General features: G+C 66.0%; 72 protein-coding genes, 1 other RNA gene and 1 pseudogene (1 of these 74 cut by a window edge). 43 read left to right on the top strand and 31 right to left on the bottom strand.

Annotation, left to right across the window (positions count from 1 at the left end):
* Together QX010_RS21280 and QX010_RS21285 are read right to left on the bottom strand one after the other, a co-directional pair.
* Nucleotides 1-399: the 5' portion of a class I SAM-dependent methyltransferase gene (locus tag QX010_RS21280; protein WP_316181692.1), read on the bottom strand. 216 nt of this gene lie to the left of the window's left edge; the window shows 399 of its 615 coding nt (coding positions 1-399); the start codon lies at nt 397-399; its stop codon lies beyond the left edge, outside the window.
* A 527-nt stretch (nt 400-926) separates the two neighbouring features.
* Nucleotides 927-3,230, bottom strand: a complete 2,304-nt coding sequence (locus QX010_RS21285; protein ID WP_410051969.1) for a TonB-dependent receptor — start codon at nt 3,228-3,230, stop codon at nt 927-929.
* 231 nt (nt 3,231-3,461) lie between these two features.
* On the opposite strand from QX010_RS21285, the gene nikR reads away from it, so the two are divergent.
* Entirely contained in the window at nt 3,462-3,947 is a 486-nt protein-coding gene (gene nikR / locus QX010_RS21290; protein ID WP_316181695.1) for a nickel-responsive transcriptional regulator NikR, read from the top strand.
* A 192-nt stretch (nt 3,948-4,139) separates the two neighbouring features.
* Here the strand turns inward: nikR and QX010_RS21295 are convergent, their stop codons facing one another.
* A complete protein-coding gene (locus QX010_RS21295) occupies nt 4,140-5,045 on the bottom strand; it encodes a hypothetical protein (protein ID WP_316181696.1) in 906 nt (301 codons plus the stop codon).
* Between the two features lie 438 nt (nt 5,046-5,483).
* Between QX010_RS21295 and QX010_RS21300 the strand changes: the two genes are divergently transcribed.
* Nucleotides 5,484-5,636 (top strand): hypothetical protein, encoded by a 153-nt coding sequence (locus QX010_RS21300; protein ID WP_316181698.1) that lies wholly within the window; start codon nt 5,484-5,486, stop codon nt 5,634-5,636.
* Between the two features lie 432 nt (nt 5,637-6,068).
* Here QX010_RS21300 and QX010_RS21305 read toward each other — a convergent pair whose 3' ends face one another.
* Both QX010_RS21305 and QX010_RS21310 read right to left on the bottom strand, forming a co-directional pair.
* The gene (locus QX010_RS21305) at nt 6,069-7,043 is read right to left on the bottom strand and encodes an IS110 family transposase (protein WP_316179866.1); all 975 of its coding nucleotides are present in this window, start codon (nt 7,041-7,043) and stop codon (nt 6,069-6,071) included.
* A gap of 485 nt (nt 7,044-7,528) precedes the next feature.
* Nucleotides 7,529-8,167, bottom strand: coding sequence for a TetR/AcrR family transcriptional regulator (locus tag QX010_RS21310; RefSeq protein ID WP_316181700.1), 639 nt, complete (start codon nt 8,165-8,167; stop codon nt 7,529-7,531).
* A 187-nt stretch (nt 8,168-8,354) separates the two neighbouring features.
* Between QX010_RS21310 and QX010_RS21315 the strand changes: the two genes are divergently transcribed.
* From QX010_RS21315 to QX010_RS21325, 3 genes are all read left to right on the top strand, one after another.
* Complete coding sequence (locus QX010_RS21315; RefSeq protein ID WP_316181701.1) at nt 8,355-9,683, top strand: HlyD family secretion protein; 1,329 nt, start codon at nt 8,355-8,357, stop codon at nt 9,681-9,683.
* A gap of 214 nt (nt 9,684-9,897) precedes the next feature.
* Nucleotides 9,898-11,487 carry a DHA2 family efflux MFS transporter permease subunit gene (locus QX010_RS21320; RefSeq protein WP_316181703.1) on the top strand — a complete coding sequence of 530 codons (1,590 nt, stop codon included), beginning with the start codon at nt 9,898-9,900 and terminating at the stop codon, nt 11,485-11,487.
* A gap of 272 nt (nt 11,488-11,759) precedes the next feature.
* On the top strand, nt 11,760-13,577 hold the full coding sequence (locus QX010_RS21325; protein WP_316181705.1) for an ABC transporter ATP-binding protein: 1,818 nt from the start codon (nt 11,760-11,762) through the stop codon (nt 13,575-13,577).
* Nucleotides 13,578-13,625: 48 nt separating this feature from the next.
* Here QX010_RS21325 and rnpB read toward each other — a convergent pair.
* Nucleotides 13,626-14,066: RNase P RNA component class A (rnpB, locus tag QX010_RS21330), an RNA gene on the bottom strand.
* Between the two features lie 140 nt (nt 14,067-14,206).
* Here rnpB and QX010_RS21335 point away from each other — a divergent pair.
* Both QX010_RS21335 and QX010_RS21340 read left to right on the top strand, forming a co-directional pair.
* On the top strand, nt 14,207-14,560 hold the full coding sequence (locus QX010_RS21335) for a YciI family protein (RefSeq protein WP_315802106.1): 354 nt from the start codon (nt 14,207-14,209) through the stop codon (nt 14,558-14,560).
* 33 nt (nt 14,561-14,593) lie between these two features.
* On the top strand, nt 14,594-15,838 hold the full coding sequence (locus QX010_RS21340; protein WP_316181707.1) for an RNA polymerase sigma factor: 1,245 nt from the start codon (nt 14,594-14,596) through the stop codon (nt 15,836-15,838).
* A 4-nt stretch (nt 15,839-15,842) separates the two neighbouring features.
* Here QX010_RS21340 and QX010_RS21345 read toward each other — a convergent pair whose 3' ends face one another.
* Nucleotides 15,843-16,694, bottom strand: a complete 852-nt coding sequence (locus QX010_RS21345; protein ID WP_315802108.1) for an N-acetylmuramoyl-L-alanine amidase — start codon at nt 16,692-16,694, stop codon at nt 15,843-15,845.
* A 527-nt stretch (nt 16,695-17,221) separates the two neighbouring features.
* On the opposite strand from QX010_RS21345, the gene rsmH reads away from it, so the two are divergent.
* The 10 genes from rsmH to QX010_RS21395 all read left to right on the top strand — a co-directional run bounded on the left by rsmH (nt 17,222) and on the right by QX010_RS21395 (nt 29,388).
* Nucleotides 17,222-18,217, top strand: coding sequence for a 16S rRNA (cytosine(1402)-N(4))-methyltransferase RsmH (rsmH, locus tag QX010_RS21350; RefSeq protein ID WP_316181708.1), 996 nt, complete (start codon nt 17,222-17,224; stop codon nt 18,215-18,217).
* 3 nt (nt 18,218-18,220) lie between these two features.
* Nucleotides 18,221-18,613, top strand: coding sequence for a hypothetical protein (locus QX010_RS21355; protein WP_315713444.1), 393 nt, complete (start codon nt 18,221-18,223; stop codon nt 18,611-18,613).
* On the top strand, nt 18,610-20,358 hold the full coding sequence (locus tag QX010_RS21360; RefSeq protein ID WP_315802110.1) for a penicillin-binding protein 2: 1,749 nt from the start codon (nt 18,610-18,612) through the stop codon (nt 20,356-20,358). Before QX010_RS21355 ends, QX010_RS21360 begins: the two co-directional genes overlap by 4 nt.
* Before the next feature lie 71 nt (nt 20,359-20,429).
* A complete protein-coding gene (locus tag QX010_RS21365) occupies nt 20,430-21,890 on the top strand; it encodes a UDP-N-acetylmuramoyl-L-alanyl-D-glutamate--2,6-diaminopimelate ligase (RefSeq protein ID WP_316181710.1) in 1,461 nt (486 codons plus the stop codon).
* A complete protein-coding gene (murF, locus tag QX010_RS21370) occupies nt 21,887-23,263 on the top strand; it encodes a UDP-N-acetylmuramoyl-tripeptide--D-alanyl-D-alanine ligase (RefSeq protein WP_316181712.1) in 1,377 nt (458 codons plus the stop codon). Before QX010_RS21365 ends, murF begins: the two co-directional genes overlap by 4 nt.
* Before the next feature lie 186 nt (nt 23,264-23,449).
* A complete protein-coding gene (gene mraY, locus QX010_RS21375) occupies nt 23,450-24,556 on the top strand; it encodes a phospho-N-acetylmuramoyl-pentapeptide-transferase (RefSeq protein ID WP_315802113.1) in 1,107 nt (368 codons plus the stop codon).
* Between the two features lies 1 nt (nt 24,557).
* Nucleotides 24,558-25,958, top strand: a complete 1,401-nt coding sequence (gene murD, locus QX010_RS21380; protein ID WP_316181714.1) for a UDP-N-acetylmuramoyl-L-alanine--D-glutamate ligase — start codon at nt 24,558-24,560, stop codon at nt 25,956-25,958.
* 243 nt (nt 25,959-26,201) lie between these two features.
* Nucleotides 26,202-27,353 carry a putative lipid II flippase FtsW gene (gene ftsW / locus QX010_RS21385; RefSeq protein WP_316181715.1) on the top strand — a complete coding sequence of 384 codons (1,152 nt, stop codon included), beginning with the start codon at nt 26,202-26,204 and terminating at the stop codon, nt 27,351-27,353.
* Nucleotides 27,354-27,400: 47 nt separating this feature from the next.
* On the top strand, nt 27,401-28,504 hold the full coding sequence (gene murG / locus QX010_RS21390; protein WP_316181716.1) for an undecaprenyldiphospho-muramoylpentapeptide beta-N-acetylglucosaminyltransferase: 1,104 nt from the start codon (nt 27,401-27,403) through the stop codon (nt 28,502-28,504).
* Nucleotides 28,505-28,530: 26 nt separating this feature from the next.
* Nucleotides 28,531-29,388 carry a hypothetical protein gene (locus QX010_RS21395; protein WP_316181718.1) on the top strand — a complete coding sequence of 286 codons (858 nt, stop codon included), beginning with the start codon at nt 28,531-28,533 and terminating at the stop codon, nt 29,386-29,388.
* Nucleotides 29,389-29,393: 5 nt separating this feature from the next.
* Here QX010_RS21395 and QX010_RS21400 read toward each other — a convergent pair whose 3' ends face one another.
* A complete protein-coding gene (locus QX010_RS21400; RefSeq protein WP_316181769.1) occupies nt 29,394-30,131 on the bottom strand; it encodes a carbonic anhydrase in 738 nt (245 codons plus the stop codon).
* 360 nt (nt 30,132-30,491) lie between these two features.
* Here QX010_RS21400 and murC point away from each other — a divergent pair, with 360 nt between their 5' ends.
* The 10 genes from murC to ligA all read left to right on the top strand — a co-directional run bounded on the left by murC (nt 30,492) and on the right by ligA (nt 45,332).
* On the top strand, nt 30,492-31,895 hold the full coding sequence (gene murC / locus QX010_RS21405; protein WP_315802118.1) for a UDP-N-acetylmuramate--L-alanine ligase: 1,404 nt from the start codon (nt 30,492-30,494) through the stop codon (nt 31,893-31,895).
* 214 nt (nt 31,896-32,109) lie between these two features.
* Nucleotides 32,110-33,033, top strand: coding sequence for a UDP-N-acetylmuramate dehydrogenase (gene murB, locus QX010_RS21410; RefSeq protein WP_316181719.1), 924 nt, complete (start codon nt 32,110-32,112; stop codon nt 33,031-33,033).
* Nucleotides 33,034-33,103: 70 nt separating this feature from the next.
* Entirely contained in the window at nt 33,104-34,105 is a 1,002-nt protein-coding gene (locus QX010_RS21415; RefSeq protein WP_316181720.1) for a D-alanine--D-alanine ligase, read from the top strand.
* 297 nt (nt 34,106-34,402) lie between these two features.
* Nucleotides 34,403-35,449 (top strand): cell division protein FtsQ/DivIB, encoded by a 1,047-nt coding sequence (locus tag QX010_RS21420; RefSeq protein WP_315802121.1) that lies wholly within the window; start codon nt 34,403-34,405, stop codon nt 35,447-35,449.
* A complete protein-coding gene (ftsA, locus tag QX010_RS21425) occupies nt 35,446-36,765 on the top strand; it encodes a cell division protein FtsA (protein ID WP_008964399.1) in 1,320 nt (439 codons plus the stop codon). Before QX010_RS21420 ends, ftsA begins: the two co-directional genes overlap by 4 nt.
* Nucleotides 36,766-36,855: 90 nt before the next feature.
* Nucleotides 36,856-38,691, top strand: coding sequence for a cell division protein FtsZ (gene ftsZ / locus QX010_RS21430; protein WP_315802122.1), 1,836 nt, complete (start codon nt 36,856-36,858; stop codon nt 38,689-38,691).
* Between the two features lie 345 nt (nt 38,692-39,036).
* Nucleotides 39,037-39,996, top strand: a complete 960-nt coding sequence (gene lpxC / locus QX010_RS21435; RefSeq protein ID WP_315802123.1) for a UDP-3-O-acyl-N-acetylglucosamine deacetylase — start codon at nt 39,037-39,039, stop codon at nt 39,994-39,996.
* Between the two features lie 393 nt (nt 39,997-40,389).
* Nucleotides 40,390-41,280 (top strand): outer membrane protein assembly factor BamD, encoded by an 891-nt coding sequence (locus tag QX010_RS21440; RefSeq protein ID WP_315802124.1) that lies wholly within the window; start codon nt 40,390-40,392, stop codon nt 41,278-41,280.
* A gap of 125 nt (nt 41,281-41,405) precedes the next feature.
* Entirely contained in the window at nt 41,406-43,079 is a 1,674-nt protein-coding gene (gene recN / locus QX010_RS21445; RefSeq protein WP_316181723.1) for a DNA repair protein RecN, read from the top strand.
* A 105-nt stretch (nt 43,080-43,184) separates the two neighbouring features.
* On the top strand, nt 43,185-45,332 hold the full coding sequence (gene ligA / locus QX010_RS21450; RefSeq protein WP_316181725.1) for an NAD-dependent DNA ligase LigA: 2,148 nt from the start codon (nt 43,185-43,187) through the stop codon (nt 45,330-45,332).
* A gap of 232 nt (nt 45,333-45,564) precedes the next feature.
* Here the strand turns inward: ligA and QX010_RS21455 are convergent, their stop codons facing one another.
* Complete coding sequence (locus QX010_RS21455; protein WP_316181726.1) at nt 45,565-46,842, bottom strand: multidrug effflux MFS transporter; 1,278 nt, start codon at nt 46,840-46,842, stop codon at nt 45,565-45,567.
* A gap of 120 nt (nt 46,843-46,962) precedes the next feature.
* Nucleotides 46,963-48,786 (bottom strand): aminopeptidase P family protein, encoded by a 1,824-nt coding sequence (locus QX010_RS21460; protein WP_316181728.1) that lies wholly within the window; start codon nt 48,784-48,786, stop codon nt 46,963-46,965.
* 236 nt (nt 48,787-49,022) lie between these two features.
* On the opposite strand from QX010_RS21460, the gene QX010_RS21465 reads away from it, so the two are divergent.
* Complete coding sequence (locus QX010_RS21465) at nt 49,023-49,205, top strand: hypothetical protein (RefSeq protein ID WP_316181730.1); 183 nt, start codon at nt 49,023-49,025, stop codon at nt 49,203-49,205.
* Nucleotides 49,206-49,262: 57 nt separating this feature from the next.
* Here the strand turns inward: QX010_RS21465 and QX010_RS21470 are convergent, their stop codons facing one another.
* On the bottom strand, nt 49,263-50,159 hold the full coding sequence (locus QX010_RS21470; protein WP_315802176.1) for a 50S ribosomal protein L11 methyltransferase: 897 nt from the start codon (nt 50,157-50,159) through the stop codon (nt 49,263-49,265).
* A 267-nt stretch (nt 50,160-50,426) separates the two neighbouring features.
* On the opposite strand from QX010_RS21470, the gene QX010_RS21475 reads away from it, so the two are divergent.
* Complete coding sequence (locus QX010_RS21475) at nt 50,427-50,591, top strand: Flp family type IVb pilin (protein WP_315802129.1); 165 nt, start codon at nt 50,427-50,429, stop codon at nt 50,589-50,591.
* Nucleotides 50,592-50,772: 181 nt separating this feature from the next.
* On the opposite strand, the gene QX010_RS21480 is transcribed toward QX010_RS21475, so the two are convergent.
* Nucleotides 50,773-52,374, bottom strand: a complete 1,602-nt coding sequence (locus QX010_RS21480; RefSeq protein ID WP_316181732.1) for an NAD(P)/FAD-dependent oxidoreductase — start codon at nt 52,372-52,374, stop codon at nt 50,773-50,775.
* A gap of 200 nt (nt 52,375-52,574) precedes the next feature.
* On the opposite strand from QX010_RS21480, the gene QX010_RS21485 reads away from it, so the two are divergent.
* From QX010_RS21485 to QX010_RS21500, 4 genes are all read left to right on the top strand, one after another.
* Nucleotides 52,575-54,854 carry a fused MFS/spermidine synthase gene (locus QX010_RS21485; RefSeq protein ID WP_316181734.1) on the top strand — a complete coding sequence of 760 codons (2,280 nt, stop codon included), beginning with the start codon at nt 52,575-52,577 and terminating at the stop codon, nt 54,852-54,854.
* Nucleotides 54,855-55,368: 514 nt separating this feature from the next.
* A complete protein-coding gene (locus tag QX010_RS21490; RefSeq protein WP_410051968.1) occupies nt 55,369-56,322 on the top strand; it encodes a sugar-binding protein in 954 nt (317 codons plus the stop codon).
* 13 nt (nt 56,323-56,335) lie between these two features.
* Nucleotides 56,336-57,838 (top strand): sugar ABC transporter ATP-binding protein, encoded by a 1,503-nt coding sequence (locus QX010_RS21495; protein WP_316181736.1) that lies wholly within the window; start codon nt 56,336-56,338, stop codon nt 57,836-57,838.
* A gap of 12 nt (nt 57,839-57,850) precedes the next feature.
* Nucleotides 57,851-58,876 carry an ABC transporter permease gene (locus tag QX010_RS21500; protein ID WP_315802133.1) on the top strand — a complete coding sequence of 342 codons (1,026 nt, stop codon included), beginning with the start codon at nt 57,851-57,853 and terminating at the stop codon, nt 58,874-58,876.
* A gap of 63 nt (nt 58,877-58,939) precedes the next feature.
* Here QX010_RS21500 and QX010_RS21505 read toward each other — a convergent pair whose 3' ends face one another.
* Entirely contained in the window at nt 58,940-59,734 is a 795-nt protein-coding gene (locus QX010_RS21505) for a L,D-transpeptidase (protein WP_316181738.1), read from the bottom strand.
* A 316-nt stretch (nt 59,735-60,050) separates the two neighbouring features.
* Here QX010_RS21505 and QX010_RS21510 point away from each other — a divergent pair, with 316 nt between their 5' ends.
* A complete protein-coding gene (locus tag QX010_RS21510) occupies nt 60,051-60,401 on the top strand; it encodes a hypothetical protein (RefSeq protein WP_316181740.1) in 351 nt (116 codons plus the stop codon).
* A 28-nt stretch (nt 60,402-60,429) separates the two neighbouring features.
* Here the strand turns inward: QX010_RS21510 and QX010_RS21515 are convergent, their stop codons facing one another.
* Nucleotides 60,430-61,191 carry an ABC transporter permease gene (locus QX010_RS21515; RefSeq protein WP_316181742.1) on the bottom strand — a complete coding sequence of 254 codons (762 nt, stop codon included), beginning with the start codon at nt 61,189-61,191 and terminating at the stop codon, nt 60,430-60,432.
* Nucleotides 61,188-62,108 (bottom strand): ABC transporter ATP-binding protein, encoded by a 921-nt coding sequence (locus QX010_RS21520; protein WP_316181743.1) that lies wholly within the window; start codon nt 62,106-62,108, stop codon nt 61,188-61,190. The genes QX010_RS21515 and QX010_RS21520 overlap by 4 nt, the downstream gene beginning before the upstream one ends.
* Before the next feature lie 282 nt (nt 62,109-62,390).
* On the opposite strand from QX010_RS21520, the gene QX010_RS21525 reads away from it, so the two are divergent.
* Both QX010_RS21525 and QX010_RS21530 read left to right on the top strand, forming a co-directional pair.
* Entirely contained in the window at nt 62,391-63,125 is a 735-nt protein-coding gene (locus QX010_RS21525) for a hypothetical protein (RefSeq protein ID WP_316181744.1), read from the top strand.
* Between the two features lie 122 nt (nt 63,126-63,247).
* Nucleotides 63,248-64,294, top strand: a complete 1,047-nt coding sequence (locus QX010_RS21530; RefSeq protein ID WP_316181745.1) for an alpha/beta fold hydrolase — start codon at nt 63,248-63,250, stop codon at nt 64,292-64,294.
* 6 nt (nt 64,295-64,300) lie between these two features.
* Here the strand turns inward: QX010_RS21530 and QX010_RS21535 are convergent, their stop codons facing one another.
* The 8 genes and pseudogenes from QX010_RS21535 to QX010_RS21570 all read right to left on the bottom strand — a co-directional run bounded on the left by QX010_RS21535 (nt 64,301) and on the right by QX010_RS21570 (nt 72,962).
* Entirely contained in the window at nt 64,301-64,924 is a 624-nt protein-coding gene (locus QX010_RS21535; protein WP_315802140.1) for an isoprenylcysteine carboxylmethyltransferase family protein, read from the bottom strand.
* Nucleotides 64,925-64,966: 42 nt separating this feature from the next.
* Entirely contained in the window at nt 64,967-65,992 is a 1,026-nt protein-coding gene (locus tag QX010_RS21540; RefSeq protein ID WP_316181746.1) for an NAD-dependent epimerase/dehydratase family protein, read from the bottom strand.
* Nucleotides 65,992-66,543 (bottom strand): Mpo1-like protein, encoded by a 552-nt coding sequence (locus QX010_RS21545; RefSeq protein ID WP_315802142.1) that lies wholly within the window; start codon nt 66,541-66,543, stop codon nt 65,992-65,994. The genes QX010_RS21540 and QX010_RS21545 overlap by 1 nt, the downstream gene beginning before the upstream one ends.
* Before the next feature lie 242 nt (nt 66,544-66,785).
* On the bottom strand, nt 66,786-67,457 hold the full coding sequence (locus QX010_RS21550) for an OmpA family protein (protein WP_315802143.1): 672 nt from the start codon (nt 67,455-67,457) through the stop codon (nt 66,786-66,788).
* Nucleotides 67,457-67,873 carry a hypothetical protein gene (locus QX010_RS21555; protein ID WP_315802144.1) on the bottom strand — a complete coding sequence of 139 codons (417 nt, stop codon included), beginning with the start codon at nt 67,871-67,873 and terminating at the stop codon, nt 67,457-67,459. Before QX010_RS21555 ends, QX010_RS21550 begins: the two co-directional genes overlap by 1 nt.
* A 101-nt stretch (nt 67,874-67,974) precedes the next feature.
* A pseudogene (locus tag QX010_RS21560) lies at nt 67,975-68,313 on the bottom strand (AAA family ATPase); the annotation flags it as partial.
* A gap of 107 nt (nt 68,314-68,420) precedes the next feature.
* The gene (locus QX010_RS21565; protein WP_316181748.1) at nt 68,421-70,013 is read right to left on the bottom strand and encodes a hypothetical protein; all 1,593 of its coding nucleotides are present in this window, start codon (nt 70,011-70,013) and stop codon (nt 68,421-68,423) included.
* Nucleotides 70,014-70,379: 366 nt separating this feature from the next.
* On the bottom strand, nt 70,380-72,962 hold the full coding sequence (locus tag QX010_RS21570; protein WP_316181750.1) for an ATP-dependent helicase: 2,583 nt from the start codon (nt 72,960-72,962) through the stop codon (nt 70,380-70,382).
* Between the two features lie 291 nt (nt 72,963-73,253).
* Between QX010_RS21570 and QX010_RS21575 the strand changes: the two genes are divergently transcribed.
* Nucleotides 73,254-73,427, top strand: coding sequence for a DUF1328 domain-containing protein (locus tag QX010_RS21575; RefSeq protein ID WP_315802178.1), 174 nt, complete (start codon nt 73,254-73,256; stop codon nt 73,425-73,427).
* An 83-nt stretch (nt 73,428-73,510) separates the two neighbouring features.
* Here QX010_RS21575 and QX010_RS21580 read toward each other — a convergent pair whose 3' ends face one another.
* The 4 genes from QX010_RS21580 to QX010_RS21595 all read right to left on the bottom strand — a co-directional run bounded on the left by QX010_RS21580 (nt 73,511) and on the right by QX010_RS21595 (nt 76,579).
* Nucleotides 73,511-74,155: a hypothetical protein gene (locus tag QX010_RS21580; protein ID WP_315713402.1), complete on the bottom strand. Its 645-nt coding sequence runs from the start codon at nt 74,153-74,155 to the stop codon at nt 73,511-73,513.
* On the bottom strand, nt 74,152-74,853 hold the full coding sequence (locus QX010_RS21585) for an OmpA family protein (RefSeq protein ID WP_316181751.1): 702 nt from the start codon (nt 74,851-74,853) through the stop codon (nt 74,152-74,154). Before QX010_RS21585 ends, QX010_RS21580 begins: the two co-directional genes overlap by 4 nt.
* A 64-nt stretch (nt 74,854-74,917) precedes the next feature.
* Nucleotides 74,918-75,679 carry an MBL fold metallo-hydrolase gene (locus tag QX010_RS21590; RefSeq protein WP_315802147.1) on the bottom strand — a complete coding sequence of 254 codons (762 nt, stop codon included), beginning with the start codon at nt 75,677-75,679 and terminating at the stop codon, nt 74,918-74,920.
* A gap of 60 nt (nt 75,680-75,739) precedes the next feature.
* A complete protein-coding gene (locus QX010_RS21595) occupies nt 75,740-76,579 on the bottom strand; it encodes a roadblock/LC7 domain-containing protein (RefSeq protein WP_316181753.1) in 840 nt (279 codons plus the stop codon).
* A 260-nt stretch (nt 76,580-76,839) separates the two neighbouring features.
* Here QX010_RS21595 and QX010_RS21600 point away from each other — a divergent pair, with 260 nt between their 5' ends.
* Together QX010_RS21600 and QX010_RS21605 are read left to right on the top strand one after the other, a co-directional pair.
* A complete protein-coding gene (locus QX010_RS21600; RefSeq protein WP_315802149.1) occupies nt 76,840-78,339 on the top strand; it encodes an amidase in 1,500 nt (499 codons plus the stop codon).
* A 282-nt stretch (nt 78,340-78,621) separates the two neighbouring features.
* Nucleotides 78,622-79,839, top strand: coding sequence for an alpha/beta hydrolase (locus tag QX010_RS21605; protein ID WP_316181754.1), 1,218 nt, complete (start codon nt 78,622-78,624; stop codon nt 79,837-79,839).
* Nucleotides 79,840-79,876: 37 nt separating this feature from the next.
* On the opposite strand, the gene QX010_RS21610 is transcribed toward QX010_RS21605, so the two are convergent.
* A complete protein-coding gene (locus tag QX010_RS21610) occupies nt 79,877-80,383 on the bottom strand; it encodes a thioesterase family protein (protein WP_316181756.1) in 507 nt (168 codons plus the stop codon).
* Between the two features lie 72 nt (nt 80,384-80,455).
* On the opposite strand from QX010_RS21610, the gene QX010_RS21615 reads away from it, so the two are divergent.
* Nucleotides 80,456-81,877, top strand: a complete 1,422-nt coding sequence (locus QX010_RS21615; protein WP_315802152.1) for an FAD-binding oxidoreductase — start codon at nt 80,456-80,458, stop codon at nt 81,875-81,877.
* Between the two features lie 170 nt (nt 81,878-82,047).
* Here the strand turns inward: QX010_RS21615 and QX010_RS21620 are convergent, their stop codons facing one another.
* The 3 genes from QX010_RS21620 to QX010_RS21630 all read right to left on the bottom strand — a co-directional run bounded on the left by QX010_RS21620 (nt 82,048) and on the right by QX010_RS21630 (nt 84,711).
* Nucleotides 82,048-82,320: a GCG_CRPN prefix-to-repeats domain-containing protein gene (locus QX010_RS21620; protein WP_315802153.1), complete on the bottom strand. Its 273-nt coding sequence runs from the start codon at nt 82,318-82,320 to the stop codon at nt 82,048-82,050.
* A 267-nt stretch (nt 82,321-82,587) separates the two neighbouring features.
* Nucleotides 82,588-82,818 carry a hypothetical protein gene (locus QX010_RS21625; protein ID WP_315802154.1) on the bottom strand — a complete coding sequence of 77 codons (231 nt, stop codon included), beginning with the start codon at nt 82,816-82,818 and terminating at the stop codon, nt 82,588-82,590.
* A 195-nt stretch (nt 82,819-83,013) separates the two neighbouring features.
* Nucleotides 83,014-84,711 carry a SulP family inorganic anion transporter gene (locus QX010_RS21630; protein WP_316181758.1) on the bottom strand — a complete coding sequence of 566 codons (1,698 nt, stop codon included), beginning with the start codon at nt 84,709-84,711 and terminating at the stop codon, nt 83,014-83,016.
* Nucleotides 84,712-84,964: 253 nt separating this feature from the next.
* Here QX010_RS21630 and QX010_RS21635 point away from each other — a divergent pair, with 253 nt between their 5' ends.
* The 3 genes from QX010_RS21635 to QX010_RS21645 form a co-directional block, all read left to right on the top strand.
* Nucleotides 84,965-85,690, top strand: coding sequence for a hypothetical protein (locus tag QX010_RS21635; protein WP_315802156.1), 726 nt, complete (start codon nt 84,965-84,967; stop codon nt 85,688-85,690).
* A gap of 1 nt (nt 85,691) precedes the next feature.
* Nucleotides 85,692-86,228, top strand: a complete 537-nt coding sequence (locus QX010_RS21640) for a hypothetical protein (protein ID WP_315802157.1) — start codon at nt 85,692-85,694, stop codon at nt 86,226-86,228.
* Nucleotides 86,229-86,241: 13 nt separating this feature from the next.
* The coding region (locus QX010_RS21645; RefSeq protein WP_316181760.1) for a TCP-1/cpn60 chaperonin family protein at nt 86,242-86,573 on the top strand (332 nt) is incomplete at its 3' end.

The following is an 86,573-nucleotide window of genomic DNA, read 5'->3' on the forward strand; positions in this document are numbered from 1 at the left end:
GCGCAGGCGATCGACATAGGCGGCGCGGTCTTCAGGTGCGGTGAGAAAATGGAAGGCGGCCCGATCGTGCCAGACGTCGTAGCGCGCGTCCGGCGTCCAGGTGGTGACGTCGGACGCGATCCACGTCACCCCGGCCGCCGCGGCGCCGAGCCGGCCGCGCGCCGTCGCCAGGGCGGCGTCGGAGATGTCGAGCACGCTGAGCGCGCCGTAGCCGGCCGCGAGCAGCGCATCGACCAGCCGCGAGGCGCCGCCGCCGATATCGATGATCCGCGACGCCGCCGTCGCACCGGCCTCGCGGATCATCCGCAGCGACGTCGCCGGATCGTCCTGGTACCAACTCACCTCGGTCTCGGCCTTGGTGGTGTAGACGTTCTGCCAATGGCTGGCGCGGTCGGGCATGGTATGGCCGTTTGGTGCAGAGGAGGCTCATCCTATCATGAGTTCGCAATATCGTCGCAGGCTGCGAATGCTGCACGAAGAAATCCGAGCGGTCTGAGATGTAACGCAGGCTCTTGCGGCGAGGACGGTGGGCTCCCTCTCCCCGTTCTTTACGGGGAGAGGGTTGGGGTGAAGGGCAGACGCACGGGAAGCGCACGTGGATAGACCTGTAGCCCCTCACCCGGATTGCATCTGACGGATGCAATCCGACCTCTCCCCGCTTGCGGCAGGGCGATCGCATATGGTTTTCCCGGGCGGACCTTTCATGGCCTCATGGTTCGAGACGCGTCGCAAGAGCGACGCTCCTCACCATGAGGATCAACAGCTTTGCGGCGGAGAAAGGCCCTCATCCTGAGGAGCCCGCCGAAGGCGGGCGTCTCGAAGGATGGTCGCGGAAAGACTGCGCGCCCGGCCTCTTTCACCATGTGCGATCGCCCTGCCCGCAAGGGGAGGGGAGTCGACCGCTGTTGCGGCGATAGCGGTCGGCCTCAAAACGTCCCCGCCACCGTCACCCGGAACGTCAGCGGCTCGATCGGGTGCAGGACGCGGTCCATGACGCCGGTCTGGCAGACCTGGGCCGGCACCCCTGTCGGCGCGTTGCCGTAGCACGCCTGGTACAGCTGGTCGGTCGGCAGCAGCGAGCCGTAGCCGTAGGAGATCTGGTTGGCCCTGGTGTTGAGCAGGTTCAGCACGTCGAGCTGGATGCGCCAGCCATTGGCGTCGCGGAAGCCGATGCGGCCGTTGAACACGCTGGTCGCGGTCGAGCGGAAATAGTTGTCCTCGGTCAGCGGCGTCGCGCCGAGATAGCGCCAGCGCAAGGACCCGAACCAGCCGGTCTTCTCGCCGAGCGTGATGCCGGCGGAGGCGATCATCGACGGCGCATTGGGGATGTAGTTGCCCGGCGCATTGCCGAGCTGGGCCTGCGGGTAGCCGGCGAGCGAGGCGTAGACCGCCGCCTGGTCGGCATTGTCACCGACGAAGCGGGCGTGGGTCATCGCCAGATCGGCGTCGATGTCGATCCAAGATGCCGGGCGATAGTGGTTGGTGAGCTCGAAGCCGTAGCGCCGGCTCGGCCGGCTCGCCTCGGTGTCGCCGGCGTCGCCGGAGAACAGGATCTCGGAATCCTGGTTGAGCATGAACACGCTCAGCGACGAATCGAGTCCCGGAATGATGCGCGTACGCACGCCGACCTCGGCGCCCTTGGTGCGTACCAGCAGCGGCGAGGAGGCGAGCTTGTTGGTCGGATCGGCGGGATCCTCGGTCGTGGTCGCGCCACGGGCGTCGTTGCTGTGCATGCCGTAGCCGGCGCCAAGGAAGAACTCGGTCTTGTCGAACGGCCCGATCACCATGCGGAACTTCGGGCTGCCGAGGCTGGCTGCGGCATCGCCGGTGTTGTTGCCATTGGTCAGCGAATACACGTGGGTCTGATAATAGTCGCCGCGATAGCCGACCGTGGTGCGCAGCCAGTCGGTCCAGCGCACCGTGTTTTCGACATACAGCCCGACGCTGCCTTCGCCGACCTTGTCGGCGCGAACGACGCCGGTGCTCAAGGGATCGATGTCGGAGAGCAGCACCCGCTGGCGGGTGTTGGTCAACGCCAGCGCGATGTCATCGTAGCGCGTCTGGACGCCGAACGTCGTCTCCATTGGCCGGCCGGCAAAGCTGCCGTTCAAGGTGCGCGATGCGTTGGCGCCGAGCATCAGCCGGTCGTCATGCTGGTGAAACTGGTCGCCGTAGGTCGGGTTGCTGAGCGCGTAGGTGAAGTTGTTGTAGAGATCGAGCTGGCTCTTCACCGCATAGGCGTTGGCCTTCCAGGAGCCGGCCTCGTCGGTGCCGGCGATGCGGCCCGACAGCGCGAAGCGGTTGGTCTTGCCGCCGTCGGTCGGGTCTTCGGAATCGTAGCGCCCGAGTGTTCCCGAGGTGATGGCGCGCTCCGGCACTTGGTCGGTCGAGGTCCAGCGGTTCGCATAGGCCATGCCGGTGATCGAGAAGCCGTCAGTCGCCGTGCCCTGCGAGTAGCGCACCAGGCTGTTCAGCTTCTTGGCGTCGTCGGGCGTGGTCCAGGGACCGTCATAGCGGCCGGCCTCGCCGGCGATCAGCAGATGGCCGTCGCCGACATGCACCGAGTCCATGCCGAAGAAGCGGCGATAGCCGAAGCTGCCGGCCGTCATCTGTGCGATCGCCTTCGGCACGCTGTCCACCAGGCCGATATGGACGCTGCCGACCGAGGCTAAATCGCCTTCGTCGGCGAAGTAGGGGCCCTTTCGGACGTCGACCCGGCCGATCGTCTCGGGCATCAGCCAGTTGAGATCGGCATAGCCCTGGCCATGCGCATGGGTGCGCATGTTCACCGGCACGTCATCGACGAACAACGCGAGATCGGTGCCGTGATCGAGATTATAGCCGCGCAGAAAATACTGGTTGGCTTTGCCTTCGCCGGAGTGCTGCGTGACGATCAGGCCGGGCACGGCTTCGAGCACCTCGCCGGGCCGCGTGGCTGGGCGGGCGTTGATCTCCTCGCCTGATATGACGACCTCGCTCGCCATGCCCTGCGGGTGCGGCGCACCGGAGCCGGCACTGGGCGTGCCGGATGGGGGCGTCGCTGCCGCGGCTGTCGCGGCCGGCGTCGCTCCGATGCGCGGGCGTAGTGCATCCGAAACCGGCCGCTGTGCCGTGCGTCGCGCCTGCGGCTTGGGCTTGGCGGTCCGTTTGGGCGCATCCACATCGACTGTCGGCAGCTCTGCGGGGGGGCGTTCCGGATGTGCCTGTGCCTGATGCGCCAAGGCCGCCATCAGCACGCCAACACTCGCCCCACACCACCGCATCGTCACGCCCCTAGAACTCGCCACAGGGCATGCATCATCAACTGCCGCGCGCCTTCGTTGGCCCGCGACATGCTCGCTTGGATCGCCCCACTGTCGAATGTTAAAGAACGCTAAGGTGACACCGGTATGATGTCAACGTGAATACATCATACTCATGCGGTGGATAGGCGCTTGCCGCGCAGCTCAGGGAGACGGGACATGCAGCGCCTGACGATCACGATCGACGACGACCTGCTCGCCGAGGTCGACGCCTTCATGGCCCGGCGCGGCTACGACAACCGCTCGGAAGCGTTTCGCGATCTGCTGCGCAGCGGCCTCGAAACCGCCGATACCGGCGCCAGTGACGGCCGTTCCTGCATCGCGACCCTCAGCTACGTCTACGACCATGCCGCGCGCGAGCTGCCGAAGCGGCTGACCCAGGAGGCGCATGACCATTCCGGCCTCGCCCAGGCGACCCTGCATGTCCACATCGACCAGGAGAGCTGCCTCGAGGTCACCGTGCTCAAGGGCGAGCGGGCGGAGGTCAAGGCCTTCGCCGACCACGTCATCGCCGAACGCGGCGTCCGCCACGGCCACGTCGCGCTGATGCCGATCGAGGCGGCGGCGGGGCATGGGCACGCGCATAGCCATTCGCACAGTCACAGCCATTCGCATTCCCACACGACGAAGAGCGGCAAGAAGTAGAACCCGCCTGGTGCCACGCACTCCGCCGTCATGCCCGCGCAGGCGGGCATCCAGTACGCCGCGCCCCATCGATGTCATGACCGCCGCCTCGGAGTATCGGATCGCCCGGTCAAGCCGGGCGACGACATTTGACTTTGTCTGAAATGACCTGCCACGTCGCCTCGGCGGTAATCCTAAGCCTGAAGGACGCTATTACGGCTTGCAAGCCAAATCTGTGCTCACAGGAGAGGCTACAATTGGAGGTAGCCCTTTCTTAGTTCGTGCATTGTTAAAAAAGAGATCGCCTGAATTGGGTCCCACATGGATAACGACAGCTGCGGGCGGGGCAGAATCCGGCCAGTCTAAAGCGCTTGAGCCATTCGGATGTTGAATATTCCAGATGTTGTCCGGAGTGGCAAAACGTTCGCGCTGCTTTTCCAGAGTCATCGCTCCCATAACACGTACGCTGGTTATCAATTGCGCGCTAAGTGCGTTACAAATGGCGACTGCCGCTGCTCGTGGTTCAGTAGCAGTTGCGGGGTATAAAAATTTCACCCAAATCCCGGTGATAAAGGAAATTGGCTGGTTCACAATGGTGCGCGGCGGCCAACCTGCCTGCCTAAATGCGGCATCCAGATCTCGTGCAAAATACTGCGAGTTTGGGTCAGGCTCCGCTTCTATCACAACCGATACCGGCGATACGCCTGCGAGGTCGCCCCAAAACTTCATGTATTCCAATTGGGGAGGCGTTATTGAATCCAGGAAATCTGATTGCCGCTTCTCTAGGTTGGTTTCGGCTTCTGCAATCTTCCTTAGGCGCTCCTGCGCGGCTTTGGCCGTCTGGCTTGCCGTCTCGGAGAGTTGTTCGGCGTCGCCTGCCTTCTTGGTGAGAGCCAAGATTTCCGATTTTTGGTCAACTAGGCCGACAGTATCGACAACAAACAGCAGGGCAGCGATCAGCGCTTCGAGCGCAAGACTGCGGATCAGTAGTTTCTTGCCAAATTCAAGGGTGCTTGTGTTCTCTTCGAGAGCAACGCCCCACCAAACGCCGACGTTGCAACCGATCAACAAGACCGCAAGTGCAATTCGTATCCAATCTAAGTTGTCTAGTACCGACATGATCTACATCAGAGTGCTGTGAGTTGTCTTGTCCATTCTGCCTTAATAACTTACGTCTTTTTATTTGGAGGCGTCGACAAGCATTTGGAGAAATTCAAGCGTTAAGGATGGGGGCACGCGTCGCTCGATGGCGGTGCTTTGCCCACCCCTGCCCACAGTCAAGCACTCCTTTGCCATCCCGCGCAGGCGGGCATCCCGTATGCCGCGGCCCATCGATTTCATTACAGACTCCGCGGCGAACTGGATCGACTGGTCAAGCCGGGCGATGACGATTGAGGTTGTGGCGCATACCCTGCCCACTTTCCGTAATTGCGAGGCCCCTTGCGCCGACCTGTCCGCCGAAGCCAATCGGGCGTAGGCGGAAGCAATCGAGAGTCTTGATGCGGCCTTGGATCACTTCGCTGTCGCTCGCGATTGCGACGCTGCCAGGGTGCTCGCATGGACTCCAGCGACAAGCGTGACTCGATTCCCGGATATCGCTGTGCTCGTCCGTACGACGGTCTGTCGCTCGCGATGACGGGCTGCGCCACGCTCGCGCACCACAAAACCATCTGCGCGCAAAAACTGATTTCATCAGTCCGCTCAAGCTGATTTGCCCTGTCCAGTCCCTCGCGCAAAAATTTTTATCTTCCATTTTTCCGAATTCCATGGTTGTCTACTGACCATCCCGCCTCGATCGAAGAGGGACGTTTCGCGGTCGTCACGAGCGTTGGAGGCGGGGAGCGGTGGCCTGTCGGCGCGCAGCGCGCTTTATCGCGAGCGGACGAACGCGACCGGCAGGACGATGAAGTCGTATGGTCCTGGCGCCCCGATGCTGGCGCTAAGTCGTTCGGTGATGAGCCGGACGGCGACGGTGGCTACAAGCCCGGACACCGGGGAGCAACTGTCTTTTTTGTAGACCGGTGATCGGCCGGCCTCAAGGCTGGCGCGAAGGCGCGCCACCGCCTTCGGCGGCTGACGGCCTTGACCCCGTCCGCTCGCCGGTCTGTTGGCTTGGCGTGCGCTCGGGCGGAGCCCGAGCGGCTATGAGGCGCTCGACCCGTTCACAACGTGGAGCGCCGGATTCCACTTTTGGCGGCGTTTGACCATGACGTTGAGAATGCAGATCAGCTTGCGCATGCAGGCGGTCAGCGCGACCTTCTTCAACTTACCTTGGGCGAGCAGGCGCTCGTAGAAGGCCTTCAGGACTGGATTGCACCGCGTCGCGGCGCCCACGCAGGCCATGTAGAATGTGTTGCGAGTTCTGCGGCGTCCGCCCTTGACGTGCCGATCCCCGCGACGCCGGCCACTGTCATCATCGTACGGCGCAACACCCAGCAGCGCCGCGACGGCTTTGTCGCTGGTCTGGCCGAGCTCCGGCATGGTTGCTATCAGCGTAGCACACGTCGTGCGGCCGATGCCCGGAACGCTTTCGATGATCTCGGCGAGCTCCGCAAAATGCGGCGTGCTTTCGATCAGGGCGGAGATCTCTGCCTCGAGCTCGGCCAGCTCGGCGCTGATCGCCTTGACGATGCGCGTATGCAGACGCTGTACTTCTACAGGCAATTTATGCTCGCCCTGGTTCTTCAGTCTGACCAGCATATCTTTCGTCGCTTGGCGCACATTGACCATCTGCTGAAGCTTCTCTCGGGCGGCATCGTAGGCTTGCACCGCAGCTTCGTTGAAGGTCTCGGCGAACCAGGCGATCGTGTCCGCATCGATACTGTCGTTCTTGGCCAGGCGCCCGGCCGATTGAGCGAAGCTCCGCACCCGCTTTGGATCGACGATACGAACGTCGATCTTGGCGGCTCGCACCAGTTTGGCCCACTCCCGCTCGTAGCCGCCGCTGGCCTCCATCACGACCTTGGTGACGCCGTGCCGGCGCAGCCACGCCACGAAGTCGCGCTGGCCTTCCTTCGTCCTTTCAAACATCTGCTTGGACCCGGGCGCTCGGGTACAAGCATCGACCTTATCCTTGGCGACATCGACACCCGCGACAACGAGATCATTCTGTGCCATCATCCAGCTCCCTTCCTTGCAAGGTGCGGGCTCGAAGCCCGTGCAACTGTTCGGGTTGAAGGAAGACACCGGACCTGTCCCACGCTCCCCGACAGGCTCTAGGGCCTTTGAGCACGATCGGGCTCAGATCCAGCGACGGGCGGTTGGTCAGAACCGCCCGTTCGCACATTCTGGCAGGTTTCGAACACACAAGAGTACGTATAAATCGTAAGCCCATCGCGCAGGGAGGGCCGGGTGATCTCGGCTGAACCTGTGGTACCTGCCGCCTGCATTTTTTTCCGCAGGCGGGCCACGGGCGCGGCCGGCGCCCGGCCTTCCCTGCACCCTCCGATCGCTTCGAGGGTGATCCGATTGCAAAGCTCGGGCGTCGCCAGCCGCGAGAAGGAGAGCGCATGTCTCATGCTGACATATCTCGGGCTGACATGTCTGGCGCCGATATCCGTTGTGCCGACATCGGCGCGCGCATCGCGGCGGTCAGCGGCGTCTCAACTCTTGATGCCGTAGGCCGCGAGGAACATGCGGACGGCGCTCGCCACCACCTTGTGCGTCTCGTCGGGCGAGGGGGCGGGGGCTCCCTGGAAGATGAAGGGCAGGAACAGCGTGGCCTGGCACATCAGCTGGAATTGCGATGCGGCGAGGTGGCAATCGTCGATGGCGAGCTCCCCGGCATCGACGCGGGCCTGCAGATAGGCGGCGAGCCGGCCGATCGTGCCCTCGATGACGCAATCATAGTAGCGCCGTCCCACCTCAGGCATGCGTTCGGCGATCGCCATCACGGTGCGGATCGCCGATCCGCCGCCGGGGCGGCAGACGACCGCGATCCAGGCGGTGCCGAACTCGTACAGCACGGTCGCGGCATCGCGGGCGGGATCGAAGCTGAAGTTCGAGGCACCTCGATGCACGCTCTCTTCTTCGACGATCGCCTCGAACAGGCGGAACTTGTCGGCGAAGTAGACGTAGAGGGTGCCTTTGGAGACGCCGGCGACGCGCGCGATCTCGCCCATGCTGGCGCCGTCGAAACCCAGGTCCATGAACACCTTGCGGGCGCCCTGGAGGATCTGCCGGCGCTTCGAGGAATCGTCGTCCGACGTCGCCTGGGTGGTGGTGTGGTCCGGCTCAATCATTGGTTTAGGCTGTTCCCGAAGATTTGGCCGGTGCCAACGTCACAAAAGCATCTGCGCGGATATGTTGCGGTAGCGAAGATATAGATTGACCGAACGGTTCGGTCAATGGTAGATGTGGATTGACCGAACGGTTCGGTCGGAATTTTCGGGGCCTGGGTGGCCCCGCTGTCATGGGTGGGAGTCTCTGATGGCCGCTGCGAGAGACCAGGCTGTACGGGCGCGCCGTCCGGACGCTGATGAAGCGCCGGAACAGACGAGGTCTGAGCCGGTCCGGCCGCAGGCCAGCGACACGGCGCAGCGCAAGCCTGCTGATGCCAAGCCTGCCGACCTGAAGGCCGACGTCAGCACCGAGGCTCCATCCGAACGGCCCGCGCCGGCCGGCGCTCCCGCGGGCGCGAAGCCGCAGGCCGTGGCCGCCGCGGCTCCGAAATCCGGCAAGCGCAAGCGGGTGCTGGCCAGCATCGGCGTGCTGCTCGCGCTCGCCGCCGCCGGCTATGCCACGCACTATTATCTGGTCGGCCGCTTCATGGTCTCGACCGACGATTCCTACGTCCGCGCCAACAACACCATGCTGGGCGCGCGCGTCTCCGGGCACATCCAGGAGATCGTGCCGCGCGACAATTCGGTGGTCCGCAAGGGCGACGTGATCTTCCGCATCGACGACGGCGACTACAAGATCGCGGTCGACGCCGCCCGCAGCAAGATCGCCACGCAGGAGGCGACGATCGCGCGCATCGGCCGCCAGGTCGCCGCGCAGCAGAGCGCCGCCGAGCAGGCGCAGGCCAATCTCACCTCATCCGAAGCCGCGATGAAGCGCGCCGGGCTCGACTATGAGCGCCAGCAGGCGCTGAGCAGCAAGGGCTTTGCCTCGCACGCGACCTTCGAGCAGTCGGAAGCCGCGCGCGACCAGGGCATGGCCGCGGTCCGCGCCGCCCGCGCCGCGTACGACGCCGCGCGCGACAATGTCGAGGTGACGAAGGCGCAGCAGGTCGAGGCCCAGGCGCAGCTCGCCGAGCTCAAGACATCGCTCGCCAAGGCGGAGCGCGATCTCGAATTCGCCACCGTGCGCGCGCCGGTCGACGGCACCTTCTCCAACCGCCTCGTCAACACCGGCGACTTCATCGCGGTCGGCCAGCGGCTCGGCAACGTCGTGCCGCTCGACGAGGTCTTCATCGACGCGAACTTCAAGGAAACCCAGCTCCGGCGCATCCGTCCGGGCCAGCCGGTCACGATCAAGGTCGACGCCTATGGCGCGCGCGGCTTCAAGGGCGTGGTCGACAGCATCTCGCCGGCCTCGGGCTCGGTGTTCACCCTGCTGCCGCCGGATAACGCCACCGGCAACTTCACCAAGATCGTGCAGCGCCTGCCCGTGCGCATCCGCGTGCCGAAGGAGGTGGCGCGGCAGAACCTGCTGCGCGCCGGCATGTCGGTCTACGTCACCGTCGACACCACCGACGCCAAGGATGCCGACACCGACGCCGACCTCGACGCATCGGCGACGGTGCAGGGGAAGTAGTTGGACAGGGAAAGTATTTTGAACTGATGCGAGGGCACGAGCTGCCGCGTCATCGGAAGTCAGCTCCCTCCCTCCTTGTGCGGGAGGGCTGGGGAGGGGGGTACTCCGGGCGAGACCGCCGTTGTGGGCCCCCTCCCCCAGCCCCTCCCCACAAGGGGGAGGGGAGCGCACTGGGAATGCGGCGCGGTCCTCGATCCAAGCGGACTAACTGACCATGGCCACCGCCACCACAGCCAACCCCACCATGAGCGCGCCGGCGGCGCCGTCCGACCGCATCGCGCCGCGGCGTCTGATCGCGTTCCTGATCATGGTGTTCGGCATGTTCATGTCGATCCTGGACATCCAGATCGTGTCGGCGTCGCTGACCGAGATCCAGGCGGGTTTGTCGGCAAGCTCCAGCGAAGTGTCATGGGTGCAGACCGCCTATCTGATCGCCGAGGTGATCGCGATCCCGCTGTCCGGCTTCCTGTCGCGCGCGCTCGGCACGCGGCTGTTGTTCGCGATCTCGGCGGCCGGCTTCACCATCTCCAGCTTCCTGTGCGGCTTCGCCTCCTCGATCGAGCAGATGATCCTGTGGCGCGCTCTGCAGGGCTTCCTCGGCGCCGGCATGATCCCGACCGTGTTCGCCTCGGCCTACACGGTGTTTCCGCGCACCAAATTCCACATCGTCGGGCCGATCATCGGCCTCGTCGCCACGCTGGCGCCGACGGTGGGCCCGACCGTCGGCGGCTACATCACCGATGCGATGTCCTGGCACTGGCTGTTCTTCGTCAACATCCCGCCGGGCATCCTGATCACGATCGGCGTGCTGGCGCTCGTCGATTTCGACGAGCCGCATTTCGAGCTGCTCGATCGCTTCGACTGGTGGGGCCTGTTGTTCATGGCCGGCTTCCTCGGCTCGCTCGAATACGTGCTGGAGGAGGGGCCGCAATATGAATGGCTGCAGGACACCTCGGTCGCGATCTTCGCTGCGGTCTGTGCCGTCTCGGCGGTGTGCTTCTTCTGGCGGGTGCTGACGGCCGACGAGCCGATCGTCGACCTCTTCGCGTTCGGCAACCGCAACTTCGCGGTCGGCTGCCTGCTGCAATTCTGCATCGGCATCGGCCTTTATGGCCTGACCTACATCTATCCGCGCTATCTCGCCGAGGTCCGCGGCTACAGTGCGCTGATGATCGGCGAGACGATGTTCGTCTCCGGCGTCACCATGTTCCTGATGGCGCCGGTGGTCGGTCGGCTGATGCTGAAGGTCGACATGCGCCTGATGATCGCGTTCGGCCTCGTGATCTTCGCGATCGGCTCCTACCAGATGACCGGCATCACCCGCGACTACGATTTCTGGGAGCTGTTCCTGCCGCAGGTTCTGCGCGGCGTCGGCATGATGTTCGCGATGGTGCCGACCAACAACATCGCGCTCGGCACGCTCGCGCCCGACCGGGTCAAGAACGCCTCCGGCCTGTTCAACCTGATGCGCAATCTCGGCGGCGCCGTCGGCCTTGCCGTGATCAACCAGGTGCTGAACGACCGCACCGACCTGCACATCTCCCGCCTGCACGAGCGCGTCAACTGGGGCAACGCCACTGCGGTGGAGACGCTCAACATGCTGCAGCAGAAGCTGCAAGGCATGGGTGACTCGGCGCTGATGGCGATGAAGCAGCTCTCGCAGATCGTGCACCGCCAGGCCGTGGTGATGGGCTATGGCGATGCGTTCTTCATGCTGACCTGCTTCTACATCGCGCTGAGCTTCATGGTGATGCTGCTCAACAAGCCGAGCTCACCGATGGCCGGCGGCGGCGACGCACATTGACGTGAGCGGCCCCGCGCGCGCCGCGGGTTGCCAAATCATACCCTCGATGGTATGGAACAAAAATTGTCGCTCGAACCGGGGAGATTTGCATGACTGAATCGCATCTGCAGATCGCGTGCACCCGCTCGATGCCTGTTCTGGTGTTCGGCCGCTCGCTTTGAGCACCACCGCCTAACTTCCCAACGCCTGATTACTCATCCGCAGACCGCGCGCCGCGTCACGTCTGCATTATTTGGAGCCGGCTGGCGCTGCGCGCGCGGCCGGATGATGCCATGACCGTCGACGTCTCCGGCCTGAAGGCCGACAAGCGTCCCGCCGCCATCCGCGTCGTGATGCCGTTCGTGTTCCGCCACTGGCGGAAGCAGCCGCGCATGACCCTCGGCATTGCATGCGCGCTGCTGGGCGCCACCGCCGCCGACCTGTTCATGCCGGTGTTCTCCGGCAAGCTCGTCGATGCGCTGACGCTCGGCCCGGCAAACGGCGATGCGCGACATGCCGCGCTGGTGGCATTCGCCGGCATCGTCGCGCTGGGCTTCGCCTCGATCGTGCTGCGATTGTCGGGCCTGCAACTGATCGTGCCGTTCACCCTGCGCATCATGTCCGACGTGGCGCGCGACGCCTTCGTGCGCGTGCAGCGGTTCTCGACCGACTGGCACGCCAACAGTTTCGCCGGCTCCACGGTGCGCAAGATCACCCGGGGAATGTGGGCGCTCGACCTCTACAACGACACCATCCTGCTGGCCCTGCTGCCGTCGCTGTCGGTGCTGCTGGGCTCGATGGTGCTGCTCGGCCTGCATTGGGGCGCGCTGGGTGGGGTCATCGCCGTCGGCGCGGTGCTGTACGTCGCGATGACGGTGGCGTTCTCGACCCGGTACATCGCGCCCGCGGCGCGCATCTCCAATGCCTGGGACACCAAGGTCGGCGGCACCCTGGCGGACGCGCTGAGCTGCAATGCGGTGGTGAAGTCGTTCGGCGCCGAGGCGCGCGAGGACTCCAGGCTGATGCGCGTCGTCAGCCGCTGGTCCCGGCGCGTCAACCGCACCTGGCTGCGCTACAACACCACGGCTGCGGTGCAGCTCGGCGTGCTCTTGTGCCTGCGCTCCTCGGTGATCGGCGGCGCCGTCCTGCTGTGGATGGCGGGCAGGGCCTCGCCGGGCGACGTCACCTATGTGCTGACCAGCTACTATGTGATCCATGCCTATCTGCGCGACGTCGGCATGCACATCAACAACTTGCAGCGTGCGGTCAACGACATGGACGAGCTGGTGGCGATCCATGGCGAGCCGATCGGCATCGTCGATGCCGCCGATGCCAAGCCGATCGCCGTGACGGGCGGCCACATCGTGTTCGATGCGGTGACGTTCCATTATGGCGGCCATCGTGCGCCGCTGTACGATCGGCTGTCGGTGGACATCCGGCCGGGCGAACGGATCGGCCTCGTCGGGCGCTCCGGCTCCGGCAAGACGACCTTCGTCAAGCTGGTACAGCGGCTGTACGACGTGAGCGGCGGCCGGATCCTGATCGACGGGCAGGACATCGCCCATGCGAAGCAGGACTCGCTGCGCAGCCAGATCGCGATCGTGCAGCAGGAGCCGATCCTGTTCCACCGCTCGCTGGCCGAGAACATCGCCTATGGCCGGCCGGGCGCCAGCCAGGCGGAGATCGAGCAGGCGGCGCGGCTTGCGAACGCGCATGAGTTCATCACGCGGCTGCCGAAGGGCTACGGTACGCTCGTCGGCGAGCGCGGCGTCAAGCTGTCGGGCGGCGAGCGGCAGCGGGTGGCGCTGGCGCGCGCGTTCCTGGCGGATGCGCGCGTGCTGATCCTGGACGAGGCGACCTCGAGCCTGGATTCGGAATCGGAGGCGCTGATCCAGGAGGCGATGGAGCGGCTGATGAAGGGCAGGACCGCGATCGTGATCGCGCATCGGCTGGCAACCGTGCGCAGCCTCGACCGCATCCTGGTGTTCGATCGTGGCCGCATCGTCGAGCAGGGCAGCCACGCCGCGCTGGTCGGCAAGCCTGGCGGACTCTATCGCAGCCTGTTCGAGCGGCAGGCCATCGAGTTCGGCCAGCTCTCGGCGGCGGGATAACACAAATGGTGAGGGGCCCGGCGCTGTCGGCGCCGAGCCCCTCATGAACATATCAGCCGGCCTGTAAGCCGGGTTCTGTAGGGCACCGCCACACTTGCGCATGACGATACGCGACGGCCATTCCTCTGGGATCGCGCTTGCGCGTGACCTCGGGCAACCTACCCGGACGGCGAGCCTGACATCGCTCCCGCGGACGTCATCGCCTGACACAAAGTGCCTGGGCGATTGTCTCCGCGTGGCCGTCCCTATTCGGTTTTGCTCCCGGTGGGGTTTACCATGCCGGTTCCGTTGCCGGCCCCGCGGTGCGCTCTTACCGCACCTTTTCACCCTTACTTGCCTCCCTCGCGGGAGGAAGCGGTTCGTTCTCTGTGGCACTGTCCCTGGGGTCGCCCCCGCCGGACGTTATCCGGCACCGCATGTCGATGGAGCCCGGACTTTCCTCCCCGGCGGCCTTTCGGCGCTTGCCGGAGCGGCCGTCCGGCCGACTGATGCGGCCTGAATGGGGCTTTCCGAGCAGCACGTCAAGCCATCGCCATGCCGGCGAAAAATATTATCCTTCGCGTGTCGTTCCATGTCGGCGCCGTTCGACTGGATGTCGGCGATCCAGCCGAACATGAGGAGCAAGTCCGATGCAGTATCTGTTGATGATCTATCTGAACGAGGTCGAATACGCGAAGATGGAGAAGGCGGCCGAAGGGAAGATGCTGGCGGAATATCAGGCCTTCACCCAGTCCATCATCTCGAGCGGCAACTACAAGGGCGGCGATCGGCTGCAGCCGACCACGACGTCGACCACCGTGCGGGTGCGGGACGGCAAGATCCTCACCACCGACGGTCCGTTCGCCGAGACCCGCGAGCAGCTCGGCGGCTACTACATGATCGAGGCCAAGAATCTCGACGAGGCGATCGGGATTGCCGCGCGGATTCCCGGCGCCCGGCTCGGCTCGATCGAGGTGCGGCCGGTCTGGCAATACAATCATTGAGACCGGTGCGGCTCGCTGCCGAGAAGGTCACCGATGACGCCCGATGCGATCGACAAGGTGTTCCGCGATGAGGCCGGCCGCGCACTCGCGACCTTGATCCGGCTCGTCGGTGACTTCGATCTGGCCGAGGACGTGCTGCAGGATGCGTTCGCTGCGGCGCTGCTCAAATGGCGGGGGTCCGACGCTCCCGCCAACCCGCGGGCGTGGCTGGTCAATGTCGCCCGCAACAAGGCCATCGATCGCATCCGGCGGCGGAGCAATTTTCGCGACAAGGAGGCGGAGATCGTTCATGCGATCGAGCGTGATGCCGCCAACGACGACGCCGACGCGCCGGCCGATCTCGACGACGACATGCTGCGGCTGATCTTCACCTGCTGCCATCCGTCGTTCGCGCCGGAGGTCCAGGTCGCGTTGACGCTGCGCACGGTCTGCGGCCTCACCACCGCCGAGGTCGCCCGCGCTTTTGTCACCGGCGAGGAGGCGATGGCGCAGCGCCTGGTCCGCGCCAAGCAGAAGATCCGCCTTGCCGGCATTCCCTATGAGGTGCCGGGACGCGACGCGCTCGAGGAGCGGCTGCGCGGCGTCCTGACCGTGATCTATCTGGTGTTCACCGAGGGCTATCTCGCGACCTCGGGCACGGAGCTGATTCGCGAGGATCTCGCGCGCGAGGCGATCCGGCTGGGTCGGCTGCTGCTTGGCTTGATGCCGGAGGCGCGCGACATCAAGGGCCTGCTCGCGTTGATGCTGCTGCACGATGCGCGGCGCGCCGGCCGAACCGATGCGGCGGGCGACATCGTCCTGCTGGAGGAGCAGGACCGCTCGCTGTGGAATCGCGAGCAGATCGCCGAAGGGCTGGGGCTGGTCGAACAGGCGCTGGGCATGAAGGGGCTGCCGCAGTCCTACACGGTCCAGGCGGCGATCGCCGCGCTTCATGCCCAGGCGTCCAGTTACGCTGAAACGGACTGGCGGCAGATCGTCGGCCTCTACGAGGTTCTGCTGCGGATCGCACCATCGCCGGTGATCGAGCTCAATCATGCAGCCGCTGTCTCGATGGTCGACGGCCCGGCGCGGGCGCTGGCGCTGGTCGATGCGCTGGCCGCCCGTGGCGGATTGAAGCAGTACGATCTGCTGCCGGCAGTGCGGGCGGACCTCCTGCGGCGGCTCGGCCGGCGCGACGAGGCAAGCGCGGCCTATCGCGAGGCGAGCGCAGCGACGCAGCTCGCGCCGCTCAGGCGTCTCTATGCACGCCGGCTCGGGGAGCTCGACGCGGAGGCCTGACGCGTCAGGCGCGCGGCGCCTGATCCTCGGCCGGAAGGCTCGTCAGCAGCGCATGCAGCGTCCACAAGGTCGAGCGGTCGGCGATGCCGTCGATCTTTTCGGGGCGGAAGTGTCGCTGGAACGCCGTGACCACATCCATGGTGATGCCGTCGAATTTGCCGGTGATCGGCACGCCATAGCCGTATTTGGCGAGCGCCTTCTGCAGGCCCTTGACGTCGTCGCCGATGCTGCCGAGCTTCAGCGTCTCGCCCTTGGTGATCGCCGCCGGCTGCACCCAATGGCCGACGCCGGAATTCGCCAGCGAATGCCACGGAAATTTCTCGCCCGGATCCTTCTTGCGCGCGGGCGCGACGTCGGAATGCCCGAGCACGCGATGCGCCGGGACGTTGCGGCGGAGCATGATGCCCCGGCACAGCGCGATCACCGCCGCGATCTGCCGCGGTGGGAAATCCGGATAGCCCCAATCGTGGCCGCGATTGACGATCTCGACGCCGATCGAGCACGAATTGATGTCCTCCTCGCCGCCCCATGACGAGAGACCCGCGTGCCATGCGCGCAAGGCCTCCGGCACGCACTGGACGATGCGTCCGTCCTCGAGCACGACGTAATGCGCGGAGACCTCGCTGCCGGCGGTACACAGCTTGGTGATCGCCCCTTCGACATCCGGCATGCCGGTGTAGTGCAGAATGATCATGTCCGGCTGGCGCCCGCCCTTGCGCTCGCCGAAATTGGCCGACGGGATGACGTCGGAGGCGACCGACGAGTCCGGCGTAAAGACCGGCAGGTCGGCAACGCCTTTGGGGATCGGCAGCGCACGGGAACGCTTCGATTCCGGCTTGTCGGAGGGATTGGGCATGAACGACTCGAAGCGGACGGCGGCGGCGATGGCTCAAACCGGATATGGGCAGGCACTACTCTTTTACATGTCCCAGCCGCAATCGAAATCGCATGCGAGCCCTCGATATTGAGCCGACCGTTGTATCGCGACGGCACGTCCGCCGACCGGCGCGCCGGCTCTGCTTCGCACTCCAAGTGCCTAACATCCGCCACAGACCGTCAACGGTTTGTTAACGCTAAACGCCGTTACTGAGTGGTGAAGAGCCAAGCCGGCTTTCGGGACGGCAAGCCGCCACGATGCAAGGTCCTGCACGGCAGATTACGATCGAAACCGGTTCCGGGGCGCTCCGGCGCCGTGCGATCGCTGTCGGATCGAGGGTCTCGACATGGCCGGATCGTGCTGCTGATGTCGTGACGGCTCCACGGATGACGGAGCGTCCCGAGAGATGGCTTGGCGAGTTGACGGGGCGCGAGGATCGAAGGCGCGATGGGCTCGCTGCCGACCAAAATCAGTCTGAAGCAACGGCGCGCTCGCGGAGCGGCCGCGTGAGTACGGCTGACCAGCGACACGTCCCGGTGCTCGGCCCCGAAGCGGTCGAGATGCTGGCGCCGCGCGACGGCGGAACCTACGTCGATGCGACCTTTGGCGCCGGCGGCTATACGCGCCTGATCCTGGCGACGGCGGGAACACGGGTCATAGGGATCGATCGCGACAGCACTGCAATCGCCGGCGGCGCTGGTCTCCTCGCCGAAGCGGGCGATCGCCTGAAACTGGTCGAGAACCGCTTCTCGGCATTGGCCGACATCTGTGCATCGCAAGGCCTCACGCATGTCGACGGCGTCGTGATGGATGTCGGCGTCTCCTCGATGCAGCTCGACTCCGCCGCGCGCGGCTTCTCGTTCAGGTTCGACGGCCCGCTCGACATGCGGATGGGCGGCACGGGACCGACGGCCGCCGATGTCGTCGCCCACGCTGCCGAGCGCGCTCTGGCCGACGTCATCTATATCTTTGGCGAAGAGCGGCACTCGCGCGCCGTGGCGCGGGCCATCGTGGCCGCGCGCAAGGAACAGCCGATCACGACGACGCGGCAGCTTGCCGACATCGTCGCGCGCGTGGTGAGATCCAAGCCTGGCGACATCCATCCGGCGACGCGCACGTTCCAGGCGTTGCGCATTCTCGTCAACGAGGAGCTGGACGAGCTCGAACAGGCGCTGTCGGCCGCGGAGCGCGTGTTGGCACCGGGCGGCCGGCTGGCGGTCGTCTCGTTCCATTCGCTCGAGGACCGCATCGTCAAGACGTTCCTCGCCGAGCGCAGCAGAACCGGCGGCGGCTCGCGCCATTTGCCCGAGATCGCGCAGGAGGCACCGAGCTTCCAACTGCTCAACCGCAAGCCGGTCGTGGCCGCGGAGGCCGAGACCGACGCCAATCCGCGGGCGCGGTCCGCCAAGCTGCGCGGTGCCGAGCGTACGGCCGCGCCGGCGCACGCTTCGGCATCTTCTTCGCCCTGGCCGCGCCTGGCCGATGTCCTGCGAGGAGGCTGACCGATGCGCCTCCTGCACCTCGTCGTGATTTGCTCGCTGATCTTCGCGGCGGCCTATGTCTATCGCATCAAGATGGACTCCACGGCACGGGTCGAGCGCGTGCTGCAATTGCGCGCCGAGATCCGCGAGCAGCGCGAGGCCATCGCAGTGTTGCGCGCGGAATGGGCCAAGCTCGACGCGCCGCTGCGGCTGCAAGGGCTGGTCGAGCGGCATCTGCCGCTGAAGCCGCTCAACGCCACGCAATACGACAGCCTGAAGAATCTGCCGGAGCGGCCCCCGCGATTTGCGCGACCGGACAATCCGGATCCGATCGGATCGATGATCGATGCGATCGACGCGATCAACGAAGAGCCCCCCGTGACCGGGTCAGTGCGTCGCCCGGAGGATCAGCAATGACCGATCAGCTTCGGCCCGACGTCAAGCCGCAGGAACCCTGGCGGCAACGTCTGGTGCGCACGCTGCTGTATGGGCGCGATGTCGATCGGACTGCCAAGGCGCGCGCGCGCGTCGGCCTCGCGATCATTGCCTTTGCCGCCGTCTACGCGGTGATCGGCGGCCGCCTCGTGATGTTCGCGATCGGCTCGGATGGTCCGAGCGCGCGGCGCGCCGCGCAGCAGGACGCCATCGCCACCGCGCGCCCCGATATCGTCGACCGCAACGGCGCCGTTCTCGCCACCGACGTGAAGACGCCGAGCCTGTTCGCCGAGCCGCGTCGCCTCATCGACAAGGACGAGGCGATCGAGCTACTGACGGCGACCTTGCCGGATCTCGATACGGGCGAGGTCCGCGACCGACTGATGTCGCGCAAGGGCTTCGTCTGGTTGAAGCGCGAGATGACGCCGAAGCAGCAGCAGGACATTCATCGCCTCGGCCTGCCGGGCATCGGCTTCCTGCGCGAGAACAAGCGTGTCTATCCGACCGGCAACGAGGTGGCGCATCTGATCGGCCTGGTGAACATCGACAACCAGGGCATCGCCGGCATGGAGAAGTGGCTCGATAATCAGGGCCTCGCCGACCTGCATCGCGCCGGCTTCGCCACCGACCGACTGCAGCGGCCGGTTGAACTGTCGGTCGACCTACGCGTCGAGCATGCGCTGCGCGACGAACTGCTCAAGGCCAAGGAGAAGTTCAAGACCAAGGCGGCCTCCGGTCTCGTCGTCAATGTCAGGACCGGCGAGATCATCGCCATGGTGTCGCTGCCGGATTTCGATCCCAACAACCCGAAGGAAGCGCACGATCCAGACCGGATCAACCGCCTGACCACGGGCGTGTACGAGATGGGCTCGACCTTCAAGGCGTTCACCCTCGCGATGGCGCTCGACACTGGCAAGTATGATCTCAACTCGCTGTGGGATGCACGCGGGCCGCTGCACTACGGCAAATTCGCCATTCACGACGACGAGCCGAAGGGCCGCTTCCTTACCATGAAGGAGGTGTTCACCTTCTCCTCCAACGTCGGCGCCGCCAGGATCGCTTTGACTCAGGGCGTCGAGGGCCACAAGGCATTCCTGCGCAAGATGGGCCAGTTCGACCGGTTGCGCACCGAGTTGCCGGAGAGTGCCTCGCCGATCCTGCCCAAGCGCTGGAGCGAATTGAACACGATCACGATCGCGTTTGGTCACGGCATGGCGGTGGCGCCGCTGCAGGGCGTGATGGGCGTCAGCGCGCTGGTCAATGGCGGCTATCTGATCCCGCCGACCTTCATGAAGCGCACCGAGGCGGAGGCGATGCAGGTCGCCAAGCGCGTGATCAAGCCGGAGACCTCCGAAAAGATGCGCTATCTGATGCGTCTGAACGCCGAGATCGGCACCGCGCGCAAGGCTGACGTGAAGGGCTACTACATCGGCGGCAAGACCGGCACCGCCGAGAAGGTGATCAACGGCCGCTACGCCAAGAAGAAGGTGCTGACCCTCTTCACCGCAGTGATCCCGGCGGACAAGCCAAAATACCAGCTGCTGATCATGCTGGACGAGCCGCAGCCGTTGAAGGAAACCTATGGCTTCATCACCTCGGGCTGGAACGCGGTGCCGACCGCCGGCAACGTGATCTCCCGGATCGGGCCGCTGCTGGGAATCGAGCCCCGGTTCGACCTGCCGCCGTCCGACCGCCAAATTCTTGCGGCATCGCGGCTGACACAGTAAGCCGTCGTCGAATCGCAGGCTTTGGAGCTGCCGCCATCCCCGGGCGGGGCCAGGACTGGCACGGAACCAGGATGAAACTTCACGACCTCCTGGGCGATCAGGCGACGCTCGACGCTCCCATCGCCGCAGTCGAGATATCCGGCCTCGCCGTCGACAGCCGCGCCGTGCGGCCCGGCGACCTGTTTTTTGCACTCTCCGGCACCAAGACCGATGGTTCCCGCTTCATCGCGGCGGCGATCGCGGCCGGCGCGGTTGCCGTAGCCGGTGGGGCGGGTCCTGGAACAGAGCTGGCCGTTCCATTCATCGCGCTGCCGAACCCGCGGCGGGCGCTCGCGCTGGCTGCGTCGCGGTTCTATCCGCGCCAGCCGGCAACGATTGCCGCCGTCACCGGCACCAGCGGCAAGACGTCGGTCGCCGCCTTCACGCGGCAGATCTGGCAGAAGCTCGGCCGCAGCTCGGCCAGCATCGGGACCGTCGGGCTGGTGTCGGACAAGCGCACCGTCTACGGCTCGCTGACGACGCCCGATCCGATCGCGCTGCATCGGCAGATCGACGAGATCACGCAGGACGGCGTCACCCATCTGGCGTTCGAGGCCTCGTCGCACGGGCTCGATCAGTTCAGGCTCGACGGTGTCAGGGTCTCGGCCGGCGGGTTCACGAACCTGTCGCGCGACCACATGGACTATCATCCGGATATCACGCACTACCTCAACGCCAAGCTCAGGCTGTTCCGCGATCTCGTTCCGCCGGGCGGGCCTGCGGTGATCTCGGCCGATCATGAGTGCTCGCCGGAGGTCATCGCTGCGGCGCAGACGCGCGGTCTTCGCCTGATGACGGTGGGGACCCATGGCGATGGCGCGGGCGAGGGCATCTGTCTCGTGGCCGCTGCAATCGACGGCTTTGCGCAGCAGCTCCAGATCCAGCATTGCGGCCGCATGCATGCGGTCCGCCTGCCGTTGGTCGGCGCGTTTCAGATCGAGAATGCGCTGGTCGCAGCGGGCCTTGCGATCGGCACCGGCAGCGATCCGCAGGCCGTGTTCGAAGCGCTCGAGCAGCTCGAGGGCGCCAAGGGCCGGCTTGAGCTGGTCGGCGAGCACAATGGTGCGCCCATCTTCATCGACTACGCGCACAAGCCGGACGCGCTCGCCAAGGCGCTGCATGCACTGCGGCCCTATGCCGCCCGAAAACTCGTCGTCGTGTTCGGCGCCGGCGGCGACCGTGACACCGGCAAGCGTCCCTTGATGGGCGCGATCGCCGCCGAAGAGGCCGACAGCGTCATCATCACCGATGACAATCCGCGCAGCGAGGATCCGGCTGCGATCCGCGCCGCGATCCTGGCGGCCGTACCCGGGGCGCGCGAGATCGGCGACCGGGCGGAGGCGATCCGGGTCGCCATCGGCGAGCTGCAGCTCGGCGATGCGCTCGTGATCGCCGGCAAGGGCCATGAGACCGGACAGATCATCGGCAGCAATATTCTGCATTTCAGCGATCATGAAGCGGTCGCGGACGCGTTGGCATCGAGGACATCATGACGAAGGCGCTGTGGACCGTGGCAGAGGCGGCGCGCGCGCTCGGCCTCACCGGCGACTATCCGGAGACTCGAATCGACTTCGTCACGCAGGACAGCCGCGCGGTGAAGCCCGGCAGCCTGTTCGTGGCGCTGAGCGGCACGCCGAGTGGCGGCTTCGTGTCGAGCTTTGCCTCCAGCCGCGATGGCTGGGAGTTTGCGGCGAACGCCGAAGCGGCTGGCGCGGTGGCGATGATCGTGCCGCACAGGATCGATGGCGTCACCGTGCCGCAGCTCGTGGTGCCGGACACGCTGATCGATGGGCTGTGGGCGCTGGCGCGCGCCGCGCGGGCGCGCTTCCACGGCCCGGTGATCGGGTTGACCGGCAGCGCCGGCAAGACCTCGACCAAGGAATTCATCGCCGCCTATCCCGGCGCGTCCGCGAGTCCGTCCAGCTTCAACAATTTCTGGGGCGTGCCGCTGACGCTGTGCAACGCCGATCCCTCCGCTTCGGTCTGGGTCGTCGAGATGGGCATGAACCAGACAGGCGAGATCGCGCGGTTGACGGAGCTGTCGCAGCCGACGGTGGCGCTGGTCGTCAACGTCCAGCCGGTGCATCTGGAGAAGCTCGGCAGCCTGGAAGCGATCAGGAAAGAGAAGGTCTCGATCGCGCGCGGTCTGCCAGCCGATGGCGTCCTCGTGCTTCCCTCAGATCTCGCGGCGCCGGAATGGACGGGCAAGGTGATCCGCTTCGGCGGCGATGCGGAGGTGCGCGAGCTCTCGCACAACTCGCGCGGCGAAGCCTGGGATGTGATCGCCGATGTCGCCGGTCGTCGCGTCGCATTCGCGCTGACGCCCGGTGCGCCGCATCGCCTGCACAATGCGCTGGCGGCGCTGGCCTCGATCGCAGCGGCCGGGCTCGATCCGGCGCTGCTCGCGCCGACGCTCGGCCATGTCGGCATCATGACGGGCCGTGGCGTCGAGCAGACCGTCGGCGACATCGTTCTCATCGACGACAGCTTCAACGGCAATCCGGCCAGCATGGCGGCAGCGCTCGACAGTCTGCAGGCGCGACCGGTGCGGGGGCGGCGCATCGCCGTGATTGGCGACATGCTCGAGCTCGGCGCCGAGGCGCCGGCCTATCATCAGGGGATGGTGGCTCATCTCGCCGGGGTCGATGGCGTCTATTGCGTCGGTCCGCTGATGCGTCACCTGTTCGACAGCCTGCCGCACGCAAAGCGGCTCGGCTGGCACGAGGATCCGGTGACGCTGGATCCCGGCCGGGTCGCGGCGCTGCTGGCGCCGGGCGACGTCGTCGTCATCAAGGGCAGCAAGAAGATCTTCTGGGTCAACAAGTTCGTGTCGAAGCTCGCCGCGGCGCTGCAGCGGCCCGCTTGAAAATCGGGCGATATCGCGGCGCGGCAGAACGATATTTTCCACTGGCGGTCGAAGCGATCGTGCCGGACGGGTCTTTCCGCCGGCCTATGATTCGCACCCGGCCCCGATCATGGTTAAAAGAGGCTGGACCGGATTCGCGAGCGAATCCGTGTTCGCGGTCTCGGTGAGGCGGCATAGGCGGGTTGGATGTTCTACTGGTTGATCGAGCTGACGAATACGTTTCCGAGCCTGTCCGTGTTTCGCGGATTGCTGAACGTGTTCCGCTACATCACGTTCCGTACGGGCGGCGCGGTCGTCACCGGGGCGCTGTTCGTGTTCCTGTTCGGGCCGTGGATCATCGATCATCTGCGCCTGCGCCAGGGCAAGGGCCAGCCGATCCGCACCGACGGCCCGCAATCGCACATCATCAGCAAGAAGGGCACGCCCACGATGGGCGGCCTGATGATCCTGTCGGGCCTCGTCGTCTCCACCGTGCTGTGGGCCAATCCGCTCAACCCCTACGTCTGGATCGTGCTCGCGGTGACGCTCGGCTTCGGCTTCGTCGGCTTCTATGACGACTATCTGAAGGTGACCAAACAGTCGCATTCCGGCTTTGCCGGCAGACTGCGTCTGCTGATCGAGGCTGCGATCGCGCTGGTCGCCTGTTATGCGCTGGTGCGGCTCGGGCGCGATCCGTCCGCGACCGGGCTTGCCATTCCGTTCTTCAAGGAACTCGTCATCAAGTTCGGCTGGCTCTACGTCATCTTCGGCGCGTTCGTCATCGTCGGCGCCGGCAATGCCGTCAACCTGACCGATGGACTCGACGGCCTGGCCATCGTCCCGGTGATGATCGCCTCCGCCAGCTTCGGTCTGATCGCCTATCTCGCCGGCAACGCGGTTTTTTCCGATTACCTGCAGATCCATTATGTCGCGGGCACTGGCGAGCTTGCCGTGCTGTGCGGCGCGGTGCTCGGCGCGGGCCTCGGCTTCCTCTGGTTCAACGCCCCGCCGGCGTCGATCTTCATGGGTGACACCGGCTCGCTGGCCCTCGGCGGCATGCTCGGATCGATCGCGGTCGCGGTGAAGCACGAGATCGTGCTGGCGGTCATCGGCGGCCTGTTCGTGCTGGAGGCCGTGTCGGTGATCGTGCAGGTGGCCTCGTTCAAGCTGACCGGCAAGCGCATCTTCAAGATGGCGCCGATCCACCATCATTTCGAGCAGCTCGGCTGGACCGAGCCGCAGATCGTGATCAGGTTCTGGATCATCTCGGTGATGCTGGCCCTGGTCGGTCTCTCGACCTTGAAGCTGCGCTGACATGATCCCCGTTACCTCATTTGCCGGCAAGACCGTCGCCGTCTTCGGGCTCGGCGGCTCGGGGCTGGCCTCCTGTCATGCTCTGCGGGCCGGCGGGGCCGAAGTGATCGCGGCCGACGACGGCGCCGATCGGATGACGGAAGCGGCGAAGGCAGGCTTCATCACCGCCGATCTGCGCACCGTCTCCTGGGCGAACTTCGCCGCGCTGGTGCTGGCGCCCGGCGTGCCGCTGACCCATCCGGTCCCGCATTGGAGCGTGTTGAAGGCGCGCGAGGCCGGGGTCGAGGTGATCGGCGACATCGAGCTGTTCTGCCGCGAGCGCAGGCGGCACGCGCCGGATGCGCCATTCGTCGCGATCACCGGTACCAATGGCAAGTCGACCACGACGGCGCTGATCGCGCATCTGATGTGCGTCGCCGGCTACGATACCCAGATGGGCGGCAATATCGGCACCGCGATCCTGTCGCTGGAGCCGCCGCGCATGGGCCGCGTCCACGTCATCGAGATGTCGTCCTACCAGATCGACCTGACGCCGTCGCTCGATCCGAGCGTCGGCATCCTGCTCAATGTCAGCGAGGACCACATCGACCGGCACGGCACAATCGAGAACTATGCGGCGGTGAAGGAGCGGCTGGTGGCGGGTGTCCAGTCCAAAGGCACCGCGATCGTCGGTGTCGACGACGGTTTTTCGCGGGCGATCGCCGATCGGCTCGACCGGGGCGGCAAGCGCGTCGTGCGCATCTCGGTGAAGAACCCGCTGGCGGATGGGCTGTACGTCGAGCACGAGACGATCGTGCGCAGCGCGGGGGGCGCGCGCAGCGAGGTCGCACGTCTCGGTGGCATCGGCTCGCTGCGCGGTCAACACAACGCCCAGAACGCCGCCTGCGCCGCCGCTGCCGCGCTCGCGATCGGGGTCAGGGAGGATGTGCTGCAGCAGGGGCTGCGCAGCTTCCCAGGTCTGGCGCACCGCATGGAGCAGGTCGGCCGCCGCGGCAACGTGCTGTTCGTGAACGACTCCAAGGGCACCAACGCAGATGCGACCGCGCATGCGCTGTCGTCCTTTGCCGACATCTTCTGGATCGCCGGGGGCAAGCCCAAGGCGGGCGGCATCACCAGCCTCGCCGGCTTCTTCCCGCGCATTCGCAAGGCCTATCTGATCGGCGAGGCGGCTTCCGAGTTCGCCGGAACGCTTGGCGACAAGGTGCCGCACGAGATGTCCGGCACGCTGGAGGTCGCGGTCGCGCAGGCTGCCGCCGATGCGGAGGCCTCGGGATTAAAGGATGCCGTCGTGCTGCTGTCGCCGGCCTGCGCTTCCTTCGATCAGTTCCGCAACTTCGAAATCCGCGGCACGCATTTCCGCGACCTGGTGCAGGCGCTGCCGGGTGTGGAGCGGGTTGTCTAGGCCGCAAACACCGCTGTCGTCCCGGCGAACGCCGGGACCCATACCCGCAGGGAGCAGCTTGAGGCACGCCGGCCATTGGCTCTTTGCCCATCACGACGGCTACGGCGTATGGGTCCCGGATCGGCGCCGCGACGCGCTGGCGCGCGCCACGGCTTGTCCGGGACGACAGTTGAGAGGCCCTTAACCCTTCGATAACCATCCTGGGCGCCAATGGGCCGATGTCTCGGCTCAGGTGGACGCCCGATGCTCTCCCGTGAAGAACGCAATCCGCTGTCCGACTGGTGGTGGACGGTCGACAAGCCGCTGCTCGGCTCCATCCTCGCGCTGATGCTGTGCGGGGTGATCCTGTCGCTCGCGGCCAGCCCGCCGGTGGCGACCCGGATCGGGCTCGATCCGTTCCACTTCTTCAACCGACACGTCCTGTTCCTGTTGCCGTCGTTCATCGTGCTGATCGGCGTGTCCTTCCTGTCGCCGCGCCAGATCCGGCGCAGCGCGCTGGTGGTGTTCGCGATCGCCATCGTGCTGATCGTGCTGACGCTCGCGATCGGCCCGGAGGTGAAGGGCTCGCGGCGCTGGATCACGCTGATCGGCGTCAACATCCAGGCGTCCGAGGCGGCGAAGCCGGCCTTCGTCGTCGTTTCCGCCTGGTTGTTCTCGGAATCCGCGCGGCGGCCCGACATGCCGGCGACCACCATGGCGCTGGTGCTGCTGCTGATGCTGGTGTCGCTGTTGGTGATGGAGCCGGATTTCGGCCAGACCATGCTGATCCTGATGGTCTGGGGCTCGCTGTTCTTCATCGCCGGCATGCGCATGATCTGGGTCGCTGGTCTCGCGGGCGCCGCCGCCGCCGGCCTGTTCGGCGCCTATCTCCTGGTCCCGCACGTCGCCGGCCGCATCAAGCGCTTCATGAACCCGGCCTCGGGCGACACCTTCCAGGTCGACACCGCGATGGAGGCGTTCTCGAATGGCGGCTGGTTCGGCCTTGGGCCGGGCGAGGGCATCGCCAAGCGCAGCCTGCCGGACAGTCACACCGATTTCGTGTTCGCGGTCGCCGCCGAGGAGTTCGGCATCATCCTGTGCCTGGCGCTGGTCGCGCTGTTTGCGTTCATCGTGATCCGCACGCTGTCGCGCGCCTATGCGACCGAGGACAGCTTCGCGCGCTTCGCAGCGTCGGGCCTCGCGATCCTGTTCGGCATCCAGGCGGCCATCAACATCTCCGTCAACCTGCAGCTGATCCCGGCCAAGGGCATGACCTTGCCCTTCATCTCCTACGGCGGTTCCTCGATCGTGTCGCTCGCCTATGGCGTCGGCATGATGCTGGCGCTGACCCGGCAGCGGCCGCGGATGGAGGTCGAGGCAGGCGACGCAGCCGGCGCGGTGCGCAATTACGCTTGAGGTCGCCTTGCTCGCAATGACGACACATTGCCTGTAAACAAGCCCGCATGACCTCAACCGCGCCTCTCATTCTGCTCGCGGCCGGCGGCACCGGCGGCCATCTGTTTCCTGCTGAAGCGCTCGGCGTCGAGCTGATCAGGCGCGGCTATCGCGTCCGTCTCGTCACCGATGCGCGCGCGCTGCGCTACAGTGGCCTGTTCACCAAGGACATGATCGACGTGGTGCCGAGCGAGACGGTGCGCAGCCGCTCGCCGGTCGCACTCGCGCGGACCGCGCTGCTGCTCGGCACCGGCACCATCGCGGCCTTCAACCTGATGCGGCGGCTCAAGCCCGCGGCCGTGATCGGCTTCGGCGGCTATCCGACCGTGCCGCCGCTGCTGGCGGCACGCCTCGCCGGCGTGCCCAGCCTGATCCACGACGCCAATGCCGTGCTCGGCCGCGCCAACCGCTTCCTGTCCGCGCATGTGAAGGCGATCGCGACCTCCTTGCCGGGCGTGCTCGACCGCGATCCGGCGCTCTCGGCCAAGACGACCACGGTCGGCACCCCGATGCGCCCCGCGATCCTGGAAGCCGCGGCCGTGCCCTATGTTCCGCCCGAGACCGCCGGGCCGCTGCGGCTGCTCGTGGTCGGCGGCAGCCAGGGCGCGCGCATCATGAGCGACATCGTGCCCGGCGCGATCGAGCGGCTGGAGCCGGCGCTCTGGGGCCGGCTGATGCTGACCCAGCAGGTGCGCCAGGAGGACATGGCGCGGGTGCGCGCGCTCTACGACCGGCTGAAGATCAACGCCGAGCTGCAGCCGTTCTTCACCGACCTGCCGGCGCGGCTCGCCGCCAATCATCTCGTGATCTCGCGCTCAGGCGCCGGTACCGTGGCCGAGCTCGCCGCGATCGGCCGGCCCTCGATCCTGGTGCCGCTGCCCGGCGCCATCGACCAGGACCAGTTCGCCAATGCCGGCGTGCTGTCGGACGCGAGCGCCGCGATCCGGATCGTGCAGACCGAATTCACCTCCGACAGGCTGGCCTCCGAGATCTCGGCGCTCGCCGCCGAGCCCGCGCGCCTCGCCGCCATGGCGCAGGCCGCGCGCGCGGCCGGCCGGCTCGATGCCGCGGAACGTCTGGCCGATCTCGTGATCAGGACGGCGGCGCTCTAGTCGCGCGAGTGCACGGTGATCCCAAGATGAACCGGAGCTCCGACGATGGCGGCATCCTGCCCGACGATCGTCCGATGCGCTTGCGGCGGCATCCGTCCTTCGTGCCTGTGCTCGTGGAATTCTGCGACCGGCTGATTGCGCCGCTGCGCGGCCAGCGCCTGATGATCAAGCTGTTCGGTCAGCGCGCTCCGACGGAAATCGCTGCGCATATCGTGATGATGCATATGTCGGCGCGCAAGCCGGTCGAGCGGCCGACACTGACGCGTCTGCAGATGCGGCTGCCGGGTCCGCGGCAGACGGCGGCGTTCGTCGCGGTGTTGCGCGGTCTGTCGCTGGTGACCGTCGAGCGAGATCCCGAGGACGCTCGTATCCGCTATCTGGTGCCTGGCCCCGTCATCCTCGAGGGACTGCGAGGCTGGCTTGCCATGCACCTGGATTGCCACGCGCGGTTGACGCAGTCCGATGGACTGAGCCTTCGTCTGCAGGACGACGCCGCGTTATTTGCGGAGACGATCCGGCAATGTGCGGGCTGGCTCTGCCGCGACAACCGGCCGCTGACGGGCTTTCCCGATCTCGCCTGGACCGACGAGCACGACAGCGGCATCCATCTGGCCCTGACGCTCGTCGCCCGGTCCGCGGTTGGGCGCGAGGCCATCGCGATTTCGACGGCGGAGCTTGCGACCTCGCTCGGCGTCTCGCGCTCCCATATCCGCAATCTGCTGGCGACCATGGAGGGCCGTGGTCTGCTGCGCTTCGGCGACGGGCGCCGGCATCTGACGCTGACGCCGGGTTTCGTGGCTTCCGTGGAAGCTTGGTTCTGCCACCAGGTGTGCTGGCTCGCGGCCGCAGCCGCACGTGCGGATCGCGTGCTGCGGCCGGCTTGAGGGCGTCAGATCATCGTGACCCGGCCGGTGCCGATCTCATAGATGCCGCCCACGATCTTCACCTTGCCCTCGGCGACCATGCGGCCGACGATCGGCTTGGCAGTCGAGAGGCGCCGGACATTGTTGCGGACGTTCTCCGCGGTGGCTTCGGCCAGCAGATCCTGCGGCTTCTTCGCGATCGCTGCCTCGACGCCGGGTTTGAGCGCATTGATCAATGCGGGCAGGTGGCCTGGCAGTTTGGTGCCGTCCTTGAGCACCTTGATCGTCGCATCGATGGCGCCGCAGCCGCTGTGACCGAGCACCAGCACGAGAGGCGTGCCGAGGAACTTGACGCCGTATTCGAGGCTGGCGAGGCCGTCGTCATTGACGAAATTGCCGGCGACGCGGACCACGAACAGCTCACCGGGCGCCTGATCGAACACCAGCTCGGGCGCGACCCGGGAATCTGCGCAGCTCACGATCGCGGCGATCGGGTATTGGGCCGCGGCGCGCGCCGCCCGGCCGGCCGAAAAATCCTTGTTGTCGAGATTGCCGGCGACGTAGCGCGCATTGCCATCGACGATGCGTTTCATCGCGTCATCCGGAGAGATGGCGTTGGGCGGCATTGCGCTGTCGTTCGCCTGCTTGGCTTCCTTGGCAAACGCCGGAAGTGCGCCGACCGCCGCGGCAGCCAGCACTGCGCCGCCGCCGAGCAGCCGGCGGCGGGACAATACGGGAGGGTGCGTTTCACACAGCGAGCACATCGGCGAGGGTTCTCCATCAAAGATTGAAATATGCGTGCCCGGCACGCCGGCCGCACGGCTACTCATGCCACGCGAACTGACGCAGTGAGCGCGCAAAAATTGCAGGTATCCCGTTGGGAGGGGGCGGCATGTGATCGCGCTTAATAATTCGTGAAGGGAGGGATCGAGCGGGAACTCCTGGCCGATCGCCGCCGGCCGGGCTGCCAAAATCGGCTAAAACCGGGCGAACGCCTGCGAATTTGGCACTTCTTACTGCCCGGGCGGACTTGTCCAGGTCGGCCATGTCTTGCAAGAAGGGCTGATGATTCGCGGCCGCTCCCTCCGGTGGGGACGCCCGGAACCCTTGAGACGAGACGCCCCATGAGACTGCCGCGCGAGATCGGACCCATCCACTTCGTCGGGATCGGCGGCATCGGCATGAGCGGCATCGCCGAGGTGCTGTGCAATCTCGGCTACACGGTGCAGGGCTCCGACGCCTCCGACAACGCCAATGTCGCGCGGCTGCGCGAGAAGGGCATCACCGTCAGCGTCGGGCACAAGGCCGAGAACGTCGCGGGCGCCGACGTCGTGGTGGTCTCGACCGCGATCAAGCGCGACAATCCGGAGCTGATGGCCGCGCGCGCCCAGCGCATCCCGGTCGTGCGGCGTGCCGAGATGCTGGCCGAGCTGATGCGGCTGAAGAGCTGCGTCGCGATCGCCGGCACCCATGGCAAGACCACGACGACATCGATGGTCGCGGCGCTGCTCGATGCCGGCGGCCTCGATCCGACCGTCATCAATGGTGGCATCATCAATGCCTACGGCACCAATGCGCGGCTCGGCGCCGGCGAATGGATGGTGGTCGAGGCCGACGAGAGCGACGGCACCTTCCTGAAGCTGCCGGCGGATGTCGCCATCGTCACCAATGTCGATCCCGAGCATCTCGATCATTTCAAGACCTTCGAGGCCGTGCAGGACGCGTTCCGCGCCTTCGTCGAGAACGTGCCGTTCTACGGCTTCGCGGTGATGTGCATCGATCATCCGGTGGTGCAGGCGCTGGTCGGCAAGATCGAGGACCGCCGCATCATCACCTATGGCGTGAACCCGCAGGCCGATGTCCGGCTCGTCGACCTCGCGCCGATGGGCGGCGGCTCGTCGTTCAAGGTCGTGTTCCGCGACCGCAAGAGCGGTGAGACGCACGAGATTGCCGACATCGCGCTGCCGATGCCAGGCCGGCACAATGCCTCGAACGCAACGGCGGCCATTGCGGTCGCGCGCGAGCTCGGCCTGTCCGACGAGGCCATCCGCAAGGCGATTGCCGGCTTCGGCGGCGTCAAGCGCCGCTTCACCCGCACCGGCGAGTGGAACGGCGTCACCGTGATCGACGACTACGGGCATCACCCCGTCGAGATCGCCGCCGTGCTGAAGGCGGCGCGCGAATCCACCAACGGCAAGGTCGTCGCCGTGGTGCAGCCGCATCGCTACACCCGGCTGCAGTCGCTGTTCGAAGAGTTCTGCACCTGCTTCAACGACGCCGATGCGGTCGTCGTGGCCGACGTCTATCCGGCCGGCGAGGCGCCGATCGAGGGCATCGATCGCGACCACTTCGTCCTGGGCCTGCGCGCCCACGGCCATCGCGACGTGGTGCCGCTGCCGAAGGCCGCCGATCTCGCTCGTATCGTCAAGGACCTCGCCAAGCCCGGTGACCTCGTCGTGTGCCTCGGCGCCGGCAACATCACGCAATGGGCCTACGCGCTGCCCGGCGAGTTGAAGGCACTGGGGTGAGGGCGGTGTTGAACCAGCGGTTCACCGAGAAAGTCAGGCCACTCGACGTAGCCTCTCCGTTCCCTCCCCCCTTGTGGGGGAGGGGCAGGGAGGGGGGTGAGCCGCAGACTCCGGAGTGCGTGGTACCCCCTTCCCTAGCCCTCCCCCACAAGGGGGGAGGGAACGGAGCGTGCTACGTCGCAACGACGTCGGCCCAAACGAGGCAGGCCGCCGCATGACCTTTCCCGACATCACCCCCGATCTCAAAACGGCCATGCCGGAGCTGCGCGGACGGCTGCTCGCCAATGAGACGCTCGCGCCGCTCACCTGGTTTCGTGTCGGCGGACCGGCGCAGGTGCTGTTCACGCCGGCGGATGCCGACGACCTCGCCTATTTCCTAAAGCACCTCCCAACGGATATCCCGCTCTACGTCATCGGCGTCGGCTCCAACCTGATCGTGCGTGATGGTGGCGTCCCCGGTGTCGTGATCCGGCTGGCGCCGCGCGCGTTCGGCGAGGTCAAGGCGGAAGGCGACATCGTCACGGCCGGCACCGCCGCGCTCGACAAGCGCGTCGCGGAGGTCGCCGCGTCGGCCAACCTCGCGGGCCTGGAATTCCTGTTCGGCATTCCCGGCACCATCGGCGGGGCGCTGCGGATGAATGCCGGCGCCAATGGCGGCGAGACCAAAGACATTCTCATTGAAGCGATCGCTGTCGACCGAAACGGCGAGACGCACCGCTTCAACAATGCCGAGATGAAGTTCACCTATCGCGCGAGCGGCGTCGATCCGGCGCTGATCTTCACGGCCGCGCGCTTCCGCGGCACGCCCTCGGCGCCGGAGGCGATCCGGGCGCGCATGGCGGAGGTGCAGGCGCATCGCGAGACGGCGCAGCCGATCCGCGAGAAGACGGGCGGCTCGACCTTCAAGAATCCGCCGGGACATTCCGCCTGGAAGCTGGTCGATGCCGCCGGCTGTCGTGGACTCAGGGTCGGCGGCGCCCAGGTCTCGGAAATGCACTGCAACTTCCTGATCAACCTCGGCAACGCCACCGCCGACGACATCGAGACGCTCGGCGAGACCGTCCGCGAGCGGGTCAAGGCGGGCTCGGGGATCGAGCTGCAGTGGGAGATCAAGCGGATTGGAATCAAGGCGAGCTGATCGAGCCGCCTGCTCACGTGACGTCAGCGCAATCGCGACCGCGATTGTGAGATCAATCGAGAAGACATTGATGCGCACCACGATTTTGTTCGGCGGCTCCAACAAGGAGCGCCTCGTCTCGGTCGCGAGCGCGAAAGCCCTGCACGCCGCGTTGCCCGAGGCTGAGCTGTGGTTCTGGGACGTCGATGACACCGTGCATCAGGCCAGCGGCCAAGCGCTGGCCGCGCATGCCAAGCCGTTCGAGGAGCCGTTCACCGCCGATGGCGCCAGGATCGGCACGCTCAGCGAGGCGATCGATCGCGCCGGGGCCGAAGATCGGGTCCTGGTGCTCGGCCTGCATGGCGGCCGGGCGGAGAATGGCGAGCTTCAACTGATGTGCGAGCTTCGTGGCGTGCCGTTCACTGGCTCGAGCTCGGCGGCCTCGCACCTCGCCTTCGACAAGGTTGCCGCCAAACGCTTCGCCGTGCTCGGCGGTGTCACGGCGGCCGAGGGTGTCGCGCTGGATGATGCCGAGGCCGCGCTCGCGCGCTACGGCCGGCTGATCGCGAAGCCCGTGAAGGACGGCTCGAGCTTCGGCCTGATCTTCGTCAACGCCAGCCAGGACCTCGTCGCCGTCAAGGCAGCGGCCGCGACCGAGGAATATCTGATCGAGCCGTTCGTCACCGGGACCGAGGCGACCTGCGGCGTGCTCGAGCAGGCCGACGGCTCGCTGATCGCGCTGCCGCCGATCGAGATCCTCCCCGCCGATGGCGCCTTCGACTATTTCGCGAAGTACCTCGCGGCGGCGACGAAGGAAATCTGTCCGGGCCGCTTCAGTCCGGAGATCACTGCGGCGCTCCAGGCTGAGGCGATCAAGGCGCATCGCGCGCTGTCCTGCGGCGGCTACTCGCGCACCGACTTCATCGTCGCGGCCAACGGTCCGGTCTATCTGGAGACCAATACCCTGCCGGGCCTGACGGCCGCCTCGCTCTACCCGAAGGCTCTGGCGGCCCAGGGCATCGCCATTGTCGATTTCCTCAATCAGCAGATCGCCCTGGCCGAGAGGCGCAGCCGCCGATCCGGCGTGCGGTAGGCGCACCGGAGGAACCCGGCCCGGCGTCCCCCGGTGGTTCCTGTAACCCGTAAAATGCTTAAGAATTCCGGGCAAGGTCCTCATAAATCGGAGAAAAAATTCGTCTCCTCGGACCGATTTTACTTTTTGTTTACCAGGACGTCCGAAGGTTAACGCTGGCGCCTCAGTGGTGCTCGGCTGCCAGGTCGGGCCGTCGTGACGAACCGCGTCGCGATGGTCGGAAGGGATCCGGTCGGCCGGGACCGTGGGCGTGGGTCCGCGAGTATCTGCGGGCGCAACAGTTGATGAGCTCGTGCAATGGATGGTGCAGGACGCCTCGCTCGATCGCAGAGGCCTCAAGCTGACCTGAAAGCCGCTGCCCTTGGCGCGGCAATCCTGCTGCGCGAGTATGTCTCGGCCCGCCTTCCGCGTGTTCGCTTTGCGCGAGGCACGAAGCAAGGCAGGCGATCCATCCGACGAGACCTTGCGCCGGCGCAGGCCGCGCTCGCGCCGATGGTCGAGCGCGAGGCGCCGCCGCGCGTGGTCGAACTCGTCGAGCGCTATCTGCCGCGCCGGCTCGGCACCGTGGCGACGGTGGTCCTCTTGTTCGGCAGTGTCTGGCTCGGCATCGTCAAGGGCGGCCATGCGCAGGACGTCAGTGTGGCGTTGTCCGACACCCGCAACGCGCTCGCCAATGCGGCCGGGTTCCGCATCACGGCTGTTGCGATCAACGGCCGGAAGCAGCTTACCCAGGACGAGATCCTCGCGGTCGGCGGCGTTACCGGCCGCTCCTCGTTGCTGTTCCTGGATGCCGCCGCAGTGCGTGACAGGCTCAAAGCCAACCCCTGGATCGCCGACGCCACGGTGCAGAAGTTCTTTCCGAACCAGCTGCAGATCGATGTCGTCGAGCGCAAGGCGTTCGCGCTCTGGCAGCAGGACGGTCGCCTCTCGGTCATCGCCGAGGACGGCGCCGTGCTCGAGCAATATGTCTCGCGCCGCTTCCTGACGCTGCCGCTCGTGGTCGGCAAGGGAGCCGAGAGCCGCGCGCGCGATTTCCTGGCGCTGCTCGCCCGCTACCCGCAGGTGCGCGCGGTCACCAAGGCCGCCGTATTCGTCGGCGAGCGGCGCTGGAACCTGCGGACCAAGGACGGCCTCGACATTCGCCTGCCCGAACATGATGTCGGCAACGCGCTCGCGACCCTGACCCAGCTCGATCAGGACGACAAGCTGTTCTCGCGCGACATCGTCGCCATCGACCTGCGGCTGCCGGACCGGCTGACGGTGCAGCTCTCCGAGGATGCGGGCAAGGCGCGCGACGAGCTGTTCAAGGACAAGAAGTCCAAGAAGAAGGCCGGTGACGCATGACCGGCTTCGATCGCCAGACTCCGAAGACGCGCCCGATGGGCCAGAAGCGCACCGCGCTCGTGGCCTCGCTCGACGTTGGCACCAGCAAGATCGCCTGCATGATCGCGCGGCTGAAGCCGGCGCCGCCGAGCGACGCGCTGCGCGGCCGCACCCACGCCGTCGAGCTGATCGGCTACAGCCAGATCCAGTCGCGCGGCGTCAAGGCCGGCGCCGTCGTCGATCCCGTCGAATGCGAGCAGGCGGTGCGGCAGGCGGTCGCGCTGGCCGAGCGCATGGCGAAGGTGCGGGTCGAATCCGTGCTGCTGCCGGTCGCAGGCGGCCGCGTCATGGGCCACCTGATCGAGGCCACCTCGGACATTCGCGGCGGCGCCGTCACCCAGGCCGATGTCAGTCGCGTCACCTCGACCGGCATGCACCACGCCACCGGCGACGGGCGCGCGGTGCTGCATGCCTTGCCCGTCGGCTACACGCTCGACGGCGTAAAGGGCATCCGCGATCCCCGCGGCATGCTGGCGCGGCAGTTCGGCGTCGACATGAACGTCGTCACGACCGACGCCACCGTGGCCAAGAACCTGATGCTCGTGGTCGAGCGCTGCCACCTCAACGTCGAGGCGATGGCGGCAAGCCCGTATGTTGCCGGGTTGTCGGTGCTGACCGACGACGAGGCCGATCTCGGCGCCGCCGTGGTCGAGATGGGGGCGGGCACCACCACGATCGCGATCTATTCCGGCGGCCGCTTCGTCCATGCCTCCGGTTTTGCGCTCGGCGGGCATCACGTGACCATGGATCTTGCGCGCGGACTATCAGCGTGCATTGCAGATGCCGAGCGAATCAAGACGTTATATGGCACGGTGCTGACTGGCGGGTCCGACGCGCGTGAGTTGATGTCTGTTCCGACGGCCGGTGACAACGAGCGGGATGTTCCGCAGATCGTGTCCCGCGCCACCATCGCGAACATCGTCAGGCACCGCGCAGAGGAGATTTTTGAAATGGTCCGCGACCGGCTGAAGGATTCGCCCTTTGCGGCAGAACCCAAGGCGCGCGTCGTCCTCAGCGGAGGCGCCTCTCAGCTGACGGGGCTGGTCGAGCTTGCGACCCGGATCCTCGACCGCCCGGTGCGCGTCGGCCGCCCGCTCGGCTTCGGTCGTCTCCCCAACGAGGCCAAGAACGCCGCCTTCGCGGTGCCGACGGGGCTGCTGGTCTATCCGCAATACGCGCACCTCGAACACGTCGAACCGCGGCATACGCGGCAGGTCGGGACAGGAACCGACGGCTACTTCGGAAAGGTCGGACGATGGCTACGCGAGGGCTTCTGATGACCGGTTTCCACCCCATGCGATTTTCAACAACACCAACCGCGGCCGGCGGCCGGGGCGAACCCACCCGCGCGTGATCGAGAGGCAATCATGGCACTCACTATTACACCTCCTGATATCCACGAGCTGAAGCCCCGGATCACCGTGTTCGGTGTCGGCGGCGCGGGCGGCAATGCCGTCAACAACATGATCACGGCCGGCCTGCAGGGGGTCGACTTCGTCGTCGCCAATACCGACGCGCAGGCGCTGACCATGTCCAAGGCGCAGCGCATCATTCAGATGGGCACGCAGGTGACCCAGGGCCTCGGCGCCGGCTCGCAGCCGGACGTTGGAGCTGCCGCCGCGCAGGAGGTGATCGACGAGATCCGCGATCATCTCTCGGGCGCCAACATGGTGTTCGTGACCGCCGGCATGGGTGGCGGAACCGGCACCGGTGCAGCCCCGGTCATTGCCAAGACCGCGCGCGAGATGAACATCCTCACGGTGGGCGTCGTCACCAAGCCGTTCCACTTCGAAGGCGCGCGCCGCATGCGCACCGCGGAGTCCGGCATCTCCGAGCTGCACAAGGTCGTCGACACCTTGCTGATCATCCCGAACCAGAACCTGTTCCGGGTCGCCAACGAGAAGACCACCTTCGCCGACGCCTTCGCGATGGCCGACCAGGTGCTGTATTCCGGCGTCGCCTGCATCACCGACCTGATGGTGAAGGAAGGCCTGATCAACCTCGATTTCGCCGACGTTCGCGCCGTGATGCGTGAGATGGGCAAGGCGATGATGGGCACCGGCGAAGCCTCCGGCGACAAGCGCGCGCTGACCGCCGCCGAAGCCGCCATCGCCAACCCGCTGATCGACGATTCCTCGATGAAGGGCGCGCGCGGCCTGTTGATCTCGATCACCGGCGGCAAGGATCTCACGCTGTTCGAGGTCGACGAAGCTGCGACCCGCATCCGCGAGGAGGTCGACCAGGACGCCAACATCATCGTCGGCGCCACCTTCGACGAATCGCTCGACGGGCTGATCCGGGTCTCGGTGGTCGCCACCGGCATCGAGCAGGCGCAGTTCAACCGCGGCGTCACGACGACTGCACAGCCGGCGGCGGCTGTCGCTCCGATTGCCGCCGCCCCGACCGCTGCCGCGGGTCTCCCTGAAAGCCGCCTCGCCGATCTGACTGCGCGCCTGCGCGCCGACAATCAGCGCCTGGCTGAACGCGCCGCCAAGCTCGAGCAGCAGGCGTCGCAGGCTCCGGCCGTCGCCGCGCCCGCGCCGATGGCGCCTGCGCCGCGTCCGGCTCCCAACCTCGAGCGCGACACGCTGGCCGCCGTTGCCGCCGCAATGGCCAGCGAGCCCGCGCCCGCGTCTGCGCCGGTCCAGCCCGCCTCCTATGGCGATGTGACGGTGCGCCCGATCGCGCAGAAGCCGTCCCTGTTCCCGGAACCGGAGGCGCAGCGCGCGGCCCCGATCGAGCCGGCGGCCCCGCCGGAGACGTTCATCCCGCAGGCCGCGGAGCGGGTTCCGTCGCGCGCGCCGCGCATGCCGAAGTTCGAGGACCTGCCGATGCCGGCCCAGGCCGAGATCCGGCAGGCGCGCGGCGACGAGGGCGATGAGCATCCGCAGAAGACCCGGATGTCGCTGCTGCAGCGTCTCGCCAATGTCGGTCTCGGCCGCCGCGACGAGGATGCCGAGCCGCCGCTGCCGGTGCGGACCGCGGGTCCTGCCATGCCGCAGATGCCGCCGCTGCCGGAACGGAAGCCGCAGCGGAACGTTGCTCAGCAGGTTGCGAGCCACGAATCGCCTGTCTCGGAATATGCCCGCCGTCCCGCACCCCAGGGTCTGGACGTCCATGGCCGTCCCGCGCCTGTGTCCCCGGCGCCACAGGGAGACGACCATTTGGATATCCCGGCCTTCCTGCGCCGGCAGGCCACCTGAGAATTGTTACAGCCCTGATGGTGCTGAACAGGCCCGGCTCGCGAGAGCCGGGCCTTTTCCATGGCTGTCCGGGGCCCGTCGATCGCCGTTCAACTAACTGATTTTAAATGATTAATTATTCTTTCGGTGTTTAGATCGGGAACCAGGAGGGTTAAGGCCACGTTCCAGTTTGGTTAAGGGTTGGCGCGAATACGGCAGAGATGGGGTAACAATCCGTAAAGAAGCGTGAGTTGGCGCTCTTTGGGGCTCTCGTTAAGTTCTGCCGTGACTTGGGGATGCCTGAAACTGAGTCGGTTCGCGAGGGGCGGCCGATAAGGGATCAGGCGGGGTCTTGGGCGATCGTCGATGAAATTCAGCCGGCAAACAACGCTTCGTTCGCAAGCCACCGTCACCGGTGTAGGCGTCCACTCTGGCGCGCCTGTCAGCCTGACGATCGGGCCTGCGCCGATCGATGCGGGAATCGTGTTCCTCCGCACCGGCCTCGATGGCGCTGACCGCGAGGTCCAGGCGTCCTTCGGCTCGGTGATCGCCACCGAGTTGGCGACGGTGCTCGGTGACCGCCACGGTGCGCTGGTGTCCACTGCCGAGCATGTGCTCGCCGCGCTGCGCGGCATGGGTGTCGACAACGCCCTGATCGAGGTCGACGGCCCCGAGGTTCCGATCATGGACGGCAGCGCTGCGCCGTTCGTCGCTGCCATCGACCAGGCCGGAATCGTCAATCAGTCGGCCCCGCGGCGCTACCTTCAGGTGCTCAAGCCGGTCCAGGTGACCATGGGCGCCTCCACGGGCGAGCTGCGTCCGAACAGCTCCGGCTTCCGGGTCGAAGCTGAAATCGATTTCACCAACCCCGTGATCGGCCGCCAAGCCTATCATTTCGAGCTCAGCCCCGAGCGCTTCCGCCGCGAGATCGCCCGCGCCCGCACCTTCGGCTGCATGAGCGACGTGTCGCGGCTGTGGAGCGCCGGCTTCGCGCTCGGTTCCTCCTTCGACAACACGCTGGTGTTCGACGAGGACCGCCTGCTCAATCCCGAAGGTCTGCGCTACGCCGACGAATGCGCCCGCCACAAGGTGCTGGACGCGATCGGCGATCTGGCGCTGGCCGGCCTGCCGATGCTCGGAACCTATCGTTCGGTCCGTGGCGGTCACAAGCTCAACCATGCGGTGCTGACTGCTCTGATGGCCGATCGCACCGCTTGGCGGATCGTCGAAGGCGAGACCGTGCGTCGTCCCCGCGTGGCCGCGGAGGTCGTCGGCGGCATGGTCGGTGGCATGGTCGCCCCGGCCTACGGCCCGGACGTGTCCTGAGCGGCGGCGTCCCGATCGGCTGATTCCGTCGGCTGACCTACGCAACGCGCGACATCGCCGGGAGCTTTGCTTTCGGCGTGGTTCAGATTTTTCCGTCTGCTTTTTTGTCAATGTTTGTTGCCGGCCGCGTCCTTCTCAGCGGCTGGACCCTCGGCATTTCGATGTTTTCCAACGGCTTCTTCAGCGGTAACCATGATGCGTGGCGGCAGCCTCGGTGTTGCCTTAATCCGGGCGGATTGGCTTCCTATGCGGTTGGTTGATGAAGTGTTTTCGGCTAGAGAGGCCGGGGCCGCGTGATGCGTGCCACCGGCGGGGCTCTTCCCTCGCGGTCATGAAGCGACCTTCATGGTGCGCGGCGTAGATCAGATCACAGGCATCGGGTTCCAAAGAAGCATGTCGATACAGCGTCTCACGCGCGACCTCCGTCATCCCGCAGCAAGCATCGGCCGGCTTAGGCTCGCCGCATCGCTGATCCTGCTGGCGCTGCCTCTGAGCGGCTGCGGAACAGGCGGACTGTGGGACAAATTCCTGGCCAAGGACGACACCTTCGTCGATGAGCCCGCGGACAAGCTCTACAATGAGGGCTTGTACCTGATGAATGAGAAGAAAGACGTCAAAGGCGCGACCAAGAAGTTCGAGGAGGTCGATCGCCAGCATCCTTATTCCGACTGGGCCCGCAAATCGCTGCTGATGTCGGCTTACGCCTCCTATCAGGCCGGCGACTACGACGGCTGCATCGGCGCCGCCACCCGCTACGTGACCCTGCACCCGGGCAGCCCGGACGCGGCCTATGCGCAGTACCTGATCGCCGCCTCGCATTACGACCAGATCCCGGACATCAGCCGCGACCAGGGCCGCACCGAGAAGGCCATCGCCTCGCTCGAGGAGGTGGTGCGCAAATATCCGACCTCCGAATACGCCACCAATGCCAAGGCCAAGCTGGAGGGCGCCCGCGATCAGCTCGCCGGCAAGGAGATGGATGTCGGCCGCTATTACATGCAGAAGCGCGACTACACCGCCGCCATCAACCGCTTCAAGGCGGTGGTGACGCAGTACCAGACCACGCGGCACGTCGAGGAAGCGCTGTATCGCTTGACCGAGGCCTACATGACGATCGGTATCGTCGGCGAAGCGCAGACCGCGGCGGCCGTGCTCGGGCACAATTTCCCCGACAGCAAGTGGTACAAGGACGCCTATAATCTCGTGAAGTCGGGCGGCGTCGAGCCCGAGGAGAACAAGGGCTCCTACATCTCGCGCGCCTTCAAGAAGCTCGGCCTGGGCTGAGCGATCGGCCGGATCACTCGTCTGATCTTGCTTTGTTCTATATTCTTGTTTTGTTCTCTTTTTGCTGCTAGCATCGAGTCGTTCGCTCAGGGGCGATCCGCCCCGTTACGAAGGACTTCGGTTCCATGCTGGCGCGACTGTCGATCCGTGACATCGTCCTGATCGAACGACTCGATCTCGAATTCTCGAATGGACTTGCGGTGCTGACCGGCGAGACCGGTGCCGGCAAGTCGATCCTGCTCGATGCGTTTGCTCTGGCTCTCGGCGGTCGTGGCGACGCCAGCCTGGTGCGCCATGGCGCCGACCAGGGGCAGGTCACGGCCGTGTTCGAGATCGGCAAAGATCATCCGGCCGCCAGGATTCTCGCCGCCAACGGCCTGGATGCCGATGGCGAGATGATCCTGCGCCGCGTTCAGTTCGGCGATGGCCGCACCCGCGCCTTCATCAACGACCAGTCGGTCAGCGTGCAGACGCTGAAGGCGATCGGCGCCACGCTGGTCGAAATCCACGGCCAGCATGACGAACGTGCGCTGGTCGACGCCGCCACCCACCGCCGGCTGCTGGATGCCTTTGCGGGCCTGGAGAAGGACGTCGCCGCGGTGGAAGCGCTGTGGGCAGCGCGCCGGACTGCGGTCACGGCGCTCGACGAGCATCGGGCGAGCATGGAGCGCGCGGCCCGCGAGGCCGATTATCTGCGGCATGCTTCGGACGAGCTGAAGAAGCTGGCGCCGAAGGAGGGCGAGGAGACGCAGCTCGCCGCCCGCCGCACGGCGATGATGCAGGGCGAGAAGATCGCGGGCGATCTGCGCGACGCGCAGGATGCCGTCAGCGGCCACCAGTCGCCGATCGCCGCGCTAGCCGCGGCGGTCCGCCGGTTGGAGCGCCGCGCGGTCAGCTCGCCCGCGCTGGTCGACCCGGCGGTCAAGGCGATCGATTCGGCGATCAACGCCCTGGAGGAGGCCGATCAGCATCTGACGGTGGCACTCGCGGCCACCGATTTCGATCCGCTGGAGCTGGAGCGCATCGAGGAGCGGTTGTTCGCGCTGCGCGCGGCCGCGCGCAAATATTCGACGCCGGTGGACGGTCTGGCTGCCTTGGCTGCCAAATATGCCGCCGACGTCGTCCTGATCGATGCCGGCGCCGAGCAGCTGAAGAAGCTGGAAGCAGCGGCGGCGGCAGCCGATGGGCGCTATGGCGCCGCGGCTGCCAAGCTGTCGGCAGCGCGGACCAAGTCGGCCGAGAAGCTGAACCGGGCCGTCCTTGCGGAACTCGGCCCGCTCAAGCTCGAGCGGGCCAAGTTCATGACCCAGGTCGACAGCGACGCCGAGGCGCCGGGGCCGGAAGGCATCGACCGTGTCGAGTTCTGGGTTCAGACCAACCCGGGCACGCGGCCGGGCCCGATGATGAAGGTCGCCTCGGGCGGCGAGCTGTCGCGGTTCCTACTGGCGCTCAAGGTCGTGCTGTCCGACCGCGGCTCGGCGCCGACCTTGGTGTTCGACGAGATCGACACCGGCGTCGGCGGCGCGGTCGCCGACGCCATCGGCGCCCGGCTGGCGCGGCTCGCGCACGGGGTTCAGGTGATGGCCGTGACCCACGCGCCGCAGGTCGCGGCCAGGGCGGACCAGCATCTGCTGATCTCCAAGGATGCGCTCGATCGCGGCAAGCGTGTCGTCACCCGGGTCAATACGCTGGCCACCCTGCACCGCCGCGAGGAAATCGCCCGCATGCTGGCCGGCGCCGAGGTCACCGCCGAAGCCCGCGCCGCCGCCGACCGCCTGCTGGAGGCCGCAGCGGCATAGCTGGAAACGGAGCAGCCGAACGCTTTGGCTCCGGGCGCGCATTGTGTACACCGTCGTTTCGGGACGGCCTCCGGGCGGTCCCGCCATGACGAGCAGATCATACGCATGCCCAAGACAGCAAAACCGAAGCAGCCCGTCGACGTTGCCGATCTCACCAAGGCCCAGGCCAAGGTGGAATGGAAGCGGCTGGCGCTGGAACTCGAGACCCACGACAGGCTCTATTATCAGGACGATGCGCCGAAGATCTCGGATGCCGCCTATGACGAGCTGCGTCGCCGCTTCAATGCGATCGAAAAGCGCTTCCCTGAGCTCGTCAGCAGCGAGTCGCCGTCGCAGAAGGTCGGCGCGGCGCCCTCCGGCCGGTTCAAGAAGGTGCGGCATGCGGTGCCGATGCTGTCGCTCGACAACGCCTTCGCCGAAGAGGACGTGCGCGACTTCGTCGGCCGCATTGCGCGCTTTCTCAAGCTCGCCGACGATCGCATCGATTTCTCCGCCGAGCCGAAAATCGATGGGCTGTCGATGTCGCTGCGCTACGAGGGCGGCGAACTGGTCACCGCCGCGACCCGCGGCGACGGCGCCGAGGGCGAGGAAGTCACCGCCAACATCCGCACCTTGAAGGACGTGCCGCACAAGCTGCACGGCCGCAACCTGCCCGACATCTGCGAGGTCCGCGGCGAGGTCTACATGACCAAGCAGGCCTTCCTCGCGCTCAACGAGCGCCAGAAGGAAGCGGGCGACACCATCTTCGCCAACCCGCGCAACTCAGCCGCAGGCTCGCTGCGACAGAAGGATCCGACCATCACCGCCTCGCGCCCCCTCGGCTTCTTCGCCTATGCCTGGGGCGAGATGAGCGCGATGCCGGCGGAGACGCAGAGCGGCATGATCAAATGGTTCGAGCGCTGCGGCTTCACCACCAATCCGCTCACCAGGCTCTGCCACTCCGTCGAGGAGCTGATCGCGTTCCATCGCCACATCGAGGAGCAGCGCGCCGAGCTCGACTACGACATCGACGGTGTCGTCTACAAGGTCGACCGCATCGACTGGCAGGAGCGGCTCGGCTTCGTGTCGCGCACGCCGCGCTGGGGCATTGCCCACAAGTTTCCGGCCGAGCGCGCCATGACCGTGCTCAAGGACATCGAGATCCAGGTCGGCCGCACCGGCTCGTTCACGCCGGTCGGCAAGCTGGAGCCGGTCGGCGTCGGCGGCGTCATCGTGCAGAATGTGACGCTGCACAATGAGGACTACATCAAGGGCATCGGCAACAAGGGCGAAGTGTTGCGCGAAGGCCGCGACATCCGGATCGGCGACACCGTGGTGATCCAGCGCGCCGGCGACGTCATCCCCCAGGTGGTCGACGTCCTCATCGACAAGCGGCCGAAGCACGCCAAGGAATTCCATTTCCCGAAGACGTGCCCGTGCCCGCTGCATACCGACGTCGTGCGGGAGGAGATCGCGACCGGCGAGGAGGGCTCGCGCGCCCGCTGCACCGGCGAGTTCGCCTGTCCGTTCCAGAAGATCGAGCACCTCAAGCTGTTCGCCTCGCGCCGCGCTTTCGATATCGACGGTCTCGGCGAGAAGCAGATCCAGTTCTTCTTCGACCAGGGCTGGGTCAAGGAGCCCGCCGACATCTTTACGCTGGCCGCGCGCAACGCCAGGCTGAAGCTCGAGGAGGTCGAGGGCTATGGCGAGACCTCGGTGCGCAATCTCTTCAATGCCATCGACGCCCGGCGCGAGATCGCGCTGGAGCGTTTCATCTACGCGCTTGGCATGCGCCATGTCGGCGAGACCACGGCGCTGGCGCTCGCGCGCGGCTACGGCTCATGGGATGCGTTCCACGACGCCTGTCTCAAGGTCGCCAGCGGCGACGAGGAGGCGATCGCGGAGATGGATGCGCTCGACCAGATCGGCGACACCGTGATCAAGAGCGTCGCCGCCTATTTCGGCGAGGACCACAATCGCGGCATCGTCGAGCGGCTGACGAAAGAGGTGAAGATCCTCGACGCGGAGAAGCCGAAGCGCAATTCGCCGATCGCGACCAAGACGGTGGTGTTCACCGGCACGCTGGAAAAGATGACGCGCGACGAGGCCAAGGCGACGGCCGAGCGGCTCGGTGCGAAAGTATCGGGCTCGGTGTCGAAGAAGACGGACTACGTCGTCGCCGGTCCCGGCGCGGGCTCAAAGCTGAAGGACGCACAGAAGCACGGCGTCCAGGTGCTGACCGAGGACGAGTGGCTGCAACTGATCGGGGAGTAGCTCGCGCGCTCGTCTGGTGCAGAAGGTGGTTGTGGCACCACAACTGTCATCATCCGCGAAAGCGGATGATGCAGTATTTCAGAGGCCGCAGTGGTTGGATCGAGGCGCCTCGGAATAATGCCCGCCTTCGCGGGGCATGACACCGCTTGTTCGCGAGGCTGTGCAGGTCGCGGCGCCTACGCGGGTAAGACCCCGAGAGCGGCGTGGGGGCGTACGGTCCTCACGCCGCCCCTCACATCACCCCGGCCTCATCCTCTTCCGCCGTCTCGATCAGCTCCTTCGTCACCTTCATCTGCGTGCGCGGAACCAGAAAGATCATGCTGCAGGCGCAGGCCAGCGACAACATGAGCATCGCCGACGTCAGCGGCAGCGTCGTTGCGTAGTGGCCGCCGAGATAGGCGCCGAGCTGCGACGTCAGCGCGCCCACGCCCATCTGCAGGAACCCCATCGCGCCGGAAGCGGTGCCCGCCGCGCCCGGCCGGACGCTGATCGCGCCGGCCGCGGAGTTCGCCATCACGGCGGCGTTGGCGAACATCAAGAGCATCTGCGTGCCGAACAGCACCGAGGGCACCTGGTTGAAGCCGAACAGGCTCCACGTGAAGTTCAGCGCGGCGCTGGCGAGCTGCAGTCCCAGGCCGAACCAGATCAGCCGATCGAGCGAGTGCCGTGGCGCGTAGCGCACGCAGAACAGGTTGCCGACGAAATAGGCGAAGCCGGTGGTCGCGAACCACGCGCCATATTCCGCCGAGGAGCGGCCCATCTGCACCTCGACGAGGTACGGCCCGCCGCCGGCGAAGGCGAAGATGATCTGCGACGCCAGCACCTGGCACAGCATATAGCCGAGGAAGGCGCGGCTCTTCACCAGCATCGCGACGTCGCGCCGGAAGCTCGCGCCTTCGACGCGGGCGGGGCGGGTCTCCGGCAGCGCCATGGTGACGGCGATCGCGATCACGATCGACAGCGCGGCCACGACGTAGAAGATGGCATGCCAGCCGAGCGCGATCTCGATCAGGCCGCCGGTCAGCGGCGACAGCATCTGCGCGATCATCATCACCGCGACGACGAGGCTGATCATCGCCCCGATGCGCTCGCGCGGATAGAGATCGCGGATGATGGCGCGGCTGATCACCATGCCGCTGGCGCCGCCGAGCGCCTGGAAGAAGCGCGCCGCGATCAGCTGGGCCAGGGTGTCGGCGAAGATGCAGCTGACGCTCGCGACGATCGACAGCGCGAGCCCGGCGAGCATCACGGGGCGGCGGCCGAAGCGGTCCGACAGCGGCCCGAGCAGCAGTTGCGAGATCGCAATGCCGGCCATGTAGAACGACACCGTCATCTGCACGACGGAGGCGTCGCGGCCAAAGGTGGTCGCGAGCATCGGCAGCGCCGGTACCAGCAGGTACAGCGAGATCGGCGCCAGCCCGGTCATCACGACCAGCAGGACCAGCATCGTGCGCGACGGAACGGCGCGCGGTGGCGCCGCTCCAGGCGGTCTGCTGATCATTCCATGCATGGTGCCGCTCAAATCAGGTGAACGCCCCGACTGTAGCGGCCTTCCATTTCGCGGAAATGCCTGTTTCGGCATGCGCCCATGCAGGCAGCGGGACGGCGCGCAGCCGGACCGTACGGCTGACTACAGTGGCGCTGTCGCCTGATCGAGCCAGCGCTGGTCGCCGTCGTCGAGCGCCGCTCGGACGGCGTCCCTGACCCGGGCATGATAGGCGTCGAGCCACGCGCGTTCCTCGGCGCTCAGCATCGCGACCTCGATCAGGCGCCGGTCGATCGGCGCCAGGGTCAGCGCCTCGAAGCCGTTCATCGGCTTCTCCGCGCCCGCGACGTCCTTCGCCACCACCAGCTCGAGGTTCTCGATGCGGATGCCGAACGCGTCGGTCTTGTAGTAGCCGGGCTCGTTGGACAGGATCATGCCGCGCTTCAGCGGCGTGGTGCCGAGCTTCGAAATCCGCGCGGGTCCCTCGTGCACCGACAGATAGCTGCCGACGCCGTGGCCGGTGCCGTGCTCGAAATCGATGCCGGCCTGCCACAGGAACTGCCGCGCCAGGGTGTCGAGCTGGGCGCCGGTGGTGCCGTCGGGGAAGATCGCGCGCGCGATCGCAAGGTGGCCGCGCAGCACGCGGGTGAAGCGATCGCGCATCTCCTCGGTCGGCGCGCCCACGGCGATCGTGCGGGTGACGTCGGTGGTGCCGTCCTGATATTGCGCGCCGGAATCGATCAGCAGCAGATCGCCCGGCATGATGCGGCGGTTGCTCTTGCGGGTGACGCGATAGTGCACGATGGCGCCGTTGGGACCGGTGCCCGAGATGGTCGGGAACGACACATCCTTGAGCGCGCCGGTGTCGCGGCGAAAGCTCTCCAGCGCCTCGACCGCATCGATCTCGGTTAACGAGCCCTTCGGCGCCTCGCGATCGATGAAGGCGAGAAAGCGGGCCAGCGCGACCGCATCGCGCTGATGGGCGCGCCGCGTGCCGTCGATCTCGACCGCGTTCTTGGCGGCCTTGAGCAGGCTGACCGGATCGGCGCCGCGCACCGCCTTGCCGCCGGCGCCCTGAATCAGGCGCGTCAGGGCATCGGCGGCCGTGGCGCTGTCGAGCGCGACGGCCGCGCCGGATTGCGCGAGCTCGGACAGGCGCGGTGTCAGCGCGTCCGGCTCCGCCACCTCGGCGCTCTGCTCGAGATGATCGCGCGTCAGGTTCGAGAGCTTGCGGGAATCGATGAAGATCGTCGGGCGTCCGGTCTTCGGCACCAGCGCATAGGACAGCGGCAGCGGCGTGTGCGAGACGTCGGCGCCGCGGATGTTGAAGGTCCAGGCGACGTTGTGGGAATCGGACAGGACGAGCGCCTCGACGCCGAGGCGCTCGATCTCCTGGCGGATCCGGCCGAGCTTGTCGGCCTCGCTCTCGCCGGACAATTCCGCGCCGTGGATGGCGACGGCGCCGAGCGGCGGCAGCGGCCGTTCGGTCCAGATGCTGTCGACCGGGTTGCGCTCGACCGGAACCAGCTCCGCGCCCGCCTTGGCGCAGGCGGCGGCCAGTCGTTCGGCCGCGGCCGTTGTATGCAGCCACGGATCGAAGCCGACGCGGTCGCCGCTCTGCAAATGGCGCGTCAGCCAGCTCTCCGGCGGCGGCTCGATCAGTGATTCCACCATCCAGGCCTTGCCGTCGACCTGCTTGCCGGCCTGCAGCGTGTAGCGGCCGTCGACGAAGAGCGCGGCCGCCTGCGACAGCACGATCGCAAGGCCGGCCGAGCCGGTGAAGCCGGTCAGCCACGCCAGCCTTTCCTCCGATGGCGGCACATATTCGTTCTGCTGCTGGTCGGCGCGCGGCACGATGAAGCCGGCGAGCTTGCGTCTGGCCAGCTCTTCGCGGAGCGCGGCGAGCCGCGCGGTCAGTGCCACGCCGGTTTCGGGTTCTTCGAACGTCTGGAACAGAGCTTCGAACATCGGTCTCATACTTTAGAAGTGAATCCTGCCGCGTCGGCGAATACTCCTTCAGCAGACAGTGCAGTGCACGAAGAATCTCCTTGCATTCGCCTGTGCAAAAAGATTTGCTGTCGCATGCCAGTCATCCGAAAGAGGTGCGGCGAGGAAACGTATGGACGTGACGACCACGATCGTAAAGATCATCCACGGTCGCATGATCCGGGGAGTGCCTCAACTCAACGGCGAGGGGATGCACGATGCCTGCTTTTACCTTCGAAAAATTATCGGCGCCCGCGCCGAGCGGACTGGCGTCCGCACCGGCCGAGAAGCCGCGCAGCGCGCTGGCGGATCTCGTCAATCGTCTCGTCGCGCCGCGCGGTCGACGTGCCCCGCGTAATCAGTCCGACTCCACCTCGCAGCAGAGCCAGCCGAAGACGTAATCGCGAACTTGCCGCACCCAGCGCGCAGGTTCGATCCATGCCGTGAGCTGATCCGCCTCACTGCTGCTTCTGCAGCAACAGGCTGCTCCATCCCTCGATTCTCAAATGCCGGATCGGAACCAGGCCACGGGCACGATAGGCGGCGCGGACGGCGCGTGCCTGCGGGGTCAACAGGCCCGACAGGATCACGAAGGCCCCCGGCGCGAGGTGGCGCTGCATCGGCGCAGCCAGCTGGCGCAGCGGATTGGCCAGGATATTCGCCAGCACCAGGTCGAACGGGCCGGCTTCGGCAAATTCCGCGGCGGCGAAGCCGGTGGCCCGGATCACCTGGACCAGGGGGCCGGCGCCGTTGAGCCGGGCGTTTTCCCGCGCCACCATGACCGAGGGCGCATCAATGTCGCTCGCCAGCACGGACCGGCGCGTTGCCTTGGCGGCGGCAATGGCGAGCACGCCGGTTCCGGTGCCGAGATCCAGCACGCGCCGCGGCGCGCGCGTCTTGAGCACGTGATCGAGCAGCAGCAGGCAGCCCCGGGTGGTGCCGTGATGGCCGGTGCCGAAGGCGAGCGCCGCCTCGATCTCGATCCCGAGCTTGTTGCCGGGCACGCGGGCACGGTCGTGGCTGCCGTGCACCATGAAACGACCGGCCGGGACCGGAACGAGGTCGTCCAGGCTGGCCTTGACCCAGTCCTTGGCCTCGACGACCTCGAACGTCAGGGTCCGGGCCACGTCGGCGCCCGCCGCCCCGCCGACGAGCTCGCGCACCAGCGCCTGGTCGGGCGGATCGGCAAAATGCACCGTGACGTCCCAGCGCCCGTCCGGACGCTCGAACGCCGCAACCGCCGCGTCCCCCTCGAAGAACACTTCGGTCAGGACGTCGACCGCCGGGCGGGCGGTCGCTTCATCGGCAACCGTAAAGCTGGCCTTGTGGGTGGCGGGCGTGGTCGTTGAGGTCATCAAGGTGGATCCTGGCGAGATTTGACGGCGTGGTTAAGGGAATTGCCTGCCAACGCAAGCGATAGGACCGCAATTCTGCCGGATCTGCGCATCCAGCGGTTGTATAATGCCTTTCCTCATCCGAATAAAAGTTGAGGTTCAATTGCAGCGAAGAATCTCTGCAACTTGACCTGGGGGGATTATCCCGACTTTAGGGTCTTGGCCCCTAATGTTCCCGCCATGGGAACCGGATGATCCTCGGTTCCTGGGTTGGGAAACGAGGTTCAGATGAAGTCCATTCTGTCGAAGTTCTTGCGTGATGAATCCGGCGCCACCGCCATCGAATACGGCCTGATCGCAGCCGGCATCTCGCTGGCGATCATCGCCGCCGTCAACGGCCTGGGCAGCTCGCTCAGCAGCAAGTTCGACTCGATCAACACGTCCCTGAAGTAATCCGCCCGACGCGGCGTTCTCGAAGAACCGGGCCCTGCGCCCGGTTTTTCTGCTTGAGGCCATATCAACCGCCGGGTCCACAGCATATCCACACGGCCGTGCACTGATTCTTTGGCAGTCGATCTACAGTGCGTCCACAGCTTGTCCACACGGACGTCCGCCGCCTTTCCACCCCTTATCCTCAGCCGAACAGAGCGCGATGGTCCGCCAGGATCGCCTGGGCCGCATTGTGGCCGGGGGCACCGGTGACGCCGCCGCCGGGGTGGCTGCCCGAGCCGCAATGGTAGAGCCCCTTCAGCGGCGAGCGATAGTCGGCGTGACCGAGCATGGGGCGGGCCGAGAACAACTGGTTCAAGGTCAGCGCGCCGTGGAAGATGTCGCCCCCGATCAGCCCGAACTGGCGCTCGAGATCGAGCGGTGACAGCACCTGCCGGCCGAGCACGCTGGCGGCAAAGCCCGGCGCATAGCGGTCCACGGTCGCGATCATGAGGTCGGCGACCTCGTCGCGGTGATTGTCCCATGAGCGGCCGTCCGGCAGCTCGGGCGCGACATGCTGGCAGAACAGGCTGGCGACGTGCCGGCCTGCCGGCGCCAGCGTCGGGTCGAGTGTGGACGGGATCAGCAGCTCGACCACGGGATCGCGGCTCCAGCCATGCGCCCGCGCATCGAGATAGGCCTGGTCCATGTAGCCGAGGCTCGGGCCGAGGATGATTCCGGCGGAGAGATGGTCGCCGTCGCCCGGCAGCGCGCTGAACGAGGGCAGCCGGTCGAGCGCCACGTTCATGCGGAACGTGCCCGAACCGCAGCGCCAGTTCCGGATGCGGTTCAGGAACGGCTCGGGCACGGCGCCGGCCGGCACCAGGCGCGTGTAGAGCAGCTTCGGGTTCACGTTGGCGACGACGTGGCGGGCGCGGATGGTGCGGCCATCCTCGAGCACGACGCCGACGGCGCGGTCACGCTCGACGATCACCTCGCGCACGCCGGCCTCGAGCTCGACCAGCGTGCCCAGTTCCTTCAGGCACCCGGCCATCGCCTGCGTGATCGCCCCCATCCCGCCGATCGCATGGCCCCAGACGCCCTTCTTGCCGTTCACCTCGCCGAAGGCGTGATGCAGCATCACATAGGCCGAGCCGGCGGCGTAGGGACTGGCATAGTTGCCGACGATGGCATCGAAGCCGAACAGCGCCTTCACCAGGTCGGTCTCGAAGATCTCGTCGAGCATCTCGCCGGCCGAGCGCGTGAACAGGTCGAGCAGGTCGCGCTGCTGCTCCAGCGACAGCGCGCGCAACGTGTTGGCGGTGCCGAGCGCGTTGAACGCCTCGCGGATCGCCGATAGCCCGAACTGGGCGACCAGGTTCGGCGGCGCCCGCAGCACGAGGCTGCGCAGCACGTCCGCGATCGCCTCGAGCCGGGCCGAGAACGGGCCGATCGCGTCGGCGTCCCGCGGGCTCAGCCGCGCAACCGACGCCAGCGTGCGACCCTCGCCCGTCAGCAGATAGCGACCGTCCGGCGAGGGCAGGAAGTTCTGCGCCCGGCGCTCGACGATCTCGAGCCCGTGCTCATGCAGCTTCAGGTCGGAGACGACGCGCGGATTGAGCAGGCTCACCGTGTAGGACGCGACGGAGTTGCGGAAGCCCGGATGAAACTCCTCTGTCACCGCGGCGCCGCCGACCACCTTGCGGCGCTCGACCACATGCACGCGCAGGCCCGCCATGGCGAGATAGGCCGCACAGGTCAGGCCGTTGTGGCCAGCGCCGATGATGATGACGTCGGTTTCATTCATGTCAGCTTCAAAAAGCCCTGTTTAATCACCCGCACCGGGAACCTCGGCTGGTGCTGTCGCGCCGGAAGGCTGCGACGTCAAGGAAAACTCCATTTTGCCTCAGCTGCTCGCCATACCGCCCTGCGATCCGCTATGTCTCGTCTGCTCATCGCGGTCCGGCCTCGGCAATTGATGCCGGCCGCGCTGCTGCCGGAGTTGTCATGACCTCAATCGCCTCGCCCGCCGCCGTCGCTCAGCCCTCCGCCGCACGCAACCGGGCGGTGCTCGTCGTCTATACCGCCGCCATTTTCGTCAGCGCGCTGCTGCTGTTCTCGGTGCAGCCGCTGTTCACCAAGATGGTGCTGCCGCGGCTCGGCGGCTCGCCGGCGGTGTGGTCGGTGGCGATGGTGTTCTTCCAGACCCTGCTGCTGGCGGGTTATGCCTATGCGCATTTTCTCACCCAGTTGCCCAGCCGGGTGCTGCCGATCGCGATCCATCTGCTGCTGCTCGGTTTCGCTCTGCTGACGCTGCCGTTGTCGATCGCGAGCAGTTGGGGCGACCCGCCGACCTCAGGCTACGGGCTGTGGCTGCTCGGCCTGTTCACCGTGTCGATCGGCCTGCCGTTCTTCGCGCTCGCCGCCAACAATCCGCTGCTGCAGGCGTGGTTCGTACGCACGGGCCATCCAGCCGCGCCCGACCCGTACTTCCTCTATGCGTCGTCGAACATCGGCAGCTTCCTGGCGCTGCTGTCCTATCCGCTGCTGATCGAGCCGATCTTCAGCCTGCGCATGCAGAACCTGATCTGGACCGGCGGCTATGGCCTCCTGATCGCGCTGATCGCCGGCTGCGGCGTCCTGCTGCTGCGGTCGCCGGTGATCGTCGCGAGCCTGCTGCACACCGAGGACAGCCATGCCCCGGCGCCACGCTGGCTGCTGCGCCTGCGCTGGATATTCCTGGCCGCGGTGCCCTCGGGCCTGCTGATCGCGGTGACCGCGCACATCTCCACCGACGTCGCGGCCGCGCCCTTGCTGTGGGTGCTGCCGCTGTCGCTCTATCTGCTCACCTGGGTGCTGGTGTTCCAGTCGCGGCCGCTGCTGCCGCACAAATGGATGCTGGCGCTGCAGCCGCTGGCGATCGCCGGCGTGATCGTGCTGCTCGCCTTCGGCGGCGAACAGAATCTCGCGCTCACGCTCGGCGGTCATCAGCTCTGCTTCTTCATCATCGCCATGGCCTGCCATGGCGAGCTCGCGCGCACGCGCCCGCCGGCCAAGTATCTCACCGGGTTCTATGTCGCGCTGTCGTTCGGCGGCATGGTCGGTGGCCTGTTCGCCGGGCTGATCGCGCCGTTCACCTTCTCCTGGGTCGCCGAGTATCCGATCCTGCTGGCGCTGGCGGCGTTGTGCCGCCCGGCTGCCAATGAGCGCCTGCCCGGGCTCACGCGCTGGTACTGGCTCCTGCTCGCGGTCATTGCGGTCGCGCTGCTGGTGCCTTCAGGCATGACCGGCAAGGTCACGACCTATCTCGAGGACCACCGCGTCTATGTCGCGGGCGCCGTGGGCGTGCTCGCCGCGCTGCTCGCTCTGCTGCTGAACGGCGGCCGCTGGAAGGTGTTCGCGACGGCCGCACTCGCGCTCGTCCTGATCCGCGCCTATCCGGCCGATGACGGCCGCGTCGAAACGGTGCGCAGCTTCTTCGGCGTGCACAAGATCGTGGTGACATCGGACGGGCACTACCACGTGCTGATGCACGGCACGACCATCCACGGCGCGCAGAAATATCTCAACGCCGACGGCTCCAAGGTGACGGGACGTCCCGAGCCGATCACCTACTATCACAAGGACGGCGGCATCGGCCGCGCCATCACCGCGATCCGGGAGCGCAAGGGCGCGCCGCTCAAGGTCGCCGTGATCGGCGTCGGCGCGGGCACGCTGACCTGCGCGGCCCAGCCCGGCGAGAGCTGGAATTACTTCGAGATCGACCAGACCATGGTCGACACCGCCAGCGATCCGAAATATTTCAGCTACATCAGGAGCTGCGCGCCGGACTTCAAGCCGGTCATCGGCGATGCCCGGCTGACCTTCGCCAAGGAGCCGGACGGCCTCTACGATCTGATCATTGTCGACGCCTATTCGTCTGATGCGATTCCGATCCACCTCGCGACGGAGGAGGCGATGGCGATCTACAAGGCGAAGCTGGCGCCACAGGGCGCTGTCGTAATGCACGTCTCCAATCGCCATCTGGAGCTGGAGAGCGTCGTGGTCGGCATCGCCGACGCCAACGACCTGAAGAGCTGGGTCTACAACGAGGACTCCGGCCGCGACGACGAGTACATCTTCCCGACCGACGTCGTCGTCAGCGCGCGCGACGATGCCGATGTCGGCAAGCTCGCCTCCTCGGACAAGTGGACCGAGACCGAGCCGACCGACGGCGAGCGGGTCTGGACCGACGACTATTCGAATATTCTCGGCGCGGTGTATCGGCGGCTTCGCGACGGCGAGTAGGCGAGGGCGCACGCCGCGTTCCCGCCGGTTGGGCGGCCGTCAGGATTCGTGTGGCGCGCGCCGTGCGGCATGCGCGTTCGGAAAGAGGTGCGCTCCTCGATTCCGAATCGGCGCCGGTTGCGTCGCGTCAAATGTTCGCCGCTTGGTTCATCGCGATGGAGCGATATTGCATCGCAGAACATAGCACGATCTGCTTTCTTCAGCGGCTTTGTTGCGGAGCTGTCACGATCATGCTACCTTGAGGTGCGTGCCTCATGAAAGTTCCACGACGATGAGGCTCTCGGGAGGAAAGCGGCGGCTCGGTACGCGGCGCGGTAAGTCTCACACGACATCTTCACGACTCGAGGGGTGACGTCGATTTTGGCGACGCCCGTGCGCCTCGGGTTTTGTCGAGTTCACGTCGAGACCTGCGGTGCCGTGCGGGTGCAGGCCTCGTCCCGGGCGCGGAACGTGTCTTCAATGAGTACAAAACGCCGGTCGCATCAAGCAGGCCGGCTGACATGGGAGGGGTTTGATGAAGCGTCTTTGGATGGTCGGCGCGTCTGCTCTGTTGGCGATGGCGCTCGGTGTGGGCTCGGCGGGAGCGGCCGACAAGAAGGTCCTCGCCTTCGTCGTCAACGGCGCGTCCGACTTCTGGAAGATCGCCGAGGCCGGCGTGAAGAAGGCGCAGGGCGAGCTGCCCAACTACAACCTGCAGCTCAAATATCCCGAGCAGGCGGCCGCCGCCGTGCAGCAGCGGATGCTGGATGACCTCGTCGCGGCCGGCGCCGCCGGAATCATGGTGAGCGCCGTCGATCCGAAGAACCAGACCGAGCACCTCAACAAGATCGCGGCACAGACGGTGCTCTTCACCACCGACAGCGACGCGCCGCAATCGAAGCGCATCGCCTATATCGGCTCCTCCAATACCGAGCTCGGCAAGGACGCCGGCAAGCTGATGCTGAAGGCGCTGCCGAACGGGGGCAAGTGCGTCGGCTTCGTCGGCCTGCTCGGCGCCGACAACGCCCGCGAGCGCATCGAGGGCGTGAAGGAGACCATCAAGGGCTCGAAGGTCGAGCTGGTCGACGTGCGCGGCGACGAGATCGACCAGACCCGGGCCAAGCGCAATGTCGAGGACATCCTGGCGGCGATGCCCGATGTGAGCTGCCTGGTCGGCTTCTACTCCTACAACACACCGCGCATCTACGAGGTGCTGAAGGAAGCCGGCAAGCTCGGCAAGATCAAGATCATCGGCTTCGACGAGGATCCGATCACGCTCGGCGGCGTGAAGGACGGCGCGATCGAGGGCACGGTGGTGCAGCAGCCGTTCGAATGGGGCTATCAGGGCATGAAGCTGATGGCGAAGGTCGTTGAGGGCGACAAGTCGGGTGTGCCGGCCAACGGCATCATCATCGTGCCCGGCAAGGTGATCGAGAAGTCGAACGTCGACGACTTCATGGCGCAGATGAAGCAGATGCTGAAGAAGTGACGCGACGGCCGGCGTGCGCGAGCCCTTCCTCGAGCTGATCGACATCGGCAAGACCTATCCTGGCGTGGTCGCGCTCGACCACGCCAGCCTGTCGGTCGCGCCCGGCGAGGTGATCGCCCTGGTCGGCGAGAACGGCGCCGGCAAGTCGACCCTGATGCGCGTGCTCGGCGGCGTGGTGGAGCCGAGCAGCGGCACGATCCGGATCGATGGCGTGGCGCGGGCCAGCTATGCGGTGGCGGACGCGATCGCGGCCGGCATCGCCTTCGTCCACCAGGAGCTGAACCTGTTCGACAATCTCGACGTCGCGGGCAACGTCTTCATCGGGCGCGAGCCGGTCTATGGCGGGCCGCTGCGGCTGATCGACCGCGCGACGCTGCGGACCAGGGTGCGCCCGCTGATCGCGCGTCTCGGGGCCGATTTCGAGCCGGATACGCCGCTTGCCGAACTGTCCCTGGCGCAGCGCCAGCTGGTCGAGATCATGAAGGCTTTGTCGCTCGATGCGCGCTGCGTCATCATGGACGAGCCGACCTCCAGCCTCACCTTGTCGGAAACCGAGCGGCTGATGCATGTCATCGCCGGCTTGAAGTCGGACGGGGTCAGCGTCATCTTCATCACGCATCGCCTGAACGAAGTGATGCAATGCGCCGATCGCGCCATCGTGCTGCGCGACGGTCGCATGGTCGGCGCGCTGACGCGAGACCAGCTCAATCCTGCAGCGATGATCCGGCTGATGATCGGCCGGGACCTGCGGTCGCTCTACGTGCCGCCGGCCGCGCCGCCTGGCGAGGCCGTGCTCGACGTCATGGAGGCCGTGACCGCGACCTATCCCAACCAGGCCGTCAGCCTGCAACTCCGGCGCGGCGAGATCCTCGGACTTGCCGGCCTCGTCGGCTCCGGCCGGACCGAGCTCGCGCGCGCCATCTTTGGCGTCGAGCCGCTGCTGGCCGGGGGCCTCAGCCTGGAGGGCGAGCCGATCCGCATCTCGACGCCGCGCGCGGCGATCGATCGCGGCATCTATCTCATTCCGGAAGACCGCAAGACCTGCGGCCTCTTGCTCGACCTGTCGATCGCCGAGAACGTCTCGCTGCCGGATCTCGCCTCCTATCTGAGCTTCGGACTTGTCGACATCAGGCGCGAGGCCGAGAATGCCGATCGACAGCGCGAACGGCTCAAGATCCGGGCGTCCGACGTCAAGGTGTCGGTCGGCACCTTGTCGGGCGGCAATCAGCAGAAGGTCGTGCTCGCCAAATGGCTGTCGATGCGGCCGAAGGTCCTGATCTTCGACGAGCCGACCCGGGGCATCGATGTCGGCGCCAAGCAGGAGATCTATGACATGCTGCGGCGGCTGGCGGATTCCGGTGTTGCGATCCTGATGATCTCGAGCGACATGGAGGAGGTGATCGGGGTGAGCGACCGGATCGCCGTGATGCATGAAGGCATGATTTCAGGTTTCCTGGCGAGAGACGAGTTCAGCGAGCACAACGTGCTTCAGCTCGCCGTCGGCCATACCGTCTGAGCGAGGGCGCCCGTGCAGAAGAAAGATCTCAGCCTGCTGATCCTGATCCTGGTGGTCGGCGCCGTCGTGGCCTTCATCAACCCACGCTTCCTCTTGGTCGGCAACCTCTCCAATACCGCCAACCAGGTCGGCATGTTCGGCATCTTCTCGATCGCCGAGGCCTTTGTCATCATCGTCGGCGGCATCGAGCTTGCGGTGGGGTCGGTGATCGCGCTGCTCGGCGTGCTGTTCATCGACCTCATCGTCAACCGGGACGTCGACTGGGTCGCTGCCTTGTTCCTCATCCTCGCCGGCGGCATCGCCATCGGCTTGGTCCATGGCACGCTGGTCACCAAGATGCGCATCCAGCCCTTCGTGGTGACCCTGTGCGGACTTCTGATCTATCGCGGCGCGGCGCGCTACTACACCGAGGATGCCACGGCCGGCTTCGGCTATGGCGCGAGCTTCCCGGCGCTGGAATGGCTGGCCGCCGGCCGCACCGATGTCCTCGGCTTTCCGCTGCCGCACAGCGTCGTGGCGCTCGCGATCGTCGCCGGCATCGCCTGGCTGGTGCTGCACCGGTCGGTGTACGGCCGCTATTTCTACGCCGTCGGCAAGAACGAGGAGGCGGCGCGCTATTCCGGCATCCGGTCCGACCGGGTGACGATCGCGGCCTATGTGATCTGCGGGGCCCTGACCGCGCTCGCCGCGGTCCTGCTGGCGATGTATACCCGTTCGATCTCGCCGGCGGTGCACGGCTCGTTCTACGAGCTCTATGCGATCGCCGCCGCGGTGCTCGGCGGCTGCTCGCTGCGCGGCGGCGAAGGCTCGATCATCGGCGTCGTGCTCGGCACGGTCCTGCTGCAAGTGTTGCAGAACCTGGTCAACCTGCTGGGCATCCCCAGCTCGCTCAATTTCGCCGTGATGGGCACGGTGATCCTGATCGGCGTGCTGGCCGACCAGTATCTCGTGCAGCGGCGCAAGCGCATGCCGACGGCCCGCGGGCAGGCCAGCGCCGATCGCGCGTCGGCCTCGCTCGGGCGCGTCAACGCCGAGTGAGAAGATCGCAACGGACCGAGCGCCGCCTGGTGGCGACGCCCGGTTGCTGGGATCAGTGCGCGATCAGTCCTGATAGGTGTAGTAGCCGCGCGGCTGGTAGTAGGAGCGCGGCTGGTAATAGCGCGGCTGGGCGTAGCTCGGATTGCCGTTGTCGTAATAGTACTGCTGCGGCTGCTGCTGCGGATAGGCCTGGGCGTCATAGACGCGGCGGGCCGTGCCGGGCGGTGCCGGATAGCGCGCACCGTTGTCGCTGCCGTCGGCGGGATAGATGTAGCCGTCATCGGGCCGCTGCTGCGGCACGACCGGGCGTCCCGGCAGCATCTGCGGCTGCGGCGTCAGCACGACCGGCTCGCCACTGTCGTCATACTGCTGCGGCGCCTCGCGCCGGGCAACAGCGGTGCCGCGGCGTGGATTGCGCGCCAGCGCCACCTCGGCCGATCCGGTCAGCGTCACCGTGGTGTTCAGCACGCCGTCTTTCTGTACCAGGTCATAGAGCGTCGTCGCGTTGGCCTTGGACAGCCGGACGCAGCCGTGGGACGCCGGGGTCCCGAGGCGGCTTTCCGAATCCGTGCCGTGAATCGCGTGACCGACCTTCGTGAAGAAGATCGAATGCGGCATCGGCGCGTCGTCGAATTCCTTGGAAAAATGATCGGCTTCCATGCGGAAGGCGCGGAACGAGCCATTCGGCGTCTCCCGCGAGGGAATGCCGGTCGAGACGGGCCAGCGATAGCGCTCGACGCCGTCGACGGCGACCGTCATGATCTGGTTGTTCTTGTCGACGGTGATGTCGATCTTGGCCAGAGCCGGCGTGGCCGACAGAAAGGCGAAGCCGGCAACGGCAAAAAGGATGGTACGCATCTAACCTCTGGCCTCCAGGGCCCTCGACTGTGGAGAGACCTCAAAACGGGACGTCAACGCCCAGGTCATCGCCTCGGCCTGCACTATGTCGGAATTGCCGGATTTGTTCCAGCCGAGGGCACCCTCAACCTTAATGGCGGGCGGGGGCGGGACAAAGGCTCCCCGCGTTCATCGGCGCTGACATTTTCGCGACCGCGGACGGTCTTTCATTCCGGCGTTTGGGACTTCTCTAATCGGTCCAATTTGTCATGACCGCGCAACTTTTTGGCCGCATCCGCGTTTCAAGGATTCCTCCATGCGGTTCCCAGGACTCAAAATGTTGACGATGAAGGCCAAGACGGCGGTGCTCGACGATCGCGCGCCGCATAAGTTGACCTATCTGCTGGCTGCGCTCGCACTGTTCATCCTGGCGTTGGCCTGGCTGGCGCTGCCGCAATTCGCCCACGCCCAGGGCATCATCCGTGGCGCCCATGAGGGGGCCCACGAAGGCAACCGTATCGCCGGCCCGGTGGGCGGCGTCGTCGGCGGCGCGGTCGGTGCCGGTGTCGGCGGAGCCGTGGGCGCCGTCGAAGGCGTGCTCGGCGTCCCGCACCGCTCGTATTACCACCGGCACTATCGCTGCCGCGGATATCGCGACGGCTACGGCCGCTTTCACTGCTACCGCTGAGCGGTCACCACCAAGCTGAGGCGCCGGCTCAATGCTTGAGCCGGTAGCCGGTCTTGAAGATCCACCAGATGATCGCCATGCAGATCGCCAGGAACAGCAGCGTCACGCCGACGCTGATTTCCACCCTGACGTCGGCGATCTCGTAGAAGCTCCAGCGAAAGCCGGAGATCAGGTAGACCACCGGGTTGAGCAGCGCGATCGAGTGCCAGGTCGGCGGCAGCATGTTGACCGAGTAGAAGCTGCCGCCGAGGAACGTGAGCGGCGTCACCACCAGCATCGGGACCATCTGCAGCTTCTCGAAGCCGTCGGCCCAGATGCCGATGATGAAGCCGAACAGGCTGAAGGTCACGGCCGTCAGCACCAGGAACGACAGCATCCACACCGGGTGCTGGACGTGCAGCGGCACAAACAGCCCGGCGGTGGCGAGGATGATCAGCCCGAGAATAATGGATTTCGTCGCGGCCGCGCCGACATAGCCGAGCACGATCTCGAAATGCGAGATCGGCGCCGACAGGATCTCGTAGATCGTGCCGATGAATTTCGGGAAGTAGATCCCGAACGAGGCGTTGGAGATGCTCTGGGTCAGCACCGACAGCATCACGAGGCCGGGCACGATGAAGGTGCCGTAGCTCACGCCGTCCACTTCGCTGATGCGCGAGCCGATCGCGGCACCGAACACGACGAAATAGAGCGAGGTCGACACCACCGGCGACACGATGCTCTGCAGCAGCGTGCGCCAGGTGCGGGCCATTTCGAACTTGTAGATTGCGGCGACCGCGCGAAAATTCATTGCCGCACCAGGCTCACGAAGATGTCTTCAAGGGATGATTGCTTGGTCTCGAGATCGACGAAGCGGATGCCGGCAGTCCTGAGATCGCCGAGCAGGCTGGTGATTCCGGTGCGCTCGCCCTTGGTGTCGTAGTCGTAGGCGAGCCGCCAGCCGTCGTCGGACAGCGCGAGCTGATAGGGCGCGAGCGCCTCGGGGATGGTCTCGATCCGATGCTGCAGATGCAGGCTCAGCCGCTTCCGGCCGAGCTTCGCCATCAGCTTGGCCTTGTCCTCGACCAGGACGATCTCGCCCTTGTTGATGACGCCGACGCGATCGGCCATCTCCTCGGCTTCCTCGATGTAATGCGTGGTGAGAATGATGGTGACGCCGGCGGCCTTGAGCTCGCGCACGACGTCCCACATGCCCTTGCGCAGCTCGACGTCGACGCCCGCGGTCGGCTCGTCCAGGAACAGCACCTGCGGCTCGTGCGACAGCGCTTTCGCAATCATGACGCGGCGCTTCATGCCGCCGGACAGCGTGATGATCTTGGCGTCCTTCTTGTCCCAGAGCGACAGGTCCTTGAGGATCTTCTCGATCAGCGCCGGGTTCTTCGGCTTGCCGAACAGCCCCCGGCTGAAGCTGACCGTGGCCCATACGGTCTCGAATGAATCGGTGTGCAGCTCCTGGGGCACCAGTCCGATCAGCGCCCGCGCGGCGCGATAGCCGCGGTTGATGTCGTGGCCGCCGACCGCGACCTTGCCCTTGGACGCATTGACGATGCCGCAGATGATGCTGATCAGCGTCGTCTTGCCGGCGCCGTTGGGCCCGAGCAGCGCGAAGATCTCGCCCCGCTCGATCGCGAGATCGACATTGTTGAGCGAGGTGAAGCCTGAGGAATAGGTCTTCGACAGGCCGGTAACGGAAATGACGGGAGCCATCACGGGGATTCGATGCGAGGGATTCGAAAAGAGCGGGGGAGCTGCGCGGAGGAGGGGCGCAGGCGAAGCGCTCAGATAGGAACGGGGGGGCGTTCGCGCAATCATGCGCGCGACCCTCGATCGTGTCGCTTGTTGGGCTTTTCCGTGGCCAATACGGTTAGGTGTTGCCGCTCAGCCACGGCTGGCGAGGATCGCCGCCTCGCGATGTCCGACAATGTTGCGTCCGCGAGCATCTTGAGTACGGTCGCGCCGTCTCGACATTTCCGCCGCGGAGAAGGACCGATGACGCCACGCGCCAGCACCGTTCGACCCACCTTCAAGCGCAGCCTCTCGGCGCGCTGCTTTGGCATGGTGGCCCTGGCCGTTGCGCTGGCTCTGCCGCTCGGCGCCGGATCGGCCAGGGCGGCACCGAGCCCGGCGGCCGCAAGCACCGCCAGCACCACGCATGTCTATCTGCTGCGCGGCGTGCTCAACATCTTCTCGCTGGGGCTCGACGACATCGCCGCCAAGCTGGATTCGCAGGGCATTCCAAACACGGTCGCCAATTTCGTGTCGTGGTCGTCGCTCGCCGACGAGGCGGCGGCCGCCTACCGCGCCGGCCGGATCAAGACCATCATCCTGGTGGGGCATTCCTCGGGCGCGACTGCGCTGCCGGACATGATCAACAAGCTCGGCCAGCTCGGCGTGCCCGTGAAGCTCGCGATCGGTCTGGACTCGGTGTTCAAGACCAAGCTCGTCGGCGGCAACGCCGAGCGCTACATCAATTTCTACATCGCCAGCGGCGCCGGCGAGCCGGTCCGCCGCGACGACGGCTTCCGCGGCAAGCTCGAGAATGTCGACGTCCAATCGGTTCCCGGTGTTGGCCACGTCACGATCGAGAAGAACCAGATCATGCAGCAGAAGGTGATCGGTGCGATCGACGGCGTGGTGTTCGGCGGTCGGGGCCGCCCGGCGGCGGCGCCGGCGACCCGCATGGCCGCTCCGCAGCGCGCTGCGAACGTCGCCGGCTACCGGTAATCTGCGACCGCGCCACTGGGCGCGCGCCCCAAAATGCTCCCATTCAGTGGCGACAAGCGGTATGGCAGGGGGGAGATGAGACCCTGCTCGATCTGAGCTTGTGAGCTTTCCCGGGAGCGCGAATGACCAGCGTGGCGCGAATCGCGAGACGGTGGCTCGGTCCAGCCAAGGCGGCTGCCGGCAGGAGACGGCTTGCGATCCTCCTCGCCGCACCTTTCCTCGCCGGACTTGCGGCGCCGAGCATCTCGCAGGCCGCCCAGCCCGGCGCTGCTTCCGCCCCCGCGCCGACCAGATCCGCGAAGGCATCCCCGGCAGTAACCCCCGCGGCGATCCGCGCCGTACCCGCTGCGCCGCCCGAGATCAGCCAGCCGCTGCCGCCGCCGCGGGTGTACCTGTTCCGCGGCGCGCTCGGGCCGCTGTTCTCGACCGGGATGGATCGTCTGGCCGAAAAGATCGAGGCGGCCGGCTACCGGGCCAGTGTCTATGAATTCACGCTGTGCGACCTGATCGCGCTCCAGGTGGCCAAGAATTACCGCCAGGAGCCGGGCCCGATCGTGCTGATCGGCCATTCGATGGGCGGGCTGTGCAGCGTGCGCATCGCGATCACGCTGCAGGAGCAGAACATCCCGGTCGCCCTCGTCGTCACCGTCGATCCGGCGCATGCGACCAAGAGCGTGCCGCCCAACGTGCAGCGCTTCATCAACCTGTTCCTGTCCGACAACATTCTCGGCGGCGGCGACGTCAAGCCGGAGCCCGGCTTTCGCGGTCACTACGCCAGCTTCGACATGAAGGATCATGACGAGGTCACGCACATCAACATCGACAAGATGGAGGACGTGCACGCCCAGCTGGTCACCATGATCAGCCAGTTGTCGCAGACCTCGGCTACTGCCGACGCGGATCCGGTGCCGCTGCGATATCTGGTGCCGCCGACAGCCTCCGTGGAGCTGTGGGACAGCGGCACTGCTCTGGCGGTGAGGCCGGGCGAGACCCTGGACCAGATCGCCGCCAACTATCACGTTCCGCTCTGGGCGCTCCAGCAATCCAACCGTGGCCTCGCCACCCAGCCGTTGGTCCCGGGCCAGCGCATCATCCTGCCGCGCCACCTGCTGCCGCAGGCGGCAAACCAGGCGCCGCAGCCGCCTTCGGCAGCCCAGGCCAGGCGCTGAGCGGCCTTAGCCCGGCGGCAGGAACGGAATGATCATCGGCACGCGCTGCCGGTAGGTGACGTAATCCGGCCCCAGCTCCTGAGCGAGGAAGACCTCTTCCATCTTCGCCTTCCAGGCCATGCCGAGCGAGATCAGGACGGCGCCGAGCACGGCGGTCACCGTGCCCACCGCGATGCCGGTGGCGATCATGCCGAGGATCAGTCCGGTATAGATGGGGTGACGGACCATGCCGTAGGGGCCGGTGTCGATGACCTTGTGGCCTTCCTTGTGGGTGATCGCGTTGGACCAGAAGCGGCCGAGATGGATGCGCGCCCACCAGGTGAAGGCGATGCCGGCCAGGGTCACGACGGTCAGCAGGTAGACGCCGGTCTCGCCGGGAGTCCAGAACGGCTTCTCGCCGAGCAGGCGCGAGGTCCACGGCGTGAACAGGATGCCGCCGAGCACGATCAGCGCGTGATAGCGGCTGGTCTTGATCACCGTCACATGCTTGCGGGTCTGCCCCGACCAGAATGAGGCGCCGACCCAGCTCGCGAGCCAGATCAGCCAGATGATGGCCAGCAGCGAGGTGGGCCAAGTGGTGGTCCAGCCGCTGAACGCAACTGACGAGATGGGGCTGGCATCGCCGGACATGTCTGCAAAACCGTTATGGGACGTGGGACCGGCTGCTCTTAGCTATTCGGCCGCAGTGCGAAAAGGGTGTTGTTTACCGTCGAGCCGCTTTCCCGGCTCGGAACCGAGCAGGAAGGCGATGGTCTCGCGCAAGGTCGGCTCGATCGGGCGCGGGACGTAGCCGAGCTCGCGCTTGGCCCTGTCGATCGACAGATCCGAGGCCGCGCGGGCGATCCGCACCCCCTCGGCGGTGCCGGACGGGCAGCGCTTGGTGAGGTGATCGGAGACGAACTCCAGCATGCCCGCCGACAGCTCGGCCAGCCGGCCGGGCACGGCGACTGCGACATGCTTGCGGCCGCTGATCGCCGCCATGAGATCGAGGATACGGCTGAGGCGCAGGCTCTCGCCGCCGAACACGTAGCGGCCGCCGACCTTGCCGCGCTCCATCGCCAGGATCAGGCCCGCCGCGACGTCGCGGACGTCGACCAGGTTGACGATGAAGTCGAGATAGAGCTGGACCCGGCTGTCCAGGAAATGCCGCAGCATCTGCGACGGCGGTGTCAGATTGCTGTCATGCGGCCCGATCGGCATCGTCGGCGTGCCCACCACGACGGGGAAGCCCTCCGCGGCGGCTGTCATGGCGCGCGCCTCGGCCAGCGCCTTGGAGCGCGTATAGGCCCCGGGCATCGCCTCGGCCGGCGGTGCTGTTGGCGCCGATGCGGCACCGGTCGAGCGGGGATAGTCGAACAGGATGGATTCGGTCGAGCAGTGCAGGAACCGGCGCACCCGGTCGGCGCGTGCGGCCGCCAGCACCGTTTCCGTGCCGATGCAGTTGACGCGATAGAAGTCCTCGCGGTCAGGCATCCACATGCCGGGCAGTCCGGCGAGATGATAGACCTGATCGACGCCGGCGACCGCCTGCTTCACCAGGCCCGCATCGAGCACCGAGCCTTCGATGTACTCGACGTCAGCGATCATGTGGCTGGGGCAGCGAATATCGAGCACACGCACCTCGGCGCCCCGCGTCACGAGCGCAGAGACGAGGTGATGGCCGATGAAACCGCTGCCGCCAGTGACGAGGATTTTCATTAGGGACGCGAGTGCTGATCGCCTTGAAGCCGGTCCGATGCAAGCCGATCCGGCGACCAGTTCGGCGCGATGAGGTCGGCCACCGAAGGCCGCAGGCCCAACGCCATGTACAATTTCGCCATCACGAACATCGGACCGAGAAAGAGATGCGCCGGATGATCCAGCAGAGACGGATTGTTGCGCTCGAACACCTTATGGCCCACGGCCTGCGAGACGAAGCCGAAGATGATGAGCGCGGCAAACAGCGCCCAGAAGGCGACACCATGGACGTGATCGGCGATCATCATGGCCGCAGCAAGGAACAGCACCGCGAAGGCCAGGATGCCGGCCCCGAGTGCGGCATCGAGCAGCAGCCAGTAGAGCAGGACGGGCAGCGCCAGCACGGCGCCGAGGCCGATCCGGATGCCGAACGCGTCGAAATGCCACAAGCTCAGCGGCAGCACGGCGCCCAGGAACAACAGGATGATCCCGAACACATGCATCAGGCCGTTGCGCGGATCGCGATGATATTCGACGTAGTCGACCATCTGGCGTCGGAACATGGCGTTCATGGCTGGCTCGCTCGTCAATGAGATCGACCGCCGCTCAATCGACGGCCGCAAAGAGGGGGCTATACCATCAAGCGGCTGCATCGACAAACCCGGCAATCGCGGCCCATCCGCACGAGCGCGCAACCCGACTTGAAAACCGGTTCCATTCGCGCCTGTCGGGAAGAGCGCATCGGCACCTGCTGAAACAACAGTCGCGCCCGCAGCGCTCCGGGTTCATGGCCTGCGCGCGGGTCCCAATTGCATCAATTGCGATGCTTGCGGGGGCCCTGCTTGCCGGGCGTCGTCGGAGCAGGGGGCGAAGGCGGCGCTGCGGCCTCTTCGACGGTTTTTGCGATCGGGATGATCTGGATCTGCTGATTGACGGCGGCGGTCGGCTTGGACGGGTCGAGCAACTGCTCCTCGCCAAGTCCGATCGATTGCAGCCGCTTGACCGAGATCTTGAAGGTGTTTGCCAGGATGTCGCGGATCGCGTCGGCGCGGCGCTGGCTCAGGATGACGTTGGACTCGCGCTTGCCGTTGGCTTCGACATGGCCGACGATCAGGAAGGTGTAGGGCAGCAGGTCGGAATACACCATCGCATCGGCGATCCGCCCGACGGTCTGGTAGGATTCCGGACGCACGATCGGCGTGTCCACGTCGAACTGGATGTCGACGTTGAAGGCCGGCAGATTCATCAGCTCCGGCGCGATCGGCGGGCGCTTCTGCGGCGGCGGCTCGTTGCGCCCGCGCGACCTGGAACGCTCCTGCGTCTGCTGCTTCAGCGCCGGCAGATCCAGCGCAGGCGCGGTTTCGAAGCGGCCGAGCTGGCGCACGATGTCCTCGCGACTCAGCTCCTGCGACCACGCGGGCGCGCTCGCGGCCACCAGCGAAGCAGCGATCAGCCCCGACAGCAGTGATCTCGCGGTCCGCCGCATCAGCGATACCCCGCTTCGCCCATCGCCTGCTGACATCGCGCGCTCACGCCGTTGGCCGTCAACAGGCACGGGATCGATTTGCTCGTCTCCTTCGTGGAGCCGCCGCACAGCTTGACGATCTCGCGCTGGCAGGCATTGGCGACCGTGACCCGCGCCGCGATGCGCTTCTGGATCGCCTCGAACGCCTTGAAATAGGTCGCCTTGCACTGCGCGGAGACCACGTCCTGGTTGCGCGAGAGGCATTCCTTGAGGCGGTTGGAGTCGAGGTTGACGCCGCGGCAATTGGCGGTGATGTCTGCGCCGCAGCTCGAGGCGATCAGCCCCGCGGAATCGCCAAAGCTCATCGTCTGCGCCGCCGCCAGCGAGGGCACACACAGCGCGACCGCAACACTCAACAGAATGTATCCTCGGACCATGATTGCATCTCATACGATGCACGCTGCCATGGTCAAGGCCTAACCAAGGCGAAGTGTGAAGCTCGATTGCGCCGCGCGGCAAAGGCGGCGTGGCCGCCGGGTCACGCCCGCTGCACGAAGCTGTCGACGACGTGCTTTTCGCCGGCCTTGTCGAACGCGATGGTCAGCTTGTTGCCGTCGATCTTGACGACGCGGCCATAGCCGAACTTCTGATGGAAGACGCGGTCGTCGAGCGCGAATTCCGACGTTGTGCCGGTGGATTTCGCCACCAGCTCGCCCTCGATAGTCATCGGTCCGCGCTTGCCGCAGCCGAAGGTGCCCCTGAACGGATCGCGGCCGCCGAATGGCGATTGCGGCTCATTGAAGTCGCCCTCCGACGAGCCGCGTGCCGTGCCCGGGGGGGGGGGGCGCGCCTAAGCGCGCTGCCAGCCGGGCGTGGAAACTTTCCAAGTGCTCCTTAAAAGTTCATGCCTCCAAGACTAAGCAATCCTCTGAAGGAGCGATGCGAGCGTCGGCAGGTACTCGGGTTCCCCCGTTTATCTTTTGTTCACGTGAGTCGATTGTCGAGGTGTCCTGTCAAGTATCCCAGAACGACTTCTTCGTCCTCTTCGTCCCAAAAGAAATAAATCCGAAGATCTCGCCTAGGATCGCGAGAGTTTCCTTTCTTCAGATGCCACTCAAGAAATCGCTTCTGCCCTCTGTGCTTGACGAAATATTCGTCCCCCTCCTCGCCGGCTCTGTTGCCAGAAATCGATCTTGAAAACTCGATTCCCCACTTTTTGATCTCTTCGTCAAATTTGTGCCAAACGCTCTCGGTTCCCCGCCTGCTGTCGACGTATAATGTTGCTAAAAGTTCTAGGACGTCACAAACGAGATTGATGTCGCTAAATCTGGAGTCTCGCAATCCGCGTTGCGCTTTCCCTGTGAGTTGCAGCCTTCCGGCGAATTCGGATTGAATCCAGTCGATCATCTCATGATAGTTGGCTGGTCGCTTTGAGACTTCTGCGCTGCTTTTTAAGGACTGGAGCTGATCCTCTAGGGCCCGAATTCTAGCGCTCATAGCGGCGCTTCGAGCTCGTTCTTGATCTCGCTCAGCCTCCGCTTGTATTCGCTCGGTCTCCTCTTGTACGGATAGCGCCAGGGCTTCCTCAGCTTGAGCTTCAGAGGCTCGTTTTGCAGCCAGTGCTGCATTCAGCTGTTCTTCTAAGGAAGTACTGTCTCTCCCGTGTTTGCGAGCGCTTTCTAAGCGGAGAGTTGCGCTGGCTGACCTTATTTTTGCGAATGTTGGTATCGCTTCGCGCTGAAGATTTCTTTCGACTGATGCCCGAAACGCATCCAGCGAAATATTCGTCAGAAGCCGGCTTTTATCCAATCTGGATATGTGTTGCTTCGTGAATAGTGTATGCCGATATATCTCGTCTTCAGTAATATTGTTCGTGGGCCGATAGATCCTAATGCCGTAGTCGAATACAGATAAGTACTTTTCGATCTTGTCGGAAAGCAGGAAAGACGCTGGCGGGAAGATCCGTACCACGTGAGCCGTCCCGCAAAGCTTGTCCGAAAGCTTGAAGGGGTCGATGGCTGACATTCCACGCTCGTCGACTGCTATGGCGATAATGTTTCGCCAGCGATCTGGGTTGTTTAGTAAGGCTAACAACCAGTCCACATCGTCGTCGTTGGACACATCTACTGGTGAATCTGTAAGCCTAGTACCGTCCCCGTGAAGTATCCCCTGCGACGCAAGTCTTCGATAGACGCGGGGGACGGCTGGTGCAAACTCAAAGTCAAAGTTTCGAGAGAAGCAGCTCAAGCGGCTGCCGAATCGAAAGCTCGATGGCGTTCGCGCTGTAGTTATCTCAAGATGCCAGGACCGGCCCGGAATTGTAGAGTCCGGTTCGTTTAGGCGTAGTGCCCACATCTCAAAATTATCATGTTGAATATGCTCGAACAAGACGAGTCCGGCGTCGCTGTCGAAGGAGTCTCTTGCGAAAAGGTCGTTGGGAACGTCAGGAAACTTCGATCGAATATAATCGAAGATGAATTTATGCGCGACCTCGAGTGCATCCGCTTTAGGTGAGCGCATGTCAGCATCAGTAACTACTAAAAGTTTTGTTCTCTCCTTTTCGCTGCGAGCTAACAAGGAGTCTGTTCCTTTCGATTCGAATTTTAAGTTGAAAGTATTGCTTTGCACCCGATATGGTCAATGCTGATCAAGTGTTAGAGGTTTGCCGATTGGTGAATTCGCGTGCGTTGCGAAATGAATAACTCGAAGGAGAGGAGTTGTGGCAAAGCAGGTCAAGCGCTCATTGAAGGGGCTAAGATACCAGCGGGCTCATGGAGATGGTTCTCTCCGAACAATCAAGAAACACATTGAGAAGATATACGGCTTGCCGGAAGGCAGTGTTCAATTGGTGAAGCCCGATGGAAAACAAATGCGGGCTGATGCTAGGGTCGGCAGACTTAGGAAAGTTTGGGGGGTAGATTAGTACCTATCGTGGCCGCCGGGTCACGCCCGCTGCACGAAGCTGTCGACGACGTGTTTCTCGCCGGCCTTGTCGAACGCGATGGTCAGCTTGTTGCCGTCGATCTTGACGACGTGGCCATAGCCGAACTTCTGATGGAAGACGCGGTCGTCGAGGGCGAATTCCGACGTCGTGCCGGTGGATTTCGCCACCAGCTCGCCCTCGATGGTCATCGGTCCGCGCTTGCCGCGGCCGAAATTACCGCCGAAGCCGCTGCCGAACGGATCACGGCCCGAGAACGGCGACGGCTCTTCCTTGAAGCCGCTCTCCGACGAACCGCGTGCCGCGCCCGGCCGACGCGCCTGTGCGCGCTGCCAGCCCGGCGTGGAATAGCTCGATCCGAACGATTCGACGTTGTCGAAGCGCGACGGACCGTAGCCGCCAGCACCGCCCCAGCCCGAGCCGCCCTTCGATTCGGTGATCTCGACGCTCGCCGCGGGCAGCTCGTCGAGAAAGCGCGACGGAATGGTCGTGGTCCAGGTGCCGTGGATGCGGCGGTTGGTGGCGAAATAAATCTTGGCGCGACGCCGCGCGCGGGTCAGGCCGACATGGGCGAGGCGGCGCTCCTCTTCCAGCCCGGCGCGGCCCTGTTCGTCGAGCGTGCGCTGGCTCGGGAACAGGCCTTCCTCCCAGCCCGGCAGGAACACGTTGTCGAACTCCAGCCCCTTGGCCGAGTGCAACGTCATCAGCGACACCGCTTCCTCGTCGGCTGCGCCCTCGCGGTCCATCACCAGCGAGATGTGCTCGAGGAAGCCGTGCAGGTTCTCGAACTCCTCCATCGAGCGGACGAGCTCCTTGAGGTTGTCGAGGCGGCCGGCGGCATCGGCCGAGCGGTCCTTCTGCCACATCTCGGTGTAGCCGCTCTCGTCGAGCACGATCTCGGCGAGCTCGGTATGTGGCGTCACCTCGCGCTGGGCGCGCCAGCGCTCGAACTGCAGGATCAGCCCGCGCAGCGAGCCGCGTGCCTTCGGCTTCAGCTCGTCGGTCTCGACCACCGCGCGCGCCGCCTCGAACAGCGGGATGCGGCGCTTGCGGGCGTGGTCGTGCAGCATCTGCACGGTGGCATCGCCGAGCCCGCGCTTCGGCACGTTGACGATGCGCTCGAAGGCGAGATCGTCGGCCGGCGAGTTGATGACGCGCAGATAGGCCAGCGCATCGCGAATCTCGGCGCGCTCGTAGAAGCGCGGGCCGCCGATGACGCGATAGGGCAGGCCGAGCGTGACGAAGCGGTCCTCGAACTCGCGCATCTGGTAGGACGCGCGCACCAGGATCGCGATGTCGTTGAGATGCTCGCCCTTGCGCTGCAGCTCCTCGATCTCCTCACCGATGCCGCGCGCTTCCTCTTCCGAATCCCAGGCGCCGGTGACGGTGACCTTCTCGCCCTCGACGTCCTCGGTGTGCAAGGTCTTGCCGAGCCGGCCTTCGTTGTGCGTGATCAGATGCGAGGCGGCGGCGAGGATGTGCCCCGTGGAGCGGTAGTTGCGCTCGAGGCGAATGACCTTGGCGCCGGGAAAGTCGTGCTCGAAGCGCAGGATGTTGTCGACCTCGGCGCCGCGCCAGCCATAGATCGACTGGTCGTCGTCGCCGACGCAGCAGATGTTCTTGAGGGCGGGGGCGGAGCTAGGCGCGGCAACACTTCTGTCGTCATCGCCGGGCCGACGCGGAGCGTCGAGACCCGGTGATCCATCTTCTTCCGAAGACGTGATGGATTGCCGGGTCGAGCCCGGCAATGACGAGTTGGACGACGACGGCGCCTGCGACAGCAGCCGCAGCCACAGATATTGTGCGACGTTGGTGTCCTGATACTCGTCGACCAAGATGAACTTGAAGCGACTCTGGTACTGCCGCAGCACGTCCGGATTTTCGCGGAACAGCCGGATGCTCTCCAGCAGCAGGTCGCCGAAATCGGCGGCGTTGAGGATCTTCAGCCGCTCCTGATAGCTCGCATAGAGCTTGCCGCCCTTGCCGTTGGCGAACACGGCGGCCTCGCCCGAGGGCACCTGGGACGGCGCCAGGCCGCGATTCTTCCAGCCGTCGATCAGCCCGGCCAGCATGCGCGCCGGCCAGCGCTTGTCGTCGATGTTCTCGGCCTGCAGCAACTGCTTGAGCAGGCGGATCTGATCATCGACGTCGAGCACGGTGAAATTGGACTTGAGCTGCACCAGCTCGGCATGGCTGCGCAGGATGCGGCCGGAGATCGAGTGGAAGGTGCCGAGCCACGGCATGCCCTCGACCGCCTGTCCGAGCATCTCGGCCAGCCGCGTCTTCATCTCGCGCGCGGCCTTGTTGGTGAAGGTCACCGACAGAATCTCACTCGGCCTCGCGCGGCCCTGGCTCAGAATATGCGCGATGCGCGTGGTCAGCACCCGGGTCTTGCCGGTGCCGGCTCCCGCGAGCACCAGCACCGGGCCATCGAGCGTCTCGACCGCCTCGCGCTGCTCCGGATTGAGACCCGCCAGATAGCGTGCACCACCGGTCGCGGCGGCGCGGGCGCGCGCGGCAATGCCGCCGGCAACGGGCTGGTGGTCGGGCGCAGGAAAAGGGCTCACGCGGTTGGGCTCGGTCATCAGCGAATCAGTCTCGTCCCTCGGATGGCATCATATGACGGCATCACGAGGTCTGCAGGAAGGAGCCCTCATAGCAGGGATTGACGGCTATATGGGGCCGGCGGCGGCGTTTTACAGCCCTAAATCGGGGCAGACGGACGCCGCTCCAGCCTCGGTGGGCATTTGTTCCGGCAAATGGCGAATTTTTACCGGCCCGCGCGGCCGGAACCTTTGTTCCGAGCCACGATTGTCCTGGCAACGGCGCAAGCTCCGCGTCGCTTTGAACCGCAATCGAGAGACAGAGGTCGTGTCATGTTAGGCTGGGTTGTCACCTTCCTGGTTATCGCATTGATCGCCGGCATTCTCGGCTTCGGCGGCGTCGCCGGTGCCTCCATCGAGATCGCCAAGATCATCTTCTTCATCGCCGTCGTGCTGTTTCTGGTTTCGGCCGTCGTGGGCCTCGCCCGCGGCCGCAGCCGCGTGTAGTCGGCCTCATCCCTGACAATGAGGTCGGCGAAGGGCGCAGTGCCTCGCAAGAGGTGCTGCGCTCTTTGCGTTTTGAGGAGGTGTCAGGCCGGCGCCGTCAGCGCGACCTGCACCTTGGCGAGCGCCGGATCGAGCGCCACGGAGGCGAGGCGCGTATCGTTGGAGAGCGCGGTCAGAGTGAGCGTCTGGTCCTGCACGCGGAAGATCCGGCACAGCGTCGTCGCCTCGGAGGCGTCGCGCAGCATCACCGACAACGGCGCGATGTGGGTCTCGTCGGCGATCTTCTCCGCCACCAGCGCAAGTCGGGTCGCCGCCGCCGCAAGCTGCTCGGTGCGGTGGGCGGTCGTATTGGCCGCGAGCGGCAGGCCTTCTTCGTTGGTGAGCAGCACGGTCTGGAAGCGGCCGACCTCGGCGATGCGGTCGAGCAGCGGCACCAGCTCGCGGCGCCGGCCCGGCCGGCTCGCGAGCTGCGCGAGATCCAGCGAGATGCGCTCGCGCTCGACCAGCGGCGCCAGCACGTCCTCGATCGCGCTGCGCAGGCTGGTCTCCCGCTCAATGGCGTCGTGGCTGCTCTGCTCCTGCAACTGGTCGAGGCTGGCCGCCTGCATCTGCACCTGCCGCCGCAGCAGCTCGCGGGACAGCGCGCCCTGGCGGGCGCCGAACAGATAGCCCGAGGTCAGCAGCAGGATGGCGGCGCCGAGGCCGCTCACGATGGCATAGATCGTCATGGTCGCTTCGTCGCTGTGAGTTGACTGCAATCATCGACGCCCGCAATGCGCAGCACGGCCTTGCGGTCGCCCGCGACCGCCAGGGCATCGCCGCGCGCCTCGCCGGCGCCGGCGGCGCGCACCGACATCCGCTGCGCCGGGAGACCCTCGCGCTTCAATTGGGCCGCGATCTCCTTGGCGCGCGAATAGCTGAGCAGCACGTTCAGATCCTCGGTGCCGCTGGCGTCGGTATGGCCCTCGATGATGATGGTCGCATCGCCGTGGCGCGCGAGCGTGCGTTGCAGGATCGCCAGCGACCGCTTCATGTCGGCAGGGTTCGGTCGGGCGCTGCCGCGCTCGAAGCCGACCGCCAGCGGGGCGAAGCACTCGGCGGAAGGCTTCGCGGGGCTCTGGGGCTCCGGGGGCGCTGCCGGGGCGACCGGCGGAGTCGGTGGCGCGATTACGACGGGAGCGGGCGCGGGCGGCGTCGGCGGCGCCGCGACCGGTGCCGGGTCGACGATCCGCGCCTCCCGTCGCTTGGGCGCCGCGTCGGCAACGCGGTCGTCGCGCTGCGGCACGGCCATCACCGGCATTGCGGCCGTCGCGACCGGCGGCGTAGCGCTGCCTTGCTGCCAGAGCGCTGCCGACATGACGGCGATCAGGGTGCCGGCGACGGCGAAGGCCGCGGCGAGCCAGATCGGCGCCTCCTCGCCGGCCACGGTGCACGCATCGACGCGCATCGCGGGCGAGGGCGGAACGGAGTTCGGGGAAGGCGCCAGCATCTCAGCCCACGGGTACCTTGAACTTCGGCGTGATCAGGTCGATGCCGCATTCGAGCCCCGCGCACCATGCGATGAACTGGCGCGACATTGCAGCATCCGGAAACAGCGCGCCGTGCTGTGGGGCGATGATCTCGATGTCGAGCGTGCTCACCATCTGCGCCCACGCCTTCATGACGCGGTTGGAGACCATGTAGCGGCGGTGAAAGCCTTCCATGAAGCGCGTATGCGCCTTGAAGTCGCGCACGACGGTGTAGTCGACGCCGATCGAAGCGCCGAGGTCGCCGCTGTAGAGGATCTTCGAGATCGGATCGTAGAGCTGGAAATTGCCCTCGCTGTGCAGGAAGTGCGCCGGCAGCGCATACAGCCTGCTGCCGGCGAGATCGAACACCATGCCTTCATCGGGGATCGGCTTCAGCCGGTCGGCGACGATGTGGTCGAAGCCGAAATGCGGCACGAAGCGGGTCCACAGCTCCGAGATGTAGGCGTCGGCGTCGGTCGTCATCAGCCAGCCGTTGATCGCCGCGACGATGTCGGGATCCTGGTGCGACAGGAACAGATATTTCAGCCGCCCGCCCGCGAGCTCGCTGAAGGTCTCGCTGAGCACCCTGGAATAGACCTTGTGGCCGCCCGGATCGAGCAGCATGCCGATGCGGTCGTGGATGATCAGATGCTGGTTCGCCTGCACCGCGAGGTCGCCGGCGCCGAAATCCTCCAGCAGGATGTTCTTGTGAACGCCGTCGTCATAGAGGACGGTATTGGCCATGAAATGACTCCCCGCCGGCGCCGCGCGATCGCCGCGCGCCGGCTCATTGACGACGATGCGCTACAGCACCTTCTGCAGCGACCGGACGGCTTCGCGCATGTCGAAGAAGGTTAAGCCCAGCTTGCTGTTCTCGTTGGTGAGCGCGAGCAGCAGCGCGCCGCGGCCGGCGCTGACCAGCACGGCGTAGCCGGACTCGCCGCGGATGATGACCTCCTGCAGATGGCTGCGGCCGAGCTCCATGGCGGCGCGGCCGCCCAGCGACAGCAAGGTCGCGGTCATGCCGGCGACCCGCGTCTCCTCCATGTCAGCCGCGAGCACGCTCGCGATCATCAGCCCGTCCTCCGAGATCAGCGCGCAGGCCTCGACCCCGAACGAGTCGCTCTGCAGCTTGCGCAGGACGCGGTTGATTTCATCGAGTCGTGACATCGGCTTCTCCTCGACGGCGCGCGGGGCAAACTTGGAATGAAACTGACTTTGAGCCATGGCGGGGTCCTGGTCATCATCTTGAGCTGTTGAAACGGAAACGGCGGGAATGTCGATCTGTGCAGTAACGGCGGAGGGATACAGCGGGTCATCCGGGACCAGCGTCATCGTCTGTTCCGGACTGCCGTCCGGTGTCGTCAGCGCGCGCGTCTCGATCGTATCAACCGCGTCGTCGAGCGCGCGCTGCTCGGCCTTGATGCGTGATCGCGAGACCGGCGGATCCATCGCCTGCAACTGGGTCACGAGCGCCTGGCGGGCCGACTGGTAGACTTCGGCTCGGCGTTCGGGGGAGGAATCCGGCAGGTTCTCCATCGCGCGCGACAACAGGATGAAGTAGTCGGCGGTGGTCACGGGCAGGGCCGCCGCATCCTCATGCGGACCGTGCGCTCGGCTCAGCAGGCTTGCGAGGCGTCCCATCGCTCTCTCGTCAACTCTACGCAACTAACGATGCGTAAGGTTAGGTCGGCACAAGAGACGCGACGAATGATCTGAATCAAATTAACTAAAATCGGGACCAAGCTGCGCAATCCGGCCCTCGTTCCGACCGGGGTTGATCATCATGTCGCCGTGATCGCCCCGATGGGGCCGCATTGACGCCGCGTTCGGCGCAACTGCGCCTCGGTTGCAGCCAGAATCAGCTACGATCACGGCAACGATTGCGGTGCGGGGAGGGCGGCGTGAACTTCGGGGACTATGTGCAGCGAGATGCAACGGCGCTTGCCGCCGCGGTGAAGGACGGCGAGACCCATGCGGCCGAGCTGCTGCAGCTCGCGCTGGTACAGAACGAGCGGGCCCAGCCGCGGACCAACGCCGTCTGCAGGCTGATGGAGGGCGAGGCCCGTGCGCAGCTTGCCAAGCCCGCCACCGGCCCGCTCACCGGCGTACCGTTCCTGATCAAGGATTGTGCCCAGGACTATGCGGGCCTGCCCACGGCCTATGGCAGCAAGGCGCTGTCCGGCTTCGCCGCCGCCGAGCATGCCTCGGTCGTCAGGCGGTATCTCGAAGCCGGCCTGGTGATCTTCGGCAAGACCAACCTGCCGGAGCTCGCGCTGAAGGGCGTCAGCGACTCCCGCGCTTTTGGCCGCGTCGGCAACCCCTGGAATCCCGCGCATACGCCGGGTGGCTCCAGCGGCGGTGCTGCGGCGGCGGTCGCCTCGGGCGTCGTGCCGATGGCCGCCGGCAATGATGGCGGCGGCTCGATCCGCATTCCCGCCGCCTGCTGCGGCCTGTTCGGGCTGAAGCCGTCGCGCGGCCTGATCTCGTCGGGCCCGGGCTTCGGTGAGTATTGGTTCGGCGCCTCGAGCGAGGGCGTGCTGTCGCGCAGCGTTCGCGACACCGCGCTCGCGCTCGACGTCATCGCGGGCAGCGAGCCCGGCGATCCCTTTCTCACCGCCGAGCCCGGCGTGGTCTATGCCAATGCGGTCGCGCGTGACCCCGGCCGCCTGTGCATCGGCTACACGGCGGCGTCGCCGATCGGGACCGAGGTGCATGCCGAGGCGAAGCTTGCGGTCGACAACGCCGTGAAGCTGCTGCGGGGCCTCGGTCACGAGGTCGAGGAGGCCACCCCCGACATCGACGGCGCCGCGCTCGCGACCTCGTTCCTGCACATCTATTTCGGCCAGGTCGCGGCGCTGGTCGCCGACGCGCGCGGCAAGGGCGCCAGGCGCGAGGAGTTCGAGCTGCTGACGCGGGTGCTGTCGACGCTGGGCGGCGCGATCTCGGCCGGCGCGCTGACGACGCAGCTGCTCAAATGGAACGAGTTCGCTCGCGCGCTCGCGCGCTTCCATGCGCGCTACGACCTGCTGCTGACACCGACGCTCGCACACCCTCCGATCCGGCACGGCGAGGGCGATCCGAGCACGGCCGAACAGACCCTGCTCGACATGCTCGACCGCATCGGCCTGCTCGGGCTGCTGACGCGCTGGGGCCTGCTCGACGGCATGATCGACAAGATCGCCCGCGACAGCCTGCAATATGTCCCGTTCACGCAGCTCGCCAATCTGACGGGAACGCCGGCGATGAGCGTGCCGCTGCACTGGACCGCCGACGGCCTGCCGCTCGGCGTGCAGTTCACAGGCCGGCTCGGCGACGAGACGAGACTGTTGCAGCTCGCCCGCCAGCTCGAGCAGGCGCAGCCCTGGTTCGCGCGCTTGCCCGATTGGGTGATGCAGGGCTGACCAGACGAGATGGGCCGGTTTGCGCAGCGCGGTCGTGCGTCGCAAGACGCCGTGCGCATCCATCGCGATTGCGTGCGCGCTGTTTGTGGTGTTCTATCTGAGGTGGAGCGCGGTTGCGGAAGCCGCGCCGGTTCGGCGACGTTGTTCAGACGGCGACGTTGTTCGGATCCGGCCCATCGCGCGTGACTGCCGTGGTGCGGAAGCCATTTCGCGCCGCTTCCGACGATCCGCTCGTCCGGTGCCGTGCCATGCTTGCTGGCGATATTCTCAGAGGGCGGGATCATGAACGTCACGGTCTATTTCGCGACCAACAGGCAACCGATCACGGCTGAAGGCACGAATCAGATTACCGGGTTCAGCTCCGAGCTCGGTCCCGTCAACGGCTTGAACATCAGGTATGGCCGGGCCGAGATCGCCGTCGATCTGCAGGCATCGAGCTATGGCCTGGTGCCTGGATCGCTTCATGTCGAGGACGAGCAACTGATCTTTCCGCAAGGCTCCCGAGCCGTCCTCGGCAGCAATACGATCTTCGGCGCCCTGCGTACCGACATGCTGGCGAAGGCGCGGCCGACGATCGCGTTCATTCACGGCTTCAGCAACAGCTTCGTCGACTCGATCGAACGCGCCGGGTGGATATCGGCGTTCTACGGGATCGACGCCAACATGTTCGTGTTCAGTTGGCCGTCGGTGGCCTCGCCGGTCGGCGTGCCGCTGCCCTTTGTGGACTACCAGCACGATCGCAAGACGGCGGCGGCATCCGGCCCGGCCGTGGCACGCACGCTGCGGCGTCTCTATGATTTCGTCGACGGGCTGCCGGAGAGCGAGCGCTGCAACCAGAGCATTCATCTCATCTGTCACAGCATGGGCGTCTATGTCCTGCGCGGCGCGCTGCAGGCCTTGATGCAGATGCCGGATCCCGCGGCCGGCGCGGCCATGGCTGGCAGCGTGCCGGCGATGGTGCGGATGGACGGCACGCAGCCGGCGCTGACCGGACTGCGCAGGACGTTCGACAAGATCGTGCTCGCGGCAGCCGACGAGGACGCGGATGCGTTCGACGACCCGGCGAAGCTGAAATATCTGCCGCGCACCGCGAGCAGCGTCACGGTCTATCACTCGACCAAGGATTGGGTGCTGAACACGCTGAGCGCGGGCACGAAATTCAACGGTCCGCGGCTCGGCAATGACGGCCCCGACAACATGGGCAGCATCAGCGACAAGGTCACCGCGGTGGATTGCTCTGACGTCACGTCGTTCGCGCAGGACCCGCAGGAGCACCAGTATTATCGCATCTTTCCGGTCGTCCGTGACGACATCGTCCAGGTCCTGAGCGGCGTGCCGCAGAACCAGGTCGGCAACCGCGATCCGGCCGGGTCGGGGCGCTACCGCATCCGGCCGCAGGCCCGCTTGGCGGTCAGGGCCACCAGTCCCAAGCCGCGCGCCGCGAAGGCGCGCGTCGCCAAGTCAGGTGCTGCGAAGAAGAGGGCGGCCGGCGGTAGCTGAGCGCGGGACGCCGGCGCGCCCGCATGGCCCGCTGGTCCTACTTGCGCGGCATGCCGATGGCGCGGCCGAGCCCGTCGGGCTGCGGCAGCGCGGCATGCGCCTGCAGCACGCGGGCGATGTTGGCCTGGATGTCCGGCGGAAACGGCGCGACCTTGCGCTTGGTCATGTCGATGTGCACCGACATGTTCTCCGAGGTCGCCGAGACCCAGCCTTCCTCGGCATGGCGCAGCTCCTCGAAGGTGTGCAGCCGCTTCTCGTCGGCTGCGATCAGCCAGACCGCGACCTGGACGGGATCGCCGAGATGGATCTCGCGCAGATAGCGCACGTGGCATTCGGCGGTGAAGGTCGAGCCCTGGCGCTCCTTCATATAGGCGGGGCCGATACCGAGCTCGGCCCAGATCTGGTCGATCGCGCGGTCGAACATCACGTTGTAGTAGGCCATGTTGAGATGGCCGTTGTAGTCGATCCATTGCGGCTCGATCTGCATGACCTGTGACAGGAACGGCCCGGCCTCCTGCGTCGTGGGCACTGCATTATCGCTCATCGGCTCTTCCGTTTGCTCCCTTGACCCCTGTTGCGTCCTTTGCCACGGTCCGCCCAACTTTCGGAGGAAGCAGTGGCGACGACGATCCCCCATCACGATTTGAAGCGGCCCGCGCCGGAGGCGCTCAAGAGCGCGCTCGACGCACTCGCGGCCCGCTTCGGCAACCGGCTCATCACCTCGCAGGCCGTGCGCGAGCAACATGGCCATACCACGACCTGGCTGCCGACGCAGCCGCCGGATGGCGTGGTGCTGGCGCAGGAGACCGCCGACATCCAGGACGTCGTCCGCATCTGTGCCCCCCGAGGCGTGCCGATCATTCCGTTCGGCACCGGCACCTCGCTGGAGGGCCAGGTCAATGCGCCGGCCGGTGGCATCTGCATCGACATGCGCGACATGAACAAGGTGCTGGAGGTGCATGCCGAGGACCTCGACTGCGTGATCCAGCCCGGCATCACCCGCAAGACCTTGAACGAATATCTGCGCGACCAGGGCCTGTTCTTCCCGATCGATCCCGGCGCCGACGCGTCCCTCGGCGGCATGGCCTCGACCCGCGCCTCCGGCACCAATGCGGTGCGCTACGGCACCATCCGAGAGAACGTGCTGGCGCTGAAGGTCGTGCGCGGCGACGGCGAGATCATCAAGACCGGCACCCGCGCCAAGAAGTCCGCGGCCGGCTACGATTTGACGCACCTGTTCATCGGCGCCGAGGGCACGCTCGGCATCATCTGCGAGATGACGATCCGCCTGCGCGGCATCCCCGAGACCATCGCCGCGGCGTCGTGCTCGTTCGAGACGGTGCGGGGCGCCTGCCAGGCGACGATCCTCGCGATCCAGACCGGCATTCCGGTGGCGCGCATCGAGCTGCTCAATGCAGCGCAGGTCAAGGCCTGCAACGCCTATTCCAAGCTGACGCTGCCGGAGACGCCGCTGCTGCTGCTCGAGTTCCACGGCAGCGAGGCCGAGGTCGCCGAGCAGTCGAAGAACTTTGCCGAGATCGCCAGGGAGTGCGGTGGCGGCGACTTCGCCTGGACCACCAAGCCGGAAGACCGCACCAAGCTGTGGCAGGCGCGTCACGATGCCTATTGGTCCGTGAAGGCGATCCGGCCCGGTGTCGGCGTGGTCGCGACCGATGTCTGCGTGCCGATCTCCAGGCTCGCGGACTGCGTCACCGAGACCGAGGAGGACCTCGCGCGTCTCAGGCTGACCTCGCCGATCGTCGGCCATGTCGGCGACGGCAATTTCCACTGCTCCTTGATGTGCGACGTCGACGACGCCGACGAGATGGCGCGCGGCGACGAGTTCATGCATCGCCTCGTCGAGCGCGCGCAGGCCATGGGCGGCACCTGCACCGGCGAGCACGGCATCGGCCAGGGCAAGCAGAAATATCTCGAGTCCGAGCTCGGCCCGGAAGCGCTCGATGCGATGCGCGCGGTGAAGCAGGCGCTCGATCCGCAGAACATCTTCAATCCAGGCAAGATCATCCCGGCGCGCTGATCGGCAATCCAAGCCGAGCTGGGATTTGGGTTCGGCGTGCAGGCCCGCTGCTCACATAGGGCTGCTGCTCACATCTCCCAGCCCGCGGGAGATGTCGGAATGCATCACGATTCACCAAATAGAAAACGCCGCCGCGTTCGACACGCGGCGGCGCTTTGTTTCCGTGCAGATCAACGGCAGACGCGGCGCGGTCCCCACGGGGTCGGCCGGACCCAGCAGGTGCGCGGGCCGAAGCCGCCATAACCGTAGGGGCGATAGACGCGCGGGGCGGGCCGGCAACGGCCCCAACGGTCGGGGAACCAGCCGGGACCGCAGCCGCCGGCGACGCGCTCGACATTGCCGTCCGGAGCAGCCGGCTGGGCCGGCAGCGTGAAGGCCTGCGCGGCCGACGCGCCCAGCATGACGGTCGCGGCGAGCAGGGCGGAGGTGAACAGATTGCGCATTGCAGTGCGGTCCTCTCGTTGGTTTCGAAGCAGTGCAGTCCTTAGACGTCCTCGGACAGGATTTGGTTTCGCAATTTTTTCGACGCCGCGAAACCTCTTCCTAGTACCATAGAGACCTCCACGACACCGATCGCGCGATGCAGCTCTGCTGATCATGGAGCGCATCGCTACGGCATCGTCGCCATCTTAGGATATTCTAGCAGACATTCGCTGCAAGGAACATGAACGACGAGCGACGTCTGCCGCCGGCTTTCGTCGCAGCCGGCATCATTTGCCGCCAGGCTGCGCCTTCGCGTCCTTCAGCGCCGTCTTGCAGCCGTCGGAGAGCTTATCGAACTTCTCGATCATGCATTGCTTGATGCGGCCGCCGCCCGGCATGATTCCCGTACAAAGCGTGCGCACGTCGTCGCCGCACGCCTGGCGCATCGCGCTCCTGTCCTGAGCCTGGGCGGCAGCGCTGAAGATGACTATCAACAGCAGCGGAAACAGCTTGTGCATGATCGATGATTCCTCTCTTGCCGCGGCCGACGCGCCGGGCCTTGTGAGGCTGCTGTCTCGCCGATCAATTTAGCGGGCATATGTCGAGCGTCGCCGCAACGTGTAACGGTTTGTATCACGAGGTCACTGCGCGCAAGCGTCCGCTTGGTCCCGGAGACGTCGTTCGACCACGGCGGTGCTCGTGCCGCCATTCCCTCAAGCGTGCATATCCGAGGCACTGCCGCGCAGCTTCTGCAGCGCGTGATCGACGCTGTGGAACACGCGCTCCCGCGGCAGCACGTCGTACAGGCCGAACCGTTCGAAGGCCGCCTGGGCCCGCAGCGACTCCAGCCGCGCCACCGCGAACACGATGCCGGCCTCGTTGCAGATATGGATCATTTCGCGCAGGGTCTGCGCGGCGGTGAAATCGATCTCGACGATGGCGCTGGCCTCGAACACCACCAGCCGCGGCTTGCGGCTGCGCAGCAGGCGCTGCATGTCGGCGCGGAACGTCGCCGCATTGAGGAAGCTGAGCGGGGCCTGGAAGCCGACCACGGCGATGTCGGACAGCTCCTCGCCTCTGATCTGCGGATGCGCCGGCCACCAGATCGTCGTGTCTGGCACGCGTTCGAAGGCGATGAGGTGGGCGCGCGTCGTGCTCCAGATGCCGTGCAGCAGCGACAGCGCGATGCCGATCGCGACGCCCTGCTCGATCGGCAGCGCGATGATCGCCACCGCGGTGGCGAGGATGAGCAGGAACTCGCCCTTCGACGCACGATAGACGCTGGTGATCTGCGCGACGCGGATGATGCGCAAGGCCACGAACAGCAGCACGCCGCCGAGCGCCGCCTCCGGCACATTCGCAAGCAGCCGGGCGCCGAACAGCACGAGCAGCAGCACGATCGCGGCGGCGAGCAGGCCTGCGACCTGCGACCGGCCGCCGGTCTCGACCACGATGCCGGTGCGCGGCGGGCTGGCATTGACGGGGAAGGCGCCGAACAATCCGGCCAGCAGGCTGCCGGCGCCGGCGCCGAGGAAGTCGCGGTCGACGTCGGCCGGCCGGTCGGGATCGGAGGGGAACGAGCGCGTCGTCGCCGAGGTCTGCACCATCACCACGACGGCGATCAGGAAGGCGAGGGGGACCAGCTTCGCCCATTGTTCCGGTCCGATCAGCGGCACGGACGGCATCGGCACCGTGCCGGCGATCTCGCCGATGACGGGCACGCCACCGCCCTGCAGCCCGGCCGACATCACGAACAGGGTCGCGGCCGTCAGCGCGATCAGCGCGCCGGGTATGCGGGCGCTGATCCGCTCGCAGACCGTGATGGTCGCGAGCACGCCGAAGCCGATGAGCATCGTGTATGCGTTGGACTTGCCGAGCTCGCCCGCGAGGGTCGCGATCCGCGCCAGCGTCGGCCCGCTCGGTGACGGCAGGCCGAGCACGCCCGGCAATTGTGAGACGATGATATGCACGGCAATGCCGGCGAGGAAGCCCACGGTGACCGGCACCGACAGCAGGTTGGCGATGCCGCCGAGCTTGAAGCCGCCGGCCAGCACCAGCATGACCCCGACCAGCAGCGCCAGCGCCGCGGCCAGGCTGCCGTATTCGGGCGTGCCGCCGGCCGCAAGCAGCGCCAGGCCGCCGGCGAAGATCGGCGTGATCGTGGAATCGGCGCCGCAGGACAGGAAGCGGTTGGCGCCGAACAGCGCAAACCCCAGCGATCCCGCCATGAAGGCGAAGAAGCCGATCTCGGGCGCGAAACCGCCGAGCTTGGCGGTCGCCATCTGCTCGGGGATCGCGATCGCCACCAGCGTCAGTCCGGCGGCGAGATCGGCGGGCAGGGCGCTCAACCGGTAGGATTGCAGGGAGCGGAGCAGCGTCCATGGACGCCCGGCCGCAGTCTGGTCTGTCATGAGTTTCTACGTCTCCGGACGTCGCTGCAGGCGGCAGAGCCACAGCCCGATCATCCTCGATGGCACGGCTGGATCGGGCAGCGCAACAGCGCAGGTGCAATTGCCCGCACGGCAGGACGGACTTGCAAGAACGTTGGAGTTGGCATCATTATTCTCTAATTCGGATTGGTTTGGATACTCGATTTGAGGCCCCCGAGGTCTCCATTGCCTGCAGCCTGCGAGACGGGGCTTCGTCTCACGACGGGATACGCCATTGTACAAGGTCGTCTTCCACCGGCTGATCTGGTTTCCGTATCGCCCCGAGCATGCGCTGGTGGGGCCGCTGCTGATGGCGCTGCTGTTCTTGGTGGCCGCAACCGGAGCAATCAAGGCCATCGATATTTTCACCTCGCTCGGCACGCAGGCTGCGGGGCACGAAGCGCGCATCACGGTCGTCGTCTTACTCCTGTGCCTGGTCGTATGCATCAACGCCGCAAGAGCGGACTACATCTCGGTCGTCGCGGCGATCATTCCCTGCCTCGTCACGGTCTTGGTGGTCACTGTGCTGAGCTTGCTCGGAACCTGGCCCAGATCGGACATGAACGCCGCGCTGATGCAGGCCAGCGTATCAGCATTCGCCGCCCTGTCGCTGATCGGCCGGCTCGTGCAGTCGGGCGGACCGGACCTCGGAAAAATCGGGGTGCTCTGGCGACGGGCAAAGGCCCATGTCCGCCGTCTCAAGGATACGGACGTCCAAAAGACGGATTTCAAGGTGAAGCGGGCGGAGCTGGTCGAAGACGTGGAGTCGCTCGCCAAGGAGCTGAAGGAGGCCGCCTCGCAGCTTGTCGAGCCGGGGTTGCCCAGGGGGGTGGAAAAGAAGCTCCGATCCTTCATTGCCTACAGCAAGATGGCCAGCCATGCCGACTTCATGGCGGCTGCGACGCAAGGTCAGGAGTCGCTCGTCGAAACTCTGACGGTGTTGAATCAGGGGCTTAGATAAGATGCGCGAAGTCATTCCTCTCTATTTCGCCACGCTCGACGGCGAGCAGCCATGTGCCTGGTCCCCCTTCGGCGTTCCGATGCGGCAGATGCAGGATTGCAAGAAGGAGATCATGCAGTCGAAGTACTCCAATTCGAAGCATTTCAGCGTCTCCATCTTGTGCGAGAAGCACGAAGCCATCCCGGACGAAGCGCTGTCGCAGACCATCGGGTGTCTGATCGACGCAAAATACCTGAAGCCGGAGAACAGGCGCTACATCGACGGCCAGTTCGTCGAGTTCAGCAACCGCCTGGACAGGGAGAAAATCGCGATATTGGGATTCGAGATCTACATCGTGGCCTCCGACCAGGAGCCGGAATGCGATCTCGATCGTGCCATGGAGTTCAAGGACAGGCTGATCCTGGCAGGCTTCGATCCTGACCGGCTCAGGGTCGATGTCGTCAGCGACCAGGCTTGCCTGACCAAGATATCCAAGCTGCGTCTCGTCAACATCAGGCATATGCAGAAAGCGATCAGTCTGCCGATGTTGAAGCCCTAGGAGGTCGTCGAGAATGGCAGCCAAGGACATCAAATTCGCCGGTGAAGCCCGCGACCGCATGCTGCGCGGCGTGGACATCCTCGCCAATGCCGTGAAGGTCACGCTCGGTCCGAAGGGCCGCAACGTCGTCCTCGACAAGTCGTTCGGGGCGCCGCGCATCACCAAGGACGGCGTCACCGTCGCCAAGGAGATCGAGCTCAACGACAAGTTCGAGAACATGGGCGCGCAGATGGTGCGCGAGGTCGCCTCGAAGTCCGCTGATGCGGCTGGCGACGGCACCACCACCGCGACCGTGCTGGCCCAGGCCATCGTCCGCGAAGGCGCCAAGGCGGTTGCCGCCGGCAT

It is taken from the genome of Bradyrhizobium sp. SZCCHNRI1009 (genome assembly GCF_032487575.1).
Taxonomy (GTDB): domain Bacteria; phylum Pseudomonadota; class Alphaproteobacteria; order Rhizobiales; family Xanthobacteraceae; genus Bradyrhizobium.

Bases quoted from the DNA above. Each gene is read 5' to 3' on its own strand.
- QX010_RS21285 (WP_410051969.1), bottom strand. From the start codon at position 3,230: ATGGCGGCCTTGGCGCATCAGGCACAGGCACATCCGGAACGCCCCCCC.
- nikR (WP_316181695.1), top strand. From the start codon at position 3,462: ATGCAGCGCCTGACGATCACGATCGACGACGACCTGCTCGCCGAGGTC.
- QX010_RS21295 (WP_316181696.1), bottom strand. From the start codon at position 5,045: ATGTCGGTACTAGACAACTTAGATTGGATACGAATTGCACTTGCGGTC.
- QX010_RS21300 (WP_316181698.1), top strand. From the start codon at position 5,484: ATGGACTCCAGCGACAAGCGTGACTCGATTCCCGGATATCGCTGTGCT.
- QX010_RS21305 (WP_316179866.1), bottom strand. From the start codon at position 7,043: ATGGCACAGAATGATCTCGTTGTCGCGGGTGTCGATGTCGCCAAGGAT.
- QX010_RS21310 (WP_316181700.1), bottom strand. From the start codon at position 8,167: ATGATTGAGCCGGACCACACCACCACCCAGGCGACGTCGGACGACGAT.
- QX010_RS21315 (WP_316181701.1), top strand. From the start codon at position 8,355: ATGGCCGCTGCGAGAGACCAGGCTGTACGGGCGCGCCGTCCGGACGCT.
- QX010_RS21320 (WP_316181703.1), top strand. From the start codon at position 9,898: ATGGCCACCGCCACCACAGCCAACCCCACCATGAGCGCGCCGGCGGCG.
- QX010_RS21325 (WP_316181705.1), top strand. From the start codon at position 11,760: ATGACCGTCGACGTCTCCGGCCTGAAGGCCGACAAGCGTCCCGCCGCC.
- QX010_RS21335 (WP_315802106.1), top strand. From the start codon at position 14,207: ATGCAGTATCTGTTGATGATCTATCTGAACGAGGTCGAATACGCGAAG.
- QX010_RS21340 (WP_316181707.1), top strand. From the start codon at position 14,594: ATGACGCCCGATGCGATCGACAAGGTGTTCCGCGATGAGGCCGGCCGC.
- QX010_RS21345 (WP_315802108.1), bottom strand. From the start codon at position 16,694: ATGCCCAATCCCTCCGACAAGCCGGAATCGAAGCGTTCCCGTGCGCTG.
- QX010_RS21355 (WP_315713444.1), top strand. From the start codon at position 18,221: ATGCGCCTCCTGCACCTCGTCGTGATTTGCTCGCTGATCTTCGCGGCG.
- QX010_RS21360 (WP_315802110.1), top strand. From the start codon at position 18,610: ATGACCGATCAGCTTCGGCCCGACGTCAAGCCGCAGGAACCCTGGCGG.
- QX010_RS21365 (WP_316181710.1), top strand. From the start codon at position 20,430: ATGAAACTTCACGACCTCCTGGGCGATCAGGCGACGCTCGACGCTCCC.
- murF (WP_316181712.1), top strand. From the start codon at position 21,887: ATGACGAAGGCGCTGTGGACCGTGGCAGAGGCGGCGCGCGCGCTCGGC.
- mraY (WP_315802113.1), top strand. From the start codon at position 23,450: ATGTTCTACTGGTTGATCGAGCTGACGAATACGTTTCCGAGCCTGTCC.
- murD (WP_316181714.1), top strand. From the start codon at position 24,558: ATGATCCCCGTTACCTCATTTGCCGGCAAGACCGTCGCCGTCTTCGGG.
- ftsW (WP_316181715.1), top strand. From the start codon at position 26,202: ATGCTCTCCCGTGAAGAACGCAATCCGCTGTCCGACTGGTGGTGGACG.
- murG (WP_316181716.1), top strand. From the start codon at position 27,401: ATGACCTCAACCGCGCCTCTCATTCTGCTCGCGGCCGGCGGCACCGGC.
- QX010_RS21395 (WP_316181718.1), top strand. From the start codon at position 28,531: ATGAACCGGAGCTCCGACGATGGCGGCATCCTGCCCGACGATCGTCCG.
- QX010_RS21400 (WP_316181769.1), bottom strand. From the start codon at position 30,131: ATGTGCTCGCTGTGTGAAACGCACCCTCCCGTATTGTCCCGCCGCCGG.
- murC (WP_315802118.1), top strand. From the start codon at position 30,492: ATGAGACTGCCGCGCGAGATCGGACCCATCCACTTCGTCGGGATCGGC.
- murB (WP_316181719.1), top strand. From the start codon at position 32,110: ATGACCTTTCCCGACATCACCCCCGATCTCAAAACGGCCATGCCGGAG.
- QX010_RS21415 (WP_316181720.1), top strand. From the start codon at position 33,104: ATGCGCACCACGATTTTGTTCGGCGGCTCCAACAAGGAGCGCCTCGTC.
- QX010_RS21420 (WP_315802121.1), top strand. From the start codon at position 34,403: ATGGATGGTGCAGGACGCCTCGCTCGATCGCAGAGGCCTCAAGCTGAC.
- ftsA (WP_008964399.1), top strand. From the start codon at position 35,446: ATGACCGGCTTCGATCGCCAGACTCCGAAGACGCGCCCGATGGGCCAG.
- ftsZ (WP_315802122.1), top strand. From the start codon at position 36,856: ATGGCACTCACTATTACACCTCCTGATATCCACGAGCTGAAGCCCCGG.
- lpxC (WP_315802123.1), top strand. From the start codon at position 39,037: ATGAAATTCAGCCGGCAAACAACGCTTCGTTCGCAAGCCACCGTCACC.
- QX010_RS21440 (WP_315802124.1), top strand. From the start codon at position 40,390: ATGTCGATACAGCGTCTCACGCGCGACCTCCGTCATCCCGCAGCAAGC.
- recN (WP_316181723.1), top strand. From the start codon at position 41,406: ATGCTGGCGCGACTGTCGATCCGTGACATCGTCCTGATCGAACGACTC.
- ligA (WP_316181725.1), top strand. From the start codon at position 43,185: ATGCCCAAGACAGCAAAACCGAAGCAGCCCGTCGACGTTGCCGATCTC.
- QX010_RS21455 (WP_316181726.1), bottom strand. From the start codon at position 46,842: ATGCATGGAATGATCAGCAGACCGCCTGGAGCGGCGCCACCGCGCGCC.
- QX010_RS21460 (WP_316181728.1), bottom strand. From the start codon at position 48,786: ATGTTCGAAGCTCTGTTCCAGACGTTCGAAGAACCCGAAACCGGCGTG.
- QX010_RS21465 (WP_316181730.1), top strand. From the start codon at position 49,023: ATGCCTGCTTTTACCTTCGAAAAATTATCGGCGCCCGCGCCGAGCGGA.
- QX010_RS21470 (WP_315802176.1), bottom strand. From the start codon at position 50,159: ATGACCTCAACGACCACGCCCGCCACCCACAAGGCCAGCTTTACGGTT.
- QX010_RS21475 (WP_315802129.1), top strand. From the start codon at position 50,427: ATGAAGTCCATTCTGTCGAAGTTCTTGCGTGATGAATCCGGCGCCACC.
- QX010_RS21480 (WP_316181732.1), bottom strand. From the start codon at position 52,374: ATGAATGAAACCGACGTCATCATCATCGGCGCTGGCCACAACGGCCTG.
- QX010_RS21485 (WP_316181734.1), top strand. From the start codon at position 52,575: ATGACCTCAATCGCCTCGCCCGCCGCCGTCGCTCAGCCCTCCGCCGCA.
- QX010_RS21490 (WP_410051968.1), top strand. From the start codon at position 55,369: ATGAAGCGTCTTTGGATGGTCGGCGCGTCTGCTCTGTTGGCGATGGCG.
- QX010_RS21505 (WP_316181738.1), bottom strand. From the start codon at position 59,734: ATGCGTACCATCCTTTTTGCCGTTGCCGGCTTCGCCTTTCTGTCGGCC.
- QX010_RS21510 (WP_316181740.1), top strand. From the start codon at position 60,051: ATGTTGACGATGAAGGCCAAGACGGCGGTGCTCGACGATCGCGCGCCG.
- QX010_RS21515 (WP_316181742.1), bottom strand. From the start codon at position 61,191: ATGAATTTTCGCGCGGTCGCCGCAATCTACAAGTTCGAAATGGCCCGC.
- QX010_RS21520 (WP_316181743.1), bottom strand. From the start codon at position 62,108: ATGGCTCCCGTCATTTCCGTTACCGGCCTGTCGAAGACCTATTCCTCA.
- QX010_RS21525 (WP_316181744.1), top strand. From the start codon at position 62,391: ATGACGCCACGCGCCAGCACCGTTCGACCCACCTTCAAGCGCAGCCTC.
- QX010_RS21530 (WP_316181745.1), top strand. From the start codon at position 63,248: ATGACCAGCGTGGCGCGAATCGCGAGACGGTGGCTCGGTCCAGCCAAG.
- QX010_RS21535 (WP_315802140.1), bottom strand. From the start codon at position 64,924: ATGTCCGGCGATGCCAGCCCCATCTCGTCAGTTGCGTTCAGCGGCTGG.
- QX010_RS21540 (WP_316181746.1), bottom strand. From the start codon at position 65,992: ATGAAAATCCTCGTCACTGGCGGCAGCGGTTTCATCGGCCATCACCTC.
- QX010_RS21545 (WP_315802142.1), bottom strand. From the start codon at position 66,543: ATGAACGCCATGTTCCGACGCCAGATGGTCGACTACGTCGAATATCAT.
- QX010_RS21550 (WP_315802143.1), bottom strand. From the start codon at position 67,457: ATGCGGCGGACCGCGAGATCACTGCTGTCGGGGCTGATCGCTGCTTCG.
- QX010_RS21555 (WP_315802144.1), bottom strand. From the start codon at position 67,873: ATGGTCCGAGGATACATTCTGTTGAGTGTTGCGGTCGCGCTGTGTGTG.
- QX010_RS21570 (WP_316181750.1), bottom strand. From the start codon at position 72,962: ATGACCGAGCCCAACCGCGTGAGCCCTTTTCCTGCGCCCGACCACCAG.
- QX010_RS21575 (WP_315802178.1), top strand. From the start codon at position 73,254: ATGTTAGGCTGGGTTGTCACCTTCCTGGTTATCGCATTGATCGCCGGC.
- QX010_RS21580 (WP_315713402.1), bottom strand. From the start codon at position 74,155: ATGACGATCTATGCCATCGTGAGCGGCCTCGGCGCCGCCATCCTGCTG.
- QX010_RS21590 (WP_315802147.1), bottom strand. From the start codon at position 75,679: ATGGCCAATACCGTCCTCTATGACGACGGCGTTCACAAGAACATCCTG.
- QX010_RS21595 (WP_316181753.1), bottom strand. From the start codon at position 76,579: ATGGGACGCCTCGCAAGCCTGCTGAGCCGAGCGCACGGTCCGCATGAG.
- QX010_RS21605 (WP_316181754.1), top strand. From the start codon at position 78,622: ATGAACGTCACGGTCTATTTCGCGACCAACAGGCAACCGATCACGGCT.
- QX010_RS21610 (WP_316181756.1), bottom strand. From the start codon at position 80,383: ATGAGCGATAATGCAGTGCCCACGACGCAGGAGGCCGGGCCGTTCCTG.
- QX010_RS21620 (WP_315802153.1), bottom strand. From the start codon at position 82,320: ATGCGCAATCTGTTCACCTCCGCCCTGCTCGCCGCGACCGTCATGCTG.
- QX010_RS21625 (WP_315802154.1), bottom strand. From the start codon at position 82,818: ATGCACAAGCTGTTTCCGCTGCTGTTGATAGTCATCTTCAGCGCTGCC.
- QX010_RS21630 (WP_316181758.1), bottom strand. From the start codon at position 84,711: ATGACAGACCAGACTGCGGCCGGGCGTCCATGGACGCTGCTCCGCTCC.
- QX010_RS21640 (WP_315802157.1), top strand. From the start codon at position 85,692: ATGCGCGAAGTCATTCCTCTCTATTTCGCCACGCTCGACGGCGAGCAG.